At 43.4% G+C, this 115,343-nt stretch carries 97 protein-coding genes, 1 other RNA gene and 1 riboswitch (2 of these 99 cut by a window edge); of the genes, 57 read left to right on the forward strand and 41 right to left on the reverse strand.

Annotation, left to right across the window (positions count from 1 at the left end):
* The 8 genes from zapE to DRB05_RS14565 all read left to right on the forward strand — a co-directional run.
* Positions 1 to 102: the final stretch of a cell division protein ZapE gene (zapE, locus tag DRB05_RS14530; protein WP_128727592.1), read on the forward strand. The gene continues 987 nt to the left of window position 1, outside the view; the window shows 102 of its 1,089 coding nt (coding positions 988-1,089); its start codon lies beyond the left edge, outside the window; it ends in the stop codon at positions 100 to 102.
* Positions 103 to 454: 352 nt separating this feature from the next.
* The gene (gene rplM / locus DRB05_RS14535; protein WP_010376694.1) at positions 455 to 883 is read left to right on the forward strand and encodes a 50S ribosomal protein L13; all 429 of its coding nucleotides are present in this window, start codon (positions 455 to 457) and stop codon (positions 881 to 883) included.
* Positions 884 to 891: 8 nt separating this feature from the next.
* Entirely contained in the window at positions 892 to 1,284 is a 393-nt protein-coding gene (gene rpsI, locus DRB05_RS14540; RefSeq protein WP_161568695.1) for a 30S ribosomal protein S9, read from the forward strand.
* Positions 1,285 to 1,787: 503 nt separating this feature from the next.
* A complete protein-coding gene (gene petA / locus DRB05_RS14545) occupies positions 1,788 to 2,378 on the forward strand; it encodes a ubiquinol-cytochrome c reductase iron-sulfur subunit (protein WP_095728873.1) in 591 nt (196 codons plus the stop codon).
* On the forward strand, positions 2,378 to 3,679 hold the full coding sequence (locus tag DRB05_RS14550) for a cytochrome b N-terminal domain-containing protein (RefSeq protein ID WP_128727593.1): 1,302 nt from the start codon (positions 2,378 to 2,380) through the stop codon (positions 3,677 to 3,679). The genes petA and DRB05_RS14550 overlap by 1 nt, the downstream gene beginning before the upstream one ends.
* Positions 3,676 to 4,437 (forward strand): cytochrome c1, encoded by a 762-nt coding sequence (locus DRB05_RS14555; protein ID WP_128727594.1) that lies wholly within the window; start codon positions 3,676 to 3,678, stop codon positions 4,435 to 4,437. The genes DRB05_RS14550 and DRB05_RS14555 overlap by 4 nt, the downstream gene beginning before the upstream one ends.
* A gap of 96 nt (positions 4,438 to 4,533) precedes the next feature.
* Positions 4,534 to 5,160, forward strand: a complete 627-nt coding sequence (gene sspA / locus DRB05_RS14560) for a stringent starvation protein SspA (RefSeq protein WP_095728872.1) — start codon at positions 4,534 to 4,536, stop codon at positions 5,158 to 5,160.
* Positions 5,160 to 5,585 carry a ClpXP protease specificity-enhancing factor gene (locus DRB05_RS14565; RefSeq protein ID WP_128727595.1) on the forward strand — a complete coding sequence of 142 codons (426 nt, stop codon included), beginning with the start codon at positions 5,160 to 5,162 and terminating at the stop codon, positions 5,583 to 5,585. Before sspA ends, DRB05_RS14565 begins: the two co-directional genes overlap by 1 nt.
* Before the next feature lie 46 nt (positions 5,586 to 5,631).
* On the opposite strand, the gene dolP is transcribed toward DRB05_RS14565, so the two are convergent.
* Genes dolP through DRB05_RS14585 form a run of 4 tightly spaced genes read right to left on the reverse strand, consistent with a single transcriptional unit; the run spans position 5,632 to position 9,045 of the window.
* The gene (gene dolP / locus DRB05_RS14570; RefSeq protein WP_162847793.1) at positions 5,632 to 6,195 is read right to left on the reverse strand and encodes a division/outer membrane stress-associated lipid-binding lipoprotein; all 564 of its coding nucleotides are present in this window, start codon (positions 6,193 to 6,195) and stop codon (positions 5,632 to 5,634) included.
* Positions 6,195 to 6,782 (reverse strand): SIS domain-containing protein, encoded by a 588-nt coding sequence (locus DRB05_RS14575; protein WP_010376705.1) that lies wholly within the window; start codon positions 6,780 to 6,782, stop codon positions 6,195 to 6,197. The genes dolP and DRB05_RS14575 overlap by 1 nt, the downstream gene beginning before the upstream one ends.
* Before the next feature lies 1 nt (position 6,783).
* On the reverse strand, positions 6,784 to 7,149 hold the full coding sequence (locus tag DRB05_RS14580) for a YraN family protein (RefSeq protein ID WP_010605918.1): 366 nt from the start codon (positions 7,147 to 7,149) through the stop codon (positions 6,784 to 6,786).
* Positions 7,150 to 7,158: 9 nt separating this feature from the next.
* Entirely contained in the window at positions 7,159 to 9,045 is a 1,887-nt protein-coding gene (locus DRB05_RS14585; RefSeq protein ID WP_128727597.1) for a penicillin-binding protein activator, read from the reverse strand.
* A gap of 60 nt (positions 9,046 to 9,105) precedes the next feature.
* Here DRB05_RS14585 and rsmI point away from each other — a divergent pair, with 60 nt between their 5' ends.
* The 10 genes from rsmI to DRB05_RS14635 all read left to right on the forward strand — a co-directional run bounded on the left by rsmI (position 9,106) and on the right by DRB05_RS14635 (position 17,316).
* The gene (gene rsmI / locus DRB05_RS14590; RefSeq protein ID WP_017219056.1) at positions 9,106 to 9,966 is read left to right on the forward strand and encodes a 16S rRNA (cytidine(1402)-2'-O)-methyltransferase; all 861 of its coding nucleotides are present in this window, start codon (positions 9,106 to 9,108) and stop codon (positions 9,964 to 9,966) included.
* 54 nt (positions 9,967 to 10,020) lie between these two features.
* Positions 10,021 to 10,391, forward strand: an RNA gene (gene rnpB, locus DRB05_RS14595) — RNase P RNA component class A.
* Positions 10,392 to 10,629: 238 nt separating this feature from the next.
* The gene (locus tag DRB05_RS14600) at positions 10,630 to 12,105 is read left to right on the forward strand and encodes a serine hydrolase (protein ID WP_128727598.1); all 1,476 of its coding nucleotides are present in this window, start codon (positions 10,630 to 10,632) and stop codon (positions 12,103 to 12,105) included.
* 342 nt (positions 12,106 to 12,447) lie between these two features.
* Positions 12,448 to 13,467, forward strand: a complete 1,020-nt coding sequence (gene dusA, locus DRB05_RS14605; protein WP_128727599.1) for a tRNA dihydrouridine(20/20a) synthase DusA — start codon at positions 12,448 to 12,450, stop codon at positions 13,465 to 13,467.
* 179 nt (positions 13,468 to 13,646) lie between these two features.
* On the forward strand, positions 13,647 to 14,303 hold the full coding sequence (locus DRB05_RS14610) for a PspA/IM30 family protein (RefSeq protein WP_128727600.1): 657 nt from the start codon (positions 13,647 to 13,649) through the stop codon (positions 14,301 to 14,303).
* Positions 14,304 to 14,351: 48 nt separating this feature from the next.
* Positions 14,352 to 14,561: a PspC domain-containing protein gene (locus DRB05_RS14615; protein ID WP_128727601.1), complete on the forward strand. Its 210-nt coding sequence runs from the start codon at positions 14,352 to 14,354 to the stop codon at positions 14,559 to 14,561.
* A 23-nt stretch (positions 14,562 to 14,584) separates the two neighbouring features.
* Positions 14,585 to 14,926 carry a hypothetical protein gene (locus DRB05_RS14620; protein WP_045964956.1) on the forward strand — a complete coding sequence of 114 codons (342 nt, stop codon included), beginning with the start codon at positions 14,585 to 14,587 and terminating at the stop codon, positions 14,924 to 14,926.
* A gap of 95 nt (positions 14,927 to 15,021) precedes the next feature.
* On the forward strand, positions 15,022 to 15,546 hold the full coding sequence (locus DRB05_RS14625) for a copper chaperone PCu(A)C (RefSeq protein WP_128727602.1): 525 nt from the start codon (positions 15,022 to 15,024) through the stop codon (positions 15,544 to 15,546).
* Positions 15,547 to 15,563: 17 nt separating this feature from the next.
* Positions 15,564 to 16,550 (forward strand): DUF2333 family protein, encoded by a 987-nt coding sequence (locus DRB05_RS14630; protein WP_128727603.1) that lies wholly within the window; start codon positions 15,564 to 15,566, stop codon positions 16,548 to 16,550.
* Positions 16,551 to 16,554: 4 nt separating this feature from the next.
* Positions 16,555 to 17,316, forward strand: coding sequence for a TIGR04219 family outer membrane beta-barrel protein (locus DRB05_RS14635; protein ID WP_010376724.1), 762 nt, complete (start codon positions 16,555 to 16,557; stop codon positions 17,314 to 17,316).
* A 249-nt stretch (positions 17,317 to 17,565) separates the two neighbouring features.
* Here DRB05_RS14635 and DRB05_RS14640 read toward each other — a convergent pair whose 3' ends face one another.
* On the reverse strand, positions 17,566 to 18,444 hold the full coding sequence (locus tag DRB05_RS14640; RefSeq protein ID WP_017219066.1) for a TIGR03899 family protein: 879 nt from the start codon (positions 18,442 to 18,444) through the stop codon (positions 17,566 to 17,568).
* A 1-nt stretch (position 18,445) separates the two neighbouring features.
* A complete protein-coding gene (locus tag DRB05_RS14645) occupies positions 18,446 to 18,928 on the reverse strand; it encodes a hypothetical protein (protein WP_128727604.1) in 483 nt (160 codons plus the stop codon).
* A 220-nt stretch (positions 18,929 to 19,148) separates the two neighbouring features.
* Here DRB05_RS14645 and DRB05_RS14650 point away from each other — a divergent pair, with 220 nt between their 5' ends.
* Together DRB05_RS14650 and DRB05_RS14655 are read left to right on the forward strand one after the other, a co-directional pair.
* Positions 19,149 to 21,338: an EAL domain-containing protein gene (locus tag DRB05_RS14650; protein WP_128727605.1), complete on the forward strand. Its 2,190-nt coding sequence runs from the start codon at positions 19,149 to 19,151 to the stop codon at positions 21,336 to 21,338.
* 124 nt (positions 21,339 to 21,462) lie between these two features.
* On the forward strand, positions 21,463 to 21,714 hold the full coding sequence (locus tag DRB05_RS14655) for a hypothetical protein (protein WP_128727606.1): 252 nt from the start codon (positions 21,463 to 21,465) through the stop codon (positions 21,712 to 21,714).
* 636 nt (positions 21,715 to 22,350) lie between these two features.
* Here DRB05_RS14655 and DRB05_RS14665 read toward each other — a convergent pair.
* From DRB05_RS14665 to coaBC, 4 genes are all read right to left on the reverse strand, one after another.
* A complete protein-coding gene (locus DRB05_RS14665) occupies positions 22,351 to 25,266 on the reverse strand; it encodes a TonB-dependent receptor (protein WP_128727607.1) in 2,916 nt (971 codons plus the stop codon).
* Between the two features lie 276 nt (positions 25,267 to 25,542).
* On the reverse strand, positions 25,543 to 28,314 hold the full coding sequence (locus tag DRB05_RS14670; RefSeq protein WP_128727608.1) for a prolyl oligopeptidase family serine peptidase: 2,772 nt from the start codon (positions 28,312 to 28,314) through the stop codon (positions 25,543 to 25,545).
* A 106-nt stretch (positions 28,315 to 28,420) separates the two neighbouring features.
* Complete coding sequence (gene slmA / locus DRB05_RS14675) at positions 28,421 to 29,008, reverse strand: nucleoid occlusion factor SlmA (protein WP_010376740.1); 588 nt, start codon at positions 29,006 to 29,008, stop codon at positions 28,421 to 28,423.
* 157 nt (positions 29,009 to 29,165) lie between these two features.
* Positions 29,166 to 30,362, reverse strand: a complete 1,197-nt coding sequence (gene coaBC / locus DRB05_RS14680) for a bifunctional phosphopantothenoylcysteine decarboxylase/phosphopantothenate--cysteine ligase CoaBC (RefSeq protein ID WP_128727609.1) — start codon at positions 30,360 to 30,362, stop codon at positions 29,166 to 29,168.
* A 128-nt stretch (positions 30,363 to 30,490) separates the two neighbouring features.
* Between coaBC and radC the strand changes: the two genes are divergently transcribed.
* The 3 genes from radC to rpmG all read left to right on the forward strand — a co-directional run bounded on the left by radC (position 30,491) and on the right by rpmG (position 32,028).
* Positions 30,491 to 31,165: a DNA repair protein RadC gene (gene radC, locus DRB05_RS14685; protein WP_017219072.1), complete on the forward strand. Its 675-nt coding sequence runs from the start codon at positions 30,491 to 30,493 to the stop codon at positions 31,163 to 31,165.
* Positions 31,166 to 31,624: 459 nt separating this feature from the next.
* Entirely contained in the window at positions 31,625 to 31,861 is a 237-nt protein-coding gene (gene rpmB / locus DRB05_RS14690) for a 50S ribosomal protein L28 (RefSeq protein ID WP_010376746.1), read from the forward strand.
* 11 nt (positions 31,862 to 31,872) lie between these two features.
* Positions 31,873 to 32,028 carry a 50S ribosomal protein L33 gene (gene rpmG, locus DRB05_RS14695; protein ID WP_010364212.1) on the forward strand — a complete coding sequence of 52 codons (156 nt, stop codon included), beginning with the start codon at positions 31,873 to 31,875 and terminating at the stop codon, positions 32,026 to 32,028.
* A 56-nt stretch (positions 32,029 to 32,084) separates the two neighbouring features.
* Here rpmG and DRB05_RS14700 read toward each other — a convergent pair whose 3' ends face one another.
* Positions 32,085 to 34,055 (reverse strand): winged helix-turn-helix domain-containing protein, encoded by a 1,971-nt coding sequence (locus tag DRB05_RS14700; RefSeq protein ID WP_128727610.1) that lies wholly within the window; start codon positions 34,053 to 34,055, stop codon positions 32,085 to 32,087.
* A gap of 131 nt (positions 34,056 to 34,186) precedes the next feature.
* Here DRB05_RS14700 and DRB05_RS14705 point away from each other — a divergent pair, with 131 nt between their 5' ends.
* Entirely contained in the window at positions 34,187 to 36,004 is a 1,818-nt protein-coding gene (locus DRB05_RS14705) for an alpha/beta hydrolase (protein ID WP_128727611.1), read from the forward strand.
* 180 nt (positions 36,005 to 36,184) lie between these two features.
* Here DRB05_RS14705 and gorA read toward each other — a convergent pair whose 3' ends face one another.
* The gene (gorA, locus tag DRB05_RS14710) at positions 36,185 to 37,543 is read right to left on the reverse strand and encodes a glutathione-disulfide reductase (protein ID WP_128727612.1); all 1,359 of its coding nucleotides are present in this window, start codon (positions 37,541 to 37,543) and stop codon (positions 36,185 to 36,187) included.
* Between the two features lie 177 nt (positions 37,544 to 37,720).
* Between gorA and prlC the strand changes: the two genes are divergently transcribed.
* The 4 genes from prlC (at position 37,721) to DRB05_RS14730 (ending at position 43,943) form a co-directional block, all read left to right on the forward strand.
* Positions 37,721 to 39,760 (forward strand): oligopeptidase A, encoded by a 2,040-nt coding sequence (gene prlC / locus DRB05_RS14715; RefSeq protein WP_128727613.1) that lies wholly within the window; start codon positions 37,721 to 37,723, stop codon positions 39,758 to 39,760.
* Positions 39,761 to 39,876: 116 nt separating this feature from the next.
* The gene (locus DRB05_RS14720; RefSeq protein ID WP_128727614.1) at positions 39,877 to 41,028 is read left to right on the forward strand and encodes a response regulator; all 1,152 of its coding nucleotides are present in this window, start codon (positions 39,877 to 39,879) and stop codon (positions 41,026 to 41,028) included.
* A 74-nt stretch (positions 41,029 to 41,102) separates the two neighbouring features.
* Positions 41,103 to 41,858: a class I SAM-dependent methyltransferase gene (locus tag DRB05_RS14725; protein ID WP_128727615.1), complete on the forward strand. Its 756-nt coding sequence runs from the start codon at positions 41,103 to 41,105 to the stop codon at positions 41,856 to 41,858.
* Between the two features lie 162 nt (positions 41,859 to 42,020).
* Positions 42,021 to 43,943 carry a methyl-accepting chemotaxis protein gene (locus DRB05_RS14730; RefSeq protein ID WP_128727616.1) on the forward strand — a complete coding sequence of 641 codons (1,923 nt, stop codon included), beginning with the start codon at positions 42,021 to 42,023 and terminating at the stop codon, positions 43,941 to 43,943.
* An 883-nt stretch (positions 43,944 to 44,826) separates the two neighbouring features.
* On the opposite strand, the gene DRB05_RS14735 is transcribed toward DRB05_RS14730, so the two are convergent.
* Entirely contained in the window at positions 44,827 to 46,977 is a 2,151-nt protein-coding gene (locus DRB05_RS14735; RefSeq protein ID WP_128727617.1) for a S8 family peptidase, read from the reverse strand.
* Between the two features lie 544 nt (positions 46,978 to 47,521).
* Between DRB05_RS14735 and DRB05_RS14740 the strand changes: the two genes are divergently transcribed.
* Positions 47,522 to 48,709 (forward strand): NAD(P)/FAD-dependent oxidoreductase, encoded by a 1,188-nt coding sequence (locus tag DRB05_RS14740; RefSeq protein WP_128727618.1) that lies wholly within the window; start codon positions 47,522 to 47,524, stop codon positions 48,707 to 48,709.
* A 76-nt stretch (positions 48,710 to 48,785) separates the two neighbouring features.
* Here DRB05_RS14740 and DRB05_RS14745 read toward each other — a convergent pair whose 3' ends face one another.
* From DRB05_RS14745 to asnC, 15 genes are all read right to left on the reverse strand, one after another.
* Entirely contained in the window at positions 48,786 to 49,532 is a 747-nt protein-coding gene (locus DRB05_RS14745; RefSeq protein WP_128727619.1) for a SprT family zinc-dependent metalloprotease, read from the reverse strand.
* Positions 49,532 to 52,693, reverse strand: coding sequence for an HsdR family type I site-specific deoxyribonuclease (locus DRB05_RS14750; protein ID WP_128727620.1), 3,162 nt, complete (start codon positions 52,691 to 52,693; stop codon positions 49,532 to 49,534). Before DRB05_RS14750 ends, DRB05_RS14745 begins: the two co-directional genes overlap by 1 nt.
* A gap of 37 nt (positions 52,694 to 52,730) precedes the next feature.
* The gene (locus DRB05_RS14755) at positions 52,731 to 53,795 is read right to left on the reverse strand and encodes a macro domain-containing protein (RefSeq protein WP_128727621.1); all 1,065 of its coding nucleotides are present in this window, start codon (positions 53,793 to 53,795) and stop codon (positions 52,731 to 52,733) included.
* Positions 53,795 to 54,451, reverse strand: a complete 657-nt coding sequence (locus DRB05_RS14760) for a DUF4433 domain-containing protein (RefSeq protein WP_240036257.1) — start codon at positions 54,449 to 54,451, stop codon at positions 53,795 to 53,797. The genes DRB05_RS14755 and DRB05_RS14760 overlap by 1 nt, the downstream gene beginning before the upstream one ends.
* Complete coding sequence (locus tag DRB05_RS14765; protein WP_102056027.1) at positions 54,444 to 55,019, reverse strand: DarT ssDNA thymidine ADP-ribosyltransferase family protein; 576 nt, start codon at positions 55,017 to 55,019, stop codon at positions 54,444 to 54,446. Before DRB05_RS14765 ends, DRB05_RS14760 begins: the two co-directional genes overlap by 8 nt.
* Before the next feature lie 16 nt (positions 55,020 to 55,035).
* Positions 55,036 to 56,343 carry a restriction endonuclease subunit S gene (locus tag DRB05_RS14770; protein WP_128727623.1) on the reverse strand — a complete coding sequence of 436 codons (1,308 nt, stop codon included), beginning with the start codon at positions 56,341 to 56,343 and terminating at the stop codon, positions 55,036 to 55,038.
* Entirely contained in the window at positions 56,340 to 58,847 is a 2,508-nt protein-coding gene (locus tag DRB05_RS14775) for a class I SAM-dependent DNA methyltransferase (RefSeq protein ID WP_128727624.1), read from the reverse strand. Before DRB05_RS14775 ends, DRB05_RS14770 begins: the two co-directional genes overlap by 4 nt.
* 33 nt (positions 58,848 to 58,880) lie before the next feature.
* Positions 58,881 to 59,120 carry a hypothetical protein gene (locus DRB05_RS14780; RefSeq protein WP_045964924.1) on the reverse strand — a complete coding sequence of 80 codons (240 nt, stop codon included), beginning with the start codon at positions 59,118 to 59,120 and terminating at the stop codon, positions 58,881 to 58,883.
* Positions 59,121 to 59,326: 206 nt separating this feature from the next.
* A complete protein-coding gene (locus DRB05_RS14785) occupies positions 59,327 to 62,434 on the reverse strand; it encodes an efflux RND transporter permease subunit (RefSeq protein ID WP_128727625.1) in 3,108 nt (1,035 codons plus the stop codon).
* Positions 62,434 to 63,534, reverse strand: a complete 1,101-nt coding sequence (locus tag DRB05_RS14790) for an efflux RND transporter periplasmic adaptor subunit (protein ID WP_128727626.1) — start codon at positions 63,532 to 63,534, stop codon at positions 62,434 to 62,436. Before DRB05_RS14790 ends, DRB05_RS14785 begins: the two co-directional genes overlap by 1 nt.
* A gap of 15 nt (positions 63,535 to 63,549) precedes the next feature.
* Positions 63,550 to 64,275, reverse strand: coding sequence for a TetR/AcrR family transcriptional regulator (locus DRB05_RS14795; protein WP_128727627.1), 726 nt, complete (start codon positions 64,273 to 64,275; stop codon positions 63,550 to 63,552).
* A gap of 184 nt (positions 64,276 to 64,459) precedes the next feature.
* Positions 64,460 to 65,122, reverse strand: coding sequence for an alpha/beta hydrolase (locus tag DRB05_RS14800; RefSeq protein WP_128727628.1), 663 nt, complete (start codon positions 65,120 to 65,122; stop codon positions 64,460 to 64,462).
* A gap of 242 nt (positions 65,123 to 65,364) precedes the next feature.
* Entirely contained in the window at positions 65,365 to 67,452 is a 2,088-nt protein-coding gene (gene recG / locus DRB05_RS14805) for an ATP-dependent DNA helicase RecG (RefSeq protein ID WP_128727629.1), read from the reverse strand.
* Between the two features lie 31 nt (positions 67,453 to 67,483).
* Positions 67,484 to 68,179: a tRNA (guanosine(18)-2'-O)-methyltransferase TrmH gene (gene trmH, locus DRB05_RS14810; protein WP_128727630.1), complete on the reverse strand. Its 696-nt coding sequence runs from the start codon at positions 68,177 to 68,179 to the stop codon at positions 67,484 to 67,486.
* Between the two features lie 50 nt (positions 68,180 to 68,229).
* Complete coding sequence (gene asnC, locus DRB05_RS14815; RefSeq protein WP_010374296.1) at positions 68,230 to 68,688, reverse strand: transcriptional regulator AsnC; 459 nt, start codon at positions 68,686 to 68,688, stop codon at positions 68,230 to 68,232.
* 161 nt (positions 68,689 to 68,849) lie between these two features.
* Here asnC and asnA point away from each other — a divergent pair, with 161 nt between their 5' ends.
* The 5 genes from asnA to DRB05_RS14840 all read left to right on the forward strand — a co-directional run bounded on the left by asnA (position 68,850) and on the right by DRB05_RS14840 (position 74,512).
* Positions 68,850 to 69,845, forward strand: a complete 996-nt coding sequence (asnA, locus tag DRB05_RS14820; protein ID WP_128727631.1) for an aspartate--ammonia ligase — start codon at positions 68,850 to 68,852, stop codon at positions 69,843 to 69,845.
* A 926-nt stretch (positions 69,846 to 70,771) separates the two neighbouring features.
* Positions 70,772 to 71,395, forward strand: a complete 624-nt coding sequence (gene gmk, locus DRB05_RS14825) for a guanylate kinase (protein ID WP_128727632.1) — start codon at positions 70,772 to 70,774, stop codon at positions 71,393 to 71,395.
* A gap of 87 nt (positions 71,396 to 71,482) precedes the next feature.
* Positions 71,483 to 71,758: a DNA-directed RNA polymerase subunit omega gene (gene rpoZ / locus DRB05_RS14830; RefSeq protein WP_010374289.1), complete on the forward strand. Its 276-nt coding sequence runs from the start codon at positions 71,483 to 71,485 to the stop codon at positions 71,756 to 71,758.
* A gap of 248 nt (positions 71,759 to 72,006) precedes the next feature.
* Entirely contained in the window at positions 72,007 to 74,109 is a 2,103-nt protein-coding gene (gene spoT, locus DRB05_RS14835; protein WP_128727633.1) for a bifunctional GTP diphosphokinase/guanosine-3',5'-bis pyrophosphate 3'-pyrophosphohydrolase, read from the forward strand.
* 10 nt (positions 74,110 to 74,119) lie between these two features.
* Positions 74,120 to 74,512, forward strand: coding sequence for a RidA family protein (locus tag DRB05_RS14840; protein ID WP_128727634.1), 393 nt, complete (start codon positions 74,120 to 74,122; stop codon positions 74,510 to 74,512).
* A gap of 290 nt (positions 74,513 to 74,802) precedes the next feature.
* On the opposite strand, the gene DRB05_RS14845 is transcribed toward DRB05_RS14840, so the two are convergent.
* From DRB05_RS14845 to DRB05_RS14855, 3 genes are read right to left on the reverse strand one after another with little or no spacing between them, the layout of a single operon-like run.
* The gene (locus DRB05_RS14845; protein ID WP_128727635.1) at positions 74,803 to 75,309 is read right to left on the reverse strand and encodes a DUF3299 domain-containing protein; all 507 of its coding nucleotides are present in this window, start codon (positions 75,307 to 75,309) and stop codon (positions 74,803 to 74,805) included.
* A 10-nt stretch (positions 75,310 to 75,319) separates the two neighbouring features.
* Positions 75,320 to 76,705 (reverse strand): ABC transporter permease, encoded by a 1,386-nt coding sequence (locus tag DRB05_RS14850; protein ID WP_128727636.1) that lies wholly within the window; start codon positions 76,703 to 76,705, stop codon positions 75,320 to 75,322.
* Positions 76,699 to 77,391, reverse strand: coding sequence for an ABC transporter ATP-binding protein (locus tag DRB05_RS14855; protein ID WP_128727637.1), 693 nt, complete (start codon positions 77,389 to 77,391; stop codon positions 76,699 to 76,701). The genes DRB05_RS14850 and DRB05_RS14855 overlap by 7 nt, the downstream gene beginning before the upstream one ends.
* A gap of 188 nt (positions 77,392 to 77,579) precedes the next feature.
* Between DRB05_RS14855 and DRB05_RS14860 the strand changes: the two genes are divergently transcribed.
* From DRB05_RS14860 to DRB05_RS14890, 7 genes are all read left to right on the forward strand, one after another.
* On the forward strand, positions 77,580 to 78,680 hold the full coding sequence (locus DRB05_RS14860; protein WP_017218410.1) for a phosphoribosylaminoimidazolesuccinocarboxamide synthase: 1,101 nt from the start codon (positions 77,580 to 77,582) through the stop codon (positions 78,678 to 78,680).
* A gap of 116 nt (positions 78,681 to 78,796) precedes the next feature.
* Positions 78,797 to 79,429: a methylamine utilization protein gene (locus tag DRB05_RS14865; protein ID WP_128727638.1), complete on the forward strand. Its 633-nt coding sequence runs from the start codon at positions 78,797 to 78,799 to the stop codon at positions 79,427 to 79,429.
* Positions 79,426 to 81,762 carry an EAL domain-containing protein gene (locus DRB05_RS14870; protein ID WP_128727639.1) on the forward strand — a complete coding sequence of 779 codons (2,337 nt, stop codon included), beginning with the start codon at positions 79,426 to 79,428 and terminating at the stop codon, positions 81,760 to 81,762. Before DRB05_RS14865 ends, DRB05_RS14870 begins: the two co-directional genes overlap by 4 nt.
* Positions 81,749 to 82,576 carry a DUF3034 family protein gene (locus DRB05_RS14875; protein WP_128727640.1) on the forward strand — a complete coding sequence of 276 codons (828 nt, stop codon included), beginning with the start codon at positions 81,749 to 81,751 and terminating at the stop codon, positions 82,574 to 82,576. Before DRB05_RS14870 ends, DRB05_RS14875 begins: the two co-directional genes overlap by 14 nt.
* A complete protein-coding gene (locus DRB05_RS14880) occupies positions 82,577 to 82,996 on the forward strand; it encodes a group 1 truncated hemoglobin (protein ID WP_128727641.1) in 420 nt (139 codons plus the stop codon).
* 213 nt (positions 82,997 to 83,209) lie between these two features.
* On the forward strand, positions 83,210 to 83,611 hold the full coding sequence (locus tag DRB05_RS14885) for an adenylyltransferase/cytidyltransferase family protein (RefSeq protein WP_128727642.1): 402 nt from the start codon (positions 83,210 to 83,212) through the stop codon (positions 83,609 to 83,611).
* A 4-nt stretch (positions 83,612 to 83,615) separates the two neighbouring features.
* The gene (locus DRB05_RS14890) at positions 83,616 to 84,455 is read left to right on the forward strand and encodes a sulfurtransferase (RefSeq protein WP_128727643.1); all 840 of its coding nucleotides are present in this window, start codon (positions 83,616 to 83,618) and stop codon (positions 84,453 to 84,455) included.
* 67 nt (positions 84,456 to 84,522) lie between these two features.
* Here the strand turns inward: DRB05_RS14890 and DRB05_RS14895 are convergent, their stop codons facing one another.
* A complete protein-coding gene (locus DRB05_RS14895; protein WP_095728022.1) occupies positions 84,523 to 85,491 on the reverse strand; it encodes a class 1 fructose-bisphosphatase in 969 nt (322 codons plus the stop codon).
* 154 nt (positions 85,492 to 85,645) lie between these two features.
* On the opposite strand from DRB05_RS14895, the gene DRB05_RS14900 reads away from it, so the two are divergent.
* Positions 85,646 to 88,069, forward strand: coding sequence for a zinc-dependent metalloprotease (locus DRB05_RS14900; RefSeq protein WP_128727644.1), 2,424 nt, complete (start codon positions 85,646 to 85,648; stop codon positions 88,067 to 88,069).
* 56 nt (positions 88,070 to 88,125) lie between these two features.
* Here the strand turns inward: DRB05_RS14900 and argE are convergent, their stop codons facing one another.
* The gene (argE, locus tag DRB05_RS14905) at positions 88,126 to 89,274 is read right to left on the reverse strand and encodes an acetylornithine deacetylase (protein WP_128727645.1); all 1,149 of its coding nucleotides are present in this window, start codon (positions 89,272 to 89,274) and stop codon (positions 88,126 to 88,128) included.
* Between the two features lie 177 nt (positions 89,275 to 89,451).
* Between argE and argC the strand changes: the two genes are divergently transcribed.
* The 6 genes from argC to DRB05_RS14935 all read left to right on the forward strand — a co-directional run bounded on the left by argC (position 89,452) and on the right by DRB05_RS14935 (position 96,127).
* Positions 89,452 to 90,462, forward strand: a complete 1,011-nt coding sequence (gene argC, locus DRB05_RS14910; RefSeq protein ID WP_193554577.1) for an N-acetyl-gamma-glutamyl-phosphate reductase — start codon at positions 89,452 to 89,454, stop codon at positions 90,460 to 90,462.
* The gene (argB, locus tag DRB05_RS14915; RefSeq protein WP_128727647.1) at positions 90,459 to 91,238 is read left to right on the forward strand and encodes an acetylglutamate kinase; all 780 of its coding nucleotides are present in this window, start codon (positions 90,459 to 90,461) and stop codon (positions 91,236 to 91,238) included. The genes argC and argB overlap by 4 nt, the downstream gene beginning before the upstream one ends.
* A gap of 9 nt (positions 91,239 to 91,247) precedes the next feature.
* Positions 91,248 to 92,168 (forward strand): ornithine carbamoyltransferase, encoded by a 921-nt coding sequence (locus tag DRB05_RS14920; protein ID WP_128727648.1) that lies wholly within the window; start codon positions 91,248 to 91,250, stop codon positions 92,166 to 92,168.
* Between the two features lie 11 nt (positions 92,169 to 92,179).
* A complete protein-coding gene (locus DRB05_RS14925; protein ID WP_128727649.1) occupies positions 92,180 to 93,391 on the forward strand; it encodes an argininosuccinate synthase in 1,212 nt (403 codons plus the stop codon).
* A gap of 14 nt (positions 93,392 to 93,405) precedes the next feature.
* Positions 93,406 to 95,271, forward strand: a complete 1,866-nt coding sequence (gene argH / locus DRB05_RS14930; RefSeq protein WP_128727650.1) for an argininosuccinate lyase — start codon at positions 93,406 to 93,408, stop codon at positions 95,269 to 95,271.
* A 400-nt stretch (positions 95,272 to 95,671) separates the two neighbouring features.
* Positions 95,672 to 96,127: a hypothetical protein gene (locus tag DRB05_RS14935; protein ID WP_235956580.1), complete on the forward strand. Its 456-nt coding sequence runs from the start codon at positions 95,672 to 95,674 to the stop codon at positions 96,125 to 96,127.
* A 192-nt stretch (positions 96,128 to 96,319) separates the two neighbouring features.
* Here DRB05_RS14935 and DRB05_RS14945 read toward each other — a convergent pair whose 3' ends face one another.
* Positions 96,320 to 97,678, reverse strand: coding sequence for a capsule assembly Wzi family protein (locus DRB05_RS14945; RefSeq protein ID WP_128727652.1), 1,359 nt, complete (start codon positions 97,676 to 97,678; stop codon positions 96,320 to 96,322).
* Positions 97,675 to 98,157: a pantetheine-phosphate adenylyltransferase gene (coaD, locus tag DRB05_RS14950; RefSeq protein ID WP_128727653.1), complete on the reverse strand. Its 483-nt coding sequence runs from the start codon at positions 98,155 to 98,157 to the stop codon at positions 97,675 to 97,677. The genes DRB05_RS14945 and coaD overlap by 4 nt, the downstream gene beginning before the upstream one ends.
* A 185-nt stretch (positions 98,158 to 98,342) precedes the next feature.
* Between coaD and DRB05_RS14955 the strand changes: the two genes are divergently transcribed.
* Positions 98,343 to 98,999, forward strand: coding sequence for a TetR/AcrR family transcriptional regulator (locus DRB05_RS14955; protein WP_128727654.1), 657 nt, complete (start codon positions 98,343 to 98,345; stop codon positions 98,997 to 98,999).
* Between the two features lie 218 nt (positions 99,000 to 99,217).
* Positions 99,218 to 100,675 (forward strand): tRNA uracil 4-sulfurtransferase ThiI, encoded by a 1,458-nt coding sequence (gene thiI / locus DRB05_RS14960; RefSeq protein WP_010374240.1) that lies wholly within the window; start codon positions 99,218 to 99,220, stop codon positions 100,673 to 100,675.
* 661 nt (positions 100,676 to 101,336) lie between these two features.
* On the opposite strand, the gene DRB05_RS14965 is transcribed toward thiI, so the two are convergent.
* Positions 101,337 to 102,239 (reverse strand): 2-dehydropantoate 2-reductase, encoded by a 903-nt coding sequence (locus DRB05_RS14965; protein WP_128727655.1) that lies wholly within the window; start codon positions 102,237 to 102,239, stop codon positions 101,337 to 101,339.
* Positions 102,232 to 102,504 (reverse strand): VanZ family protein, encoded by a 273-nt coding sequence (locus tag DRB05_RS14970; RefSeq protein ID WP_128727656.1) that lies wholly within the window; start codon positions 102,502 to 102,504, stop codon positions 102,232 to 102,234. Before DRB05_RS14970 ends, DRB05_RS14965 begins: the two co-directional genes overlap by 8 nt.
* Before the next feature lie 230 nt (positions 102,505 to 102,734).
* On the opposite strand from DRB05_RS14970, the gene DRB05_RS14975 reads away from it, so the two are divergent.
* Positions 102,735 to 103,217 (forward strand): YajQ family cyclic di-GMP-binding protein, encoded by a 483-nt coding sequence (locus DRB05_RS14975; RefSeq protein ID WP_102057584.1) that lies wholly within the window; start codon positions 102,735 to 102,737, stop codon positions 103,215 to 103,217.
* Positions 103,218 to 103,306: 89 nt separating this feature from the next.
* Positions 103,307 to 103,553: riboswitch (cobalamin riboswitch) on the forward strand.
* 34 nt (positions 103,554 to 103,587) lie between these two features.
* Entirely contained in the window at positions 103,588 to 105,450 is a 1,863-nt protein-coding gene (locus DRB05_RS14980) for a TonB-dependent receptor (RefSeq protein WP_128727657.1), read from the forward strand.
* 386 nt (positions 105,451 to 105,836) lie between these two features.
* Here DRB05_RS14980 and msrA read toward each other — a convergent pair whose 3' ends face one another.
* From msrA to DRB05_RS14995, 3 genes are read right to left on the reverse strand one after another with little or no spacing between them, the layout of a single operon-like run.
* Positions 105,837 to 106,373: a peptide-methionine (S)-S-oxide reductase MsrA gene (msrA, locus tag DRB05_RS14985; protein WP_193521908.1), complete on the reverse strand. Its 537-nt coding sequence runs from the start codon at positions 106,371 to 106,373 to the stop codon at positions 105,837 to 105,839.
* On the reverse strand, positions 106,370 to 109,468 hold the full coding sequence (locus tag DRB05_RS14990; RefSeq protein ID WP_128727659.1) for an efflux RND transporter permease subunit: 3,099 nt from the start codon (positions 109,466 to 109,468) through the stop codon (positions 106,370 to 106,372). Before DRB05_RS14990 ends, msrA begins: the two co-directional genes overlap by 4 nt.
* A 6-nt stretch (positions 109,469 to 109,474) precedes the next feature.
* Entirely contained in the window at positions 109,475 to 110,527 is a 1,053-nt protein-coding gene (locus DRB05_RS14995) for an efflux RND transporter periplasmic adaptor subunit (RefSeq protein ID WP_128727660.1), read from the reverse strand.
* Positions 110,528 to 110,755: 228 nt separating this feature from the next.
* On the opposite strand from DRB05_RS14995, the gene DRB05_RS15000 reads away from it, so the two are divergent.
* The 5 genes from DRB05_RS15000 to DRB05_RS15020 all read left to right on the forward strand — a co-directional run bounded on the left by DRB05_RS15000 (position 110,756) and on the right by DRB05_RS15020 (position 114,980).
* Positions 110,756 to 111,460 (forward strand): DUF2982 domain-containing protein, encoded by a 705-nt coding sequence (locus tag DRB05_RS15000; RefSeq protein ID WP_128727661.1) that lies wholly within the window; start codon positions 110,756 to 110,758, stop codon positions 111,458 to 111,460.
* 22 nt (positions 111,461 to 111,482) lie between these two features.
* Entirely contained in the window at positions 111,483 to 111,815 is a 333-nt protein-coding gene (locus tag DRB05_RS15005) for a hypothetical protein (RefSeq protein WP_102057579.1), read from the forward strand.
* Positions 111,816 to 111,830: 15 nt separating this feature from the next.
* Positions 111,831 to 113,516 carry a DUF1566 domain-containing protein gene (locus tag DRB05_RS15010; RefSeq protein ID WP_128727662.1) on the forward strand — a complete coding sequence of 562 codons (1,686 nt, stop codon included), beginning with the start codon at positions 111,831 to 111,833 and terminating at the stop codon, positions 113,514 to 113,516.
* 10 nt (positions 113,517 to 113,526) lie between these two features.
* The gene (locus tag DRB05_RS15015) at positions 113,527 to 114,030 is read left to right on the forward strand and encodes a DUF1566 domain-containing protein (RefSeq protein WP_128727663.1); all 504 of its coding nucleotides are present in this window, start codon (positions 113,527 to 113,529) and stop codon (positions 114,028 to 114,030) included.
* A gap of 179 nt (positions 114,031 to 114,209) precedes the next feature.
* Positions 114,210 to 114,980 (forward strand): YggN family protein, encoded by a 771-nt coding sequence (locus DRB05_RS15020; RefSeq protein ID WP_128727664.1) that lies wholly within the window; start codon positions 114,210 to 114,212, stop codon positions 114,978 to 114,980.
* Here DRB05_RS15020 and DRB05_RS15025 read toward each other — a convergent pair.
* Positions 114,975 to 115,343, reverse strand: partial view of an amidohydrolase family protein gene (locus DRB05_RS15025; RefSeq protein WP_128727665.1) — the 3' end only. Its footprint extends 465 nt past the window's final position; only the last 369 of its 834 coding nucleotides appear in the window; the start codon falls outside the window, past its right edge; it ends in the stop codon at positions 114,975 to 114,977. The genes DRB05_RS15020 and DRB05_RS15025 overlap by 6 nt on opposite strands.

The following is a 115,343-nucleotide window of genomic DNA, read 5'->3' on the forward strand; positions in this document are numbered from 1 at the left end:
CTTTATACCGATGGCACGCTGAATTTTGAGTTCAAACGCTGCATAAGCCGTTTGCAAGAAATGCAATCCCATGAATATTTAGCAAAAGAGCACTTAGCCTAACGGCAATTACTTTTCTGTTAAGAGGACTTGTTCGACATGGGGTGGTAAACATCGTATTTGAATAAGTCCGTTTTACGCATACGTCATCGTTTCGTTGGATTTTTTGCCTTTTCGATTTTTTTCGAAATTCTTCAGATTTTCTTGTAGAAAAAAGCACCAAGCGCTGGTTTTCACCCAGAAGGCTTGCTATAATCCGCGGCCTGCCACGTTGCGTTCTATTGCCCTCGTCGGCTTAGCCACTGACTTGAGCGGCATAAAAGTCTTAAACTCGAAGGGGTTAAAGCAAATACAAGTAGAGCGGTAGTCCAAGGACTGCCTGTGGTTTTAAAATTGAAAACTTTGGATTTTTATAATGAAAACGTTTGTTGCTAAACCAGAAACTGTAAAACGTGACTGGTACGTAGTTGACGCTGAAGGTAAAACTTTAGGTCGCATCGCTACTGAAATCGCTCGTCGCCTTCGCGGTAAGCATAAAGCTGAGTACACTCCACACGTTGACACTGGTGATTACATCATCGTAATCAACGCTGAGAAAGTTACTGTAACTGGTAATAAAACTCAGGACAAAATGTACTATGCTCACTCTGGTTACCCAGGTGGCCTTAAGTCTATCAACTTTGAGAAACTTCAAGCTAAAAAGCCTGAAATGATCATCGAGAAAGCGGTTAAAGGCATGTTACCTCGCGGTCCTCTAGGTCGTGAAATGTTCCGTAAACTTAAAGTTTACGCTGGTAACGAGCACAACCACGCTGCACAGCAGCCTCAGGTTCTAGACATTTAAGGAGCACTATCATGGCAAATCAATACTACGGTACAGGTCGTCGTAAAAGTTCAAGTGCTCGCGTATTCCTACGCCCAGGCACTGGCAACATCGTAATCAATAAGCGCTCTTTAGAAGAGTTCTTCGGTCGTGAAACTTCTCGCATGGTTGTTCGTCAGCCTCTAGAGTTAGTTGAAATGACAGAAAAGTTTGACTTATACATCACTGTTGCAGGTGGTGGTACAACTGGTCAAGCGGGTGCTATCCGTCACGGTATCACACGTGCACTAATGGAGTTTGACGAGTCACTACGTCCAACTCTACGTAAAGCTGGCTTTGTTACTCGTGATGCTCGTAAAGTTGAGCGTAAGAAAGTTGGTCTTAAGAAAGCACGTAAGAAGACACAGTTCTCTAAGCGTTAATTTATTACGTTTCAAGAATTCAAAAACCCAGCTTATGCTGGGTTTTTTGTTTTTAATACTGTGGAACTCAGCAATTGGAGTAAGCTTGTTCTTGAGATTTCCTTCAATTTCGCTCAAAAATATCGCATCGAGTTAAAAAAGTTCAATAAATATAATAATTAGTGCAAATCGAGCGGTAACTTGGCGGTTTTTTTTGCTACAATTGGCGGAGCAAGTAGAAAGACCTGAGATCCAGTCATGCGATTTGGTGCGTATCCTTAGTCGGGGGTTGATCTTAGTCAGTATATTGTTGTGTCAGACGCGATATCATGAATACGCGGTTTCATGCTCGAAGTAATCATAGATGATTATCTGCGGGTTTATTCGGGCATGGATCTGGAATAACCTTGTTTTAATCAAGGTATTTATTTATGATCGCGTCTATTTTGTAATTTCTTAAATTAACCTGCTGTAACTGATGTTCTCAATATAGCAAGTGTTGGGAATCAAGTGGAGATAAGTGGATGAGCAATGCGCCTGTAGACAACAGCCGACGTCGCTTTTTAACTATCGCTACCTCTGTTGTAGGTGGCGTTGGTGCGGTTGGAGCTGCTGTTCCTTTTATTGCGTCCTGGAATCCAAGTGAGCGAGCTAAATCTGCAGGTGCGCCTGTAGAAGTAGATATCAGCAAACTTGAGTCTGGACAACTTATTCGTGTTGAGTGGCGAGGCAAACCTGTTTGGATTGTTAATCGTACACCAAAAATGCTAGAACAAATGAAGCAACACGAAGACCAACTTCGTGATCCTAACTCTGAAGAGCCACAACAGTTGGCGTCTGCGCAGAACGGTTTTCGTTCTAAGCGACCTGAGATCTTCGTCGCTGTTGGGATTTGTACTCACTTAGGGTGTTCACCATCTTTCCTTAACGGAAGTTTTGGCGAAAAAGTAGAAGGCACTGATAGTGGTTTCTTCTGTCCTTGTCACGGTTCGAAGTTTGATATGGCGGGTCGCGTATTCCAAAACGTACCTGCGCCTCTAAACTTAGAGATCCCACCGTATACCTTTATTGACGACACTACTATTTTGGTAGGTGAAGAAGAAGGGGTTGCATAATGTCTGTAAATGTAGATAAAGCAGAAAATACGGGCGTAGTGGGCAAAGTTGTTGATTGGATCGATGCTCGTATTCCAATGACTCGCGTCTGGAATATGCATATTGCTCAATACCCAGCGCCAAAGAACTTTAACTTCTGGTACTTGTTTGGCTCACTCGCCATTTTAGTATTGGTAAACCAGATTGTGACTGGTATCTGGCTGACTATGAACTTTGTTCCTTCTGCTGAAGGTGCCTTTGCATCAGTAGAATACATCATGCGTGATGTTGAATATGGTTGGTTATTGCGATACTTACACTCCACTGGCGCGTCCGCGTTCTTCGTGGTGGTCTATCTCCATATGTTCCGCGGTATGATTTATGGTTCTTACCAAAAGCCACGCGAACTTCTATGGTTGTTTGGTATGTTTATCTTCTTAGCGCTAATGGCTGAAGCATTCATGGGATACTTACTTCCTTGGGGCCAGATGTCTTTCTGGGGTGCTCAGGTAATCATTTCATTATTCGGTGCAATCCCTGTAATTGGTGATGACTTAACGCTTTGGATCCGTGGTGACTACGTTATTTCAGGTGCAACGCTTAACCGCTTCTTTGCACTACATGTTATTGCCCTACCATTAGTACTGGTTATCTTGGTATTCCTTCACATTGTTGCACTTCACGAAGTAGGATCGAACAACCCAGACGGTGTTGAGATCAAGCGTAAGAAAGGCTCTGTGGCTGAGGAAGACAAACCTAAATTTAAATTCCATGAATACTACACTGACAAAAAAGATATTGTGGATGCAATTCCATTCCACCCTTACTACACAGTAAAAGATGTCTTAGGTGTTGCTGGCTTCTTAATTTTCTTCTGTGCAATTGTTTTCTTCGCACCAGAAATGAACGGTTTCTTCCTTGAAGCGCCAAACTTCGAAGCAGCAAACCCGCTGAAAACGCCAGAGCACATTTTCCCAGTTTGGTACTTTACGCCATTCTATGCGATCCTTCGTGCAATCCCTGATAAGCTAATCGGCGTACTTGCGATGGGTGCATCAATTGTAGCATTGGCACTATTGCCTTGGATTGACCGTGGTTCTGTTCGTTCGATTCGCTACCGCTGTGGCTTCCATAAGTTGAACATTGCTCAGTTTGTTGTCACTTTTGTTATCCTTGGTTGGATTGGTGCAACACCGCAAACTGACTTTAAAACGCTATTGTCGCAAATTACGACAGTAACTTACTTCATGTTCTTCGTATTGCTATTCTTCTACAGTAAAAATGAGAAGACGAAGCCACTACCAACGAGGTTGACGAAATGATGAAAAAGCTAGTAATCGGTTTATTCGCATTGTTGCCAACGTTATCGATGGCAGCGGGTCCATCAGTACCTTTGATGGAAGCAAATAATGACCTAACAGATAAAGCATCTTTACAGCGTGGCGCTAAGTTATTTATGAACTACTGCCTTGGCTGTCACCAGATGCAGTATCAGCGTTATGAGCGTACTTTCCGTGATATTGGTATTCCAACAGATATTGGTCAAGAAACGCTTATTTTCGATGGTTCTAAAGTGGGTAGCCATATTAAAAACTCTATGGCGAAAGATGATGCAGCAAAGTGGTTTGGTGCTGCTCCACCAGACTTAACACTTATCTCTCGTGTTAAGTCACCGGACTACATCTATACTTACTTGAAATCATTCTATAAAGATGAGTCTCGCCCATTTGGTGTAAACAACATTGTTTTCCCATTGGTGGGCATGCCTCACGTACTACAAGAGTTGCAAGGCTTGCCAACTCCAATCACTGAAGAGCATGAAGTTGAAGTGGTTGAAAATGGCGAAAAAGTCATGAAAACCGTCACCAAAGTTGTCGGTACTGAAACAGATGGTAGTGGTGAGATGAGTGTTGATGAATATGACCAAGCAGCACGTGACCTGACAAACTTCTTAGCTTATGTAGGTGAGCCTTCTCGCCTGGAGTCAGAAGCTTTAGGTATTAAGGTTATTGGTTTCTTAGTTATCTTCTTCATCCTGGCATTCTTCTTGAAGAAAGAATACTGGAGAGATGTTCATTAATTTGAATATTCAAAGGTAATTTTTGCAATAGGGGCGTTCGCCCCTTTTGCTGTTTAAAGTGATTTAATTACTTTTAGTTTTTTAATGGAGGTAGGCATGGCCGTTGCTGCCAATAAGCGCCCTGTAATGACACTTTTTTCTGGGTCAAACTGTATGTACAGTCACCAGGTACGTATCGTACTTGCTGAGAAAGGTGTAAGTGTTGATATTCATCAGGCTGAAAAGGACAACTTACCAGAAGCTCTACATGAGATTAACCCGTATGGTACTGTTCCTACGCTAATCGATCGTGAGCTTGGTTTGTACCAAGCGAATATCATTATGGAGTATCTAGACGAGCGCTTCCCGCATCCTCCTCTGATGCCTGTATATCCGGTAATGCGTGGTCGTAGTCGTTTGATGATGCACCGCATTGAAACTGACTGGTATTCACTTGCTGAAAAGGTTTCTGCGGGCGGTGATGAAGCTGCACAAGCTCGTAAAGAGTTAACCGAAGCTCTACTAGCTGTAGCACCTATCTTCAATGAAGCACCTTACTTCATGAGTGAAGAGTTCAGCTTAGTAGATTGTTATTTAGCTCCACTACTTTGGCGTTTACCACAGCTTGGTATTGAGCTGAATGGCGCCGGTAGCAAAGAGCTAAAAGAATACATGCTACGTTTATTTGAGCGTGACTCATTCCAAGCATCGCTAACTGATGCTGAGCGTGAGATCAGATCGTAATGACGTCTAATCGTCCTTACTTACTACGCGCTTTTTACGAGTGGATTGTCGATAACGAATGTACGCCGCATTTAGTGGTGAACGCGGACTTCCCCTCGGTACAGGTTCCAACACAGTTTGTGCAAGAAGGGCAGATTGTGTTGAACGTAAGCCCATCTGCTGTGACGAATTTCTCTATGGATAACCAAGCACTGAGCTTTAATGCTCGGTTTGGTGGTCAGCCAATGCAAGTATACGTACCTAACGGTGCGGTATTGGCTATCTATGCCAGAGAAAATGGTGAGGGCACGGTATTTACACCTGAAGAAGAAGTCTTTGAAGATGAAGAGCTAGATTTGGCGGAAGAGACTGAAGTCTCACAAGCGCCAGAGACTAAGCCTGAACCTGAAAAGAAAAAAGGTTCTCACCTTCGAGTGATAAAATAAAAAAACCTGCGAATGCAGGTTTTTTTATGGCTATACATTATTGGTATCATATGTACTCAAAGGCTTTAATCACACGTTTTACACCATTAATATTCCTGGCGATTTCTACCGCGGAGTTTGCTTCTTGCCTAGAGACTAAGCCCATTAAGAACACTTCTGCATTCTCGGTAACGACCTTAATATTTGCACCATTGACCTCGTCGGCAGCGAGTAATTTGGTTTTAACCTTAGAGGTCAGCCAAGTATCATGTGTTTGCGTTGTGATACCTATATTTGAGCTTATTCTTAACTGGTTATGTACCTGCTTAATCCCTGCAACGTTTTGTAGCGCACGCTCAGCTTCCGTTTTCATTTCTTGATTGGTGACCTGACCAATCATTAGTACTACGCCATTAACACTCACCAGTGTGATGTTGGCATGATCTGCAAGGCGCTTAATCTCTTTGATAGCAAGCGTGCCTTTAATCTCGATATTGTTATCGTCAATTTGCGCACCGATAGTGCGCCTATCATTTGCAGCAGAGACCGCACCGGCTGTACCAGCAACTACCGCAGCAGCACACCCTTGTAGTAACAAGATGGCGGCAAGTAAAGAGGTTATTCTCATCATTATACTTCGTCCTGAGGGAATAAAATTGCGTCGATTAGCTCACTTAAACAGTGAGTATTGAATAGTTGTGACTCGATTATCCGGCTTGGGCGTTTACTTGGGATCCGGATCTCGACATCTTGTGGGCCTAACAGACCGGTTATTTCACCACCATCATCGCCAACTAGCGCAATGACTTTCATATCTCTAGTAAGAGCCGCTTCCACTGCGCCAATAACCGCCTTTTCTTGCCCGTTTATGGCATACGCCACTAGCAAGTCTCCTTGCTGCGCAAATGCGCGTATTTGCTTGGCAAAGCGCTCTCTGGCTTTGCCATTTTCTGGTGACGCTAAATTATATTGCTCATTCGTTAGTGCAATCGCGGGCAGACACGGGCGTTCTGTTTCGTAAAAGTTGCTTAAGATGGTTGCGAAGTGGTGCGCCAACATATGATTACTTGGCGCGCCGCAGCAGATGATTTTATTGCCATTGATCAGGCTCTGAGCCATGGTCATCGCTGCGGTTTCTAGCGCTTTAGGCAATACTTCGCCTGCCGCTATCTGCGCTTGAATTGACTCTGTAAATATAGATTTTATAGATTCTTGCATGCTAAAAAATATTTCTAATCCAGTTTATTTCAGGGGGATCGGCCCCTTGAATGGCAACAAAGTCGACTCTAAGTTGCGTGTTATGCAAATTTTGCTGTGCTAAATAATTATAAATACTACGCTTTAATCTTTGAAGCTTAGTTTTTGATAGTGCGTTAATTGCGCCACCAAAGTGGCTGCTATCGCGATACTTTACTTCAATAAACACTAAGGTTTGCGACTCTCGCATAATCAGATCTATCTCTCCGTATTTACAGAGATAGTTTCTGGTGACGGGGGTTAATCCTTGTTTTACCAAGAATTGCTCCGCAATCAACTCAAAATGCTCGCCCTTACTCCGTGTGTTGCTAAATAGTCCTTTAAACATCCAGATATCCTATCTGATCAAAGAGTCTCCCACAGGTTTCTCTTGTTGCATAAATAATGGTAGTGGAGGCTGTTCATCCAAGCTCACCAAACGAATTTGTTTATTACGATATTGTGCCCAACTGAGCTTTCGCACTACATCACTGCCACCGCGTATGCTGAGCTGGCCGGTTAAGCCATCAAAACTTTTACCCGAGAGCCAAGCTAGTTGCCGCAGCTCTGGGACTAAATTCGTGGCGTCATATGCCATCGCGAACAAGCGCTGTTCTAAATCGGCCTGTTCAGGCCATAAAGATTGATAGGTATCTCGAAGCGGTGCTTTTTCAACAGCACCCGGCAGCATCCAAGGTTGCTCGGTAAAATAAAGTCCTTCTAAATCCCCCTTATCAGTGACATCGATTTGCTTACTATAACTGCGAGAGCTCGCATACAATGGGATCCGGTCGGCAAACGTACTGACATTGACGTCTAAATAAGGCTTGAGCAATCGGGTTTCCATAGCATCGCCAAGAATATAGATGGCATCAATGTCGCGTCTAGAGCGTGTTTCGCTTTTGACCTCTTTACGAAATAGGCTCTTAATGACGCGAGTACGTGACTTTGAAGCGTCCACCTCTAAAATATCGGTAATGACATCCGCCATATTTTTACTATTAGTGTAATAACCTACTTCCGGCTTAGTCTCACTATAGCGTTTCCAACCTTGATCAAAATGCTCAATCAACCGCTTACCAGAGGCATTTGCTGGAGCCAGTAACATGGGCTTTTTATAGCCTTTAGCAAGAAAGTGCTTCATTGCTTGCTCGACTTCATGCTCTGGGTTAAGCGCAAAAAAGTACTGTTCACTACTGCTAGGCGTAAGCGTTTCGCGTGCATTTAAAAACAAAGTTGGGTAAGCCGCAAAACCTTTATCTGCGAGTAGTTTTTCAACGTTGGATTTTAATAATGGACCAATGACAAAATCGACATTTGCCTCAGCAAGTTGCGTTACTATTTCAGATTCGGATGCCATTTCATCAATGAAGAAGACCTCTTCAATCGTCCCTTCGTCAGTAGCAGCCAAGAAACCATTTTTAAGCGCTGTACCGAGTCGCTCGCTCGCACCTGATTGTGGTAACAACACCGCAAGTCTTTTAACTTGGTAAGGTTCAAGTGCAACCGCGCCTTGTAAATCTTTAGGCAGCAAAGCAACCGCAGGGTGATTAGTAAAACGACGACGCCAATTATTCATAGCTTGGTCGAGCTGGACGCTCGAACCCAAATAAATTTGTTGATACTTAGCTAGCGTCACCCAACCACGTTGTAAAACAGAGCCAGAATCAAAGCGCTCTAGGGCGTAACTTGATAGCTGCTGTAGCGCGAGCCAAATCTCTTCGTGTAACCCGGCCACCGCTAAGTTATGTTCATTGGCAATATCGGCCGCTTTAAAATACTCAACCAACGCTTTTTTTGGTAGTTGCTGAGAGGCATAAATGCTACCCAGTAAATACTCATACCAAGCTTGGTGTTCAGGGGTGTTGAGCCTACCTTCTAGTGTGTTCAGGATGGCTAACGCATTGGCATACTGCGACAATTCTTTGCGAGCAAGTGCGATGTATAATTTGTTTTGAATATGATCAACACTGGCTTTTGCTTCCATCGCTAAACCAATTTGCTCTAACATTTGCCAGTCTTTTTCTAAGATAGCAGCGTCTCTGGCTGCATATAGCAATTGGATTTTGGCAACGCCTTCTTTAGTCTGCGCCTTTGCAAATAACGACGCGGCATTGTCATCCGATTGGCTAACGGCTTTAGTTGTTTTAGTTTCTTGGGCGGATTTGGTGACATTTGTGCTTGTACTACAAGCGGATAACCCCGACAATATGGCAACTAAAAGCGCTATCTTTTTAAACTGCACAGGCAAACCTTCTTTTTCACGACTGAGTGGATATCTTACTGACTGATATTGGAGAGCTCAATGGCTAATCTTCACAACGAAAACAAAATCGGCACCCTACATATTGTAGCGACACCAATAGGTAATTTAGATGACATCAGTGAACGTGCACTGAAAGTGTTAAGTCAGGTCGATTTAATCGCTGCCGAAGATACGCGCCACACCGGTAAATTATTGAGCCACTTTAGCATTAAAGCAAAAACTTTTGCACTGCATGATCACAACGAGAAGCAAAAAGCGCAGCAAATTTTAGATTGGTTAAACGAAGGTAAAGACATCGCGCTAGTGTCTGATGCGGGTACGCCGCTTATCAGCGATCCGGGCTATGCCGTGGTAAACCTCTGCCGTGAAGCAGGTGCTACTGTGACTCCCGTTCCTGGCGCGTGTGCCGCCATTGCTGCGGTGAGTTGTTCAGGCTTACCAACAGATAAATTCCAATTCGTGGGATTTTCACCTGCAAAAAGCCAAGCGCGTCAGCAATTTTTTAAAGATGCAGTCGCCTCTGGCATCACGAGTATCTTGTACGAAAGCACCCACCGCATTATGGCGAGTCTAGAAGATATGAAAATCGCGCTGGGCGAAACACAACAAGTCGTTTTTGCTAAAGAACTGACCAAAACCTACGAAACCTTTTTCAGTGGCACGGTTACTGAGCTCATTGAGTTTTTAACCGCAACGCCTGAAAAGCAAAAAGGTGAGCTGGTGTTGATGCTACCTGGTGAACAAAGAGATGAACAGGCATTAACGCCAGAAGCAAAAAAGCTGATTGAGTTACTAGAACCTGAAATGCCATTGAAGAAGGCCTGCGGCGTGGCAGCTGAATATTTAGGGCTAAAAAAGAACGCCTTGTATAAGGCTATCATTGCTGAGCGAGAAGCGTAATACACGCAATTTATCGCGTGCGTTATTGTATTAAAGTGCGTATAATCGCCCGCCTGAGTCAGCCGGATAATCGCTGCCTGTGACGAAAATGATCAGGGGGAGGAAAGTCCGGGCTCCAATGGGCAGGGTGCCAGCTAACAGCTGGGGGGCGTGAGCCTACGACAAGTGCAGCAGAGAGGAGACCGCCTAAGTCCTTCGGGACCGGTAAGGGTGAAAGGGTGCGGTAAGAGCGCACCGGGCCACTGGTAACAGTTGGTTGCAAGGTAAACTCCACCCGGAGCAAGACCAAATAGGGTTCCTTATGGTGTGGCCCGCATCGGAACCGGGTAGGTTGCTCGAGCCTAGGAGCGATCCTAGGCCTAGACGAATGATTATCGATCTCCTTCGGGAGTGAACAGAACCCGGCTTATAGGCTGACTCACACCTCAAGCGTAAACATCCCAACATGAGATGTTTACGCTTGAGACTTCCACTTTATCACCTCACGATTACCTTGTTAAAAACGCCATTTATTTGTATATCTCACCACTTTTCGTTAATTTATTCACCTGTGTTTTCTCGTTGAATTTATTTAAGTTGCTGATAATTAATGGCTTTTAAGGTTGGTACAATACTTGGAAAGATAGAGCCATCTCTCAAACGAAAATGAGTAATGGAACTATCATGTACAAGAACAACAAAGTCTTATTATCAACCATTTTATGGTTTGGCACGCTATTGTGGTCGGCATTATTTTCATCCTTAGTGAAGGCTGAGTCGATAGACAAGCTGATCAAAACCCTCATGAAAGAAAGGCATATTCCCGGATTACAGTTAGCCGTAGTTAAAGACGATAAAATCATTAAGCAAGGAAGTTATGGTTTTGCAGATTTACAGCATCAAGTGCCTGTGACCGAGCAGACGTTATTTCCGATTAACTCGATGACAAAGGCGTTTACCGGTGTTGCGATTGTACAGCTCGCTGAACAAGGTTATCTAAATATTGACGATGAAATTGGTAAGCACTTACCCGATTTACCAAAGACTTGGCAGCAACTCAAAATTAACCAATTAATGGGTCATACCGCAGGTCTGCCGCCGATCCTAGCATCAAATTATGCCCTAGAAACCATTGTACCGAATGATGCGGAAGCCTCATGGCAAGCAGCGCAAAAGCAGCCTCTTCAATTTACAGCTAACTCGCGTTTTCGTTATAACCAAACCGGCTATGTGATTTTGGGTAAGATTATTGATAGATATGCACCTGAAGGGTTTCCTGCTTTTATTACCAAGATGCAGTTAGCACGTGCCAATATGCCAAAAACCGCGCAGGCAGGTTTTGATTATCTTGAACTTATGGTGCCAAACCAGGCTCGCCAATATATTCATTTAGGAGAGGGGAATTACAAAAACTTTTACGGGGAATTCCCTTATATGTTGAGAACCGCAGCGGGAATGAGTTCAACCGCAACGGAACTAGCTAACTATGTTGTATCACTACAACAAGGCGAGCTGGTTAAAGAGTTAGATATGCTATGGACGCCAGTTAAGCTGAACAACGAGCGTACAGAAGCCTTTAACAACAAAGAAAACGGTTATGCAATGGGCTGGCAAGTGGTTCAGCGTAAATATCACCCAGCAATCAGCGCAAGCGGTGGTAATGCGACTACAGTGATCGCCTACCCTGAAGACAAGGTTTCGGTGATTGTGCTTACTAACCTGTTGGGTGGATTACCCATTGAGTTTGTTGATGATATTGCCGCTTACTATATTCCCAACTTTAACGACGCTAGTAAGCAAAAGGCCTACCAGCCGATGGCGTACTTAAAGCAGCTTACAGATAAACAAGGCTTTGCCGACTTTGCGGCTATGTTTGCAAAAGCGCAGCAAGATACCGGTGTAATGTATGATTTAGAGATCTTGGTGGAGTGGGGCAATAAGCTTGTTGAAGATGGCCAAGTTAATAATGGTATCGAAATCTTTAAGTTTGCGCTGACGCAAAATAACGAGCAGCCATATTACCATAACAGCATCGCGCAAGCGTATGAGTTAAACAAGCAATATGCGAAAGCACTGGCGCACTATCAGCAGTTACTTGCAATAAACCCAAACAGTCAGTTCGCAAAAAATAAAGTAGCGGAAGTGAAGGAGTATCTTTAACTCACCATAAGACTGTGACGGCAGCCTAAACAAATCGAAAGCCGCAAGCTCAATTACTTGCGGCTTTTTTGTATTTAACCTGAGGTTTGGATAAGAAATGAGCTAAGTCATTGTTTTTAAAGTTATATTAAATTATTTCCTTGTCTAGCGCAAAAACAGGCTGCTAGAAAGGCATAAATTATCCGAAGCTCAGGTTATTTACTATTGGCAATAAATTACTATCTATACTTAACGAAGTATTAGAAGCTGCGGTATACTACGCAATCACCTATTTGAGCTATGTACTGCTATAGATAGTTAGTGCAGCTCGCTGATAGCAAATCTGATTGAGAAAGTCATACCATGAGCCAACAACCAACTCCACCCTTTGAGCCACAAACACCTAACCACTGTGTTGATGCCTTTCGCCGCTTTAGCGTTGCACCCATGCTGGATTGGACGGATCGACATTGCAGAACCTTTCACCGTAAGCTGACTAAACATGCGGTGCTTTATACTGAAATGATCACCACAGGTGCGATTATTTTTGGCAAAGGGGACTATTTGGCGTTTGGTGCGCATGAGTTGCCGGTGGCGTTGCAATTGGGTGGTTCTGATCCTAAAGCGTTGGCTGAGTGTGCTAAGCGTGCTGAGCAATATGGCTACAGTGAGGTAAACCTAAATGTGGGTTGCCCGTCAGATCGCGTGCAAAATGGTCGCTTTGGGGCGTGTTTAATGGCTGAGCCTCAGCTCGTTGCTGATTGTGTGGCGGCGATGAAGGCAGAAGTGAATATTCCGGTAACGGTAAAAACGCGCATTGGTATTGATGAACAAGATTCCTATGAGTTTCTTACGGCGTTGATTGAAGCCTCGCAGGCAGTGGGCTGTGATGACTTTATCATTCATGCCCGTAAAGCATGGTTGCAAGGCTTAAGCCCGAAAGAAAACCGGGAGATCCCACCATTAGATTATCCTCGTGTTTATCAATTAAAGAAAGATTATCCAGATCTGCATATCAGTATTAATGGTGGTGTTAAAACTCTTGAGGAATGCCTGCATCATTTGGCTCACCTTGACGGTGTAATGGTTGGCCGTGAAGCTTACAGCAACCCGTTTATGTTGTCACAGGTTGATGAGCTATTGTATGGCGAAGCTGCGTTTACGCAAACGCGTCATCAGGTGGTAAGAAGCATGTATGACTACTTTGAAAGTGAAATGTCGAATGGTGCAAACTTTTGGCACATTGCGCGTCACATGTTGGGTATTTTTCAAAACCAGCCCGGTGCTCGTGGTTTCCGTCGTCATTTATCAGAAAATGGTCACAAAAAAGAGGCTGGCATTGAAGTGATGGAAAAGGCGCTATCTTTTGTACCCGAAGTATAAAATGCGCTAGCTCAATCCTGTGTGTGAAAAAGACGATTTTATCGTCTTTTTCACTATTTAATGTCGCTCGATAAATCTATTTTTCTTTTCAAATAATCTTAACTCAATGATTTAATTTTGTTTTTATTTTTGGCACGGCTCTTGGAATAGTCTAACTATATTAAAAAAGGAGCCGAACAATGACCATCATCAACAGAATTGAAGATCTTATCAAAGCAGAACTTAACGCGTTACTAGACAAAGCAGAAGACCCACAAAAAATGGCCACTCAGTTAGTGCGTGATTTAGAAGAAGCGCTATCTGATTGTCGGGCAACGGCAGCTGAGCTTATTTGCCAACAAAAAGTAGCACAGCGTCAAGTTGAGCAAGCAAATAAAGCTGCGGCAACGTGGCAAAGCAAAGCCGAACACGCCCTTGAAAAAGGTCGTGAAGATCTTGCCCGCTCAGCCCTTGAGCAAAAACAGCGAGAAACCGAAAAAGCACAAGAAGCACAGCAAAAAATTGATGATCTAACGCCTGCACTGGAAAAACTCAGCGCAGATGCGGACAAGTTGCAAAGCAAAATTCAGCAATTAAAGGCAAAAGAAAAGGCGATGTTGCGTCGCTTGGAAGCTGGTAAGGCAAGACTAACCGTCAAACAAACGCTGAATAGTGACGACATGCGCTCTGCAACGCGCAAGTTCGATGAGTTAGAACGTAAGGTGGCGCGCCTTGAAGCTGAAGTCGAATCCTATGACTTAGGGCAGCCCGATGTATGGCAGCGCTTTGAAGATGAGCAAAAGCAGCAACAAATTGACGATGAATTAGCCCAACTGAAGCAAAAAATGGCGAGCTAGGCTCGCCCACTGCAACGAACTGAGCAATCAAAGCGAAAGGGGATAAAGATGAAAAATAGATATCAATCAACACTGTCTCAAATGAATAGTTCAAAGAAAATTGGTGGCGTATGTGCGCAACTAGCACAACGTTTTGATATGCCAATTTGGTTAACGCGTTTACTAACGGTATTGCTGTTTTTTAAGTTTCCAATGTTGGTGTTATTGGCGTATGGCGTCGCTTGGTTTGCAATGCCAAAAACGCAATACGAAAACTAAGTAACGGCGACGAGGTAGGCACTATGAAAGTCGTGGCCGGTATATTATTAGCGCTGGTATTTTTATTGGCGCTATCTTGGGTGTCGCTGCCACTAATATGGTTAGACATCAGCGATCTGCAACTCGATATGGGATTTGACCTAGGTTGGTTTGGCTTTGAAATACTCACGTTGCTATTTGCAATTGTAGCGCTGGTGGTGCTAGGAGCACTCTTGAGCGCAGGTATTTTAGGGCTGCTCCTTATTGTGTTCATTGGGCTAGTAATGACATTGCTATTTAATTCGCTGATAGTACTATTTCCACTCATCTGTATTATTGCAATTGTGTGGTTAGTGGTAGACAAATCTGCTCAAGCAAAAGTGTGAGCAGTGGGTTTTTGTTGGCGGTAGGAGATAAAAAACACGCTAAATTGGGATCTGTGATATAGTTATTTGCAGTTATAAATCCAAGGAAAGCCAACATGAAATCAAGTGTAATCAAAACCTTAATTTTTGCTTTATCAACTTTTATCGGCTTTAACGCTTCAGCTCATCAAGAGCATGAACAAGGTGAACATCATCATGGTTCGGAGCAACTTTCTGTTCACAATGCCACCGTGCGTGCATTTTTACCGGCAGCGCCATCTACTGCAGGTTATCTCGTTATTGAAAACCCAACGCAGCAAAATAAAGTGCTGGTTAAAGCTGCGCTCGAAGGCGTTAAGCGTGTTGAAATTCACGAGCATATTCATAAAGAAGATATGATGAAAATGCAACGTGTTGACGAGCTCGCTATTCCCGCGGGTAAGTCAGTGACATTTCAGCCTGGTGGTTATCACTTAATGGTGTTTGAACCAGTAGAAACATTAAAAGTCGGTGAGAAGCGTAAGCTTACGCTATATTTTGCTGATGGCGATAGGATCTTCACCATGGCGGAAGTCGTCGCACTTGCAGATATGTTTGGTGGTAAAGAAAAATCAAACGCAGGACATCACTCTCATCACTAAAAACAGTGAGGTATTAAATGGGAAATCATTCGGGAAAAATCATCTCTGGCATTATCGCTGTCATACTTCTGGGCTATGTTATAGCCGTGTATTGGAGTGTGGAACCAGAACAGTTTGACGTCGTCGCGGCTGCAAAAGCGGATGCACAGAAAAATGGCAATACATTAGTCACTGGATATGTAACGACACATACCTTGATTAAAGTGACAGATACGCTTTTAAATAAGCCAGGTGGTTACTTGTCGAACGACATGATGCCGCCAAGCGTAATGATGGATAACATGCCCGCTTGGGAGTACGGCGTGCTTGAGATGACACGAGATCTTACGCTTTCGATGCGTAAAGACTTTAGTCGTTCACAGTCTCAATCGACAGAGCACCCAAGTTTAAAGCTAGCTCAGCCACAGTTTAATATCAGTTCAACAGCGTGGATGTGGCCAAGTGCTGAGGGTGAATATCAAAAAGGCAATGATTTGTTGCGTCAGTATTTGACGCAAATTTCTGATAACAGTAACCGCGACAGTCAGTTTTATGCGCGTGCTGATAACTTGAGAGCTTGGCTAAAAGAAGCTGAAAAGCGCATGGGCAGCTTAAGTCAAAGGTTAAGTGCAAGTGTAGGTCAAGACAGATTAAATACCGATTTAGCTGGAGATTCGGCAGCCGATCAAGCAACCATGACGCCAAGCCATAATATGGTGAAAACTTCGTGGTGGCAGATTGATGATGTATTCTATGAAGCCAGAGGCGCCACATGGGCGTTACTACACTATATGAAAGCGGTAGAGCATGACTTTAGACCTGTGCTCGAAAAGAAAAATGCACTTGTCAGCCTACAGCAGATCATCAGAGAGTTAGAAGCGACTCAAGAGACGGTATGGAGCCCTATGGTATTAAACGGCAGTGGCTTCGGCTTGGTCGCAAACCACTCTCTGGTCATGGCAAATTATATTTCGCGAGCCAATGCGGCTCTCATAGAACTTAGTGAACTTTTAGCGCAAGGATAACATCATGAAAAAACACTTTTTAGCAGCGGCATTATCTCTCGCGTGCTTAGCACCTGCTGCACATGCAGATACGGTACTCGGGCTTTATGTCGGTGCAGAAGGGTGGGATACCGAAACCGAAGGTAGCTTTGCTGAAAAAGGCAATATGCAAACCTTTAACTTTGACGATGAAACTTTTACGAGTTTTTATGCTGCACTTGAGCACCCAGTGCCGCTAGTACCAAATATCAAGTTACGCTATACCGAGCTTGAGTTAAATGGTCAAACGACGTTAACAGAGTCTTTTGACTTTGGTGGTCAAGTTTATACAGTAGGTACTGACGCGACAACAAACGCAGATCTAAACCACATCGACTATACATTGTATTACGAAGTGCTAGACAATGACTTGTTGACGTTAGACTTTGGTGTGAACTTTAAGCAGTTTGACGGTTCTATCATGGTAACTGGTACTGCAAATGGTCAAACACGCACAGAAGAAGTTGAATTCTCAGGCTTTGTTCCTCTGGGTTATTTGCGCGGTGAAGTGGGTTTACCACTTACAGGGCTAAGTGTTTTTGCTGAAGGCAGCATGCTGGCAATTGATGACAGCAAAATCCAAGATTATCAAATTGGTATCGCTTATGAGTTTATCGACAATATGGCTGTTGATGTTGCGGTAAAAGTGGGTTACCGCTCTATGGTACTAGAGCTAGATGATATTGACGATATCTACACTGATTTGGATGTCTCAGGTCCATTTGCAGGGATCCAACTACATTTCTAAAATAGTGTAGTTTACTCCTCTAGCGGCTTGGTACGAGTGATCGACCAAGCCGTTTTTATCTGTATGGTATAAATAATACCAATTGAATTAATTCTCTAATCAATTTGAAGGGTGAAATAGCATATTAGCTTCGTTAAAAATTTCTCATTTAGAACAACTAAATAGCAAAATTTTTGCCTTGCTACTAAAGCTATTTCCCCGCTTCAAGATAGATCATTTACTTAATACAACTGGTATAAAACAGTTTTCTTATCTATCTTCCCACTCGAGAGAAAATTCGCTTTCAAAGGCCTTTTCTACAAGTTGCTTGTATTGTTTATTGATTGGGCTTTGGAGTAATTTTTTAAGCTCGTCTCCGGTTTGCGTCAACTTGTAATAGCTCAGCACTAAGTCATTGGATTTGGCCGTTAAGGTCATTTTTTTGCGTAAATACACCAACTGCATTGACTGTCCTTTTTGTAGTGACGCGGACTCAATTTCTTGCCGATAAAGGATATTAATATCCATCAGCGTAAGTATATTTGGAAAATTCAGCCCAGCTTGGCTTAAGTTGATGGATTCGGTGCTGCCCTTACGCAGCAAATCAAAAATAGATGGCTTTTTATAGTAACCATGAAGAATAAGGTAGCTGTCTTCTTTTTCTAAGTAGCCACACAGCGGTGCACATCTTTGTAACGCGGTTGCTTCACGTTGGGTCATCATCTTTAGGGTTTGCAAACTTTTAATTGAAAAAGTGCCTGGCGTAATACTTTCACCTACCAATATCTTTGCCCACAACTTTTGCATAGAGTGATTGGCAATGTCTTCTGCAAGGGTGATGAAGTGCTCCAACCAATCGGGATCGGGGCGACCTCGGGCGGTAACCTCGGGGCATAATGTAAGCGCCATGCCCATAATGGCCTCGAGGTTTTGCTGGCGTTGGATTTTGATTAACTGCTGACGCTTTAGGGCGCGTTTTAGTGTGCCGTGCTCAGTTCGTACCGTGTATTGGTTGTCTTTATTTTTATCAGACTGATAACGGTCATTTTGAGTGACAAGCGGTGTGATCCGTTTCACCATGGGGTAGCCGAGCTTTTCTTCAATCGAAAGCGCTAAGGCTGATTTTACTTGTGCATTTTTGACTGCCATATCAAGCTCGTAATTTATACAGTGTATGCATATGATTCACCGCAGAATTGGTTACTTGCGGTAAATACTGCTGCATAAAAAGTGCGATAAAACTGCCAATAAAGGGTGTATTGGCTCTTCCTTCAATCGTGATGGTCAGTTGTTTATCGGCCTGAGTGGTAAACAAATTAAGGCTAATTTTGGCTAAGTGCTCGTCGTCTACATGCAAAGATAGTTCTAAATTCTGTTCGTTGATTTTGATGATAGTCATTTCAGCTTCTCCCCAAGGATGCACTAACACAGCTGAGCTGCCTACTCGCTGTTTCTTCGGCAATATGCGAAAGTGGAGAGCCTCAGTTGTTTGCCAATTAAATAGTACTGGCCAATGGGATAACACCAAAGGAGAGAGTGTTGTGCTATTGGCAGAAATATCAGTGCTTTTCTCCACTTTATAATGATGTGGCATCGCTAAACCAGCAATCACAATAACAAGTGCTAAAATCATCAACATTCTAATGGGAGTAGATAAACGTTTGATACAGAATCCTCATTGGTAAAAAGTATGCTAAATCATCTATTTTGTTCTATGCTCGACTATAATATTTCATGTATGTTAATCGAACAGAACTGTAATAATAAAAATGTACCATATTTTGTAGGATGGTAAACACTGGAGTGAATCAGTGCCTATAATTAAAAAGTAGTGTGGATTTAAAGGGTAAAACATGGCACCTGAGCAAGATGATTATTTGTTTGCAGAGCACGAAGAAGTTACTCAAGAAGCAGAAACGATAAGTGCTTTTTGGGATGTCTTAGTCGTTGATGATGACCCAGAGATCCACTCTGTCACTAAGCTTGCACTGTCTAATTTAGAGTTTTGGGGCAAAAAGCTCAGGTTTTTTCATGCCTATTCGGGTAAAGAAGCCATTGAGATTTTAAAAGAACAAAATAATATCAGTATTTTATTACTCGATGTGGTAATGGAAACTGACGACGCGGGCCTTAATGTTGTCCGTCGAGTGCGCGAAGAAATAAAAAATATGGCAGTACGTATTATTATGCGTACAGGTCAGCCTGGCTACGCGCCAGAAGAAAAAGTCATCCGCGAGTTCGACATCAACGATTACAAAATGAAGACTGAACTCACTCGCAGTAAACTGGTTACTTCCTTACTTACCGCTATCCGTTCCTATCAGCAAATTTGTGAACTCGAAGCGCAAAGTCATGCACTAGAGCAGATCCTTTCAGCTTCTCGCGCTATACTCGGTCATACCGATATGGGCTCCTTTGCAGCTGCGGTTGTTGCCCAATTGGCAAATATTTTAGATGCGTCAGGCGAAGGCTTAGTGAGTGGCTACCTAGATGATGATATGCATTTAAGGGTGTTTGGTGGTAGTGAGCAATACCGTGAGTTCTTTGGCCATGGTATAGAGCAGCTTGATAATGGACGTGTCATCATGCAAGTGCAAAACTGTATTGATACCGAATCCCACCAATCTACTGCACACGACATTACCTTCTTGCTTGAAAGCAAAAACAAAAAGGCAGCCATTTATTTAGAGCTAGAGAGTGAGCCGTCCGAAGCGCAATTGAAGTTTGCTGAGATATTCCTGACTAACGTTGGTGTTGGTCTTGATAATATCAAGCTATTTAATGAATTACGTGAGGTGGCTTACAAAGATAATCTCACCAAACTACCTAATCGCGCTAATTTTATCGAGAAAATAGAGTCTTACTTTAACCAGCAGCAGTCGCTCATTTTTGTTCTTGTAGATATTGCTCAGTTTTCTGACATCAATAACGGTTTAGGCCAAGAAGTTGGGAACTTGTTGTTACTTGGGGTTGCTGAACGAATTAGTATTGAGTTTCCTGAGGCCCAGTTAATTTCACGAATTGGCGCGGATGTGTTTGGCTTTTTAATGCCTGAGTCGCAATTTGATGAAGAGTCTTTTATTGATAACTTGTGTGTACCCTACCATGTCGGGGAGCATTTGTTGACTATGCACTTTCATATTGGAGTATGCCGTCAAGAGGACTTCCAGCCGCAAGGCATAGAAACCTTAAAACTTGCTTATATTGCGCTTAACCAAGCAAAGCAGTCGAGTATTTCACTGGATTGGTATACCCCAGATTTAGAAGAAAAAATGGCTTGGAAGTTGGGGTTAATAAGGCAGCTCAGGCAAGACTTTGAAATGAAAAAACTCGAGGTCTGGTATCAACCGCAGTTTTCTATTGCCGATCGTAAGGTGATTGGCTGTGAGGCCTTGTTACGTTGGCCTTCTGGAAACGGTAATTATATTTCCCCTGCGATTTTTGTTCCTCTTGCGGAGAATGCGGGGCTTATCGTTGAAATTGGTCAATGGGTATTAGAGCAAGCCTGTCAGTTGCAGGCAACTTTGCAACAACAGGGGGTTGGTGAGCTTAGTATTGCTGTGAATGTCTCCGTACCGCAGTTTAAAGTGCCGAACTATGCGCAGCAAGTAAAAGACACAATCTTGTCGTTTAATGTGGAGCCAAAACATATTGAGCTCGAAGTGACAGAAAGTGTGGTTATGGATGAAGTAAATTCGGTGATTAATACACTTCAAGAGTTACAAGAATTTGGTGTTGAGGTTGCAATTGATGACTTTGGTACTGGGTTCTCTTCTTTGAGCTACTTACAAAAACTACCTTTGGCACGGCTTAAAATTGACCGTGCTTTCGTTAAAGATATCCCTCATGATGATAGCGGTGCAATTGCCGATCTTGTCATCTCTTTAGGTCAACATCTCGGCCTGAAGACGATTGCAGAAGGCGTTGAGACAGAAGAGCAGATGACAGTGTTACAGAAGCTTGGCTGCGATGAAGTACAGGGTTTTTTGCTCGCAAAGCCTATGCCTGAAAAGGAACTGCTGGAGTTTTTAGAGTCTAATTAGTCATTTGCGTTGTTAAAGTCGGTGCAATTGCTTTTCTATGTAATGTTGATTAGACTAAAGTTTGAACACTCTGTTCTGGAGTGTATTTAGGTACTTTACATAATAATTATATAAAGGATTTACTATGAAAATCGCAGGAATTTGTGTCGTCCTATTGGTGCTTCTGTCGGGTTGTAACTCAACGACCGAGCCGGCAAAAAATGATAATGAGAGCGCGATAGCTAAGAATCAAGAAGATCTATATTGCAAGCAAGATATTATCACTGGTAGTAAATTTACAAAACGAAGATGTCGTACAAAAGATCAGATTGAGTATGATCGACATGCGGCAAAAGATATGCTCAATCGACAGCGGAATACTGCTGGCAAGCAGTAACTTTTGCTTTGTGAGATTAGTAATTATTTGCTCTAATTTAGGAAGCTATTGCCCACTGCGCTGAGGATCCTTTTTTAGAGCAATGACCTTCCCACCCCTCAAATTTAAATTACGCGTTGTCTTCCACTTGCTTGCTTTGGCTAATTCTCGCAACCGGTGTTGTTCTGAGAATCAAAGAATGTTTTCTACTTTATTGCTCTTTACTCCGTCAATTTATTTATACCAATTAATCTTAATATTTGCTCAACTTGAAAGCGTTGATCTGACGCTAACTGTGTTAAAAACTGCTTATTTAGCGCAACTAAATAACAAAATTTTACCCTTACCTACAGGAATGTAGATACCTTTGCGATAGCAAGATGCAGTATCGGTGTTAACGACAACATTTTCTCGCCTCAAAATAGATCACTTAATTAAGCATATTGGTATAAGTAACCTGAACTTCGGACAAGTAATGTTTTTTAGCTGCCAGTTTTAGCGCTAAAACTCTCTGGCTAGATAAGGAAATAATTTAATGTGGTTAAAAAAAATGAGGTAGTCCACTCCTTACCCAAGGCTTAGGTTCAATTAAAAAGCCCCCGCAAGTTATGAACTTGCGGGGGCTGATAATTACGACTAAATCTTGAGAGTCTTAGATTATAGTCTAAATGTGAAACCTGCGAAGATATAGCGACCCAAAGAATCATAGAAACCAGGGTAAATGTTACCATTTGCCGGGCCTGAAGGACCATTTGGTACTAGTGGAGCAGTATTATCAAAGATATTATTTACACCACCACGGAATTGCAGGTTATCAGAAGCATTCCAAGTGACTGCAATGTCAACGTAGTCACGGGCAGTCAATGGAACTGGTCCATCGATCACTTGACCGTTTTCATTTCGTGCAAACTCTTTCACTTCACTTACATAACGATAGGTTGCTGTAACGTTTGCATCCCAAGGCGTTACCCAAGTCGTTGAGAAGTTAGTCTTAAAGTCAGGAACAGGGTACTCACATACCGCTCTATCCCAGCGACCAGCACAATCATCAATATCACCACCTGGTAAGTTTTGCGTTGCAAACTTATCTAGCCATGTACCGATTAGCTTAAAGCGCAAAAGGCCCATATCATCAGGTAGGGTATAACGATAAGATGCATCAAAATCAATACCGCTTGTTTCTACGCTACCAATGTTGGTATCAATAGCAGTGATCGAATCCTGGCTTAACCATAAAGAGCCAGTCTTACCGCGGTTGATAAGTCCACAGAACTCATCGTTACCATTAATTGCACACTGGTTGAAGATTGTTGCTTCAGGGATTGCTTGAATTGCATCTTCAACAGTAATGTCAAAATAGTCAATCGCAATGTCTAAACCTTCAATAGCTTCAGGAGATAGTAGAATACCAAATGAGATAGTATCCGACTTTTCTGGTTCTAAGTCTGGGTTACCACCTGTGATACTGTTATATTGGCCCGCAGGGCTGATAAGTGCGTTTGAACCATATTTAGATGGATCAAGACCTGTTCTAGCACACTGCTCAACGGTTAGAGTTGGGTTGTCACCACCACATGGATCTTCCCAGTTAAACAAACCTAAACCAGCAGATCTGAATAGGTCGCGTACGTTACCTGCACGTACAGCACGCTGGAAGCTTGTTCTCAAACCAAGTTGATCATTAACGCGAATGTCAAACGCACCCTTATAGGTGTTGGTTGTTTTATCCGTTGAATAGTCAGAGTAGCGATAAGCTAATTCTAATGTAATATAATCAGCAAATTCAGAGTCTTCAACTAAGGGCACATTGAGTTCTGTAAAGAATTCATTGACGTCAAATTCACCACTTACACCAAGAACAGGACCACCTTGGCCTGCACCGTCACCTGACTCAAAGCCTTGATCCGGATTAAAGTCTAGCGATTCTTTTCTGTGTTCAAGACCAAATACTACGCCTACACCGGTGGAAGTACCAGGTACTACAACTCCGTACTCTGTAAGATCACCAGTAACATAGCCACTAATTTGTTTTGTTCTAGTGTCACCGCGAGCAAATAAAGGTATTGTTAGATAGTCGATTTGTTCTTGAGTGATTTTTGATGGATCGAATATATTCCATGGAATACAAGTTGGATCGCTACCATCTACAACTGACTTACATACTACATTGCCTTTGTCATCAGTTGTAGCTTGTAATGAACGAATAATTCGGGTAGTCGACATGTCATTTTGGTAAGTCTGAGCATATGATACATTTCCGAAATTCATATACGCATCATAAGTCCAGTTGTCATCGATTTCACCGCGAACACCTAATACAAAACGAGTTGAGGTATGGCGAATGTCGTCTTGACGAGGGCCTCCTTCAACATTTCGTTTACCGATGAAGGCACCCTCAACAACACCATCATCATTTGCAACGCCATTAGGTCCACAAAGCGTGTTTCTTTGTGAAGCTGAAAGCAGCGGGTTATCACAGCTAATATTAACTTCATTCAGGAATGAACCTGAAGGCGCGATTTGTGCTACTGTGCGGTTGTCCATGTAGTTAAATTCAGCATAAAACGTATGGCTGTCGTTAAAATCATAATGACCTAGTAAGCCAAATGTCTTACGTTTGTCTGGGCGTTGGAAATAGTTCAGCGGGCCATAGTTATAAACAGTTCCAGCTGTAGGAACGAAATCGGTGCCAGATACTTTGTAGTCGTAGGTATTAAAATCGGTAATACGGCCATCAGGAATTGTTCCTGAACCACCACAAATTCGTGTACCTGTCGCATTTATATTCATAGCACAAGCACTGTAGTCACGGTTGTCTTGCGTTACTTCTTCGATATCACGCCAAGTTGCATAACCTGTGATGTTTGCACGACCATCTGCAGAGTTAGCACCAAAAGTTAAAGAGATGTCATGAGTATCACCGTCCCATTGACTTCCATCAGGTACTTCGAAGCCTCTCTCTTTTAGTGCTCGTTGCATGTCTTTGTGGTCGTTATCATGTTGATAAACGCTACCTTGATACTCAATTTGGAAGCCTTCAAAGTCGTCTCTCATGATAAAGTTTACAACACCAGCAACAGCATCAGAACCGTATGTTGCTGACGAACCACCGGTAAGAACATCAACACGTTCTACCAAGGCTGCTGGGATTTGGTTAAGGTCAGCACCGATACCTCCGGCGACAGGAGAACCAGAAGGCAAGCGGCGTCCATTGACTAGTACCAATGTACGTTCTGTGCCTAAGTTACGTAGGTTTACTGTTGCGGTACCTGTAGCTCCATTTGCTTGGCCTGAAGTTTGGTCAGCAAAGATTGCGGGCATATCGTTGAGTAGATCTTCTACCCTTGTAATACCTGCAACTTTAATGTCTTCGGCTGTAACACTTGTTACAGGGCTTGCACCAGTCATAGCAGCTCGCTTGATACGAGTACCAGTAACCTCTATTCGTTCTACACTATTATTAGCATTGGTATCTGTTTCTTCAGCGTGGGCAATACCTGATACGCCTGCAGTCAGCGTTGAGCAAGCAAGTAGAGATAGCCTGATCGTTGCTGATAAGTTAGAAAGTTTCATCTTATTTCCTTATTTCTTTATTTCTTTATTTATTAGCAGAGTAGGAAAATGTTCCTGCAACATAGAACTTACATTGCATCTACGTAAAGTTCAATGGTTCGTTTGTAAAACAATCAAATGTAATAGATATATAGGCTTTTTTTTATAATGAAATTATAAGGATGTAAGTTGAAACAAAACATTTCTAGATAAAAAATAAACACAGAGAAGAGTCGGGGTTGCTAAAAAAAAGGACACCTAAATGATGCCCTTGATAATCAATACGAGTGAAGCTGATTATTCCTCAGTGATAAATGCTTTACCGGATTGAATCCATTCTGCAGGTGGCAATCCTTTCAGGTGATAATCAAAGTATTCTTTCATACGAATTGAATAATCTAGCTGATTTGGCAGCTTTTTAAGATGGTGCGGTTCGCCTTCGTATTGTAAGAAGATTGCGTCTTTACCATGCCTTCTTAATGCTAAGTAGTATTGAATACCTTCTTGCCAAGGAACCGCTCCATCGTTATCGCCAAACATGATCAAAATTGGTGTATTTACTTTATCTGCGTAAAACACTGGAGAGTTTTCTATATATAATTCTGGCGCTTCGGTGAGTGTTTTACCTATGCGGCTTTGTCCCGTTTCATACTGGAATTGACGTGCTAAGCCGGACTTTAATCGAATTCCGCTATAAGCAGAGGTCATATTTGATACTGGTGCGCCAGAGACAACCGCTTTAAACATATTTGTCTGGGTGATCATAAATGCACTCTGATAACCTGCCCAAGAGTGGCCCTGTAAGCCTATTTTATCTGGATCAGCAACACCTTTATCAATAAGCGCTTGTGCGGCATTGATCATGGTTTGCGTTGAAGAGCGTCCAGGATGACCGATCTCAAAACGAATATCAGGCAAGAATATCGCATAACCGTTTGAGGTATACATTGGCAGGTTTGGTCTGTGATTTAACTCCATTTTCGGGAAGTCATACATGCGCTGGCTCATATAGCGGTAGAAGTAAATTACTACTGGCACTTTATCACCGGCTTTATAATCAGCAGGTTTGATTAACACGCCTTGAAGATCTTCGCCATCGTAGCCTTTGTACTTCACAAGTTCAGGCTTTTGGCCCCAAGCAAATGTCCGTTGCTGTGGATTTAAGTCTGTGAGTTTTGTCGGGTTATTAAAGCTGTTATCTGTAACCCAATAATCAGGAAATTCTTGATAAGACTGTCTTGTGAAAATATAAGTATCTGCCTCTTTGGCTTTTCTCACTACGTTATATTTGGCTTCGCCAGACAAAACAGTTTGCAACTTGTTATCTTGTAGAGAAAGCGTAGCAATATGCGTTTGTTTATTTTCGAGGTTGTGCGCACTTAATAGTAAGGTATCGTCAGGGTTAAAGCCCAGTTTGTCCTTATCTTTATACTCAATGCGGTATTGTGTTTGGGTCTTATAGCCGTCAGTCAGTCGAGTTGCTTTTGCCGTTTTAGTATCAAATGCCCAAATATCATATTTACTGTAGGCGTAGAGTGTCGAACCATCGAGCTGCCAACCAGCAAATCCAAATCCTTCGTTTGGTTCTGGCTTATCATGTTTATCATCAGCAAACAGTGCATTTTTAACCGCTTTGCTTACTGGGGTAAGCTGTTGGGTGGATAGCGATTTCAACCAGATTTGTTCACCATCGAAATAGGCCGCATGTTTACCATCAGGTGCAACAGTTGGGCGATTTGAACTTTCTTTAACGATGAGTTGTTTATCACCACTGCTGATATCAACGCTGTAGTAGTCGCGATAAAAGCCTTTGTACATAATCTGCTTTAGATAGGGGGTATCATCGCTGCCCAGCACAAAGTTTGCGTTTGTGCGCAGTGAAATAGACGGCACTTGAAGGTTTTCAAGCTGTACTACACGCTCGCCATTAAGATGATAAACCGCTTGATAATGTTGATCTCGCCGGCTTTCATTCCATGTTTTTATTTCTCTAGTTTTGATTTCAGGATCGGCATTGTGCCAAACCTTTAAGCCTTTTTGCTGGCGAATGGTATCGTAATCAAAAAGCGAGCTTTCATCTGTGTATTTGAGCACTTTGGCTTTTTGTTCAAGCTGTGGACGGTTTTCAAAAAATAATCGTGAGCCGTCTTTAGACCATTTGATTGATGCTGTTTTGCCGGAAAACCAACCGCTTGGGTTATGGATATCGGTAATTTTATTGCTTGTTGGAGACCATAATTTGAGTTGGTAGTCGCGGCGGCGTTTGTCATCGTTGACATAATTACCTAAATAAAAAGCGACCTGTTGAGAATTGGGTTGCCAAGCAATGTCTCCTAAAGTCACACCGGGCTCATCAATAAGACTTGTGATTTGATTGCTCGCTAAGTCAATAACGGCAACACGGTTTTTACTGCCGTCTTCACTGCGCTGATTGACCAGTATCACGTTACTATTTGGTGCTACTTTGTATGCTGCGATGTTGTCATAGCGAGTACTTTCATTGTTAGAAAGGTTCAGCACCACAAGTGTTAATGTGTCATCACCTTTATCTGCACTGATTTTGAGTTCATCAGCTTGCTCGTCTTTATTCTCTTTTGCGTCTGATTTTTTGTCGCCTGTTTTTGTATCCTCACGGTACACCAGCCACAAGCCATCATCTGAGATTTGATAATCTTTAACTGAGCTAAAGGTTTGCTGCGTTTTGGTTGCGGTGCTAACTAACACTAAGTTGTTCTTTAATGTTTTTTTCTTTTTTTTATCTGTGGTTTCTTTTTCAAGTAGAGTGGGGAGTTGGGTAAAGCCAACCCATTGACCGCTTTTATTGATAACTGGATTTGTACCACGGGGAACTGATGCAATCAGAGTTTTATTATTGAGAGAATACACTTGGCCTTCGCTGTCACCACGGTAAGGCTTTGCACTTAGGCCGAGGAATGTACCTTGTTCGGAGATCACCGTACCCTGTGGGTAACGAAAATCAAAAACGTCTTTAAATTCAAGGCTGGGTTTAGCTGCTAAGCTGCTTACACTAAAAAGTGCTGCGCTTAAGAGAGAAAGTTTTAGAGTCATATCTAGAGCATTTTAGTATGTATTTATGATGTTTTTATCACTTTTAACAGTGAAACTAAAATGCTCTGCGGTGTGCGGATGTATTTAAGCGGCTAGCCGCAGGTGCTTAAAGCCAGATTTTCTCAAGCTCAACCCACTGTTTATCGAATTGCGCGGTTGGCTTTGCTTTGAAGTCACTTCTTACAAACTGGTTCATCTTACCCTCAACAAAAGCTAAGAATAGATTAGCCAGTACACTTTCTTCACTCGTGAATGCTTTGCCTTCTCGCAGTTTGCGCTCTCTTAATACTTGTTTGAATTGTGTCTCAAGCTTTTCAAATAAGCTTTGTACTCGTTCACGTAAACGTTCTTGCTCACCTTGTAGTGCATCGCCCGTTAAAATACGTGTTATCCCAGGGTTTTTCTCTGCAAAGGCGAGAAGTAGAGTAAGAATGTTGTAGATCCGGTTACGGGTTTCTTTTTCGTTTTCTAGGATTAAATTAATGCGTGACAGCAACGTATCTTCGATGAACTCAATAAGCCCCTCAAACATTCTCGCTTTACTTGGAAAATGGCGATAAAGCGCAGCTTCTGAAACCCCGACTTCAGCAGCGAGTTTAGCTGTGGTGATACGCTGTCCCGGGCTGGTTTCCAGCATTTGTGCGAGTGATTGAAGAATTTGCTCTTTGCGATTACTACGTTTTGTCGCTGGCATGAAATTTCCCTTATTTTTCTAATTGTTATATTGTTTTTGCCGGGTTTATTAAGCACAGAGAGTGATGCGCAGAAGTGCAAACCCCGACTCGTTTACACGTTATCGGGGTATCATGTTAATGTTTTATTCAGTTTCTTTCCAGTCTTTTACATGAAGGTTATTTTATCTTTTCGGCAATAGCTTGCATGACAGTAAGTGCTAACTCTTTTTTGCTAGAGTGAGGGAGTTCAAGTCGGTCTTTTTTCCAATATAGGGTCAATGTGTTGTTATCAGAATTAAACCCACCTGTACTATCCGACACATCATTCGCACAGATCATATCCAACCCTTTATTTACCAATTTTCCTTGCGCATATTCGGCGACATTCTGCGTCTCAGCGGCAAAGCCAACGGTATAAGGACGCGACTGTTTTAGTGCTGCGACAGTAGCGATAATATCGGGGTTTTTAACCAGTGTAAGTGTGATTTCATCGCCTTGCTTTTTAATCTTTTGATCGGCTACGGTGGCTGCACGGTAATCAGCGACCGCAGCGCAGCCGATAAAAATATCCGATTGTACGGCATATTCGAGTGCGGCTTGTTGCATCTGCTCAGCACTTTCTACATCAAGTCGAGTAATTCCAGTGGGAGTATTCAGTGAAACCGGGCCTGCGATCAGATTTACGCTTGCACCCAAAGCCTTTGCCGCCTCAGCAAGGCTAAATCCCATTTTTCCTGAACTGTGATTGGTAATAAAACGCACCGGATCTAATGCTTCGCGTGTCGGCCCTGCAGTGATAGTTACCGTTTTTCCTGCTAATACTTGCTCAGTAGGGCGAAGTGCAGTTAAACACAGTTGCACCAATTCATGGGGTTCAAGCATGCGTCCTGCGCCTACATCTCCACAGGCTTGTTCGCCTTTACCGGGCCCCCAGATTTGGACATGGCGTGAAGCAAGGGTATTGAGATTTGCTTGAGTCGATAGGTGCGCATACATCTGTTGATTCATTGCCGGCGCCACGGCAACAGGCGCGGGAGTTGCGAGCAGTAATGTGGTCAGTAAATCATCTGCAATACCCGCTGCCATTTTGGCGAGGATATTTGAGGTCGCGGGAGCAACCAGTACTAGATCTGCCCATTTTGCAAATTCGATATGGCCCATTGATGCTTCTGCTTGCGGGTCAAGCAAAGAGTCAGAAACGATTTCACCAGAGACAGCTTGCATTGTTAGTGGTGTGATAAAGTGCTTAGCTGACTCCGTCATCACCACTTTGACATCTATCTGGTGTTCTTTTAAGCGGCGAACGAGTTCTGCACATTTGTAAGCAGCGATACCACCGCTGATCCCAAGTAAGAGGCGTTTATTTCTTTGCATGTTTGTTTTATACGATCACAGTATCAATAAACTAAAGATATCACAGTCTGTGTTTGCTTTTGAATAATCGTGATCACCCGCTAAGCTTAATTTAGTCAAGGAGACATACAAAGATAAGGAATAATAGAATGCAAATATCAGCCTTACCCAAATCCGCGCGGCCAAGAGAAAAGTTGATTGAACAAGGGCCCGAAGCGTTATCCAATGCTGAGTTATTGGCTATCTTTTTACGCACAGGGATCAAAGGATTAAATGCCATAGAGCTTGCCGAATCCTTGTTACAAGAACAGCAAACGTTACAGCGTTTATTCAATGCCTCATTAGAAGAGTTTTCAGCGTTAAAAGGCTTAGGCGTTGCCAAATACACTCAGTTGCAGGCCGTTTTGGAGCTAAGTCGGCGTTATCTAAAAGAAGAGTGCTTAAGAGAAACGGTATTTCAAAACCCGACTGCGGTACGTGACTATTTGAGTGCTCAACTACGGGGGCTTGGCCATGAAGTGTTTATGGTGTTGTATTTAGACAACCAAAATCGGCTAATAAAAGATGAAGTGCTGTTTCACGGCACGATTAATGCGGCCTCGGTTTATCCAAGAGAAGTAGTAAAGGCGGCACTCAAATACCATAGTGCAGCTGTGATTTTTGCCCATAACCATCCATCGGGCGTGGCAGAGCCCAGCGAAGCGGATAAACTTATCACGAAAAAATTGCAGCAAGGCTTGGCATTGGTTGATATTAATGTACTTGACCATTTAATCGTCGCTGGAAGTCATTGTATTTCGTTTGCCGAACGAGGACTGATTTAAGCTGAGTTGCTGTTTTATCAGGTGGGTTTCGCTTTCTCAAGCTGTCCTTTTGAACTGAGCAAAATGGAATGGAGCTTGATCACTCAGCTTTTACTCGACGTGTGGGGTAGCTGGTGGAGTGTTGCTGCTTGAATATACTCATAAGCACGAAAATTAAACAGTCAAAATCATCATCTACAAAGGGCCAAAAAAGAAATTTGCTCGTTAAATCAGCATATTTGTATAAATTTTATAAATTAGTTCAATTTAAATGCAGTTTTTACTTTCCTAGTGGGCTTCGGATCATTATAATTGGCCGCTATCAAATTTACCCATGAGCTGATTTCAGTAGGATCAGATCCTTGATCTCTGCCTGTAGATACTGTATAAAGAGCGCCCTTTGATTTTACCTAGGGCACGCAGTTAAAAGGCCTTTAAGGGAAAATTAAGCTCGAGCGAAGTTATTGGAGATACATAGACATGTCTAAAGTCTGTCAAGTTACAGGTAAGCGCCCAGTGGTTGGTAACCACCGTTCGCACGCGCGCAACGCTACTAAGCGTCGCTTCCTACCTAACCTACAAACACACCGTTTTTGGGTTGAAAGCGAAAAGCGTTTCGTTTCTCTACGCACTACTACTAAAGGTATGCGTATTATCGATAAAAAAGGCATCGACGCGGTATTAGTAGATATCCGTGCTCGCGGCGAAAAAGTTTAAGGAGCTGAATCATGCGTGATAAGATCCGTTTAGTTTCAACTGCTGGTACTGGTTATTTCTACACTACCGACAAGAACAAGCGTAACATGCCTGAAAAAATGGAGATCAAAAAGTTCGACCCTAAGGTTCGTAAACACGTGATCTTCAAAGAAGCGAAAATCAAGTAATTCGTTTCAAGAATCAATAAAAACCCAGCCTCGGCTGGGTTTTTTGTTTTTGTACTTTAATTTTTCACGGTTAATTGCCAAAGCTCTCCACTTGGTTGCTTCAGCTCACTGAAAACCACATCGCCATTTTGCAATATATCAAACTGTCCAATAAACCGTTGTGGCGGAGTGAAATATAGCTTTTCTTGATGAGTCTTAAGATCGAATCGCCAGATGCTTTTGTCTTTTTCATAGTAAAGCGCATTACCTCTGAGCCGCCAATTTAACCAATTTCTTACAGGCACCTCTGCAACAACTAACGACTCCTGCCCATCTTCCAGCCGCCAAATACCGGGCTGTGTAAATTTAGTAAAATACAACACATTATTAAGCTTGTATCCACTGTAGCCACCTTGCGTTGTAAGCTGCTGATGTTGGTTTGTTATTAAATTTAGAGACCATAACTGCCAACTACCAGAGCGTTCACTACTATAAATTATTTCATCATCATGTTGACCGTAGTTCGCGACATAGGGTTTTAACTCTGCACTAAGTATTTCTGTGGTCTCCAGTTGTTCAATCGAAAACTGATAAATAGCATCTTGATATTCAAAAAGTATTTTAGAACTGTCGCTATTGAGTTGATAACGTTGGAAATTAAAAATGTGAGGCAGTGGTACTTGAGTCTTTGCCTCCCTATTGGTGTCAATCGACCATAAGGCTGAGTGTGCACCATGATCTGAAATATACCAAATATGTTGTGATTGATTAGCGCGAGGTAGACGGTTTAGCGCTTGGTTATCAACAACTACCTTTACGACATTCTGCACGGGCTCAAAAAGCTTAATGTTACTGGCTAACTTATACTGATTTAACAATAACGTATCATTATTATCCAATAGGGTAAGGCTCTCGATTGGAGCGGTAAACTTGTGTAAAAGAGTTACTGCATGTGACTGTGCATTCACACTATAAATGCTGTTAGCCTGTGAAAAGTAAATCTGCTGACCATTTGCAGACCAGGTCAGTGAAGTTGGGTTATACGGAAGTTCAATTGTGTGCTCTGTAGACATCTGTGGGTAGTGATAGAGGGTTAATCGGTGTATATCTTCACCGAGGTATGTCGCCACTGCGAGGCGGTCTTGGCCTTGAGATAAACTAAAGAGGTGATCACCTCTTAGATTACCTGATGAAGGGGGGAGCGTTAATTGTGTATGCTTATGGGTGTTTAAATCATAGCGATACAGACCAAAGCCGTTGTGAATATTTTCACGTTTTCGATAAATCAATTCTCGCCCGTTACGGCCCCAAATGAGCTTTATCCTCTCAACGGCCTGGCAGCTGAATAATGATTGTACGCTTTGCTTTGCTATAGTTAACTGCTTCACCATGCAGCCATTTTCATCGTCCACAAATGCTATCTTACTTGCGTCAGGGCTTAATGCCTGAGCACTTATATTACCCGATAGTAACTTGCGACTTTCTCCATGGTGGTGTAACCATAACTCTGAAAGTGGCGTTGTGATTGGGTGTAGATAACTAAAGCTACTAGACCTAGTTGCGCTACTGAGTTGCAGCTCAATACCACTCTGACTTGTTATTTTTTCTGGAATAAGTGACTTAGTATTAGGTGAAAGCCTCACTACCTGAAAAGTAATTAATGCACTAAGCAAACTAACCAAAATCGCACCACCAATTAAAAAGCGTACTTTACGCTTTGGTGATTTTGTGGAGGTAACTAGTCCTACAGCTCTAGGTATTAGCCTGTATCCAACGGTAGGAATAGTCTCAATATAATTCGTTTGGCTATCTAATTTATTTAGATGCTGACGTAGCGTTGACACGGCTTTATTGATTGCGCTTTCGGTGACGATACGCCCTTGCCAAACCTCTTCGATCAATTGCTCGCGAGAGACTGTATTTCCATTTGCAGCAATTAAAGTTTGTAGCAACAAATAGGGCTTTGGCTCTAATCTTATTGTTGAATTGTCGTTTTCTAGCGTTCGATTTAGTGTATCAAATTGTATTGCTGCAATCTTAAATCGCATTTTTACCCTTTTGATTTTATTGGTTATATTTTTTGGTAATAAATTCATCACGATGATTTCATGAGAAATCGTCGCGCTTTTTTCAATGCTATTTAAGAGTACATGAAAACAATAAAATAGGAATGGCCTGCATGAAAAGTAGATGGTTTTTAACGCGAACGTTAAATGTAGTAGTCGCGACATTGTTAGTGGGGTGTGGTGGTAAAAGCAATAACGCTGCGCCAATCGATAGTGATAGCGGAAAAACCGAGATTGGGGTTAATGTTCATGAACTTAATGAACGCTTTTACTATATGCTACCGGTCGAAAATACCAGCAAGTCATATAAACTTTTATTTGCTTTTCATGGCTCTGGGGGGAGTGGTCAAGGTATGGCGGGTATGACCAGGTTGCATGAACAAAGTGATGATTATCTCGTCGTTTATCCCAAGTCAAAAAATGAAGAATGGAATGAAGGGTGTGGTTGTAATAAGGCGCATCGTCTAGGTGTTGATGATCTGGGCTTTGTTGATGACATGGTCGCAGAACTAAAAGCAAAATATCAGATTATTGATGGTGAAATCTACGCAACAGGTTTTTCTCAAGGAGGACTATTTGTACAGAACTTGTTGTGTAATCGCTCCGAGGTATTTAACGCGATAGTGACCGTTGGTGCACCAATGTCCTATCAATTAGGGGATAGTTGTAACCTTACTACGCCAACGAATTACAGAATTATGCACGGTAAGGCTGATTCGGTTCTTCCCTATAATGGTAAAAGCCATGCTAACTTTGGGCTGTTGTCCTCACCCCAAGCGATCAAAATTGTAGGTGATCTCAACTATGAGGCCGCATTATCGGTAGAGCAAGATTTGGATGATGGTGTTACCTTAACTCACTATCCCAACAGAAATATCCAGACTCAGCTTATTAGTGTAGACGGGGCGGGACATAGTTGGAACTTATCACCAGTCAAAACGACGCAATCGATAATGGAATTTTTTGAATCGACAAGTCAATATGCACTACCAGCTGGTTCTGATTTAATTAAAGTCAGTGATAATTATTACCATGTAAGACACTTAACGCATCAGGCAGACAAACCAACGGTAGTTATGTTGTCAGGTGCAAACATGCACTTTCATAGCGATAGCGCTTGGTTTGCATTATTACAACCTTATTTATCAACACAGTTTAATGTGTATGTGATTGATAGGCTTGGGCAAGGGCTTAGTAGTAACACCAGCGCACCGTCAATGCAAAAGTTTGCAACAGATCTTCCAGTGCTATTTGAGAAGCTTGATTTGAGCAATGTGCATTTGGTGAGTTTTGCTAATAGTAACTCTGTACCGCTTATTGCTATGCAACAGTCGGAAGACTTCAAACAAAAGATTGCCAGTATGTTGTGGATGGATCCGGACATTTTATTACCGCACTCAATTGCACAGTATCAGGGTTACCCTGTTGATATTTATCGCGAATGGGGTCAGCATTTGATAGACCATGTGAGTGCAGGAAAGTGGCAGGAAAAAATGAATGTCAAAATAGCTGAGGAGCAGGCACATGTAGAGTCTTTGCTGGAAGAAAGTGAGTTTGCCCAACATATGGATTGGGGTTACTTCAATCAAATCATGCAAACACGTTATAGTATTGAAGCCCAACTTATCCGAGTAAATGAAATGATGAACTATCATGACGATTTGGAGTTAGTGAGAAACTGGCAACCAGATAGCAGTATTCCAATTACCGTGATCGATAGTGAGTTTGAACAGTTAGATATTGAAAAAGCAGAAACTGAAGAAGCCAGAGCGGGTTTGATTAAGTGGGAAGCCGAAGGTCGAAAATGGTCTCAAGAAGTCGCGGAAATAAGCGGGGGACAGTATTTGCCAATAACCTCTACAGAGCACTTGATCCCGCTCACACACCCTGAGCTTATCAAGCAAGCATTGATTGAGCTTTCAAGTAGATAATAAAGCCTATCCCTACTAGTTGACTTGGACAGTCACTACAACCCCAAAAGCTCAGATATCCTTATCTGAGCTTTTTTTAACTCATTATGTGGAGCTAGTAAATTCCTGTGTAAAGATTGATAAAGTAATTGCTCACAGCCACTTCAGGTTGAGAGGCAGTAGCTTTTACTTATCTAGGCTTTACCTCATGGTCACAAATTCCTCGGAACCAGTTGGATGTATTGCGACTACGGAGTCAAAGTCTGCTTTGGTTGCACCCATTTTCATGGCAACGGCGAAGCCTTGGATCATTTCATCTACCGCAAAACCGATACCATGCAGGCCAACGATTTTCTCTTCTTTACCCGCACAAACAAGTTTCATACGACATGGCTGACGATGCTGAGTAACCGCCGTGTACATCGCAGCAAAGGTAGAGGTATAGACCTTGATATTATCTTTACCATACTTTTCTTCGGCTTCAGGCTCTGTTAGGCCAATGGTGCCAATCGGTGGATGGCTAAAGACGACGGTAGGGACTAAGTCGTAATCCATTTTTGCGTTTGGCAATTCAGGGTTGAATAGGCGTTCTGCTAGCATTCTGCCAGCTTTCACGGCTACTGGAGTCAGCTCTATTCCACCATCCATAATGTCGCCTAAGGCATAAATACCTTTAGCTGTGGTGTTTTGCCACTCATCAACTTTTATATGGCCACTTGGCGTGGTTTCTACATCCGTTGCCGCGAGATTGATAAGATCTGTCATTGGCTCACGGCCAATTGCCCAGATCAGTTCGTCTACGGTGTAAGACTCACCATTTTCAAGATGTAAGGTGACTGAGCCATCCTCTTCTTTGGTCACTGACTTTGGCACTGCGTGAGTGTGCAACGTTGGGCCTTCTTTTTCCATTACCTCAGTTAAGGTTTCAACCAAGATAGGATCAAAGTTACGAAGTGGAGCGTGCTTACGAACAAATAAATGGGTTTCTGTGCCCAAGCTGTGCAATACGCCCGCAAGCTCTACCGCGATATAGCCCGCACCCACAACAGCTACGCGGCGAGGTTGCGCTTTTAGCTCAAAGAAACCGTTTGAATCGATACCATGCTCAGCGCCTGGAATGTTAGGGATCGTTGGGCGACCACCTACGGTAATGTTGATATGATCGGCAGTGTAGTGCTCGCCATTGACTTCAATAGTGTTGTTATCAACAAACTTAGCAAAGCCATTGATCACGGTGACGCCATTTTTTGCTAGGTAGCCGTTGTAACCTTGGTGAATACGGCCAATGTAGGCTTCGCGGCTCTCAACGAGTTTACCCCAATCGAAGTTCTTTAGCTCAACATCAAAACCATAATCTGGTGCGTATAGTTTAATGGCTTCAGCAACTTGAGCGCCGTGCCACATCGCTTTTTTTGGAACGCAGCCCACGTTTACACAAGTACCGCCTAAGTGCTTTGCTTCTATTAATGCCACCTTGGCACCTCGCATCGCCGCTCGGTTTGCAGATGCGATCCCGCCGCTACCGCCACCGATTGCGATATAGTCAAAATGTTGAGCCATAAAAATTCCTCGCCAATTATTTGTTTTGCTTAAACCCTACTACTTTATATTAAGTAAATAGCAAAGGTGCACAACCCAAGACCGATATTAAGCAAAAATCTATTCAGATACTTGTAAATGCGGTCATTCACCCTTATTTCAACCTCAATATTAGATTAGAAAATAAAGAGCGTGCCCATGAGTAACCCATTAATCGGGCTAGAAGGATTGCCTCCTTTTTCAAAAATTAAGCCTGAACACATTGTTGAAGCATTAAAATCTGCCATCGCGCACTGTCGTGAAACCATAGACTCTGTTTTAGCTCAGTCGAATTATACTTGGGACAACTTTGTACTTCCGCTAGAAGAAGCGGACGATAAGCTTAGCCGCATGTGGTCGCCAGTATCGCATATGCATTCAGTCGTTAATTCAGAGGCGCTGCGCAAAGCGTATGATGAGTGTTTGCCGTTAATTTCTGAGTATTCTACTTATGTTGGTCAGCATCAAGGATTGTATGAAGCCTATAAAGCCGTAAAAGAATCGGTTGAATTTGGCAACTTAACGGTTGCTCAGCAAACGTCTGTGGATAATGCACTGCGTGATTTTCAACTTTCAGGCATTGCACTTGAGCCTGCTAACCAAAAACGTTATGGCGAAATTGTGGCACGGCTGTCGGAGTTGGCATCAAAGTTTGGCAACAACGTCATGGATGCCACCCAAGCATGGCAAAAGCATGTTACTGACGAGTCAGAATTATCTGGACTGCCGGAGTCGGCCTTAGCACTTGCTGCTCATACTGCTGAAGCCAAAGGATTAGAAGGTTGGGTATTTACGCTAGATATTCCTTCTTACCTTCCTGTTATGACATACGCAGATAACCAAACGCTTCGTGAAGAGGCTTATCGTGCGTTTGTAACCCGTGCCTCGGATCAAGGGCCGAATGCTGGCGAGTTTGATAACTCAGCGATTATGCATGAAGCGCTTACGCTTAGACACGAATTGGCTCAGCTGCTTGGCTTTTCTAGTTTTGCAGAAAAATCACTGGCAACTAAAATGGCTGAGACGCCAGAGCAAGTGTTTAAATTTTTGAATGACCTTGCTGCTAAGTCAAAACCACAAGCCGAGCAAGAAGTAGCTGAACTACGTGACTTTGCGAATAAAGAACACGGTGTAAGTGAGCTAAAACCTTGGGATTACGCATATTATGGTGAAAAGTTAAAACAAGCTAAGTATGCAATTTCTGACGAAGCACTGCGCCCTTATTTCCCTGAACATAAGGTACTCTCCGGCTTATTTGAAACCGTAAACCGTTTGTTTGGGATCCGTGTGAGCGAAGTTAAAGACGTTGACACTTATCATCCAGATGTACGCTTTTTTGCTATTCACGATGACAAAGGTGAGTTGCGTGGTCACTTCTATCTCGACCTATATGCCCGTGAACATAAGCGTGGCGGTGCTTGGATGGATGACTGTATGGGCAGAAAAGTACGCGCAAATGGCGAATTACAGACTCCAGTCGCTTATTTAGTGTGTAATTTTAATAAAGCGGTCGGTAACAAACCTGCGCTATTTACCCATAATGAAGTAACCACTTTATTCCATGAGTTTGGTCACGGAATTCATCACATGCTAACACAAGTGGATGCAGCGCCAGTTGCGGGTATTAATGGTGTGGCATGGGATGCGGTTGAGCTGCCAAGTCAGTTTTTAGAAAATTGGTGCTATGAAGAAGAAGCACTGAACTTCATTTCAGGGCACTATGAAACGGGAGAACCGTTGCCAAAAGACATGCTAGATAAGCTACTTGCAGCAAAGAACTTTCAATCAGCTATGCAAATGTTGCGTCAGTTAGAGTTTTCGTTATTTGATTTTCATATTCACGCAGACTTTACACCAAACACTGACTGCCAAATTCAAGCCACACTCAATGCGGTGCGTGAACGTACAGCTGTTGTAAAAGCGCCTGAATTTAACCGCTTCCAGCATAGTTTTAGCCACATTTTTGCTGGTGGTTATAGTGCAGGTTATTATTCATATAAATGGGCAGAAGTGTTGTCTGCGGATGCTTTCTCTAAGTTTGAGGAGGAAGGAATATTCAACCCGAAAACCGGGCGTGAATTTATGCATCATATTCTTGAAAAAGGAGGTTCCGAAGCGCCGATGGTGTTGTTTACTCGCTTCCGTGGTCGAGAGCCAAAAGTGGATGCGTTACTACGCCACAGTGGGATCGCCACCTAGTTCTTTTTTCCATTCTTCACGCCTTCTTTTGAAGGCGTTTTTTTTGCCTTATTTTTTTTAGCAAATCCAATATCTCTGACTATTCTATAAAGATATGAATTAATAGGGAAAGCCACATGACAAAACTGGTTCTTGCCATTGATGATGACAAGCTCGTTCATCACGTTGTTGATGAAGCGTTAGCGCGTACGTGCAAAATATTACACGCGAAAAATGGTGAGGAAGGCTTACGATTAGCTAAAAAATATCGCCCAGATATCATCTTGCTTGACGTTGAAATGCCTGGAGTATCAGGTTTTGAAGTATGTAAGCAACTAAAAAAACTTGAGGAAACCACTGAGATCCCGGTTATGTTTTTGTCCTCTCGTGCCGATATTTCAGAGCGGATGCGGGGTTATAACGCGGGCGCTGCTGACTACATAGTCAAGCCTTTTAATGCTGAAGAGTTGCTGGCGCGTATTAATGTTCTTGATGACTACAGAAAGACTTCTTCGCAGCTCAAGCAAGATGTACAGCGTGCCCAAACCACGGCTGAAATCGCCATGACCGACTCTGGTGATATGGGACGCATAATGCGGTATGTCGGGCAATCGTATCATGCACATGACCTCAATACCTTGAGCACTCATTTTTTAGAATTTTTTATGCCGATGGAGCTCGATGTTGCAGTGGCTTTTTGGTATCACCAAGATGCGATGTTTTACTCTAGCGAGGGGGCGATCCAACCGATAGAGCAAGAATTGTTTGAGAAGCATAAAGATGGCAGCCGCTTTGTTGATTTTGGGCGCAGGACCATTATTAACTACTCTAAAGTTTCTTTGCTGATTAAGAATATGCCAGTGGATGATGTTGCGGTGTATGGTCGTTATAAAGATTTGTTTCCGCACATTCTGGAAGCGACAGATGCCAAAATCAAGGATATGGAAGTTAGTGAAGACGCGCTCAATAAAGTGGAACATATCGGGCAGGTATTTGCTGAGCTGAGCGATCATTTAAGCGGCGTTGGCGATCATTACAGCGGTAAAGTGGCCGAGTTTCAAGCTGTACTTGAAAGTGACAAGCTTGCTAACTTAGAACCAAGTGAAAGAGAGCGATTGCAAGAACTCTACGAGCATTTTACTTATTTGAGCGATGAGCTAACCATAATTAAATATAAGCTAGGCGAGGTAACAGAGGTACGTCAGCAGCTTATTGAGAGTTTAAATAAAATAGCAAAGCCTTGGGGTGAGGACGAAGTGGCATCACAGGCTGATATCGAGCTGTTCTAAGCCGTTGGATAATCAAAGACACTAGATAGGGAAAGCGGTATACTGCCACGGTTGGTAACCTTTGGGAGCTTAGCTTGTATATTCACACCCCTTTTGAAGAAAACAGATCCTACCTAGATACGCTAACTAAGCTTTTTAACTTATCCGCGCTAGATATTAATGAGGCGGAGTTTCAATTGGTTTATGACGAGTTAGGCCTACAATTACTTAAAAAAGACGAACCAAAGCTCGGCGCTATTCGTGTTGACTTTGTGACAGGTGCAGTCGCTCATCGACGCAAGTTTGGTGGTGGTAAAGGGCAAGCAATTGCAAAAGCTGTCGGCTTAAACAAAGGGGCTGTGCCTACGGTATTAGACGCGACAGCAGGGCTTGGACGTGATGCTTTTGTGCTTGCGTCTATGGGCTGTAACGTTGTATTGCATGAGCGTAATCCGGTAGTCGCAGCATTGTTATATGACGGTTTGCAACGCGCCTATGAAGATGCTGAAATTGGCGAGTGGGTAAGGTCAACCATGCGACTAGAGTTTGGTTCTAGCCATGACTTGCTAGAGCAAGCAGGTTGGCGTCCAGATGTAGTTTATCTTGATCCTATGTTTCCACATCGTGAAAAATCGGCGCAAGTGAAAAAAGAAATGCGGGTATTTCAAGACTTAGTTGGCAACGACTTAGATGCGGATGCACTTTTACCTTTTGCTTTGCAGTTAGCCACAAAAAGGGTGGTGGTAAAACGTCCAGACTACGCTGGCTTTTTAAATGCTCAAACGCCAAGTATGCAAATAAAAACCAAGAAAAATCGCTTTGACGTCTATGTAAACGCTGCGATGAAATAGCATACCAATGCCTGCTCTAAATTTGTTCAGTAGATATCTAGATGGATATACGTAAAAAGTATGGTTTTGCGCGGTTGTACAGAAAAGGTAACCAGATTTAATCAAGTTGTCATAAATCCTTAATACTCTTGCGGAGCATTTTGATAAAGGGGTTGTGATTCTATGCGCGTGTCTACATTTACTCGGTTGTTGGCAATTTTATTAACCACTGCGAGTATTCTACTTGGGGCGAGTCTGTTTTGGGCAAGCCAAGTCTTAACCGAACTTGATGTGCAAGACGCCGCTTACAATCGAGTTAAAAATGCGGTGATTATTGAGCTTGAGGGCACAGTTGAAGATTACCTGAGTGCGGGTGATAGCCAATATTTAAGTCAGGCCGATGAACAAATCAAAACGCTACAGCAAAGTGTGGAACAGTTACCACCAGCACTTGCTGAACAACTTGAAGCCAAACTCACACAGCTACAACAAGACATTGCAGGCAAATACCGGGCACTTGGAAAGCTTTCAGGTAACGAACTTGCGCTTTTGGATAATGCGCTCAGGCAAATGTCGGGCTCAGCATCAAGTCTCGTAAAGTATGCAATTACAGCGCAAGATAGTGCCGCTAAAGAATCTTATTTTAATCTCGCCTCAGACTACTTTAGCGAAGTCTCGAATTTGAGTTTATATACTTATCAGTTAGTCATGGCTTATGAGCAGCAAACTGAACAAAGCTTGATGTTGAGCTTAGGTCGGTTGCAGGATATTGCCGCGCGAATAGATCAACTCGAAAACTTAGGAGTAATGAGTGAGGTAGATGAAGATGAGCTATTTTTAGGTGCACAAGCTGAAGACTTAGCGCTAGAAATAAAAGCGGAGCTTGTGAGCTGGCCAAAACGTTATGCTCGCGACTTAGAAAATACCTTACAGCAGTCCAAACAGCGCCAAGCAGGCATGCTGGCACTGCGAGGTGATATTAAAGCGATTTCAGAGAATATTCTGCAAGCAGAAACGACTTTAATAACAGAGCAGGCCGCCGTCAAAACTAATGTATTTATGCTCTTTGGTGTGGCAATTGGGTTACTCGTACTCTTAGCTGGTGGTGTATACTTTGTGCAGTTTAATCAAGTACTAACGCCGCTAAGACAACTACGCGATGGCTTTGCTCAGTTGATAGAAAGTAATGAGTTACGCAATATTGAAAGTAAAAACCAAGATACCGAAATTGGCGAAATTGCGAGTTACTTTAATCAGTTAATCGATAGGCAGCGAGCAGAAGCGGACGAACGCTCAGAAATGCTTAGTGTGATCAATACCTTTATGGAAGAGATGAACACTAACTTGGCGCAGATCTCAGCACAAGCTGGAGATACCTTTGAGCAAGTGGAACAAAACCAAGCGCAGCTCGACTCGCTCAGAGCGCTTGGGGCGGATGCCAATCAAATTAATGCACAAGTTGCCGACAATGCTAACAACACCTTTGAAGCAATGACACAAAGTGTGTCCTATGCGGATTCTATGTTGAGCGCTTCATCGACCACGCAAAAGCGGGTAGAGCAGGGATTAGAGAGCTTAAATGAATTGCTTAATGGTGTTTCAGATGTGAGTAAAGTGATTGATATGATCAGCTCCATTGCAGAACAAACTAACCTACTTGCACTTAATGCCGCAATTGAATCAGCGCGCGCAGGTGAGCATGGGCGTGGATTTGCAGTAGTTGCGGACGAAGTACGAAAGCTTGCACAGCAAACACAAGCTTCACTGACTGATATTCATCAGCAATTAAATGTTTTGAGTGATAATTCAAACAAGGTATCGACGCAAATCTCGGCTTTGGCAGATGAGGCACAGCAGCAAACCGGTCATGCACAAGAGTTGAAACGCAATTCAGAAGGTGTGGCAGAGAGCGCACAAAGCGCCAACCAAGTTGCCGCCCATGCCATGGATCTTGCCAATCAACAGTCAGATCTTTTAGATACCTTTGGTCACGCTATGGATAGTATGAAAGGTCAGGTTAATAGCTCACATGAGCAAGTGCAACAAATCCAGCAAAGCCTTAAAGAAAAAATGCGGGAGATCAGAGACACTTTAGGTTTGCAGTAATCAGGATTGTGCCATAGGTCGAGCTTTATCTCGGTTACTGCAAGCTAAAACGTCGGAGCCGCTTCACGCGGCGAGCAGTTAAAAGCTCGTGAGGTAAATTCGTTCCCACCAGTGCGTTTTGTAGGTCGAGATTTATTTCGACAGCATAAGCTGAAACGTCGAAGCCGCTTCACGCGGCGAGCAGTTAAAAAATCGCGAGGTAAACTCGCTCCCATCAGCGAGTGCCGTAGGTCGAGATTTATCTCGACAGCATAAGCTAAAACGTAGCAGCCACTTCACGCGGCGAGCAGTTAAAAAAATCGCGAGGTAAACTCGCTCCCATCAGCGTGTTTTGTAGGTCGAGATTTATCTCGACTACTGCAAGCTAAAACGTCGAAGCCGCTTCACGCGGCGAGCAGTTAAAAGCTCGCGAGGTAAACTCGTTCCTACCAGCGTGTTTTGTAGGTCGAGATTTATCTCGACCACTGTAAGCTAAAACGTCGGAGCCGCTTCACGCGGCGAGCAGTTAAAAAAATCGCGAGGTAAACTCCTTCCCTTCAGCGAGTGCCGTAGGTCGAGATTTATCTCGACCACTGTAAGCTAAAACGTCGGAGCCGCTTCACGCGGCGAGCAGTTAAAAGCTCGTGAGGTAAACTCGCTCCCATCAGCGTGTTTTGTAGGTCGAGATTTATCTCGACAGCATAAGCTAAAACGTAGCAGCCGCCTCACGCGGCGAGTAATTAAAAGATTGTGAGGTAAACTCGTACCCATCAGCGAGTTTTGTAGGTCGAGATTTATCTCGACTAATGCAAGCTGAAACCGCTCTACAAAATAATTAAAAAGGCCGCAAATGCGGCCTCTCGTTGGGGAAAGAAGACTCAATTAAGAGCCTACTAAATTTTGCTTATGGCTTGTACTGTGCGTCTAACGTGAGGCCAGAGAACGTACGGTAAGCGTTAATGCTTAGGTGCCATGTACCTGCTTGCGGATTAGTGATTACACAAGTCTCGGTATTACCGCCTTCATATGGACGACAATCATAGCTGCTTGCTGTAGGTTGAGAGCCAAACTTAACGAATAAGTCAGCGTCACCTGAGCCACCAAATGTTTTCACGGTGAAGTCGCTCATACCCTCAGGTACTTCGATAGTGTAGTGAACCCACTGACCGCTTGACGCTGAAATATCTTCAATTGTACCACCACCTGCTTGTGGACCACCTGTGCTAGAGCCCGAAGTTGCAGCAACTAAGCTTACGCCTGAATAAGCTTTATAACCGTTAATCATTACATGGTATGTACCAGCTTGAGGCGCGTCAAAGCTACAAACTTCGGCATTGCCACCTTCATATGGGCGACAGTCATAGCTACTTGAAGTTGGTTGACTGCCAAGTTTTACATAAAGGTCAGCATCACCTGTTCCACCACTCATGGTGAAGGTCACATTGGTTTTTCCAGCAGGTACATCAAAAGTGAAAAATTGATTGCTGCCAGCAGCGCCGCTTAGGCCTGTTTTTGCTACGCCATCTTCAAGCGTATTACCTGTTGGTGGTGTGACAACACCGCCTAAAGCTTCATTTACCGCAGCGGCTGCATCAACAACACCTGTACCACAGTTTGAACAGTTACCCGCGAAGCTGCGTGTAGTGTTTTTCAAGATAGTTTCTACTTCATCAGGTGTAGCAGATGGTTTTGCTTGTTTGATTAGCGCAGCAACACCCGCAACGTGAGGTGCCGCCATAGACGTACCTTGTGAGTAGTGGTAGCTATCATTTGAAGGTGCACCAGAGCCTGAGTTATGCGTAGACAAGATACCTTCAGGATCATTTGCAAAACTTTGTGCGCCACCAGGAGCGGCAACATCAATGTTTGCACCATAGTTTGAGTAGTAAGCACGGCTACCATCACGACCTACAGATGCTACGTTTACAACGCCATTACAGTTACCTGGGTTGTAGTTTGCTGAGTTATCGTTGTCGTTACCTGCCGCAATAACAATTACCGTACCGTTGTTACGTGCTTGGTTGATTGCATTTTGTGTGGTTGCGCTACATGCACCGCCACCACCTAAACTCATGTTGATAACATCAGCAGGGTTAGCATTTGCAGGTACACCAGATACCGAGCCGCCAGATGCCCATATGATGCCGTCAGCGATGTCAGATGTTAAACCACCACATTTACCAAGAACACGTACAGGCACTACCTTAGCGTCGTAAGCAACACCAGCAACACCTTCACCATTATTTGTGACAGCAGCAACGGTTCCCGCTACGTGTGTACCATGCCAGCTTGAGTCTTGATCCGCGCGTGGTACCGGTTGACCTGAAGAGTCAGTTCCACATTCACCACGAGTGACTGCATCACCAGGGTCACGAGCATCGTTGTCACGTGCGCCACCATCGTTAGCAACAAAGGTATTAGAGATCATGTCATAGCCAGGCAGAATGTTGGCATCTAAGTCTAAATGTGGGCGATAACCTGTATCTAGTACCGCAACTACCACACCTTGACCTGTTGCTTTATCCCACGCAGCAGGAGCATTAATACCAGCTGCAGCTTCAAAGTAATGCCATTGATCGTTATAACGAGGATCGTTAGGCGTTGCGAATGGCTTTAGCATTTGGTCAATTTCGATGTATTCAACATTACCAGAAGCCATCACTTCGTTCATGAATGCTTGTGCTTCTTTTGCTGATAGCTTTTTGTCAGCACGCATAACGTGGTGGTTACTTAACGCCATTGGGCGAACATATTGAGCGCGAGCACTCGCTTTACTGCTCTTAAAGCCTTGTACAAAGCTTTCTGCACGTTGTTGCATTTTTGCAGGGGCAAGATCCGCAGATGAAAGGCTCATCATTTGCGAACTAGCATCTTTGTACTTGATGATGAACTGTGTACCAAGTGTGCTTTGTGATGATAGTTTTTGTGCTGTTGCTGCAAGTGCTGCATCTTGGCCGATTGATTGTGCAGGTGCGGCTGTAACTGCTGTTGCAGTGAATAATGCGCTCACTGCGACGCTTAGTGCAGCGCGCTTAAAGTTTTTATTGATTGTCATAATGTTTCCCTAGTTTCTAACTTGTTGTTCAGCTGTTAATAAAAAGCTGATGGTTAGTGAAAGTAAACTCCTAGTTAAAAAAAAGAAAGCGCTGTTTTGTTATTTGCACTAATTTTTTAGTTATATGTGGACGGATAAATGGCTATAAAAAATTCTTACTGTATTGTTTTTAATCGATATTTTTCATTTTTGTGAGAGAGTGAATAAATTTCAGTTACATTGTAAATGACTGTAAACAAAATAGTGTTTTTAACTTTGTGAAGCATTTGTAGCCAATAGAGCGAAGAATTTATTAATATTAAAGGTTTGGTTTTTTTAGTTGTTCTAGTTGTATTTTCCTGTTTTTGACGGTTTGATAGATGATAGCGCTGACATAATGTTTACAAGTGTTTAAAAGGTATGCGAGTGGCTATCGATATTCCTAGCTGTGATTAGATAAAGAATCTAGGTATAATTTTCGCTTGGTCGCGATTTTGCCGTTTAAAGCTAAACTGTTGGCAAAACGGTAGGTGTAGAAATCTTAGATAAAAAGTTGAGTGAGTTTATGCAACAAATAGAGGTAGTCGTTATCGGCGCAGGTGCTGCAGGATTGATGTGTGCTGCACAGGCTGGATACCGAGGGCGACAAGTTGCAGTGGTTGATATGGGAAAAAAGCCTGGTCGTAAAATTTTGATCAGTGGCGGTGGTCGCTGTAATTTTACCAACGAAAATGCTTCACCTGCTAACTATCTATGTAAAAATCCACACTTTATAAAGTCGTGCTTGAGTCGCTATACCCAACATGACTTTATTGAATTGGTAGACCGCCATGGCCTTGCTTATCACCATAAAACGCTTGGACAATTGTTTTGTGACAATAGCGCGCAAGATATTGTCGACATTCTTCTTACCGAATGTGACTGGGCGGGCGTGTCACTTCACTTACGCCAAGAAGTCCTTGCGGTTGAACATCAAGCTGATGGTCGCTACTTAGTCAAAACCACAACTCAAACCTTTAACTGCGAGTCAGTGGTGATCGCCGCTGGTGGCCTAACCATGCCAAAACTTGGCGCCACGCCAATCGGCTACAAAATAGCGGAGCAATTCGGTTTAACGGTGTTACCAACCACGGCAGCGCTTGTACCATTTACACTTCATGATCACGACAAAGCACGCTTTGATGGTTTGTCTGGTATTAGCGTAGATAGCCTAGTGACTAGTGAAAGCGGTATCCAATTTAGAGAAAATATTCTCTTTACCCACAGAGGCTTATCTGGCCCTGCAATTTTGCAGATCAGCTCATTTTGGAAAGCAGGAGAGTTTGTTAGCATCAATTTACTACCTGACTTAGATGTGCAAGCACAACTTCATGACTGGCGCAGTGAACAAGGGCAAAAGAGCCTGAAGAACTTGCTTTCGAGCATCCTACCAAAGCGCTTTATTGAAGCCCTAATCAGCGACGGCAGCATCTCGGATAAAAACGCCAACCAACTCAGCCACACAGAGATTGAAAAGCTCACTGAAACTCTCACCAGCTGGAAAATAAAACCAAATGGCACAGAGGGTTATCGCACCGCAGAGGTTACGTTAGGTGGTGTAGATACCGACGAATTAAGCTCAAAAACTTTCGAAGCAAAAAAACAAAAAGGCCTGTATTTTATCGGCGAAGTAACCGATGTCACTGGATGGCTCGGGGGCTATAACTTCCAATACGCGTGGAGCTCCGGCTGGGCATGCGGACAGGCTTGTTAGATGTATTCTGTATAGTAAAAGAGACAATCTAATATAATGTGAAAGTGTTGATTAGTTTGTCTCGTGTTAAATTTCATTAATAGTTCCAATCCTCATAAGCTAGAGGCAAGCTATTAAGTAAGTCTCTGCGTTCACGCCAATCAGGCATGTGTTTGTCCATGAGGGAACGGAATCTTTCGTTGTGGTGACGCTCTAGTAAATGAACTAGCTCGTGGGCAAGGATAAACTCCATGCACTCTGGCGGCTTCTTAGCAAGTTCGAGGTTCAGCCATATACGCTTAGCTTGAATATTGCAGCTTCCCCATTTGGTTTTCATCTTTTTTACGTTGAGAGAACCAGCGTTTACACCTAGTTTTTTTTCCCATTGAGGTAATAGTTTTTCAAGTGAGCGCTGAATTTCATCTCTATAGAAACGGTTAAGCAGTTTGAGTTTGTTGTCGGTTGACGTATTTTCTGCAACAGCTAACACTAAATTACCGTTGCCTTTTGCAGTAACACTGTATCTACCGTTGGCCTCAATTAGCTTTAAGCGATATTTCTTACCCCAAAGGTAGTGGCATTCGCCATTAACCATTTCACGAATTGATTGGCGTTCTTGGTCTGCAAAGTCAGCTTGCTGCTTTTTAATCCACGCAAGCTTATTAACAATAGCCAGTCTTATCTTCTGCTCACTTGTTTCATTGGGAATAGACAGCCTCACTTTGCCATTGGGTGGTAGCACGCTTAGGTGGATGTTTTTAATCGCTCTGCGATTTAGCTCAACATCAATGTCACCGATGCGAATTACTTCAACACGTTCTACATTACTTTTGGTATGACGCACTAGTGATATTCCTTTTGAGCTTTTATGAGCTCCATCACATCAACAATATTTACATCATAACCCGCCGCTTCTTGTCGTACAGCATTGGCAATCTCGCGCTCTTTAAATTTATCACCAAGCCAATCGGCTTTTTTAGTGTAACGAACCGCAGTATCAATTTTAGTTGTGAGCACTTCGTCATTCCCTAAGTTGTCATAAATTGCCTGTTTGGCTGGCGTATTGACAGATTCTGGGTAATTCTGTGCGCTATTTTCAGTTGGGTTAACGACTTTCTTGGCAAGTACTTTTATTTGCTCTAGGTACTCCTGATAGCTTATCGCTTGTTCTCTTCGCTGCTTAATGATTTCATCTAGCAAAATTGCCATGCTGTCAAAATATTTAGGGTTTACTGGGTTTTCATCAACGATGGTCTTTCTTACGTTATTCTCAATGGCTTCAGCCATTGCATCTTCATTGTCACGCAAGCTTTCAGGTAAAGACTCTAGTCCTTTACCATTGTTGTTCACTACTAGATCAATTAAACCCAACTCCTCAAAATCCATAAGCACTTCACTGTCATCCGCTCGAATATACATATCTAACAAGTGGCGCATGGCTGGCTCAAACCGCTTCATTTCTAGTAAGTCGCCACTGGCAAGCTTTACTTCATCTCGCACTTTTTCAAAGTATGCGACTTCTTTCTTAATATTTTCTGCTTGCACGAAGGTGTAGCCAGCTTGCTCCATTTCATTGGCAAGGTTGGTGTATGCGCGGAGCAGCTTGGCAACAGATTGATATAAGGTTAAACGCAGCGCTTCTTTTTCGGTGCGCTCATTCTCGTCTTTTGGTGCAACACCAGACTCACCACAAAAATAGTGAATGAAATCTATGGTATTTCTAGGCGCTTTCACTGGTTCACATAGTGCTCTTACCGCTTCCAGCGCATTATCTAAATCAGCACGAGACTCTTGTAAGCGGTCTTTCAAAAGCCCTTTCACATCATCAGCGTCATATCCATCAAACGCTTCTGCTGTATAATCTTTAATGGCTTTATCAAGAGAGCGGAATAAGTCTTTGTAATCTATGATATAACCGTAGTCTTTGTCTTCACCATCTAGACGGTTTACTCGGCATATAGCTTGGAAGAGGTTGTGATCAGCCATTTTTTTATCGATATAAAGGTAAGTGGCAGAAGGGGCATCAAAACCAGTTAATAGTTTATCGACCACAATGAGTAGGCGCATTTGTCCCGGCTCTTCAATAAATCGCTTCTTAACGGCTTTTTCAAATTCTTCGACACGCTTCGCGGCTTCGTCTTCACTTTGCTCAAAGTAATCCGCTAACATCTTGCGATAGGTGTCATATTTAAATAGCTTTTCTGTTAAGCCTTCACCAGATTCTTCACCTTTTATAGCGCCTGCAGCAGGCTGATAACTGGTTACTACCGCGCATTTTCCGGCAAGGTCAGTTTTACTAAACAAGTCATAAACCACACAAGCTTGATGAACGCTGGCACATACCAACATGGCGTTACCCCTGCCTGACATCAATGCTGGCTTTACCTCCATATCCATCAGCATGTCGCTAACAATTTGTTCTAAGCGAGATTTACTCGAGAGCACCTTCTGCATTGTGCCCCATTTTTGTTTGAGCTGCATTTTAGCAAGATTCGAAAGGCCCTTGGTTTTAGCTTCAAACCATTGATCCACCTTTTTCTTTGAAGTTAAGTGCTGATCAATATCTCTTGCTTCATAACGAAGGTCGAGCACTACGCCATCACTTACGGCTTCATCAAATTTATAAGTGTGAATATAGGGGCCAAACACTTCTAAAGACTTTTTCTTGTCTTTTTTCATCAGTGGCGTACCCGTAAAACCAATAAACATGGCTTTGGGCAAAATAGTTTTCATGGCCTCGTGCAACTTACCTGACTGTGTTCGGTGGCACTCATCGACAAACACAAACAAGTTGCCTTTTGCGACAAAATCACTTGGTAAGTTTTTAGTTAGGGCTTCAATGTAGTCTGTTGTCGCTTGGGTCTTGGCTTCTTCACTTTCTTTTTCACTAAGTGCCTCACCATTTCGGCCAAATTTATGAACGAGGGAGCAAAATAGCCAGGGGTTGGGTTCATTGAGCGTCGCAACTAAATCACCGCCACTTACTGTTCGATAAATATCTTCATCAACACCTGAGAACACTTTTTCTATTTGTTCGTCTAACTCGGTTCTGTCAGTTACGATAAGTACCCGCGAGTCTGTCACATTTTCGCGTATCCACTTAGCAAGCCAAACCATGGTTAAGCTTTTGCCTGAGCCTTGTGTGTGCCAGATAATGCCATCATCGTGCTTTTTAACGTATTTTTGAGCGGCTTGAATACCAAAAAATTGATTGTGTCGGCAGGTCTTCTTGACACCAGCATCAAACACAATAAAGTCATGAATGAGTTGCAGAAAACGTGTTTTATCACACAATTGCGCGATATGGGTATCGAGTAAATTTTCTGCTTTAACTTTACTTGAAGGCAGTGGGTTTGGGTTTTCTTTGCCGCTGCTTTCTTTCCATTCAAGATAATACTTTTCGGATGTCTCTATTGTGCCGTAGCGAATGCCTTGGGTATCGTTCCCTGCCATCACAAGTTGCATGGTGGTAAAAAAATTGCGGATAAAGGCTTTTTTTTGATTGTCTAAGTTTTGGCGAATGCCTTCACTGACTGAGACTGAAGAACGTTTTAATTCAATTACGCCAAGCGCGATGCCGTTTACGTAAACAACGATATCTGGGCGTTTCTTTAATTCGCCTTTTACGGTGACTTCTTCGGCAATGGCAAAGTCATTATTTTCAGGATTTTCCCAGTCAATCAGCCAAACCGTTTGATTTTTTTGACCAGCACCTTCTTTTACCTTGATGCCATAACGTAAAAGTCGGTAAACCGTTCTATTGGCATCATAGAGTTTTCTTGCCCCGCCGCATGCGGCTTTAAGGTCAAGCACTCGTAAAGCTCGGGTGATGAGGACATCAGAATATCCTCGGTTTTCTAACCACGTAGTAAGCAGCTCTCTTTCAATATTGCTATTACCTTCACGGTATTCCCAATTACCTAGATAGTCGTAATCAAGTTGTTCTTTAAAAAACTTAACTACGCGGTTTTGAGTTTTACGCTCTAATTGACCGACATTACTCATATTATTCCTTTATTTCGTTTTTATTGGATCGATTCAGCTAATGTAGGTTTTCCAAATTAGTCAAAGCAAATTGAATTTCTCTATCGCCAAATAAGGTTAACTTGCGCAGTGCCCATTTGTCTCCAGTAGGCCAGTTGGCTATGCCTTCTTTTATTGACTCAACCGTTTTATCACATCCTTGCTTAGTAATAAGCCAATCCACTGTAGACAAAAGCTCTAAGCCAAAAGGAGATTCGAAGCCATTAATTACTTGAGTTGCTTCTTCTAATGCAGGTAAATACTCTTTCGCCTCGGTGCTTAAGTAGGTCGAAACTTTTTGTCTCTCGTTTTCATTGAACCAGATGACATCTAAAGGATCACAATCAGGAATACGTTTATCTGATTTCAAATAACTACCATCTAAAGCATTTAACAAGTGCTCTAAGTTATTGGCATAGGGCCCATAATAATTTGCTTCGAAATTAAGCTTTAACTCATTTTTCAAGCCTGATCTTTCAATGGTTCTTTGCAAAAACCAAGCTAGCTTTTGAATTTCCAGCAAACTGCACTCCATGCCTAATATCCAATAACGTCTTACTAATTCGGCAACTAAAGCTCTCGCTGGTGTTAGTTTCTTGACGCCAGACTTTTTAGCCACATTTTGATATCTGCTAGTAGGCTCAAATACAATGATATTTGTATTTTCAATATCGGATAATGCTTTTTCAATTTCTAGTTTTACGTCAGGCCAAGACAAGCCACCTTGTCCTGCGCCAAGTGGAGGAATTGCTATAGAACCAACATTATTGTTTTCTATAAAGTGGCGAAGATCGACTAATCCATCTTGAATCCATTCCATTTTAGATTTTGCACGCCAGTGTTGCTTGGTAGGGAAGTTTACGATCCACCTAGGTCCCATTAATTCGCCTGTTTCAGTAACAAACATTTGACCGGTGTTTACTCGCTTAGCCTTGCAGGCAGCTGCATATTCAGCCATGTTTTTAGGAAAGCGTTCTTTAAACATTAACGCAATGCCTTTACCCATAACCCCTACAGTATTAACTGTATTGACTAGAGCATCTGCGTTAGCTTCGAGTAAATTACCTTGTGTATATGTGATCATTAAAAGTACCATCCAGGACGCACAATGACATCCAAATTCATATTGCGCTGTTGAATATGTTGTTTTAATTGTTGTTCAACTTGCGCGTTGTAACAAACTACGCCTAATAAAGCATTGATAGGGCAATGCCGTTTGATTAATGCCTCTGCCTGATATCGCTCAAACTTGGCGGGATCATTCTGATCTCTAGCAAAATCTCTTGCCTGTAAAATAGGCCAATCTACAGCTCCTAAGTGCTTTAAATCAGAATAAAAGTTAGCCCATAGGTAATAGGCATGCATGTCCGTATAGACAAAATCCAAGTTTAATTGTTCAACTTTATGTAACGATGATACCAAAATAACAATGTCTTCGTTAGCCCGCTGAATAACGCCTCGCCCTGACTTTATATTGAGCAACATAGGTGAGAAAGGAGTAAAGTAAAAAGGCACGTAGTCATTTAACGAACCAAAAGGAGAAATAGGGACTGGATGAGTTGCTCGCTTTTGTATTAACTCCGAACTACCTATAGCCTCCCAATTAGGTGACTGCACCTGACTATTACCACAATACAAACCGTTATCTAAGATCCACGGTATATTGTTACGATGCACTATGCGCCAAATCAACGCTTTTTGTGGGTTAAGGGTTTGACTGTAGTTATACAATTTACTCACCAACAAACATTGCAGAATTAATGTCTACATGACAATTTACTCTATGTGCATTAACCAGCCTATCTACAAGGGCTTTAACTCGCGCATTTTTAACATAAATACAGAATATTAAGTTAGGGTTTACACTAGTAGGCGACAAACACTCCGCCATACAAGCTACTTTGCACGCTCTATCATCATAATTTCTTTCTTCCATCAATTCCCAATCAATAGCTGAAAATCCAGCATCATAATCTAAAATTTGATAACCCTCTTCAGCTAAAGGGTGTGTAGGAACAATTCGCCACCCATTTGCCCTAGCCGTAGCTCTCTGAACAGAAATTAATACAAAATCTTTATCTGAGTGATTACGTTGAACACCATAATCGAAGGGGTTTTTGGCGAAAAAGTGAAATGGTACATAACGATCTAAGTTGTGGTTAGCCCTTGAATTTAGAATTTCACCATCAGCAACATCGTCAAATTCATCATTATTGAGTTCACACCTTGGTTGTAATTCATGCTGAAGAATTGATTCTAAGTTTTCTAAAGCAGTTAAGTGGTATATTAAGTTTCTATCTCTAATCATAATTAATTCCTTTTCTTTAATAGGGTAGTCTTGTGCGGCCTGTGAGTAGCTCTTGCATCATGCCTTGTTTGATTTGGCGGGTTTTTGCCAAGCGTTGTTCAAGGGTTTGGATTTCGTTATCCATATCCGAGAGGATAGTGGCGATAGCGATTTGTTCTCTTTTACAAATGGGAACTGGCATCAAAGACTCTTTGAACTCAGACATTCCAACTAAATTCTTCATAGCACCACCCTGTGTACCATCTATAATTTTCTCTTGGAATGTATCCCATTTAAAATAGTGACCAAAATAGTCAGGATCTATCGTTTCATTTAGAGTTATCTTCAAGAGTGCCTGATTTATTACTCCCTCCGGGCAGTCATCGGGCACTTTGAATATTTTTCCTATTGTTCCTGAGCAACTCACAATGAAATCCCCACTGTTTACTGCGAATCGCTTCAACTCTTCAAACTTTCTTTGATTGATAAAGTAGTTGCCCATAGTAGCGTTAGCGTATATAGCATTTCGTTGCTCGTAAACTTTGTAACCACTTTTAGAAAAATGTTCTTTTTTTAACGCGCCACCAAACGGCCCTCTAACGAGGCCATTTGAAGTAGCCATTTCCTTCAAAGTTCTAGTTTCCCAATCCTCAGGGATTTCGCCTAGTTCACTGGGTTTTGTGCCTTTGGGCTGGCCTTGCATTTCACCTTCGTTGTAAGTAGCAAACTGGGGTAAGCGGGTTTTGCCTGTCAGCAGTTGCTGCATGCTGGCGGTTTTAATTGCTTGTTTTTTCGCGATCAGTTTTTCCAATGCCGTTAATAGCGCATCAACATCGGACAAAGCATTGGCAATGGCGGTTTGTTCTTGTTTTGGAGGTATTGCACAAGGTAATTGTTCGAGAGTTGCTTTGTTTAATTTATAACGGCCAGCACCTTGTCTAGATAAATGACTTGTTATTTCACGATGTTTAAAAAACAAATAAAACCACTCAGCCGTCGCAACTTTTCCCTTAATCACATGAGCATGATTATTTACATTAAACTTACCTTTAGCCAACTGTGTTTGAGGTACAGTTTCAAATTTTAGAAAGTGGTCACCATCCTCTCCAATTAGTGCATATTCACCATCAATACGATACTCATTGATATAATCTTGAATTCTAGTGGGGCCATAATATGGGTATTCTCCAGCCATCGACTCTCGTACTTTAGCACTCAGCGGAAATCTCAATGTATTACAAATTTCAAAGGCTTTAGAAACTTTATTAACTTCCCATTCGCTGGGGATAACTCCAACTTCCGTCTGTTTATATCCTTCTGGAATCACTTGCTCTAATGCACTCATAGTGACCACTCCAATCCCATTGCTTTTAAGTGGCCTGCGACTTTATCGCTAAGGTCATCAACCGATTGAGTGAGAGTTGGTAATGGGGTGCTATAACGCTCTTCCAGTTGCTTAACACGGTTTGCCATTTGTTGGGTTACGCGCTCAATTTCGGCAACGATATTGGCTTGTAATGTGGCTAGCCATTTGTCATCGACAATCAGGGTTTTGATTTCATCAATGGTTAGTTTTGGATATTGCTTAAATACGGCTAAATCCAAAGCTTCTTGCGCTTCTTTTACCGCTTTTTTTGCAGCCGCTTCAGCATTAAACAGCTTGGTTGCTTGCTTTAGTGCTTTCACTTCCTCAGCATCGGTTGCGAGCTTAGCTCTGGCAGCAACGCTGGCTTTGGTGATTTTGTCTTTATCATTTAGGGCTTCAACCAATAAGCCATCTTCATTCCCTGTTCCAGAAGTGCCTTCTTCCAAATAGTTTTCAAGTGTTTGGGTGGCTTTGTCTTGCTTCGCTTGCAGGGCATCCAATTTTGCTTGTTCGTCAGCGAAATATTGAGCAATGATTAAGCTAGGTGGAATAATTTCTGCCTTGTACTTTTTCTTATTGATGATTAAATCAGGTGTCTCTTTGAGTTTTTCACCTTTTTTAGCCACTAACTCACGAAGCGTATTACCCGCTTGCCAATCATCCTGTACCAATACATACACATCATCCTGCATGGTATCTGCCCAGTAATCCATAAGGATTTGATAAATGTCGTATTTGCTTAATAGGTCGCTATTGGCATAGCTGTTCAGTAAGTTTTCTGAAATGGTAAAGATAAAGTTCTTCGGGTTATCGCCAACCTTGATTTCTTTAAGTTTTGCTTCTGATATCCACTGTTTAAATGGCAATAGGCTACGAGCGGCAAAGTCTTTAAATTCTTGATGCGCCAAAATGGTGCTTTTTACTTGGCCGGCTTCTACCAGTGCGTGGCTATAGCCGTTTCTTTTTGGGTTGGGTTCTGGCTTGAACAATGTGGCACGAATGCTAGGGAATACCCGCCAGTAATGTTCAAGGGCATCAATATCACGGTTTGGAATACCACCTTGCAGATGCGCACTTAAGTCGTGTAGGTCTTCTGGTTCAGAGGAGTCGATATAACGTGGGATATTAAGGTTGTAATCGTTAGCGGCAATTTCATCAATTTCCACTAAACGGCTGTAACGCTCAAGCTCCAAGCCTTTGTTAAAGACATCAACAATTTTATGGATATCTTGGCTGCGTAGGCGGTTTTTATTGCCATCTTTAATAAAGCCTTTGCTGGCATCAATCATAAAGATTGGGCGGCCTGATATAGTTGGTAACTCTGCATCATCTTCGGTAAAGCTACCACTTGACTCAATAATGGCTTTTTGTGCATGTTCTTTATCAATCACAATAATACACGCAGGAATACCTGTACCGTAGAACAAGTTAGCAGGTAAACCAATAATGCCTTTGATGTAACCTTGTTTGATAAGGTTTTCACGGATCGTAGCTTCGGCATTACCACGGAATAACACACCGTGCGGTAAGATCACTGCACCTTTACCTGTGCTTTTTAAGCTTTTGATAATGTGTAGTAAGAAGGTGTAGTCACCGTTTTTCTCAGGCGGAATGCCCCAAGTAAAACGATCATAAATATCTGCTTCAGGGTTTAAACCGCTGGTCCAGTTTTTATTTGAAAAAGGCGGGTTGGCAACTGCAAAGTCAAAGGTTTTTAGCGCGGCTCCATTTTTAAATGCTGGTGATGAAAGCGTATTGCCTTGTGCAATTGTGCGTATATCGGATACATGGCCATGTAAAATCATATTCATTTTAGATAGAGCTGATGTAGTTACATCCATCTCTTGCCCGAATATCGATAAGCCTCGCGGGGCCTCATCACTGGCTTTTAATAATAGTGAGCCTGAACCACAAGTTGGGTCATACACGGTAGCATCTTGTGGCGTGTCTTCTGTTATGCCAACAACTTTTGCCAGAATTTGTGATACTTCGGATGGTGTATAGAATTGACCTTTTGATTTACCTGATTCAGTAGCGAAATGACGCATTAGATATTCGTAAGCGTCACCTAATAGGTCATCACCGCCAGCACGGTTTGAAGATAAATCTAAGCCTTGGAAAATACCGACTAACTTAGTTAGGCGATCAACCATTTCTTTGCCTTTTCCGAGCTTGTCTTCATCGTTGAAGTCGGCAACGTCTATCACGCCTTTTAGGTCATTTTCTTCGGCAAGGGCTGAAATAATTTTATTAATTTTATCGCCAATTTCTTTGTCGTTTTTGGCGGCTATCATATCGTCATAGCTTGCACCTTCAGGTACAACAATCATCCCGTATGGGTCGCCTTTGTATTTGTCGCTGACGTACTTCATAAAAAGCATCGTTAGCACGTAGTCTTTATACTGGCTGGCATCCATACCGCCACGCAGTTCGTCACAGCTTGCCCATAATGATGAATAAAGTTCTGTCTTTTTAATTGCCATGTGTGTTCCTAAAAACCTTGTGATAGAGCGCTGTTAGAGCAAGTCGGTGTTCAAGCCAGCGGCTTTTAAACGGTGGGTTAGATTACGCATTTTCGAAAATTCAGTACCAAAGCTAGGTTTTAAGCCAACGCCTTCGCAAAATTCTTTGGCTGTCATGCTTTTTAAATCGTCTGCGTATTTGATCATTTGCAGGTGTAGTTCAGTGGTGTACTGGTTGCGTGGCGCTTCAATTAATGCTTGTTTGATATGATCGAAGATTGCTTGCTCATTCATAAGGCGATTCTTCTTTTGGATATGATTTAGCTAATTTATATAAATTAGATAATTTATCAAGGGAAGAAGCCGAAAATAATGTTGCTTCGACTTATCTGCTCCAGACTTATAGTGCTATAAATTCCGGTTTATCAAAAGAAAGGTTTTACCAATTAAAAAGGACACTAAGCATGGCACTTAGTGTCCTTTTGGTTATTAGCAAGTTATCACGTCATACTGACTTTGCCTGCCAATTGCGCTTCTGGGTAGGTTTCAATAGTTTCTGCTTCACCACGGTGATCGCTGGCTAACTTTTCATAAAGTAGCGGTAAGACAATCAAAGTGAAGAAAGTACCGATGAGCATGCCTGCGACTAAGATAATACCTATGCTGTTGCGCGCTTCTGCGCCTGCACCGGTTACCAATACCAACGGAAAGTGACCAAGCACGGTTGCACCTGTGGTCATCAGTATAGGTCTTAGACGTGTGGCCGCAGCCCCTTTTACCGCCTCAAATTTCGATTTACCTTCAAGCTGTAAATGGTTCGCAAATTCAACAATCAAGATGCCATTTTTGGCTATTAAACCGATGAGCGTAATTAGGCCGATTTGGCTGTAAATATTGACTGTTGTAAGTGATAAAAACGGCAGCATCAATGCACCAGCGAGTGCCAGCGGTGCGCAGCCGAGTAGTACCACGAGCGGATCTCTAAAGCTGTTGAACTGGATAGTCAGTAAGAAAAACACCACTATCATGGCAAACAAAAGTACGCCAACCATGGTGTTGCCTTCTTTTCTTAGCTGTCTTGATTCACCTGCGTAGTCAATGGAGTAGTGACTAGGTAAGACGTCTGCTGCAATTTCTTCTACCTGTGTGAGCGCTTGCTCTTTGGTTATGTGTGGCAGTGTGCCTGCCAAGATTCTAAACGAGTTTTGCTGATTGAATGAGCCAAGCACTCTAGGGCTTGTAAAAGTACGTAAGGTAGCAAACGCTGAAATTGGAATAAGATCGCCAGCATCGGTTCTTACTTGCATATTAAGAATGTTCTCAGGATTGTACCTTTCGCCATCGCCCACAATGGGAATGACGCGGTAGGCTTTACCTTCTTTGTTGAAGTAGTTGGCAAAATTATTAGACATATAAATACTAAGTTGCTCGTTTACCGACGACAAACTGAGACCTAAGTCTGCAACCAGCTCTCGGTCGATTTCAAGCTCGGCTTGCGGCAGGTCGATTTTTAGGTCGGTATTGACGAACATAAAGCTGCCACTGGCGGTGGCGCGTTGAATAATCTCATCGGCGTACTGCTTCATCGCGGTTGGGTCGTCACTGGCACGGAATACCACTTCAACGTCAAACTGCCCTGCGGTAGGAAGCGATGCAGGTAAAATAGGGAATAAACTTAGTCCAGTGACGCTGCCTAACCGGCCGTATAGGTCGTATAGTAAGTCGTGTACTGAATTTTCTCGCTCATCAAATGGTGCAAGCTCTACACCACCAAAGCCTGCTGCCGCCGTAATAATCTGCCAAGTAAACTCAGCGCCTTCAGTGGCGTTCATGACCTCGGCAGTGTCATTCATTTTCGCTGAAGTATAAGCTTGAGAAGACTCTGGTGGTGCTTCCACTACGACTTGGATACTGCTTTGATCTTCGATAGGGGCTAGCTCTTTTTGTGATAACAGGTAAAACGGCACCGACAACAAAGAGAACATGATAGCGACAAAAAAGACCTGTGGACGCCACTTAAACAAGGTATCGAGTGCACGAAAATAAAACGCTTGTAATCGATCAAAATAGCCATTGACCTTTTGCGTTAATTTACCTTCTTTACCGCCTTCGGGGTTAACGTAAGCACTCATAATGGGCGACAAGGTTATAGCAACCAATCCAGAAATTAACACCGCAATGGCTAGGGTGAACGCGAACTCTCTGAATAAGAACCCCGTTAAACCTGTTAAAAATCCGATTGGCGCGTAGACCGCTGCAAGGGTCAACGTCATGGCAATTATTGGGACGAGTAATTGACGTGAACTGATAAGCGCCGCTTGTAATCTGGGTTTGCCTTCGCGCATATGGCGCGCAACGTTTTCAACTACTACGATGGCGTCATCCACCACTAACCCAACAGAAAGCACGATAGCTAAAATAGTCAGTAGGTTGAGTGAAAAGCCCATTGCTGAGATCACCGCGATTGCGCCTAAAATCGAGATAGGAATGGTAACCAGCGGCACCATAGCGGTTCTAAACGAGCCCATCATAGCGAGTACAACAATCCCCACGAGTAGGACGGTTTCCCCAAGCGTGGTGAAGATTTCTTTTATGGAATCACGCATATAAAGCGTGCCATCGTAGCCAATTCTTAGATACATACCGTCGGGTAAGATGGTATTAATCTCATCAATCTTTTTATACAGCGCGTCACCAATATCAATTTCATTAGCACCTGGTAATGCCCACACCGCTAAGAATACCGTTTCGTGGTCATCAAGGCGTGCGGTTACCATGCCTTCGGCTTCACCGAGTTCTATCGTGGCGATGTTACCAAGCTTGAGTTGCGTGCCATCGATTTCTTTTACCACTAGGTTGTTAAAATCGGCTACCGTTTTTAACGAGGTATTGGCCATCAGGTCGATGCGTTGTCTGTTATTTTCACTGTAACCTAAGGTGGCAATGGTGTTGTTTGCTTGTAGTGCAGCAAATACATCGCTAGCACTTACGCCATAGATAGCGAGTTTTTCGGTATCGAGCCAAATTCGCATTGCTGGATCGCGGCCACCTTCCAGTGTCACTTTTTGTACACCGGGAATATCAGACATAGAAGGGACAACATTTCGGATCAAATAATCGCTCACGTTATTACGTGGCAGACCTTGAGATTCTACATCGAGATAGAATACCGCATACGGGCTGTCGGCACGCACGATTTGAATGGCTGGATCTTCCGCTCCGCTGGGTAACTCAAACTTAATCTGGTTTAAGCGGGTGGTTAGCTCAGCCAAGGCGTCGGTGGTACTGTGATTAAGTTCAAGCCAAGCGGTGACTTTGCTAAGTCCCGAGGTAGTTATCGAGTCTACATAGTCGACACCCGGAACGGTAGAGGCCACTCGCTCGATTGGCTCGGTAACATAGCCTTTTACGACGTCTGCGGCAGCGCCTGTATAGACAGTGTTGATCACCAGTGAGGCACTTTCTATTTTTGGATATTGCTGCACTGATATATCTCGGGCGGCATTAAAACCCGCTAGTACAATAAGCAATGACACCACTATTGCCAGTACCGGCCGGTTAACAAAAATATCCATGATAGACGGCTTATTTTCGTGTAATGCACTCATTACTGACCTCCGTTGTTGCCATCAACAGCGGCAACCTGATCGGTATAAACCAGTAAGTTTTCTTGTAGCTTGAATGCGCCTTCAGCAGCAATAAATTCACCACCGCTAAGGCCAGATAGTACAAGTTGCTGGTCGTTGACCTTATCGCCTAAAGTGATTTTTACTGGCTTTGCTCGCCAGTTTTGGCTCTCGTCCTTTTCAAGTACATAAACAAACTCGCCAAAGTGATTGCGCGTAATTGCATTGGTTGGCACTATCGCGGCACTCACGACCTCCATTGGTACATTGACTAACACCATTTTATTGTGGCTGAGTGTGCCATTGCTGTTTTGTAGCTCTGCACGATAACTTTGTTGACGCGATGCGACATCGACCATTGGCATTTTGGCAGATACGCGAGCGGGTAATTGGCCATTGGCATTAGAAATTGCCACGCTAACATCTTCGCCTATACTAGGTTGTGGTAAGGTTTGTGGAATTTTGAAATCTACCCAAATACTGTCGTCTAACCCAACCAAGAACGTGATTTCGCTATTGGCATCCAGCAATTGACCGACTTGATATTGCTCTAACCCTGTTTGACCCGGATAAGGGGCACGAATGGTTTTTTTCTCGATTAACGTGGTTAATCGTTTTACTTCAGCCTGATTAATTGCCACCTCGGCTTCGGCTTTGTCTACCTCATCAGGGCTGATCCGCTTTTGTTCAAGTAATTTGGCAACTCGTTGATAAGTGGATTTAGCGAGTTTTACTCGAGCTTTAGCTGCTAGTAGATTTGCCTCATCAATGCTGCTGTCTAGGCGCAGTAATACCTGATTCTCCTCCACTTGCTCGCCGGGCTTAAAGCCGACGTAAGTGATAAGGCCGGGATACTCGTTACTAATGGTGACGGTGCGTTTGGCGTGAAGCTGGCCTACAACCTTAACCGATTTAATATATTCAGTAGTTGATACATACGTGCTTTTGACTGAAGCCGAAGGTTCCGGAAAAGATTCCCCAAAGGCGATTGCCGCTTGGATTTGTGTAAACTTAACAAAGCCAAGACTGGTAATAACGATGAGAATAATGACAACGGCCATAAGCCAGCGTTTAATATTCATTGAAGTTTCCTTAAGTTAACGAAGTTTGAGCGTTTGCAATTCTTTCTCTATGCGTACCAGTGAGTCTTGTGTGATAGGCTGTTGCCATGGATAACTGTTAAGCAATCGCACGGTACTGCGAATAACTGGATCGTTTAGTTCAAGTGGTGCGAGTAGCGACGCTGTGCCCTCTACAATTTGCTTAGTTTGTTGTAAGCGCATTACTTGCTCATATCCTACGGTAAGCGCCCAACCGGTGATGATGATTTCTTCTACCATGTCGTGTAGATCTGGTGTAGCTTGTAACTCACCCGCTTCAATACCATCAATGAGTGCTTGTTTAAACACGCTTTCACAACCGTCACATGAATCGATAATTTTATTGGTCCAAAACTCAGAAGCTCTTTTGATAACCGCCTCATTGGTGGAGTAGGACTGTAATTCATAATCAAAAGAGAAGCGTTTAAGCTTTTGTGGCGAGATAAGACACACTGCGAGCATGCGTTCTGGCGTGCTAAGTGGTAAGGACAACACTTGCTTAAAAACACTGGATGTATGGGTAAAAGATTCATAGGCCAGCGCCATTACTAGATCTTCTTTAGTCTGCACAAATTTATAGATTGAGCCCATAGACAATCCTGCAAGCAAAGAGACCTTTGCCATTGTAAAGTCAGTGACTGAAGACTCATTAATGCATTGTTCTGCAGCGTTTAAAATCATGCGTTGCTGGGTTTCTTTATCATATTTAGGTGCCGGTGCCATCGTTTCTCCTTAGAGGTTGAACCTTATTCGAATATCATTCGAATAAGGTTCAATTATAGAGAGCATTTTCAAAAGTGCAATAAGTAAACAGAGTTTTGTTTTCAAAAAAGGAATTTGGAGTGTAGGTAGATTCTGAAGGAAGGTTCAGCACGGCGCGTTATTGGTATAGCGACGTGCTAATGATTTAGTGGTTTAAAATCCAGCTTTTAACGGGCTTCAACCACTCCTCTCTTGGGACATAGAAAGCGCCGTGCTCCTTACCGGTTGAAATCGAAAGCTCCGTAAAGCTTTTGAGGTTTGCTGAGCGTGCTTTCACAAAATCGCAAGAACCTACTTGATCTGAGGTTTCGTAAACGGACAACACCTTGCCGTAGAGCTGAATTTCGGTTTTACTTTTGATAAGCCCAGCGCAGCCCGCAAGTATCACGTAGTGAATAGCATCATTTTTTAATGCATCACTTGCCATTATCGTTAATGCACCACCGCGAGAAAACCCCACGAGCGTAATGTTGCTGGCGCTGACGCCCACGTCCAGTAATTTGCGGACCTTGCTAACTAGGGTTTTTGTGTATGTTTCTGGTGCGACGCCTTTAGGTCGGTGCTCAGCAATTAGCGTATAGGCATCATCACTTAAAGCTTGTTTGATGGCTGGAAAGTCATATTTACCCCAGCGCTTATGAATAGGCGTTTCATTATCACCTTCAACGATATAGCCATGAGAGTAAAAAACGTATTTGGCAGATGGATTAATCTGCTCTGGTACATCTGGGTAAATTGCTTTTGCAGAGGCGATTGACGCTACGCAAGCAGCAAATGAGGTGCATGCAGCATGTAGTAAGTGATTCATTTTTGAGTTTTTTTAGTTGATGTAGAGAGATGGTAGCCAAGCTTTGATAAAAGAAGCAAGCGTAGCGCGATGGGTTATTTTGTATGAGAGAGTTGTGGGCTTGTGGGAGCGAGTTTAGCTCGCGATCTTTTCACTGCTCGCCACATAAAGTGGCTCCTACCATAGTGTTCGCCTATGGGAGCAAATTACCCGTGTAGGAGCGAGTTTACCTCGCGATCTTTATACCATCTAAAGCTTAAAGCTTACGCCATGGCCAGCTCACTCTTATCGCCCATCCAGCGCCAGATGATAGGGTCAATAATATCGCTGTGGTTTTTAAGCACGGTAAAAGCCAGGCTTCTCACTTGCGGTAATAAATGTTTATCACGGCTAAGATCGGCAATTTTTAGCTCTGCCAATCCAGTTTGTTTTGTGCCTAGCACTTCACCCGGACCGCGGATCTCAAGGTCGCGCTCAGCGATGACAAATCCGTCGTTACTTTCTCTAAGCACCCCTAAACGCTTTTGCGCAGTGACCGAAAGTGGCGCATGGTAAAGCAGTAAACAATGTGATGCGATTTGTCCGCGACCAACACGGCCGCGCAACTGATGCAGTTGTGCCAGACCCAAGCGTTCAGGGTTTTCAATGATAATAAGGCTAGCGTTGGGTACATCCACACCTACTTCAATTACGGTAGTGGCAACCAGCACATGAGTATGACCCTGTTTAAATTCGTCCATAATGGCCTGCTTTTCTTGGGCTTTCATACGGCCATGCACCAGCGCGATATTAAGCTCTGGCAAGGCTTCGGCAAGTGCTTTGGCGGTGTCTTCTGCGGCTTGGCATTGTAACGCCTCCGATTCATCTATCAGGGTGCATACCCAGTACACTTGACGTTTGTCGTCAACACAGGCCTTTTGTACTTTTTTGATCACTTCATTGCGTCTGGTGTCTGGCACGGCGACGGTTGTGATTGGTGTTCTGCCCGGTGGTAGCTCATCAATAATTGAGGTTTCAAGGTCGGCGTAGGCGGTCATCGCCAAAGTTCTTGGGATTGGGGTGGCAGTCATCACCAGCTGATGTGGATAGCAATCGCCAAACTTTCCCTTTTCTCTCAGCGCTAAGCGCTGATGCACACCAAAACGATGTTGCTCGTCAATGATGATAAGCGCAAGATTAGAAAACTGTACTTGCTCTTGGAATAACGCATGGGTGCCGACCACCATCTGTGCTTGCCCTGAAGCAATTCGCTCCAGCGCATGAGTGCGTTCCTTGCCTTTGGTTTTACCACCCAGCCATACGGTTTCTATACCCATAGGTTCAAACCAATTAAGGAAGTTGATGCCGTGTTGCTCGGAAAGGATCTCTGTGGGTGCCATCAGTGCTACTTGGTAACCCTGTGCGATAGCCGTTAACGCGCTGAGTGCTGCCACAAGGGTTTTTCCTGAGCCGACATCCCCTTGCACCAACCGCATCATAGGGTAGGGGTGTTGTAAATCGCCTTTGATCTCTGCCACTACTCGGCTTTGGGCATTGGTGGGGGCAAATGGCAAGGCCGACAAAAACTGGGCTTCAAGTGGATTGGTGGGCGCTAGTGCAACCGCTTTTACCGCTTGGCCTTTTTGCCTGAGCTTAAGCAAGCTGAGGTTTTGCGCCAATAACTCTTCAAACGCTAAGCGTGCTTGCGCGGGGTGTTGCCCGAGCTCTAATTGCGCTAAATCCACTTCCTGTGGTGGACGGTGCAGTAACAACAGCGCTTCTTTTAAGCTTTGCTGTGATGGCCGATACTGAGCTGGTAAATAGTCTGGTACATCATATTTTCGCAGTAACTCAACGGCTTGATCGGCAATTGCCCGAATGCTCAGTTGCTTTAATCCTTCGGTGGTAGGATAAACTGGGGTAAGCGTCGCAAGACTCGGATCGGTCGGTGCAGAGCGCGTCTCTTTGATGCTGTATTCTGGGTGTGCCATTTCAAAGCCATAGTGACCACGGCGAACCTCACCAAAACAGCGGATCACTTTGCCCGCTTGCATGGCATTTTTTTGTGCCGCATTAAAGTTGAAAAAGCGCAGCGCGATCCGCCCCGTCCCATCATTAACATAACACACCAACATGCGGCGTTTGCCTTGCGTGATTTCGCTGCGTTCAATTTCGGCTTCAATGCTGACATGGCTATGCGCTTGCAGCTCACAGATAGGATAGGTGCGCGCACGATCTTCATAGCGCAGCGGAAGGTGAAATAACATGTCTTGCACTGATTGAATGCCAAGTTTGGCCAAACGCTCGGCTGCTTTTGGGCCTACGCCTTTTAATTCGGTGATTGGATAAGTGGCCAAATTTGGTGTCGACATGCTAATCCTCTAGCGCGATCCGCGTTATTTATTACTTCTGCGTAAACTTAAGAATGTCCCAAAAAGCGTCGTCTGCAACAATTTCACCATGCTCATCAAGTGCCGGGTAAGGTAGCCCTTTTTCGCGACAGCGGGTTGCAATGATTGGATGACATCCTTCAAATAGTAACTTATGTTTTACCACAGGATCCATCATATCTGTACGTTTGTACAGTCCGGCTGCATCTCTTTGGCGCTGCGCTTCGTATAAAATAAGCGCTGCAGCAACAGACACATTGAGTGATTGCACCATACCTTGCATTGGGATCACGATGTGCTGATCCGCATGCTCAAGTGCGCGCTCTGAGATCCCTAAACGCTCTTGCCCGACAATAATTGCGGTAGGTTTGGTGTAATCAATTTCACGAAAATCAACGGCGCTATCGCTAAGGTTGGTTGCTAATAATTGTACACCTGGGTTTTGTTCACGAATTGTCGCAACAGCTTGGTCGATATCCTCATGCATATGGGTTTCAACCCAATTTTTGCTTCCGCCTGAGGTATTGTTTGTTAACCGTCTTTGATCTTGTGGCCATACTGCGTGTACGTGGTGACAGCCAACCGCGTCTGCGGTACGTACTATCGCTGACAGATTATGGTGCTTATGTACTTCATCTAGGCACACAGTGAGGTCGGTTTGGCGTCTATCTAATACGCTTTTTACACGATGGAATCTATTCTCAGCCATCTACTTACTACTCTAATCAAAAAATTCCCGCGATTATAACAAAAAAGAAGCTAGGGCATAACGGTGCGCTGAATTGGGTTTTGCAGTGAGATTAGTGTTTCGGTTGACTGGATAGACTCAATGGTTTGCACTTTATTAATAAGCACATCTTGAAGGTGGTCGATGGAGCGCGCCATCACTTTGATAAAAATGCTGTAATTGCCCGTGGTGTAGTAGGCCTCGACAACTTCTTCAAATTCTTTTAAACGTGCAATGGCTCCTGGGTAGTCGCCGGCGTGTTTTAGGTTTATTCCGATAAAGCAGCAGACATCATAACCAAGTCGTTTGGCATTAATGCTCACTTGAGTTCCCTCAATGATCCCCGCTTGCTTCATTTTTTCGACCCGAACATGGATGGTACCGGCGCTAACAGCAAATCTTTTTGCTAATTCCGCGTAGGGCGTTCGTGCATTTTCTTTTAAAGCGTGAAGGATGGATCTATCCAGATTGTCGATCTCATAATTTTCCATGTAAATATCCATTAACAATTATCGTTTATATAAAATTTATAGCATATTTTTGATGAAAATAATTATGTAAAGGTGTTTTTGTTGAGGGTTATTGATGTTTGTGTCTATTTCTTTAAATATAAACTCAACAAAACGACAAATTCGGGAATGAGGACCTAACCATGTTGAGCAAGTATCAAGAGACACAAAAACAGATAGCACGAGTAAAACAAGTATTTTCAGCACAGCTAACCGAGCAATTGGGTTTAGTTGAAGTACAAGCACCTATTTTGGCGCGTTTGGGCGACGGTATTCAAGACAACCTAAGTGGCCACGAGCAGGCGGTACAAGTAAAAGTGAAAACGCTACCGGATGCGCAGTTTGAGGTAGTGCATTCACTTGCTAAGTGGAAGCGTAAAACACTAGGCGATTATGGCTTTGCTAAAGGAGAAGGCCTCTATACGCACATGAAAGCGCTACGCCCTGACGAAGATAAGCTATCGCCAATCCATTCTGTCTATGTGGATCAGTGGGACTGGGAAAAGGTGATTTGCGAAAACACTGAGCGTTCGCTGGCAAAATTAAAAGAAACAGTTGAAACCCTTTATCACTCAATTAAAGCAACGGAAAAAGTGGTTGAGGATGAGTTTGGCATTGCGGCATTCCTCCCTGAGAAAATTACGTTTGTGCACAGCGAAGAATTACGCACTATGTATCCAGATTTCACAGCCAAGCAACGTGAAAAAGCGATTGCTCAAGAATATGGCGCGGTATTTTTAATTGGTATTGGTGGGGAGCTTGGTGACGGTAAGATCCATGACGTTCGCGCGCCGGATTATGACGACTGGTCAACGCCAACGTGCGATAAATATCAAGGGCTTAACGGTGATATTTTAGTTTGGAACCCTGTGCTAGAAGACGCTTTTGAAATCTCATCAATGGGTATTCGTGTTTGCCCAGACTCACTTGCAAGACAGCTTAAATTAACCGATGACGAAGCACGCTTGAGTTTAGATTGGCACCAACAATTAGTAGCGGGCGAATTACCACAAACCATAGGAGGTGGTATTGGCCAATCACGTTTAGTGATGTTGCTGTTGCAAAAGCAGCACATTGGTCAGGTACAAGTTGGGGTATGGCCTGAAGAAGTGCGCAGCAGCGTAGCTGATTTGCTTTAAACAGATCGCGAGGTGAGCTCGCTCCTACGGGTGAATGCTCTGGTAGGAGATGCTTTATGCGGCGAGCAGTTAAAAGATCGCCAGGTGAACTCGCTCCTACGGGGGGAATATTCTGGTAGGAGCCGATTCACGCGGCGAACAGTGAAAAGATCGCGAGATGAACTCGCTCCTACGGGTGAATACTCTGGTAGGAGATGCTTTATGCGGCGAGCGGTTAAAAGATCGCGAGATGAGCTCGCTCGAACTGGGTTGATATTTTGGTAGGAGCCGCTTCACACGGCGAGCAGTGAAAAGATCGCGAGATGAACTCGCTCCTACGGGGTGAATATTCTGGTAGGAGCCGCTTCACGCGGCGAGCTGTTAAGAGATCGTGAGATGAGCTCGCTCCAATTGGGTTAATATTTTGGTAGGAGCCGCTTCACGCGGCGAGCTGTTAAGAGATCGCGAGATGAGCTTGCTCCAACTGGGTTAATATTTTGGCAGGAGATGCTTTATGCGGCGAGCGGTTAAGAGTTCGCCAGGTGAACTCGCTCCAACTGGGTTAATATTTTGGTAGGAGCCGCTTCACGCGGCGAGCTGTTAAAAGATCGCGAGATGAACTCGCTCCTACGGGTGAATACTCTGGTAGGAGGTGCTTTATGCGGCGAGCAGTTAAAAGATCGCCAGGTGAGCTCGCTCCAACTGGGTTAATATTCTGGTAGGAGCCGCTTCACGCGGCGAAATAACACTCCGTTTTAGAGGAATAAATTTAGCACAGTGATAGGTTTCTGGGTTACTCACAACGCTGAATTTATTCCTCGACTTTTCCTTGTTTTGATCCCTAGTGTATTCTTATTACTTTACTCGGTATAATGCCCGCTTTTAGCACTGCGGCAGACTTGAGTAAACCAATATTACTCGGCCGGTATTTATTGTTGAGAACGACTATGACATCAGCTACACGCGGTAATCTGTTTATCCTTTCTGCACCTTCTGGTGCGGGTAAATCAAGTTTAATTAAAGCGCTACTGGAAAAGCACGACGACATTAAAGTGTCGGTGTCTCATACCACACGAGCCCCTCGTCCGGGTGAAGAAAATGGTGTGCATTATCACTTTGTTTCTGTCGATGAGTTTAAGCAATTGATCGACAAAGGTGACTTTTTCGAGTGGGCGCAAGTATTCGAAAATTATTACGGCACTTCAAAACAAGCGATAGAAGATCAACTTGCCGCTGGTATTGATGTGTTTTTAGATATCGATTGGCAGGGCGCGCGTCAGGTGCGTGAGTTGATGCCTGAAGTAAAGACCATCTTTATCTTACCTCCTTCAACTGCGGAGCTAGAAAAACGCCTAAATGGTCGTGGTCAAGACTCTCAAGAAGTAATTGCAGGTCGCATGGCTGAAGCGAAATCAGAAAGCTCACACTATAACGAGTTTGACTATATTCTAGTCAATGATGACTTTGAGCAAACACGTGGTGAACTTGAGCATATTGTGATTGCCGCAAGACTTGAGCAACAAGCACAGTCTATCCGTCATCAAGCACTTATCGCCGACTTGCTAAAATAATTACTTTTTAACCATCAATACTTGGCGAAAGGCTAGACATACAGTAAACTAGCCTTTTGCATAATGAACTGAATTTGGAGTGCTTCGATGGCTCGCGTAACTGTAGAAGATGCAGTAGATAAAATTGGTAACCGCTTTGACTTGATTTTAGTAGCAGCGCGTCGCGCTCGCCAAATTTCTGTAGGCGGTAAAGATCCTATGGTTGATGCTGAAAACGACAAGCCAACCGTAATCGCGCTACGTGAAATTGAGCAAGGTTTTGTAACCACTGACTCGCTTGATATTATCGACCGTGAAGAGCAGCAACACCAAGAAGCAGCAGAGCTTGCTGCAGTAGCTGCAATCGTTGGTGGCAATCGCTAATCCAACTACTGTCTAGATTCAATAATGCCAGCTTTTTTGCTGGCATTATTGTTTTATAGCAATCGAAATTAAGCAAATTGATATAAATCACCAGCAAATTACACAACGCGTAACGCCTTTAACTTCCTAACAAGTAGCATAAATTGTTCATTGGCATTGCTGGTGTTTCATCGTATATTCTTAAGTAACTAGCTTGTAACCCGTTTTATACTCATCGAGTATAGCTTCTCTGAAACATTGGAGTGTGAATGTATCTGTTTGAAGGCCTCAAAAAGAAAATCTCAGAATATTTGTCACCAGAAGACGTCGATTTGGTGCAAAAAGCCTATGTCGTGGCCCGTGAGGCACACGAGGGACAGACGCGCTCTAGCGGTGAGCCCTATATTACTCACCCAGTAGAAGTAACCCAGATCCTTGCGAGCATGAAGCTTGACCATGAAACACTCATGGCTGCGCTTATGCACGATGTTATTGAAGACACAGACTTTAGCCAAAACGACTTAGCGGAGATCTTTGGCGATACGGTCGCTGAGCTGGTGGAAGGGGTGTCAAAGCTCGATAAACTGAGCTTCAAAGATAAAAAAGAGTTCCAAGCCGAAAACTATCGTAAGATGATCATGGCGATGACGCAGGATATTCGTGTCATTCTTATTAAACTTGCAGACAGAACGCACAATATGCGAACGCTAGGCGCTTTGCGTCCTGACAAGCGTCGTCGAATTGCCCGCGAAACACTAGAGATCTATGCGCCAATTGCAAACCGCCTTGGTATTCATGATATTAAAAATGAGTTAGAGGATCTCGGATTTCAGGCGTTATACCCGATGCGCTATCGTGCATTACGTTCAGAAGTCGCCAAAGCTCGTGGTAATCGTAAAGAAGTGATCAGTAATATTCAGTCTGAAATTGAATCTAGACTGGAAGAAGCGGGTATTCAAGGCTCTGTAAAAGGCCGTGAAAAGCACTTATATAGCATTTACCGCAAGATGCTGAATAAAGAGTTGATGTTTAACGAGGTAATGGACATTTATGCTTTTAGGATCAATGTCGACAACCTGGATACTTGTTACCGTGTGCTAGGCGTTGCGCATAATTTATATAAGCCAATTGAAACTCGCTTTAAAGACTATATTGCCGTACCGAAAACCAATGGTTACCAGTCCCTTCATACGTCGTTGGTAGGTCCGCACGGTATTCCGGTAGAAATCCAGATTCGCACTCATGATATGGATCATATGGCGGATAAAGGGGTAGCAGCGCACTGGATGTATAAAAAGTCTGGAGATAATGCAGGCCATACCGCGCAGCAGCGTGCGCGTCAGTGGATGCAAAGCTTGCTTGAACTGCAGCAAAGCGCAGGCTCGTCTTTTGAATTTGTGGAAAACGTTAAAACCGAATTATTCCCAGAAGAAATTTACGTCTTTACGCCAGATGGCCGCATTGTCGAGTTACCGATGGGCGCAACGGCGGTAGATTTTGCCTATGCCGTGCATACCGATGTGGGTAATACCTGTGTAGGTGCTCGTGTAAACCGCAAGCCTTATCCATTGAGTAAAGCGCTGGATACCGGCCAAACTATCGAGGTTATTACCAGCTCAGGTGCACACCCTAACGCGACTTGGCTGAACTTTGTGGTAACGGGTAAGGCACGTCTTGGGATCCGCAATTACCTCAAGAGCCAACAAGAAGAAGAAGCGATCCAACTGGGCCGTCGTTTGCTCGATTCGGCACTGGGTGAGTATAAGCTAGATGATATTGCCCAAGAGCAAATCGACAATGTACTTGAAGAACATAACCTCAATACCTTGTTGGAGCTGTTGGTTGAGATTGGCTGTGGCAATATCATGAGTGTGTTGATAGCGAAACGTTTACTGCAAGATGATAATGCGGTAGAAGATATTGCTAAACGTGCTAAAGCCGCGATAATCGGAACAGAGGGCATGTTAGTAACCTATGCTAAATGCTGTCGTCCTGTGCCGGGTGACGCTATCACAGCATATATGAGCCAAGGTAAAGGCCTAATGGTTCACCGCCAAGAATGTAAAAATATCAAAGGTTGGCGCAACGAGCGTTCGAAGTATTTCGTCGTGAAGTGGGAAGACAACCCAGAGAAAGAATACATAGCAGCGCTGCGTGTGGAAATTATTAACCACCAAGGGGCGCTGGCTAAATTAACCAATGTTGTTGCGACAACTCAAGCTAACATTGTCGAAATCGCAACGGACGAAAAAGAAAGTAATTTATACGTGATTGATTTAGGTGTTACCGTGAAAAACCGAATTCATGTCGCTGATATTATGCGCCGAATTCGAGTAATGCCAGACGTGCAACGCGTGTATCGTAAAAAATAAAGGAACATTAATGAACAAAGCAATTATTTCAACAGATAAAGCGCCAGCGGCAATTGGCACTTACAACCAAGCGGTAAAAGTTGGTACTGCGGTTTACTTATCTGGCCAAATTCCATTGGTACCAGAGACGATGGAATTTATTTCTGAAGATTTTGCAGAGCAAACGCACCAAGTATTCAAAAACCTTATCGCAGTATGTGAAGAGGCTGGTGGCGAGTTACAAGATATGGTTAAGGTTAATATCTTCCTAACTGATTTGGGCAACTTCGCAACGGTAAATGAGATAATGGCTCAGTATTTTAGAAAGCCATACCCAGCTCGTGCTGCTATTGGTGTAAAAGAACTACCAAAAGGTGCACAAATTGAGATTGACGGTATTATGGAGCTGCCTTCAACGAACTAAGCGCTGTGCTTCAGTAAGCTGTATACTCATTTGCCCCCGCACTTGTGCGGGGGCAAATTATTTGTGCAGCAAAAATAATTCTAATTAGCCTAAATTCTTGCTCAATTTGAAAGAATAAACCTGACGCTGACAGCGTTAAAATTTCTTATTTAGAGCAACTAAATAAGAAATTTTTGCCTCGCCTACATCGATGTGGGTACCTTGGCGATAGCAGTGTTATTGGCAAGATTTTCTCGCCTCAAAATAGAGCACTTAATTAAGACAATAGATATAAGCAAGACAAAATAGTACTACAACTCAAATGGCGCGACGCCTTTGGCTTCCATCATATAACCTGTTTGCGCGATGTCGCCTTTCCAAGTAGAAACCTTAATCGTACCACTGACAGTGATTGCATCATACAGGCTCTCAATCGGAACACCGCCTTTGATTTTGACATGAACAATTTGGTTCGGTGGTGGCGGCGGCACGTGAATACAAGCACCAAAGTAGGGAACCAACAGGAATTCGGTGATGACTTCGCTGTCACCTTCAAGTGGCACGACAAAGCCGGGTAAACTCACCAGTTGACCGTCTAGTTCTTTGACGACTGGGGCATCTAAGTCAGGCTGCACCCAATTTTGTTCGGCGCCATCATGGCTTGCCGCATCTTGATTGCTAATCTGGACATGCCCTTTTGGAATTAGATCTTCCCAAAATATCTCCTTAGGAGGTGCCGCGCTTGCGATACCACTGAATATCATCGCAGCGATGAATGCAATGAAGTAAAAAACGTGAGTTCGTGCGGTTAACTGCATCTTGATCCTCTTAGGTTTTAATTTGCATGCCGTCGGCAAGCGAGTAAAAATAAGCACGGGCGGCAGGAATTGCGCCTATCAAAGTACCTGCACCTATAATAACGCTTAGTAGCATGAGTTCATAGGTTGAGAGCGCCGAGATATTTAGGACTACGCCAAATTGACTTTGTAGGCCGGATTGGGCAGCAATGAGCAAGGCATAAAAAAGCGCAACACCGAAAATACATCCTAACACGGTGATAAAAATTGCTTCGCTGATGAGGAGCGTAAAGATATGCCAAGGCCGCGCACCAACGGAGCGCAGGATAGCAAGTTCTCGACGCCTTTGGTTCAACGTGGCGAGCAATGAGGTTAACATGCCGAGCAAGCTTATCAACACCACTGCAAGGGTAATGAGAAGCAAGATTTTTTCGACAATATCTAGCATTTCCCATAATTCTCTTAATGTCACCCCTGGCATAATTGCCAGCAAAGGCTCGCCTTTATACTGATTAATATTTCTGCGCACTTGGAGGGTATAGAGCGGTGAATCAAAGCCAAGTAAAAATGCAGTGATTTGCTTTGTCGAGCCAATTAAATCACCGGGTTTGGAGTCGAGGTTGTGAACTAGAGCATTATTGTTTTTACTGTCATGCTCATGCTCATGCTCATGCTCATGCTCATGCTCATGCTCATGCTCATGCTCATGCTCATGCTCATGCTCATGCTCATGGTGCGTTGCATCTTGTTTTCGTGCAACTATTCGAGATGGCTTGCTGTGGCCTGAGCTATGCATGCTCTCAATGGCACTTAACGGCACATGTAGCGTTTTATCTACAGGCGTTCCTGTAGCTGCCAAAATGCCAGAAATAACCAGCGGATTGTCATCATGATGATGGAAACTGGTATTGCCCATGCCATGAGAAATGACGATTTTTTGTCCCAGTTGATAACCCAGCTTTTTTGCGACCATAGCCCCAAGCACCACTTCTTGGCTATTGTGAAATGGTCGACCAGCGGCAAAGGTGAGGTGTTGTTTTTTAGCGTATTGATAATGACTGAAGTAACTTGTATCAGTGCCCAGCACAGCAAAGCCTTTGTGACTATCGCCTAAACTAATGGGAATGCTCCAAGCAACACCGCGCTGCGCCTTGATATACTCGTAACTTTGCCATTGTATGGCATTATTGGCGTGACCAATTCTAAATACGCTTGAAAGCAAAAGCTGAATATCACCAGTACGTGCACCGACAATTAAGTCAGTGCCAGAAATAGTGTTCGCAAAGCTAGATTTTGCGTCTTGGCGTACACGCTCAACCGACAGCAGTAACATGACACTAATTGCAATTGTCACTAGAGTTAGGGCAACGCTGGCTTTTCGGTTTAGCGTACTTTTCCACGCAAGTTTGATTAGCATAGCGGTGCTCCTTGTTGTAAATCAGGTAAGCTTATTTGCCTATCAAATAACGGCGCTAAGCTTTTGTCGTGACTGACAAAGAGAATAGATGCACTGTAAACTGCGGCTTGGCTAAAGAGTAATTTAATAAATCCATCACGGCTGTCGGCATCGAGGGCTGAGGTTGGCTCATCGGCAATAATGATTTCGGGCCTGCCAATAAATGCGCGAGCGGCGGCTACGCGCTGCTGTTGGCCAATACTTAACTCCGCGACACTGCGCTGCTGAGTGTGCTCGTCTATACCAAGATCAGAAAGCAGAAGTTTAGCTTCCTGCTCAAGCGACTTATTCTGCGAGGAGATGTTTTGCCTGCGCTTTTTGGAAAATTCGCAGCCAAGGGTAACGTTTTCAATAGGCGACAAATAGGGCAACAAATTAAAGTTCTGAAAAATAGTACCTATATGGTCGGCTCTAAACTTATCTCGTTGGCCACGGCTCAGTGCGCTCGCGTTTGTACCTGCAATTTCAATTACTCCCTGCTGGCAATCCAAGGTGCCGGCAATCAATCCAAGCAAAGTCGATTTACCGCTGCCGCTTGGACCATGTAAAAACACGTGTTCACCTCGGGCGATATGTAGCTTAGGTATGGTTAGCACCGCAGTGCTCGACTTAGGCCATGTAAACTGTAATTGAGATATCGTAAGCATAACGCCTCAACGCTGGTAAATAATATTGTGATGGTATAACAAGAATGACTAAAGCAAAACCAAGTTAAGCTCAACAACAAGCGTGTAAGTTAAATTGTGATTTTTGTTCAGCTCGACTATTATAGCGACCCTAACCCCCTCATTATTTTGTGCCCTTTAGCAAGGCGCATCCTGTCATTGGAGTAACAATGAGTAGCTACAAAGTTTTAGACGTTAATGACGATCTTCCAATTCGCACTAAAGGTGCGGTTCACAGTGGTAAAGTACGTTCAGTTTATTGGTTAACCGACGCCGACAGTGCACGTTTAATTGAAGAAAAAGGCTATCAAGTCCCGGTTGGTACAGAGCTGGCAATTATGGTCATTTCAGACCGTATTTCAGCATTTGATTGTATTTGGCAAGGTGAAAATGGTCTTAACGGTGTACCGGGTAAGGGCATTGCGCTTAACAGCGTTGCTTCACATTGGTTTTCACTTTTTGATAAAGCTGGCCTTGCAGGTAATCACATTGTTGATATTCCACATCCTTATGTTTGGATTGTGCGTAAAGCCAGTACGGTAAGAGTTGAAGCGATTGCGCGTCAATATATTACCGGCAGTATGTGGCGCGATTACGCAAAGGGCGTAAGGGAGTTTTGTGGCTTGCAATTACCAGAAGGTTTAGAGGCCAATCAAAAACTAGATAATGTCTTAATCACACCATCAACCAAAGGGATCATCAAAGGTTTAGCAGACGTACCAGAAGTGGATGACGTAAACATCTCTCGTAAAAACATCGAAGATAATCTTGCGGCGTTCAACTTTAAATCTGCGGCAGATGTGGATAAATACGAGCAGTTGCTAACCGAGGGCTTTGCCCTGATCAGTAAAGAGCTTGAGAAGCTTGATCAGATCTTTGTAGATACTAAATTTGAGTTTGGTTACGTTGAAGATAAAGACGGCCAAGAGCGCCTAATTTACATTGATGAAGTGGGTACGCCTGACTCGTCACGTATTTGGGATGGCCCAGCTTATCGCGATGGTAAGATCGTTGAAAACTCAAAAGAAGGTTTCCGCCAGCTATTGATAAATAACGTACCAGATAGCGATGTACTGCTGAATAAAGATCGTATGCCTGAGCGTGAAGCACTTGCTCGCGACTATCTATTGCCAGAAGCTGTAATGATGTCAGTGAGCGAAACTTACGTTGGGATCGCAAGTAAAATCGTTGGTCGTGAGCTAACGATCCCTGCAGATCCTCGCCAAGAAGTTATTGATATTCTTGATAAGCAGTACGGTTTAATAGATTAATTCCTTTTCAATTGCTCTGATAAACACGTTTATTAGGGCAATTTCCTCAATTCACTTGCTTTTCATTGCAAGGTCTCTTTTACTTAACCTAATTGTTGCAAAAAATAGAGCCAGATATGCGAACGTCTGTTCTGCTCCCACTAAGTTTTTGTTTTTTATTTCTTTTAGATTTAAACTTTGCAAATGCAGGGCAATTAACTGTGCTTGATGGCAAAGGCAAGCCCTTGCAGCACGCAGTTGTTGAGTTGATAAACGAGCCTGTCGAGGCTATAGCAAACGATGTGGCTGTTATGGATCAAATCAATAAACAATTTGTTCCTTTCATCCTCACCATCCAAAAAGGACAATTGGTTAATTTTCCCAATAGCGATGATATCCGTCATCACGTTTATTCGTTTTCTGCGGTAAAACCTTTTGAGCTAAAGCTATACGCTGGCACGCCAAATCAACCGCTTAAGTTTGAAAACGCTGGTGTAGTGGTATTAGGTTGTAACATTCACGACTCTATGGTGGGCTATATTTATATTGCAGATGACAAGCGCGTATTGATATCTGATGCGAATGGATTGGTGACTTTGCCGAACTCTACAAAACAAGTAACGGTGTGGCATCCTTATCAAGATAATGACATAGACAGTCGGCAAACCGTTCAAATAGTGAACACAATGGCGCCAATGTCCGTAACTATAAAAACAACTTATCCAGCGCTGCGTAATACCTTTGGCGAGCGCTTTGGACAACATGAATGAATAATAGCTTTAAAAATAAAATAATCAGTCTTTGTATTTTGCTTATCTTAGTAACAGCAGGGATGAGCTTGGCAAGTTTTTGGTGGTCCACAAGTAAATTCAATGAAGCGCAAGTACAAAGAAAAATTCAAGTGGCGCAAAATGTTTATCAGCAATATTTAAAATCGCGAGAGCAGTTATTAGTCACTGCAGCCACCGTACTCACCTCTGATTTTGGCTTTAAACAAGCGGTGGCGACGAGGGATGCACAGACTATCAGCAGTGTTTTGCTTAATCACTCTCGCCGTATTGATGCCGACTTAATGCTGCTGTTAGATGTGAAAGGTGACCTGATCTCCGCTAATAGGGAAGGGTTAGACTTTCCTAGCGACACCAGAACTTGGATGCAAGCTTTGCAAAGCCATACTGAGCACTCAGCTTTTGTGGTGCTTAGTGAGCAGTTGTATCAAGTGATTATTTTGCCTGTTCGGGCGCCCAGAACTATTGCATACTCAATTATTGGCTTTGAAGTAGGCACAGCTGTCGCTGCGGAGCTTAAAGACCTTACAGGAATGGAAACAAGCTTTGTTGGGGTTGCTGACAACCTGAAAGCAAGCTCGTTGCCTGCACTTGCGCTTGGTAGCGATTTATTTACTTTCCTAGCGGCGCAAAAAACAACGCGTTGGTTTAGTCAGTATGCGGTATACGAAAGTGCAGAGGTGAACTTACCTTCTCTTGATAGTAACCCAGTGAGTTTGGTACTTAGCGCGGATTTAACTACTCAGTATCAAGAATTCGATAAAATGGTGTTGACCATTATTTTACTCTCTCTCGGTACGATTCTTATTGGTTTTATTACCAGTGGTATTGTTGCCAAAAACCTTACCGCACCGCTTAGTAAGCTTACTGAGTTGGCAAAATGCTTTGCAAGAGGAGATTACTCCGCCAAACTCGAAGAGGCTCGACCGACCCAAGAAATTTGCCAGCTTGTTGATGCTTTTAATGATATGGGTGAAGACATTCAAGAGCGTGAGGAGCAGATCCGTTTTCAAGCTAGTCATGACCATTTAACAGGGTTTTTTAATCGTAATGCGGCTTTGGATAAGTTGCATTACATGCTCAGTGGCGGCGCTGAATATTATTTTATTGCCATAGACATAAAGGGGTTACGCCATATCAACGACAAACTCGGCCCTCGGGTAGGAGATGATTGTATTAAAGCCGTAGCGAACCGGATAGCGGAGATTAATACTGCTGAAGGCGGATTGAATGTTAGGCTTGGCGGCGATGAGTTTTTAGTTGCACACCCCGCGAGTGCGTGCGCCGATCCGCAAAGTGCTGTGCTCGGTATTGTTGAATGTGCTGAAATGCTAAATCAAGGCTTGAGTAAACCTTATACTGTGCAGGGGTTAGATATTTCGCTCCACTTTAGTATCGGCGTGGTGCATTACCCCAAACAAGCGCATACTCCTGAGGATGTCGTTCGCCGGGCTTTGATCGCAGTTGATACTGCGGCGCACGATGGCCATGATGTTTACTACTATCAATCAGGTGAAGATGAAGCCCATCTAGAGCGCCTGCAAATTATTGATGAACTAAAACACGCTATCGCCAACGACGATGGTCAGCTTTTTATGACCTACCAACCAAAGCTAAATATGAAAACCAATCGTATTGACAAGGTTGAGTCTCTTATTCGTTGGCAACGTAAAAATGGTGAATGGGTGTCGCCCGAACTATTTATCGATCTTGCCGAGCAATCAGGTTTGATTGTTGAGTTAACTCAGTGGGTAGTAAAAACCGTGGTGTCTCAAGTTGCTAACTGGGTACGTCAAGGTGAACGTATCAAGGCGGCTATTAATGTATCGGCACAAGACATTGCAGATAAAAACTTCTTGTCTCATCTTAAGACGCTACTAGACACATATAACGTCAAACCTGAGTTGATCACCATAGAGCTTACTGAGCGAGACATGATTGAGAATGAGGAAAAAGGCATTGCGGTTCTCCAAGCGCTCAAACAGCTTGGCGTACAGGTCTCACTTGATGATTATGGCGTGGGTCAAACCTCCCTTGGTCGATTAAAAATGTTACCTATTGATGAGCTGAAACTCGACAAGGTATTTATTTTAAAGCTCGCCCAATCGGAAAAAGACCAATTTATTGTGCGCTCCACCATCACGCTTGGTCACCAACTTGGTTTTAGCGTGGTTGCGGAAGGCGTTGAAGACAAGGCATCGCTTGAGCTACTTGAGTCAATGCAGTGTGATTATGCACAAGGTTACTATCTAAGTAAGCCGCTGAAAGCCGCTGACTTTGACCTGTGGCTGGGGAGATATAATGAAGTGGGCTAATGTTTTTGCCCTGTGCTTATTACTATGCGGGCCAACTTACGCCGCAACAGGAAAGTTACTAGCGACTCCTGGGGTATCACAGGTCGAAGGTAGTGCCGGTGGTGGCATTGTGCCGTGGGCGCAGCTTGCTGGATATGCTTCGGAAGATGAATGGTCGGCCAGCGGGTTTTGCAGCCGAGCTAGTCTGAAAGACTACCAGCTCGATGTGTGTGGCGTTCAAGCCAACTTATTCGATCGCGTAGAGTTAAGTTTCGCTCGGCAAAACTTCGATGTGGATGCGCTTAATCTTGATATTGAGCAAGATATTGTCGGTGCCAAGGTGCGGCTATATGGCGATATTGTCTACAGTAAATATCCACAATTGAGCTTTGGTATTCAGCATAAGTCCTTGGATGATGCTACGGTTGCCAATTTGCTCGGCGCTGAAGATGACTCAGGAACGGATTATTACTTAGCTGCAAGCAAACTGCATTTGGGCGCTGTAAGCGGTTATAACTGGTTCTGGAATATTACGCTGAGACATTCTCGGGCTAATCAACTTGGCATATTAGGTTATGGTGGAGCTAACGATAGTGCGCCTTGGCAACTAGAAGCCAGCAGTGCAGTGTTTTTATCTAGGCATTGGGCTGTCGGTGCAGAGTACCGCCAAAAATCCAACAACCTTGGGCTTGGTGAATCAGATTGGAAAGATGTATTTGTCGCTTGGATCCCGAATAAGTCAGTGAGTGTTACGGCGGCATGGCTAGACCTTGGAAAAATCGCAGGGCAACCTTCTCAAACGGGTTGGTATCTATCTGTTACGGGGTACTTTTAAATGAAATGGCTTCCACTAACGGCAATCTTGCTTTTCCTCGTGGCGTGTAGTGCTTCAACCCCACAAACCTCCCTGTATGAGCAAATAGGTGGAAGCGTTGGCGCAGAAAAGCTAGTAGATGCGTTTATTAAACAGATTGGCAATGATGACGTTATTTTACCGTATTTTAGAGAGTCCAATGTTAGGCACTTTCGTGAAGGGTTTATCACTCACCTATGCGATACCTTAGATGGCCCTTGTGATTATGAAGGTGATAGCATGGTGCAGATCCACACTGGCATGGCTATTAGTGAGTCTGACTTTAATCGGGTGGTTGATCTCTTGATCAACGCAATGAATGAGGTTGGGATTGCTCACTCTGTACAAAATCAAGTTTTGGCACGCTTAGCACCGATGCGAAGTGAAGTCATCAAATTGTAGTCTCGATAGCAAAAGCGTGTAGGAAAATCTGTTTCTATGTTGTTATTTTGTATTAAAGATCTCAACCTGATTGAGTAAAGAAAAAGCTGAATTTTATTGCTTAGTCCTGTAATCTAATAGCCAAATTATCTTAAATTTCGTCACGGTTTTAGAGACAAATAAATACCAAAATGAGTTACAACTCAAACCGTGCTGCTTAAAAAGAGAGCCAAGTTGAAAAAAGTTATCACATTTGGAACCTTTGATGTATTCCACGTTGGTCATGTTAATATTTTAGAACGAGCGAAAGCACTGGGTGATTATCTCATTGTGGGGATTTCATCAGATGAGCTTAACTTTGCGAAAAAAGGTAGAAATCCAATATACTCAATTGCAGATCGTCTAAAGATCATTAGCTCATTGCAATTTGTCGATGAGGTGTTTGTGGAGGAATCTCTGGAGCTAAAAGCACAGTATATCAAAGACTTTGATGCCAATGTTCTGGTGATGGGTGATGATTGGAAAGACAAGTTTGATATGTATAACGATATCTGTGATGTGGTTTACTTAGAGCGTACCCCATCAATTTCAACAACGGAAATAATAGAGGTCGTGCGCAGACCCGAAGGAAAATAATAGCATGAAGCACGTGGTCGATAGGGATTGGCTCTTTGCAAATCTTGGCAAAGTGAAAGTATTGGATGCTGGCATTGTGAAACCGGGTCAGTCTGGCCCTTACAACGCTCCTGCAATCATCCAAGGTGCGCTGCGTTTTGATATTAGTGGCGCGTTGGCTAATCCCCATGCTACCTCCCCCAACATGTGCTGCAGTCCAGCTCAATTTCAAGCAGAAATGCGACAGCTTGGTATCAACCAAAATGATGTGTTAATCGCTTACGATGATAAGGGTATGTTTAGCGCTGCCAGAGCTTGGTATATGCTCAAAATGATGGGTCATAAACAAGTCTATGTACTGGATGGCGGATTACCTGCTTGGTGTGAAAAACAATATCCTTTGAGTCAAGCATACGCACAAGCCCAACAAGCGGGAAACTTTGTCGCTGCATATGATGAAACAGCATTTGTTGATAAAGCCGCTGTGGTTAGTAATATTGACGCTGAACTGAGTTATCTATTTGATGCTAGAGGTGCAAAGCGCTTTACTGGTGAAGAGCAAGAACCTCGTGCAGATATGCGCAGCGGTCATGTGCCAAAAAGTAAAAACCTGCCATACACGAGTTTGTTAAATGCCGATGGCCGTTTTAAACCACTCACTGAGCTTGAAGTGCTATACAACGACTTATCAAAGGATAAAACTAAGCCTCTGATATTCTCTTGTGGCTCAGGTGTTACAGCTTGTATTTTAGCGCTGGTGGCTGACGAGCTAGGTTATAAACAGTTGACGGTATATGACGGCTCGTGGAGTGAATGGGGCGCTGATCCCGATGTGCCCGTTGAGACGAGTTATACCACTATTTAATGTGAAAAAGGTGCCATTGGCACCTTTTTCATTTGCGAAGCGAGCTATCTCCCCGCTTCAAAATAGCTCACTTATGATAAGCAAGGCAAGCTTCAACTTCATGCTTTGAACCTAAGATAACACCAACGCGTTGGTGTATTTCCTCAGGTTGAATATCCAAAATGCGTTCACGACCAGTGTGGGCAATACCGCCTGCTTGCTCGACAAGCATCGCCATTGGATTGGCTTCGTAAAGTAGGCGAAGTTTAAACGGTTTGTTTGGATCTTTACGATCTTCTGGGTAAGTGAATAGTCCGCCACGACATAATACGCGGTGAACATCGCCAACCATTGCTGCTATCCAGCGCATATTGAAGTTTTTACCACGCGGCCCGGTTTCACCTTCAAGTAGATCGGCAATGTAGTTTTGCATTGCTGGGGTCCAATGGCGTTGGTTTGAAGCGTTAATGGCAAACTCTTTCGTGTCTTCAGGAATGGCAGCAAAGTCTTGCGTGAGTAGGAAGCTACCGTGTGTTTTGTCCAGCGTAAACAAGCGAGTTCCCTTGCCTGTTGATAGCGCTAACATGGTTGATGGGCCATATAACACATAGCCCGCTGCTACTTGTTTATGACCCGGCTGCATAAAGATCGCAGGATCGCTAGGATCTGAACCTTCAGGGGCTTCCATTATAGAGAAAATAGTACCAACTAGTGAATTAATGTCGGTATTGGATGAACCATCTAACGGATCGAAAGCGACAATATAGTTCGCTTTTGGATTGCCGGCGACGGTGTAATCTTCTTCTTCAGAAGCGATAGCTTTGACATAGCCAGATTCAAGCAAAATATCTTTCAATAGCTGGTTTGAAAGTACATCGAGCTTCTTTTGCGTTTCACCTTGAATGTTCTCATCTAAGGTTGAACCTAATACACCTGAAAGTGCACCTTGGCCAACACGGAACGATATTTCTTTACATGCCGCGAGAATGGTTCGGATTAGAGAAACCAACTCACGAGAACAACCATCTTCAATTAACACCGGAGGGAGTCTACGCATTTTTTAAATCCTGATCACCTTGTGTTTATGGCAATAAATAGTGTGAGAGGTGCCATAAACTGCGCTGTAATTCGTCTTGAAAGGCTGTAAATTGTATACGATTTCATATACAACTGGGGTTAAGCCTCAAAACCATAAATAACAAAGAGCAGCCATGAGAAAAATAACGTGCTTTACTCAAACTGTAACCACTTTGCTACTGTGTATGATAACCCAAGCACACGCAGCAATTAAGTCTATTGATGAATTTACTGCCAGTTTTAATCATCATCCCGGTTTTTATGCCTTCTATAGCGATGATTCGAGCGGCAAACTTTACTTAGATATCGACAAACTAGACGCTCCTTTCTTGTTACAGCATAGTTTACCTTATGGTGTGGGTTCGAATGATATCGGCTTAGACCGTGGCCAGTTAGGCGGTACGCACTTAGTTCAATTTGAGCGTTTTGGTAATAAGGTAATGCTGCGCGCTATAAACACTTATTATCGCGCAAGTGCGAATAATATGGCAGAAAAGCAAAGCGTTAAAGAGGCTTTTGCTTCAAGCATTCTACACGGGTTCAGTGTGGTTGCAGAAGATAAAGACAGTGTGCTAATTGACTACACGCCTTATCTACTCAGCGACGTGCATGGCGTGTCTCGCACGTTGGCAAATCGTAATCAAGGTAGTTTTAGCTTAGACTCAAGCCGCAGCGCTGTGTTTATGTCGCGTTCAAAGGCATTTGTTAAAAACACAGAACTGGAAGCCGTGTTGACATTCAAAGGCACAAAGCCTGGTGAATATGTACGCCAGGTGAGTGCGGAACCTTATACGCTAACAGTACATCAGCACCATTCTTTAATTGAGCTGCCTGACGATAACTACCAGCCACGTGCGTTTCATCCGCAATCGGGTTATTGGAGTATCGAGCATAAGGATTACTCTGCAGCGCTTGGACAGTCAATGTTTGTGCGTTACATTCCTCGCCACCGCTTAAAGAAAAAAGACCCAACTGCACAAGTCTCGGAGGCCGTAGAGCCAATTATTTACTATCTTGATCCTGGTGTACCTGAGCCTGTCAAAACTGCATTACTTGATGGTGCCAAATGGTGGGACCAAGCATTTGAGGCAGCAGGCTATAAAAATGCGTTTCAAGTCAAAGTACTCCCTGAAAATGCCGATCCTATGGATATTCGCTACAACGTGATCCAATGGGTGCATCGCGCGACTCGAGGGTGGTCATACGGCGCGTCGGTGATAGACCCGCGTACCGGTGAAATTTTAAAAGGTCACGTGACGCTAGGCTCGCTGCGTGTCCGTCAAGATATTCTTATTGCCGAAGCACTTTCTGCGCCATTTGTTGAGGGTAATGAAGTGACTGAGCGACTTCATGCTATGGCGCTAGACCGTATTCGTCAGTTGAGTGCACATGAAATTGGCCACACGTTGGGCATTGCACACAACTTCTCAGCGTCGGTAAAGGATCGCGCGTCAGTCATGGACTATCCACATCCACTAGTAGGATTTGAAAATGGCCAACTTGATATTACCAAGGGCTACGCAAAAGGCATGGGCGCGTGGGATACGCAAGTGATTAAATATGGTTATAGTGATTTCGGTGACGTTGATGAAGCCACTGAGCTTGCAGCTATTCTCGCTGAAAATAAGGCGCAAGGGCTTGAGTTTATCTCTGATTCAGACGCCAGAGCACAGGGCGGAGCGCATCCAACGGCGCACCTTTGGGATAATGGGGCAGATCCCGCAGCCGAATTACTGCGTGTGCTGGATGTCCGCAAGCAGGCGTTGAATAGCTTTGGTATTCACAGTATTCAAAAAGGAGTTGCTCTGTCGCAGCTAGAGGAGAAGCTGGTCCCACTGTATCTTTTCCACCGTTACCAAGTTGAAGCCGCAGTAAAACTGATTGGTGGCGTGGACTATGACTATGAAGTCCGTGGTGACGAGGTGATAAAAGGCGCGAAAGTCGTGGCTAAAGAGGTACAGCAAAATGCAGCCAATGCGCTTTTGAGTACGCTCTCACCTGCGGCGTTGACTATTCCTGACTCTATTTTGGCGTTAATACCTCCTAAGGCTTACGGTGAGTATAAAACTCGCGAAAGTATCAAGGGGAGAACAGGGCTAACTCTAGATGCGATGGCATTACCAGAAGTTGCCGCACTCCATAGCCTTGACTTGCTGCTTAATCCACAGCGATTAAATCGTCTCGCACAGCAGCATGCACGTGATACTCAATATTTTGGTACTCAAGCACTTTTAGAGGCTTTATATCAGCAGGTATTTGCTCAATCAGGCAGCAAAGGTATGGCTCAAAAGCTACAGCAACGAGTGCAATACCTAAGTGCAACCAAGCTTGTAAAACTGAGTAACAACGATAAAGTCGCACCTGAAGTGCAAGCGCAGTTAAAGTTTTATTTAGCAAAAGTTGCGAAAGACTTTAATCAGTCCTCGGTATTTAGCGATGTTGCTTTTGATCAAGCGTTTAAACATATGCTCGCACAGCAAATCAATCACTACTTAGATTCGGGAGAGTGGCCTGAAAGCTTTAAGGCGCTTGAAATGCCGCCAGGCTCACCAATCTAGCCTTTAAAGCAAAGCTGAAAAAAGGGCGCTCGAGTGAGCGCCCTTTTTAGTTATAATTAACTAAAGCAACTTTCTCTTATTAGCTGCTTAATTATATCCTGACTTGGCTGGATTTTTTCCATTGCTAAAAACTCGTTGGGTTGGTGTGCTTGATTAATTGAACCTGGTCCCATAACGATAGTTTCGCAGCCTAGCTGCTGTAGAAATGGAGCTTCGGTGCAATAGTTTACCGCAATTGCTTGTTGTCCTGACAGGCGCTCAGCCATTTTCACTAAAGCAGAATCCGTTGAGCCGGTAAAAGCCGGAATGGGCTCGTGCATATCTATAACCGAGACACTATTTGGATAATGTGTATTGATGGGGGCCACCGCTGCCGTAAGCATGGCTTGTAGTTCCTTGATACTCAGGCCAGGCAAAGGACGCATATCAATATGTAGTTCACAACAGCCACAAATACGGTTGGCATTGTCGCCGCCATGAATGTGTCCGAGGTTTAAAGTTGGGTAAGGAATAGCAAAATGTGGAGTTGAATATTTATTCTTTAATTCTTCTCTTAACTTTAATAAATTTGCAATCACCTGGTGCATGATTTCAATGGCATTTAAGCCGCGCTCTGGATCTGAGCTATGGCCTGAACGACCAACGATACGGATGGCGGTCGTCATATGCCCTTTGTGGGTAAATACCGGCACCATATCAGTGGGTTCACCAATAATACAGCGCGCCGGTTTCAAGCTTGGATGTTTCGCAATTTCCTGAGCACCAGCCATGGTGGTTTCTTCATCGGCGGTGGCTAAAATCATGATAGGAGCATTTTGCTGTAATTCATCAAGCTCTGAGATTGCATTCAATACGAAAGCAAAAAAACCTTTCATATCAATGCTTCCAAGACCATATAATTTATTATCTTGCGCGCTTAATTTAAAAGGATCGAATTGCCAGCGGCTATCGTCGAAGGGAACGGTATCCGTGTGGCCAGCCAGCATTAACCCACCATCGCCACTGCCTCGTCTTGCAATTAGATTATATTTTCCTTTTGCATGTTCAAGCTCTGTTACTTCGACGGTAAACCCTAACGTTTCGCACCACTGTGCGAGTAGCTGGATCACATTCTGATTACTCATGTTGAGACTTTCTTCTAATGCACTGATAGATGGCGCGGCGATCAGTTGCTGATACATTTCCATAAAAGCGGGCAATTTCATAAAAATTCCTAAAATACTTATTCAAAGTTCTTGCATAAAAATATAAAGATGTTTAGAGTGAATATCAATTCACTTTTTTAGCATAAATATATTTTGGAGCAGCAATGCGACGATTTGACTTCAACAATTAGCAGAACCAATCCTAATCAAACTTTTTTTAATCTTGAGAACACTATGTTGAAAGTATCTATAATCGGAGCGAGCGGCTACAGTGGCGCTGAGCTTGCTAAGCTGGTTGCCAAGCATCCTGCCTTCACACTTGCGCATTGCTTTGTATCTGAGCAAAGCTTAGACAAACACAAATTCATCAGCGATTTATATCCAGAATATTCGGGCTTGCTAGATATTGAGCTGCAACCCTTAAATGAGCAAGCTTTTTCGTTGATAGAGCAATCATCGGACTATGTGTGTTTATGCACGGATCACAAAGTTAGCGTAGAACTTGCACCGGTATTTTTACAGATGGGCAAACGGGTTTTTGACCTATCTGGAGGTTACCGTTTATCTAGCAATGAAGACTACGAAACTTACTACGGTTTTTCTCACCCACATCAAGACTGGTTAGCGCAAGCGCAATACGGGTTAGCTGAATGGTATGGCGATGCTATTAAAACGGCAAAGTTAGTGGCGGTCGCGGGCTGCTATCCGACTGCGGCACTCAATGCACTCAAGCCATTACAACAAGCTGATTTGATAACAGAGCAACCAGTTATCATCAATGCTGTTTCTGGCGTGACTGGCGCGGGTAGAAAAGCGAATGTCGCCACACTCTTTTGCGAAGTATCTCTTGCACCATACGGTTTGTTTACGCACAGACATAGTCCAGAAATAGAAAAATATCTTGAACACCCGGTGTTGTTTACACCGCATTTAGGGAACTTTAAACGTGGTATCTTAGAAACAATCTACGTCACCCTGAAAGAAAATGTCACGCCAAATCAAGTCGATGCTGCTTATCAGGTGCTTGCCGATGAGCCGTTGATCAGATTAAAGGGGAGTCAACTCCCATCAATTAAAGCCGTTGAAAATCAGCCTTTTGTTGATATTGGCTGGCAGCAAAAGGGCAATCAACTGATCGTGGTTGTCGCGATTGATAACTTGCTTAAAGGGGCAGCAGGCCAAGCATTACAGTGTATGAACTTGGCGGCGGGACTTGAGCATTATCAAGGTTTAGGAGTAGTAGCATGAGTAAGCAAACTTGGGTGATTAAACTAGGTGGTGCGGTGTTGAATCAAGAGGGGGCAGCACAAGCATTGTTTTCAGCTATCAAGCAAATTCAACAGGATGCACCACACAAGCAGTTTGTGATTGTTCATGGTGGTGGGGCGCTAGTTGATAAGTGGTTGAGTGATGCCGGTTTTGCTACTGCAAAACATCAAGGACTGCGGATCAGTCCGCAAGAGCAAATGCCGTATATTGTTGGTGCACTTGCAGGCTGTGCCAACAAGCAACTGATGGCGGACGCCATTACCGCCATGCTCAAGCCCGTTGGACTGTGTTTGTATGATGCAGGGTTTAGCACAACTCAAAAGCTTAAAGCGCTTGGTCGCGTAGGTAGCTGTGAAGCAAGCGAAGGCGGTATGCTTGAAGCGGTGTTGGAGTTTGACAGATTGCCTGTTGTCAGTTCAGTTGGTATTGGCGCTGACGGCCATTTATACAACGTGAATGCGGATGAAGCAGCGGCTGCTATCGCCAGTAAACTTGGTGCAGAACTTATTTTTATGACTGATGTTGAGGCGGTACTTGATGGCGATAAACAGCCATTAAATCAACTTAACGCGGAACAGATCTCAACGTTAATCGCGCAAAAGGTCATTGTGGGCGGGATGGAGGTCAAAGTTAAGACCAGTCTTCACGCTGCCCAACACTTACGACGAGGGGTGTACATCTCTAGCTGGCAAAAGCCAGAAAATTTAATTGCGTTGCTCAATGGTGAGCACGTAGGTACACAAATTCTGCCGTAGGAAAACACCATGACTAAGCATTTTTTAACTGGTTTGGAATTAGACCAAACTAAAGTTTTGAACTTATTAAAGCTTGCAAAAAATATTAAAAATCAACCGCAAGAATATAACCAAGCCTTAGCTGGCAAGTCGATAGTCACGCTATTTGAAAAGCCGAGCTTAAGAACAAGGCTGTCGTTTGATATCGGTATCCATAGATTAGGCGGCCATGCTGTGTATTTAGATCAGCAAAATGGCGCAATGGGGGCGCGTGAATCTGTCAAAGATTTTGCGCTTAATATTTCTACTTGGGCCGATGGCCTTGTGGCTCGCGTAAATCACCATAGTACGCTTGAAACGCTCGCTGAGTTTTCGTCGGTGCCTGTTGTGAATAGTCTATGTGATTTATATCACCCTTGCCAAGCGTTGGCTGATTTTCTCACTTTATTTGAAACCTATGACGATGTCAGTCAGATCAAAATCGCTTATCTCGGTGAAGGCAACAACGTAACACATTCATTAATGTTGCTTGCGGCTACACTAGGCACTGATTTTGTGGCGGTTTGCCCTAAAGGCCACTCTCCAGATGCACAAATTGTTAAGCAAGCTGAGCAAATTGCTGCGGTAAATGGTGCCTCGGTTCTGGTCAGCGATCGGGTAGAGGCGGCGGCTGGCGCTAATGTGCTCTACGCTGATACTTGGGTTTCGATGGGGAATAAAACGCCAATTGAGCAGGTGAAAGACACCTTTATGCCATATCAAATCAACCAACAATTGGTTGAAGCGTGTGGCGCACAAACCATTTTGCACTGCCAGCCAGCACATCGTGAGTTTGAAATTACTTCCGAAGTGATGGATGGGCCAAAGTCAAAAATTATTCAACAAGCTGAAAACCGCATGCATGCCCAAAACGCATTGCTGGTATCGCTGTTAAACAAAGATTACGTTTGAGGTTAAAGAACATGAGCAAGATTAAAAAAGTGGTACTGGCTTACTCTGGTGGATTAGATACATCAGCGATTGTACCATGGTTAAAAGAGAACTATGGCTGCGAAGTTGTCGCCTTTGTTGCCGATGTAGGTCAAGGTGAAGAAGAACTGGTTGGGGTTGAAGAAAAGGCAATCGCATCAGGTGCCTCTGAGTGCCATATCGTCGACTTAAAAGAAGAAATGGTTAGCGACTACATTTATCCAACCCTTAAAACAGGCGCTATCTATGAAGGAACATATTTACTGGGCACTTCAATGGCGCGTCCTATTATCGCCAAAGCACAAGTTGAAATCGCTCGTAAAGTTGGCGCGGATGCACTTTCTCATGGTTGTACAGGCAAGGGAAATGATCAGGTGCGTTTTGAATCTTGCTTCTCAGCGCTTGCGCCTGATCTTAAAGTGATCGCACCATGGCGTGAATGGTCACTATCAAGTCGTGAATCGCTGCTTGACTATTTGGCCGAGCGTAATATCCCTTGTGCAGCCTCTGCCACCAAAATTTATAGCCGTGATGCCAATGCTTGGCATATTTCTCACGAAGGTGGAGAATTAGAAGATCCATGGAATGAGCCAAGCGATCAGGTTTGGACCATGACTAATTCTCCAGAAGCCGCACCGGATCAGCCTGAATATGTATCTGTATTAATCGAAAAGGGTGAAATCACAGGTGTTAACGGTGAGCGTTACAGTCCTTATCAGTGTCTAGTTAAGTTAAACGAGATTGCAGCGCAGCACGGTGTTGGTCGTGTCGATATCGTGGAAAACCGCCTAGTCGGCATGAAATCTCGTGGCTGTTATGAAACGCCAGGTGGCACTGTGATGATGGCTGCATTACAAGCGATTGATGAGCTGATCTTAGACAAATCTTGTCGTAAATGGAAAACCGCGCTTAGTGAAGAGTTTGCACAGTTAGTTTATGACGGTCGCTGGTTTACTCCGCTGAAGGATTCAATTCTAGCTGCCGCAGAGTCTTTCGCACAGCAGGCAACTGGCGAGGTGGTACTTAAGCTTTATAAGGGCCATGTACATGCGGTGCAAAAGCAATCAATCAATAGCTTATACAGCGAAGATTTTGCCACATTTGGTGAAGATGACGTATATGACCAATCTCATGCGGAGGGATTCATTCGTCTATTCTCACTATCTAGCCGGATAGCGGCGTTAAACAAGCAAAAGCAATCTTAAGGTAGGAGAGCGAGATGGCATTATGGGGCGGCCGTTTTTCATCAGGTCCTGATGAGGCATTTAAGCAATTTAATGATTCTCTGCCATTTGATTATCAATTGGCAGAGCAAGATATTGTTGGCTCTATCGCTTGGGCGGGTGCGCTAAAGCAAGTAGATGTATTAACTGAAAGCGAACATCAGCAGATCATTTCAGCGCTGAAACAGCTTTTAGAAGAAGTGATTGCAGATCCGCGTAGTGTAGCAACCGCGGGACATGAGGATATTCATTCTTATGTTGAAGCTAAACTTATCGACAAAGTGGGTGATTTAGGTAAAAAGCTGCACACAGGTCGAAGTCGTAACGACCAAGTAGCCACAGACTTTAGACTGTGGAGCCGGAAAACGGCGCAACAACTGCTTGTGGCACTGGGTTCACTAAAGCAAGCTTTGGTTACACTTGCAGAGCAGGAGCTTGGTACTATTTTGCCAGGCTATACCCATTTACAGCGTGCTCAGCCAGTACTCTTTAGTCATTGGTGTATGGCTTACGTTGAGATGATTGAGCGTGATGAATCGCGTTTAAATGATGCGCTTGAAAGGTTAAATGTGTGTCCACTTGGCTCTGGTGCACTGGCGGGGACTGCTTATCCTATCGACCGTGAAGCGTTGGCTGTCAATCTTGGCTTTAGAGAAGCCTCTCGTAATAGTTTAGATGCGGTCTCTGATCGTGACTTTGTGGTTGAGCTACTCAGTTGTGCGTCTATTTCTATGATGCATTTATCTCGCTTTGCTGAAGATTTGATCTTTTACAATTCTGGTGAGTCTGGCTTTATTGATCTGGCTGATAGCGTGACGTCCGGCTCATCCTTGATGCCACAGAAAAAAAATCCTGATGCCTTAGAGCTTATCCGCGGCAAAACAGGCCGAGTTTTTGGCGCCTTTAGCGGCATGATGATGACGCTTAAAGCTTTGCCTTTGGCCTATAACAAAGACATGCAGGAAGACAAAGAAGGCCTATTTGATGCCATGCCAACTTGGCTTGCATGTATTCATATGGCTGAAGCATGTGTTAAAGGAATTAAGGTTAATAGTGATAAAACGTTAGCGGCTGCAAAAGGTGGTCACGCCAATGCGACAGAGCTTGCGGATTATCTCGTTGCTAAGGGAATTCCGTTTCGGGAAGGCCACCACATCGTCGGTGAATTAGTGCAGTTGGCTATTAGTAAGGGGCAAAACCTCGAGGATCTGAGTTTAGAAGAATTCCAGCAAGTCAGCGCTGTAATTGCAGAAGATGTTTACCCTGTACTCGAAATTGATGCTTGTATTGCCGCTCGTAAAGCATTAGGCGGCACCTCATTGCCACAAGTAACCAATGCCATTAAAACAGCAAAAAAAAAGCAAAAAATTCTAGTACGTGATGCCAATTTAGACGATGTTGAAGCCATTGCTGGACTGATCCAATATTGGGCCAAAGTAGGTGAGAACCTACCGCGAGCGAAGAGTGACATGATCCATAGTATCAATGAGTTTGCGGTGACTGAGGTCGATGGCAAAGTGACCGGGTGTGCATCTTTGTATATTTACGACACTGGGCTTGCTGAAATTCGCTCTTTGGGTGTAAATCCCGAGAGCGAAATAAAGGGACAAGGGCAACTTTTAGTCGAGCATTTGCTGGTGAAAGCCAAAAAATTGGCACTCAATCGTATTATTGTGCTAACTAGAGTGCCGGGCTTCTTTACGAAACAAGGTTTTAACAACTGTACCAAGGATAGCTTGCCTGAAAAAGTGATGAAAGACTGTGAGTTGTGCTTGCGCAAGGATAACTGTGATGAAATTGCGATGGATTTCATTATAAAACAAACGTCTAGCTTAAGTATTCCGTGTAAATTTGTGGCTTAACATCAAGCTTTCTTAAAACAAAAAGAGCGCTAACAAGCGCTCTTTTTGTATGTAATTCAACCGATTGAATTTTTTAAATAAATATTGGCATATCCTGTGCTTGATTAATCCCGATAATTTTATGTGGTTCATTTTTGGGAACCTGATTTCGTATGTAAATTTTGAGGGAAATTTCATGATAAAAACAATCCTAGCGAGAAAAAATCAAGCTAAAACAGCTGGTCAAACAAAGTCGCTTTCTGATAAGGTAATTCAATCTGGAAGTAAACTTGAGATGGTATCTGGCGCACGTGGAAGTGTAATTACTCCGCCTGGGTCTAAAGAGCCGTACTAATGATTAATGTTAATTTATGACTTTTTTGGTATGAGTATAGGAGCCCTTGTAATATGGGGCTTCTTGATGGCTTCACTGTTACATCTATTTTTTTATATACTAAAAGTCCAGAAAAATTTACAGCTACTCTCTGCTTCTACTCTGTTATTTACCTCCTACTTTGTAAGTGATTTTATCGTTGTCTCTGATAGCTATAACACAGCTATTCACGGCATATTCGCTTTGTTTGATCTCTTTACTTTATTAGCTCTTTTTCTTGTCAGTTATGTCTTTTTTAAAGATGAAAAGCTTGAGGTCGGCGTTTTATATACTATGGTAGGTTTGGCTATTAATACAGTTATGTTCTTCTTCATGTATATTGATACATATATTTATGAAAATGTAACGCGTTGGCTGTTATGGTATTTGTACTCATATTTAGTGATTTCTATAGACTTTATTATGGTTACTTCTCTATTAGTCAATAAAGATTGGTTAGGTATTAAATGGGCTATAAGTAAGGTGAGAGCTAGGGTAGCTTGAAAATTTAGTCGGTTTAAACAGTGATTTTTACTTACTTATCAGTATTTTGTGCTCGTTTTTCTGTTTTTTGTGCTTGCAGGTTATATACTATCGGAATGTATATAACCGATTGGTTTTTAATTGTCGTTTTGCTTATTCCTAAGGATTTCCTTGGATTATACGCCATAATAATAGAGCGGCGATGGCCGCTCGTTAAAATTGATATTCCACGCTCAACGTGAGTGCTGCGTGGCTTTCGTCTTCTTCCTGAGACTTATCTTGCCATGCTTTTACGCCAATTTTAGCAAGCGCGCCAAATACACCTTGTTGGTAACCAAGCTCGAGCTGGTTTCGTTCAACGTCTAATGTGTCAAATTCAACTCGTTTCAGTTTGGCAAAAGCACCAACGCCACCTGTGCTGAAGTAATCTAACGCGAAAGTGAGGTTTTTAGCGTCCAACCCCGAGCTTGCTCCAAGCCAGAGATCGCGCTCGCTGTAGTTCGCTGAATCCACTGTATTGTCTCTTGGGCAAAGCGCGAGCTTTAGCTCGTCTTTACAATCAATGCTTGTATCTGAATATTCAATAAAGCTCTTGAGACGATAGTCTTTACCACCCCAGTAGCTTTCAATACCTAGGGTGTACATCGGATTGCTTGGTAATGCACCACTGTCATTATTACCTGCAAACTCACCGTATAAAGCGAGCGGTTGATTAGCTATCCGAGTGGAGTATTTGAAGTCAACGCTGGTGAGGCGTTGCGTTTGCTTTTCGCTTTCAAGATTTTGTTGTTGATAAACAAAGTCACTGGATGTTGTACTAAAGCCAAGTTCTAAACCTTGAATCGGAAAAGCGGCCGCTCTAAACCCCCAAAAATCGCCATCCTTTTTATTGGCTATATTCGGGCGTTGCTTTGCCATAATGGCTGTTACTTGCCAAGGACCAACGAAAGAGAAAAAGCTCGGTCCAATATAGTTGTTATTGGCACGACTTAAACGAATCGCCTTCATGGGGGCTGCGTTGTTTGAAAGCATCAGCGCATTTTCGTTGCTCGGTCCCCACCAGTAACTCAGTCGCTCAGCGCTGAGAGACCAATTACCAAACAACACTGCAAGGTGACTGCCGTGGTGATTAACGTATTTTCCATCTTGGCTTTCATCTGCGTAGTTAACTGCAACTTTAGCGCTAACAGCACTACCTGTAATAACGCCATAAGTACGCAGGCCTGAACGTTCATTTTGACGATCACCAAAGCCTGTGGAGCGCTCTTCAGCACCATTAAAATGTGCTTTTACGCTACTATATCTTTCTCTTTTTGCTTGTTTTAGCGCATGGCGTAAATGTGCCAATGCAAAACTTGCGGTTTCAGAGAGGTTTCTGTCATCAATAGCGGCAAGGTCATTAACAATACCGCTCCACAACAGGGGATACTGATTAACTGGGCGATTTATCACACCTTCTGCAACCAGTAAATCTATGCTGTGCTTAAGCTCACTTTGCGACACCTCTATCCAAGGTGATGCATGCGCATAAGTACCAACCAATACGGCTAGGGATAATAGGCACTTTTTCATCCGTGTAGTTTTTCCTCTAAAGCTTGGGCAACCAGTGGGTGAACAAATTCACTGACATTACCTTTATGAAGTGCAACTTCTTTTACTAAAGTTGATGAGATAAATGAATTCTTTTCAGATGGCGTTAAAAATACGCTTTCCAAATCGGGATGTAAACGGCGATTCATATTGGCCAGCTGGAACTCATAGTCAAAATCAGACACAGCTCGAATGCCGCGGATCAGCACGTTGGCTTTTTGCTCTTTCGCTAAATCAACTAACAATCCTGAAAACCCAATCACCTTTACATTTTTATGTGACTTTAAAATTTCTTCAGCCAAAGCAACACGTTGCTCTAGTGAGAAACAAGGCTGTTTATTTGGGTTGTGGGCAATTGCCAAGATCACGGTATCAAACATTTTTGCTGCACGTTTGATTAAGTCTTCATGTCCATTAGTAAGGGGATCAAATGTGCCAGGGTAGAGGGCGATGACTTTCATAAGCGTAACTATGTTGAATTTTTTTGTATGGTAACAAGGTTTTTTTGAAAAAACACTGGTCAGCTTTGTCGGATCTAAGCTTATCTAGAGTTAAAATTAGTGCTATTTTTTCATATGGAGCGCGAAATAACCTAGCAACCCTAGCAATAGCGCGACCACATTATCAACAAAGATAGAGAATCGTAATGAATACCAAGGAAAAAATAATACGTACCAGCATCGCGTTATTTAATTTGCATGGAGAGCGCGCGATTACGACAAACCATATAGCGTCCAGTTTGGGGATTAGCCCTGGCAATTTGTACTATCATTTTAAAAATAAAGAAGACATCATTCGGCAAATATTCGCGCTTTATAGTGAGCATTTAAATACACACTTTAAGCCACTGGAGCAGCATAACGAACCGCTTGAGCAGCTAACTCAATATTTAGACTCCTTGTTCGACCTGATGTGGCGTTATCACTTTTTCTACGACAACCTGACAGACATCTTGGCTCGTGATGATGAATTGAAGAAAAACTACATTGCTTTTCAGTCACGCTTACTCGAGCAAGTAAAAGCTGTAGTAATTGGCCTAAGAGATACGGGCGTGATCACCATAGATGATGACGATGCAAAGGAGCTCGCCCATATGTTGAAGATGACCGTTAGCTTTTGGACTCCCTATGTTAAAGCCAGAAGAATGACGGGCGTACTTGAGCAGCAGGATATATACAATGGCATTGTTAAAGTACTGATGATTTTTAAACCTTACGCGACGCCTATGAGCGCACCAAAGATGGCACAACTTCAGCAGCATTATCAAGCACTAGCAGAGGCGAGCTTACCGAGTATTGCTTAGCCTTAAATAATTAAGCGAGCCTTTTACCTTGGCGAACACGGGCAAAAGGCTTTGTAGAGCATAAAGGGAAAAGGTTTGTTTATTTCCTAATCGGCTCTGAGTTTGATATACTCGCGCGCCCGAACTGTCCTCGGTCAGTGTGCGCCACGATAAAGTCCGCTTAGGTCAAATCAGTGCGTCATCGCAACCGATAATCGATCTGTAGTAGAGTGACTTTTATGCTTAAATTTATCGTCAAATTACATCCCGAAATTGCTATTAAGAGCAAATCTGTCCGTAAGCGTTTTACCAAAGTATTAGAGAAAAACATCAAAATGCTGTTGGTTCGCGTTGACGAAAACGTAAAAGTTAAAAATAACTGGGACAATATCTCAGTGACGAGCGAGTTAAGTGACGAGAAAACCCGTCTTGGTCTGATCGACCATCTTAAACGCACGCCAGGTATTGTGCAGTTTATTGAGGTGCAAGAAACACAGTTCGATACGCTTGATGATATCTACCAACAAACGATTGCTTTGGTTGAGCCATTGATCAAGGGCAAAACGTTTTGCGTGCGTGTAAAGCGCCAAGGTAAGCATGAGTTTACTTCAAGCGATGTGGAGCGTTATGTTGGTGGCGGTTTAAACCAAAATGTAGAGGGTGCCAGCGTAAGACTGAAAAAACCTGATGTGACAGTTAAAATCGAAGTCAAAGACAATAAAGCGTATATCGTTCGTCACCAGCACTTTGGTCTAGGTGGCTTCCCATTACCAACTCAAGAAGATGTGCTGTCTTTGGTTTCTGGCGGGTTCGACTCGGGTGTTGCAACTTATCAAATGATGAGAAAAGGCGCGCGTACGCACTTTTTGTTCTTTAACTTAGGTGGTGCAGCCCACGAAATTGGCGTTAAGCAAGTGAGCCACTACTTGTGGAAACAATTTAGCTCTACTCACAAAGTTAAATTTATCACGATTGACTTTGAGCCAGTTGTTGCAGAAATTCTTGAGAATATCGAAAGCGGACAAATGGGCGTGGTACTAAAGCGCATGATGATGCGTGCAGGTGCTGTGGTCGCCGAGCGTTTAGGGATCCCTGCACTGGTAACTGGTGAAAGTATTGGTCAGGTATCAAGCCAAACCTTGGCTAACCTTAACGTGATCGACCGTGTTACAGAGATGCTGATATTACGACCGCTTATTCAACACGATAAAGAAGAAATCATTCGTATTGCCAGAGCGATTGGCACCAACGAAATGGCAGAAGCAATGCCTGAATATTGTGGTGTGATCTCTCAAAAACCAACGGTAAAAGCACAGCTTCACAAGATATTAGCTGAAGAAGAAAAGTTTGACTTTGATGTGTTGAATACAGTTGTGGCTAACGCGACGGTTAAAGATATTCGTGACATCGAAGCTGAAGCAAAAGAAGAAGTGAAAGAAGCGGAATCGGTAAGTGAATTACCAGACAACGCGGTGGTACTAGATATTCGTTCTCCAGAAGAGGAAGATGCCAACCCTCTTGAACTAGATGGTGCACAAGTGATCCACTTACCTTTCTTTAGATTAGCTACTAAGTTTGGCGATTTACCACAGGACAAAGAATACTACTTGTACTGTTCGAAAGGCGTAATGAGCCAGTTACAAGCGCTTATTCTGCATGAAAATGGCTATGCTAACGTCAAGGTGTACCGTCCTTAAAAAAGCGTGCTAACAAGCGTTGGGTGAGGCTTTAGGATTTACCCAACGTACATTTTGTGGGGAGGTAAGAGGTTGTTTGTTTATCCCCGTTTATTTACTAGGTATTTTGTAGCTGCCCTCCACAGTTAGTATCAAAGTGCATCCATGTGTTCCTCATTCATTCTTTTGAAACGACGCGATCGAGCGAGCCAAGAAAACGTCGCCCCGACATCATACTGAATCCTAAAACAAAAAAACTGATAGGAAAGCAACCGGCATCCCGCCAACACATTGCATATAGGCTTATGCTTCTTGGGTGTGATGAAAGGGGAATTATACCAGTTGTATTAAGTAAATGATCTATCTTGAAGCGGGGAAATAGCTTTAGTAGCACCGCTCTCGCGTCCTGCTACCGCTAAGGTACCTATATCCATATAGGCAAGGCAAAAATTTTGCTATTTAGTTGTTCTAAATGAGAAATTTTTAACGAAGCTAATATGCTATTTCACCCTTCAAATTGATTAGAGAATTAATTCAATTGGTATTAGCTGCTTGTGAGATTTTCTACGGCTTTAGCAGTTAAACTGCTTGCAGGTATTGCAAAAACGCTCAACGAGCTATATCCCTAATTCGCTGGGTAAATAGTTTTGTGGAAGGTGGTTTACCTGCCGAGAAGTTAAGCCTATTGTCGCGCTAGCTGCCAGTGCTTATTCACTTCCTCAAGTAATTGTTGATTAAACGGCACATTGATATTTTGCTTCGCTGCTAGCTCGCAAATATACCCGCACATGGCGTCAATTTCTGTGCGCCGATTATTCGCGAGATCTTGATTCATTGAAGAACGATTGTTAGCGGTTTGTGCCATCACGGTGTAAGCAAGCGAGACTAGCTCGCTAAGCGCTAAGGTTACGCCTGTACCTGCGGCCACAAGCTGTACTTCATTCATTAAATTAAGGATTTGGGTTGCGTATTTGGGCTGTTTTAGCTGACCATTTGTGACTTGTTCCAATGCACTTAGCGGGTTAATGGCAATATTAACCGCCAGTTTTTTCCAAAGTGTTGGCATGATGTCAAACGTGGTTTGGGCATTTTCAAATGTGCTAAACAGTTGCGAGAATACACTCTGGTAATGGCATTCGGCTGGTAAATTTAACGGCCCAAACCAAGTTGCGCCTTGCCCCGTATGGTGTACAGTGTCTGCGACTTTATAGCCTGCAATGGATGTGCTTAAGAAGTAGGCGGATTGTGTCGCGTCAAGCGCTGCTAACTCACAAGACCAATCTACCATACCATTATGACTAAGTATTAGCGTTGCATTTTTTGAAAGTGCAGGGCGAAGCGCTCGGAGTGCTTCGATGACCTGATATGCTTTAACGGGAATGATTAGCGTATCTATACTGCTGACTGGGAGTTCTGCAAGTGTTTTGGTGCTGCAAGGGATGGTGTGTTGAGTACTTGCTGTTTGATAGCGATAAGTCGCCGCGCGTTTGTTTCGAGTGATAAGCGTAATTTGATGAGATTGACTAAGGTGCTGGGCGAGCAGTAAGCCTATCGCCCCTTCACCTAAAATATGTATGTTAGCCATGTTTTCTGCTGCGCCAACTTGTCCAAATATAAAATAGAACAAAATAACTGACTGCACCGGCTACATCAGCCAAAAAATCAGCGGTAGATGCTTGACGGTAAGGCAGTGTATGCTGCATCCACTCAATTCCTGCTCCATATAAAGAAAGCAGAACTAAATGAAACCATACTTTGAACCTAAAAGCATGATGAGAAATAAATGCTAGCACAAAAAACACGCCAAAATGTGCCACTTTATCGATATTTGGCAACAATTTTGGAGACAAGCTAATTTCCTTTGCGAATAGCACTGTACATATAATCAAAGAGATAATCAAAAGAGCTTTATAAACGCGCCGTGTCACAATACATCCTACTTCTGTATGACTAAGCGAGCAGTATAACATCGAAAACTGTCCATTGGGTGAACATCCTAATACGCTGTTTAAAAACTTAAAGTAACTCAAATTAAGCATAAACTGCTATAATCGAGCCAAAATGACTTTAGGAGAGAAGCATGCCTTCATTTGATATTGTATCTGAAATTGATATGACAGAAGCAAAAAATACCGTAGACAACGCGGTTCGCGAGCTTGACACGCGTTTTGATTTTCGTGGCGTAGATGCGTCAATCGAGCTAAACGGTGAAATGATCAACCTTAAAGCGGAAGCAGAACAACAAGTTATGCAATTGTTCGATATGCTAGTGGGTAAAGCGGCGAAGCGCGGCCTTGATGTGGCAAGCTTCGAGTTAAAAGATATTGAGCGCTCTGGCAAATACGTATCGCGTAAGGTGGCGTTAAAGCAAGGCATCGACAAAGAGATGGCGAAAAAACTGGTTAAGCTTATTAAAGACTCAAAAGTTAAAGTTCAAGCGTCAATTCAAGGCGATACGGTGCGTGTAACGGGTAAAAAGCGTGACGATCTGCAAGAAACGATGCAACTTGTTCGCACCGGTGAGCTTGGTCAGCCATTTCAATTCAAAAACTTCCGCGACTAATTACGCCTTACTTCATTCCAAAAGTGCATAGATTGCACTTTTGGATTTCTAGACGTCCATTGACAATCATTCCGAAACCCAAGACAATAGCCTCGCATTTTCAAGGTGCTGTACACAACCTAGTGTGGTTGCTAAGTGTATAGATAATCGGGAAACTGGTGCGAACACAAGGGAACATCTAATTACGTTAATCAATGATAAATTGAGTAAGACCGCTTATTACACGTGATTAGCTTGGATCGGTTCTATGCCAGCGCTGCCCCCGCAACGGTAGAGTGAACTGCCAATCTGCAGATTTACTGAGCCCGGAGACCGGCCTTGAAACAGTCACTTTGTGTTCTTGTACGGTGGGTACAAGTTAGGGGAAACCATGTTAAATAAAACTGCTCTAAGCGCGGCGATAGCGACGGCGCTCTCTTTTTCAGCATTTGCTGATCAAAATATTGAACATATCACTGTTACTGCCAATAAATTTGAACAATCTCTAGAAAGCGCATTGTCCGCGATTACGGTTATAGATCGTGCTGAAATTGAAAAAAGCAATGTTCAAGATGTCGTATCGTTACTCGATAATGTCGCTGGTATTCAAGCGGTTAGAAACGGTGGCTTTGGCCAAAGCGTGAGTTTATTCCTACGTGGTAATGACGCTAAGCATACGCTAGTGTTAATCGATGGGGTTCGAGTGACGGATGCAAACTCCGGTGACAATTCGCTTACTAACTTACCACTTAATAGCATCGAAAGGATTGAGATCATTCGTGGTGCCAAAGCTGCGATTTATGGTTCAGATGCCATTGCTGGCGTGATTAATATTATTAGTCGTGAAGGGAATAATAATACTATCGCGCTTACGACTGGGAGTAACAATTACTCCAAGACCGAGGCGACGGTAAATTACAAAAAAGACAAGTTTAGTATTGCCGCTAATGCGGGTTACACTCATACCGATGGCTATGATGTGATTGAGAAAGACCCTGAAGCTGCAATCACAAAAAACCATGACCGTGATGGATATTATAACGGTAATGCCGGTTTAAATGTGCAGTATGGTGATGAAGAAAGTGGCATTTTTAGCTTACGTTCACAGTACAGTGAAGGAGAGGGGGAGTATGACTCTTTTGGTAGTGATGCTTACCGTTTCCATAACTACACCAATAAGTTGGCGTGGAAAAGACGTACTGATAAGTTTAGCCAAAGTGCGTCATACAGCTTAGGTAAGGAACAAAACGTTCAAATCGGTAATAGTGCTGACGATAATGCTTATGTCACCAAACGCAGCCAATTTGAATATCAGTCGCAATATAGTTTAACTGAAGCTTTGATCTTCACAGGTAACTTTACCTTTCTAAATGAAGATGTTGGTGATTCTACCGCCTCTTTTTCAGAGCCTGAGCGTGATAACTTATCTTTAGCACTCGGTGGGTTTTACAACGATGAAAATTGGCTGGCAGAGGTTGTACTGAGAACGGATGATTATGATTTTCATGGTCGTGCAAACACCTACACGGTTGCTGTAGGCAAGCAAATCATGGATGGCCTGAGTGTTAAGTTGAATCATGGTACAGCCTTTAGAGCACCTTCTTTGTCACAGGCGTTTGTGATTGATAGTCCTTACTATCTGCCTAACCCCAATATTAAGCCGGAAGAAGCCACTAATAACGAAATTATTGTCACATGGAGCGGCGAGAACTTCCGTGTGGAAGCTGCGGTATACGATAACCGTATAACCGATAAAATCGTTTATCAGCAAAATGATAAATGGAAATACATCCCTTACAATATTCAGCGCGCTGACTTTGAAGGTGCTGATCTTTCTGTTGAAATTGAAGACAACTTTGGTATCGAGCATACGGTAAATGCGAGCTATGTGAGTGCTAAAGACGCTGATACCGATAAGCAATTACAGCGCAGAGCGAGACGAACCTTAACTTATTCAGTCAGTAAAGAATGGGAAAATGTCGACGCAACACTGACCTTAGTCCATAGAGGTAATCGCGATGATAACGTATGGGGAGCTGAAGGTGCATATACAGTGACTTTGCCGTCATATACGCTGTTTAACTTAGCTGCTAACTATACGTTTTTCGACGGATTCAAGTTAAATGGCCGGATTGAAAACTTAACCGATAAGCGTTATTTCAATGCCACAGCGGGCGAAGCAAAAGATGGCTCTTTACTGGGCTACAAGCCACTAGGTAGACAAGCCTACGTTGGTGTGAGCTACAGCTTCTAATGCGTTAACTGCTTTTCAATACCCAGAGTGATCCATCATGAGTAATGGATCACTTTTCTTATTTATCATTTAGTTGCATTACATTTTTAACTGGCGTTCTGCCTTATGTGCGGTTGATAATAGATTTGATTTGTATTATTACTGCCTTAAACCGACCTCGAGTTATATTAACAACGAAAATATCACCATTAAAGGTAAGTATGATGTGCGTATCCAGCAGCTTGAGTTAGATCCTTTAATTTCTAGCTTTAAGCCTGTGGTGACGACAAAAGTGAGTTGCCGTGGATCTTCGATTTAATAGATACCTTAAGACCTAGTAATTTTGCTATACCTATGTTGCCGTAAGTCATAAGCCGAACGCAATCTATTGCGTTCGGCACACAAGTTTAGTGCTTTAAATTTGCCGCAAAATGGCTTTCAAACTTTGCAATTTTAGGGGCGATCATCACACTACAATAGCCTTGATTTGGGTTTTCAGTGTAATAATCTTGGTGATAGTGCTCGGCAGGATAAAATTCAGGCGCCGGGCTAACCTCAGTCACTATTTTTTCACTCAGCTGGCTTTGAAGCTGCGCAATACAATCTTGAGTTTGTTGCTGTTGCTGCTGGTCATGATAAAACACCACACTGCGGTACTGAGTACCAATGTCGTTGCCTTGGCGATTCAACTGCGTTGGATCATGCAGGGTAAAAAACATATTAAGCAAAGTATCAAAGCTGACAATATCGGCATCAAATTGCAGTTGGACTACCTCAGCATGGCCACTGTCTCCCCGACATATCATTTGATAGGTGGGATTATCTGTGTGGCCACCTGCGTAACCTGACTGCACTGACTCAACACCATTGACGCGGCGAAATGCCGCATCAATACACCAAAAACAGCCACCACCAAAAGTTGCGGTTTGTAAATTTGCCATTATACCTCCTGCTCAGGATGTTGTTTCGACTGCTCCTCAAGACGTTTTGTCGTCTCTTCTGGAGATTGCGTCTTCTTAGCTAATAAAGTATAGGCGGTTGGGATAACAAACAAGGTTAAAATGGTGGCAACACTGACACCGGCAAAAATCACAACACCGATCACCATGCGGCTTTCGAACCCAGGACCTGTTGCAAACACAAGTGGGATCGAGCTCATCACGGTCGTTAGCGAGGTCATAATAATAGGTCTTAATCGCTGCGCTGCAGCATCAACAATGGCTTGTTCGAAGGCGATGCCTTTGTCACGTAATTGGTTAGCAAATTCCACGATTAAGATACCGTTTTTGGCACTAAGGCCAATTAACATAACAATACCAATCTGGCTATAAATATTTAGTGTACTGTCGGTAATAAACAATCCATACATCGCACCAACTAAACCCAGCGGTACGGTGAGCATGATAACCAGTGGATGAACAAAGCTTTCAAATTGTGCGGCTAGTACTAAGAAAGTAACGGTGAGCGCCAGAATAAACACATAGGTCATCGCTGACGCGCCTTCATAAAACAGCTGTGACTCGCCTTTATAGTCGATGGCGCCGTCGATATCATTCTCTTCGGCGGCAACTTTATTTAAAAAGTCGAGCGCTTGCTCCAGTGTATAGTCGCCAGCGAGGTTTGCCGTGATAGTTATCGCGCGCATACGGTTGTAGCGGTTTAATCGAGAAGCTGTGGCTTCTTCTTTTATGGTGATCAAACTGTCTAATGGCACGAGCTCATCGCTACGAGATTTCACATAAATATCAGAAATATTATCTGGGGCAGAGAAGTCGGCTTTGGTGCCTTTTAAGATCACATCGTATTCTTCACCGCGGTCAATAAAGGTGGTAACACGACGTTGTCCCAGCATGGTTTCTAGCGTTTGCCCGATGGCACTTACCGACACGCCTAAGTCTGCGGCTTTGGTTTTATCAATGCTTATCAAAAACTGTGGGAAGGTTTCTTTGTAATCGTGATCAAGACGTACCAGTCCTTTATTTTCACGTGCACGTTCTAGAATGCGATCGCGCCATGCAGCCAGCTCATCGTAGTCGTTGCCTTGTAGGACAAACTCAATAGGGCGCGAGTTACCGCCACCACCAATACCACGGCGCATAATCGCAAAGGCGCGAATATCTGTAACATCTTGCATTTTGCCGCTTATCTCATCCATGACTTCCCAAGTAGAGCGTTTACGCTCATCCCAGTCTGGCATGCCGATAATAGCAACACCACCTTGACCACCCCAGCCTGGCACACGAATAAGCACGCGGCTAAGTTCCTCTGAGTCTACATAAGGAAGCAGTCGCTCTTCAATTTTTGCCATATTTTGCGAGTTGTTTTCGTAGCTTGCCCCTTCTGGACCATTCATCATGACGAAGAAAGTACCACGGTCTTCTTTTGGTGTCAGTTCAGATGGGATCTGTTTAAATAGGCTATAGCTGGTAAAGCCCGCCAGTGCCAACATCACAATCAGGCTGTATTTACGCGATAAGTTGTCTTGTAAAACACGACGATAACCTTGCTCTAGTCGTCCAAATTGGCGATCCATCCACTGACTAAAGCGGTTTTCTTTATTGCTAGGTTTCAATACTTTGGAGCAAAGGGCTGGAGACAAAGTCAACGCGGTAATACTGGAAAACAGCACTGCAGCACTTACTGCAAAGGCAAACTCGGTAAATAGGGCACCAATACGACCATCCATAAAGACTAAGGGAATAAACACGGCAACCAAAACCAGCGTTGTCGCAATGATGGCAAAGCCTACTTCACGCGCGCCACGGTATGCCGCCAGTAACTTGGGTTCACCAAGCTCGATGCGGCGGTAGATATTTTCTAGCATCACAATGGCGTCATCGACTACAAGGCCGATGGCAAGCACAAGTGCAAGCAGCGTCAGCAAGTTGATGGAATACCCCATGGCCAGCAAGAACATAAAGGTTGCAATTAAGGCTACCGGCACCGTAACTGCGGGGATAAGCGTAGCGCGGATATTGCCAAGGAAGATGTAGATAACGAGTACTACCAAAGCCATGGCAATCGCAAGTGTGCTATATACTTCAGCAATGGACTCACGGATAAAAATAGAAGAATCGTAGCTGTCTTGTATAGTGGTACCTTGGGGTAGGTTGCGTTTGATTTTTTCAAGCTCTTTACGGGCGTTGTCGACCACTTCTAGCGTATTGGCTTTAGCTTGCTTTACAACGCCAAGGCCAATCATATTTTTACCATTACCACGGAAGGTACTTTCGTCATCAGCGGCTTCAAGTATTACCTGCGCAACTTCACCAAGTCGCACCAAATAGCCTTGTTCGCCACGCTTAATCACTAGGTTGTCAAAGTCTTCTTGAGTTTTATAGCTTCTGGCAATACGAACAGAAAAGTCACGGTCAATAGATTCAATTTCACCAGCCGGTAATTCTACGTTCTCTCTACGTAGCACTTGCTCAATATCACTACTGGTGATCCCACGGGCGGCCATCGCTTTTCGGTCTAGCCAAATCTTCATGGCGTATTGACGCTCACCGCCAATTCGTACATTCGATACGCCATCCACAACCGCCAGACGGTCAACGATAAAGCGCTGGGCGTAGTCTGAAAGCTGCAAAGTATCCATGGTTTCACTGTTAAGTACAAACCAAGCAATAGGGCTTTCGTCGCTGTTTGACTTAGATACCTCTGGTGGCCTGACTTGTTCTGGCAATCTATCCAGCGCGCGCGAAACGCGCTCACGAACATCATTTGCAGCCGCGTCGATATCGCGATCTATATTAAATTCGATAGTGATATTTGAGCTGCCATTACGGCTACTGGAGTTTATACTTTTAATACCTTCGATCCCCGAAATTCGGTTTTCCAGTATTTGGGTGATCTTCGTTTCTACAACCTCAGCTGAAGCGCCCGTATAGTTAGTGCTTACACTGACTATTGGGGTTTCAATATCTGGGTATTCGCGTAGTGGTAGCATAGAAAATGCCACTAAGCCAAATGTTAGCAACAGTAAATTAATAACGATCGCGAAGATCGGGCGTTTAACCGCCGTATCAGTGATTCTCACGTCGCCTTACCCCTTTACTTCAACTTTTGAGCCTGAGCGGATCTTCAGGGTGCCTTCCGTGATCACTTGTTGTCCCTCTGTAAGCCCTTCGTCGATAGCTACCCAGCCGCTAAAGCGAGTTTGCAGGTGGACTTCACGTTGTTGTGCTTTACCTTGGTCATCAATTACAAATACAAAATGCTTATCTTGTCTTGGAATAATGCTTTTTTCTGGCACCACAAGGGCTTGTAATCGAGCCAATTCAAGTCCCATGTGTAACAGCATACCTGGGCGGAGTTTATGGTCTAGATTGGTGAAACTTGCTGTTACTCGTACCGAACGCGTTTGTTCATTAATTCTCGGGTCAATATGAGAGACCTTACCGGTAAATAGTTGATCTGGGTAAGCTTCACTTTGAGCGTTTACTTGCATACCAAGTTGTAGTTGCGCTAGGTATTTTTCTGGTACCTGAAAATCCACTTTGATGATGCTAATGTCATCGAGTGTGGTGATCACAGTATTGTTGTTTACGAAGCTACCAATGGAAACGTTTCGAGTACCCAATAATCCATCGAATGGCGCATAGATGGTCATCTCAGCGAGTTTTGTTTTGGTGGCTTCTAATCGTGCCGTTAAGGTGTCTACCTTTGCTGATTGCGCTTCTAGTTGAGAGCGAGCCGCCGATTGAGTTTTTGCAAGGTCTTTAAGGCGGTTTAGTTGTCTGATTTCTTCTTTTAGCGTCACTTTCAGCGCTTCGATATCGAGCTTCTCTTCGGCATCACGCAACTGCACTAGCTTATCGCCTTTTTTTACTACATCCCCATCATCGAAAAAGAGGGCCGCCACATAGTCGCTTTGGGCGCTACTCACGTTGATTGCTTGATTTGCTCTGGCGGAACCAATAGAGTGAACAGCAATAATACGTTCTTCTTTGGTTACGGTATGAGCCTGAACGGAGGTTACGGGTGCAGAGTTGCCACTCATTTTGCCTTCCGAGGCTGGTAAATATAAATAGCCGCTGATAACGACTAGCACTACAATGATAAAAGGAAACAGTGCTTTCCCTGATTGATGACGCATAAAAGTGACCCAGATTATAATTTGTCTCTAGTTTACAAAATTAAAGGCTAACAAAGTCGACGGCATATCCTGTAAATTTGTGCATTAAACGAAAATGTAATTCAATTTAAGCGTTTGTACCTAAATTAAATATTATGAAAAGCAATCATCCATGTAAACGATGCATCACAATACGTAAATTAGTCGCATGGACGATCATCATGTACATCTTTTATGTCTGGTATACCTATGCTTGAAGCAAAACTACGTGCAACTGCCGATAGAAATGGCATTGAATTTATGCTGGTTGGTGCAATTGGTTTGGTTGTGATCATGCTGTTTGTCAACTTGCGTGGTACAGCTATCACCATTGTTGAAATATTTCTTGCCAGCGCTATGTTAGTAGCTATTTTTGTTGGTTTCCTTAAAAGTCAGCAACCATATTTTAGTTTACACTTTACAGAACAAGAGTTTAGGTATGTGCATAAGTATGGAGCTTGGCCGCTATCCGTTGTAAACTTCCACTCTAGTGGCATTCCAAAAGTTCAACAAGGTGTTGAAACACTTGAGTTAAATGCAGTTGGTATTAAACTTAATGATATTGATGCATTTTTATTAAATTTAACACCTCGGCTTGCAGGTAAATTATTGATCGAGCAGCGGCATATTTTTTTACAAGCTGTTAAAATGCATTGCGAAAATGGCAACTGCCCATCTGAATGGTTGATAGAAGAAACCATTTTTCGCTCCAAGGCGGGAAAAGAATATACTGGTTTAATGGCAATGTTTGCAAACCGGATGGATAATTTAAAGACAGTGACGGGATACGACTTGCTGATCCCCGCCACTGCCTTAGACAGGGATATTTGGCAATTTTCAGTCATGTTAAACCGCTGGAAACTTAACCCTAGAGAGGTGGTAAAAGCATTGCTAGAAGAACAAACCACCTATTGAAGATGTAACAGGATACACCAATATGAGCTTAGAAACGGCCTATATTAAAAGCGGGCGTAATACCATTATTCACAAAGAGAAAAAGTTAGATCTTGTGATTGTTAATGGTGAAGCACACCCGAAAATCAAGGTGACTGCAAACGGTTTGGTGCCTTTTAAGGAAGAGCTGCCTAGAAATCGCAGAGAAGCCAAAGAGCGTTATTTAGAGGTTGTTCACGTTTCGAGTATTGATGTGTTTGGTGAAGTGAAACGGTTGTTGTTTATTCAGGCGTTAGACGGTCGAGAATACAAGGTAGATTATAGCAAAGTTGGCACTAAGTTGTTTGTGCGGATACATCAAGAAAGTTATCTATAGTTTATAAGGAATAATATGAATGCATTCAAGGGAAGTTTGGTTGTACTTGCGCTAATTTTAACAGGTTGTGGCGGAGGCTCTGGGAGTGATGAACCGAGCCAAGTCAGCGCATCAGTTAATGCGGGTGCTGATATCCAAGTGACCGAAAAAACGGAAGTTACCTTGAATGCACAAGCATCACCTGCAGGCGGTACCTTTAACTGGCAAGTTATCTCTGGTGCAAACGTCAGTGAATTCCCAATCACGGAGCAACAAGCCGCTTTTGTTGCGCCGGATATCAAAGCTGATGTCAATTTACTTATTCAGGTTGATTATGTAGCGCCTGATGGCAGCCTTGCTAGCGATCAAGTAACGGTTGCGGTAAAGTCTAACAATCAATTACCTAAACCAAGCATTAGCCAAACAGCGCCGGAAACACTGCCAGCCAAATATAAAGATACTATTGTCCTAAGTGGCGCTGGCTCTTCCGATCCTGACGAAAATGGCCAAGTGGTTGCATATCAATGGCAGCAAGTAAGTGGCCCTGCGACAATACAGCCTACAGGGTTAAATACGGCTACTGTGTCTTTTATACATCCCTTGTTGGCTGTCTCTCAGCCGTCAATCTGGCAGTTGACGGTTACCGATGATGAAGGTGGACAAGCTAGTACCCAATTTACCCTTGGGTTACTTGAGAATTCGAATGTGGTAGTGGCAGATGCAGGAAGTGATCAGCAAGTGCAAGAGTTTGACGAGGTAACGCTCGATGGCTCAAACAGCGATACTGTATCTGGCCAGAAACAATGTTTATGGCGACAAGTGACATCGGGTACTCAGGTAGCATTAAGTTCTACTACTGGGTGTTCAACAACCTTTAATGCTCCCGATCAAAATATTTTATCGCAAATGGAATTTGAGCTCACTGTTACTGACTCACAAAATCGCTCGGCTACCGATACAGTACGCATTGATATCGAGAAAAAGCCATTAGGCAAACTAAACGACAGTGGCCAAACCACGTGTTATAACAATACGGATGTGATCACCTGTAGCATGACGCAGTTTACGGCTCAAGATGCGCAGCGTGGACGTGATTATTTTGCCACTCAGGTGGCGAAAGAGGGCAGTGGTCGAGCTGGGTTTGACTTCACCAAACTAAATCGCTTTGCAGATGAGTTGCCTGATGACGCCACTGACTTTGCTTGTGTTCGTGATAACGTCACAGGGCTTATTTGGGAAGTGAAAGAAGCAAGTGCAGGTACATTACCAAATACTTCTTCTCGCAATGCACAAAATAGTTATACCTGGTATGTTGAGGTAGATGGAACGGTTGCTGAGGGGAGTGTTCAGGCCGCAGCAAATACGATCTGCCCACAGGATAATCACTGTGGTATTCAAGCTTTGATTGATGAGGTGAACAACCCCGCAGTTGGAGAGCAAAGTTACTGTGGCGGTAACAATTGGCGCTTACCAACTTATATGGAACTACTTGGGCTATTAGATTACGGCAGTACAGGCACTGCGGTGATAGATGAAGCGTTTTTCCCTAATTTACCTAGTGCAGCCACACTTGGCCATCGTTATTTCTGGACTTTGCAGTCAAGCTTAGATGGGACTGGCGGCACGCTTAGAAGGGCTTATGTTATTGACATGGATACTGGCAATGATTTTGCCGTAGAAAAGTCTAGCAGCGCATTTGTTAGGTTAGTAAGAAACCCCTAGGGAGCGTCGTATGAAGATCATTGCAATTACATTATTTACCTCGTCACTCGCTGCTGTCTGCCAAGCGCAAACTTGCGTCGGTACAGGCTCCAATACCAGTCGCTATACGGTAAATAGCAATGGCACAGTGCTTGATAGCCAAACTGGATTAATGTGGCAGCGCTGCAACTTTGGGCAAAGTTATAACGCTACTTCTCAAAGCTGTGAAGACAACGCTCAGCAACTGACTTGGCGGCAGGCATTAGTGGTTGCCAACGAAGACCAGTTTGCAGGGTTTACCGACTGGCAAGTGCCTAACGTTAAAGAGCTTGCTAGTATTGTGTACCATGAATGCGTCACTCCAGCGATAAATATAACGATATTTCCAACGACCAAAAGTAATAATTACTGGTCTGCAACAACCCAAGCAGGGCAACCTCAGTTCGCTTGGGTGTATCAGTTTGCTGATGGTAAAAATAATCCAACCATTAAAACTGCGGATGCTTTTGTCAGGTTAGTGAGGTACTACCAATAGACCTTATTAGTAGTATTGCTACTGCTTTTGATCTTCATGCGTATGGATCTTTAATATTACCAGCCAGACATAGCTTGTTACTTTCATCTGTCTAAAATGGCTTTGGGATTGTTTGATCTTTTGGTACTCTCCTGAAGCATCCCTTTTTCCCGTCTTACATTCTGCATATAGGAGGCCATATGAATCGATTACTCAGCGCGATAGCCTTGTTTTGTGCTGTATTGACGTCTCCTGTACACGCTAAAAATAAGTGCGATGTTGAACTTGGTCACGGCCTCATCATTACGGATAACGAAATTCGTATCGTTGATGATGGTCAAACCCGAATTCAAATCAACAATGATAGTCAGCTTTTTATTTTAGGCCGCTGGATTGAGTTAGATCAGGAAGGGGAGGAAGTTGTGCGCGAGTATTCTATAGGAATACGGGATACCGTTCCTGAGCTGGTTAATCTGGCGACCGATGGCGTAAACCTTGGGTTGAGTGCGATTGAGCAAGTGGTTGAGGGGATGTCTGACAAAGAACCTGAAGTGCTCAAAACGCAGTTGCAATACGTTGAACGTGCGTTGATGGATAAGTTTAAGCGTGGAGATGATTTCTTTTTTATCGCACCACAGTCACTTTCTAAAATTGATGATTTTTTTACTAAAGAGATCAGCCAAAAAATTCACTCTGCTGTTCATGGTTCGTTGGGCTCCATTTTAGTCTCTTTAGGGGATGCGTTTAAATCTCGCGAAGGGAATATCGAAGACCGTATTAACGATATGGGACAACGGATGGAGATTATTTCGAAAGAGATAGATAAATCCCTGCAGAAAAAAGCCCATCAATTAGAAGAGAAAGCGGCGGAATATTGCGAGTGCTTAAACACCTTAGATCAAACGGAAGAAAAACTGCAGCGCATAGTACCTGAGCTAGTTGCTTACGATCTTGTCCAGATCCGCTCATAATCCATAACAACTTTTTGCATTGTCTCGGCTGAGCTTATGCCAAGTTGACGATATACCTATCACGTCTAAAAAACCCTGCCATATTTGCCAATAGCTTTTTTGCATAAGAGAAACTGGATAATTTGAACCCAGCATTAGGCTCTCTTCTCCAGCATGTGTTATTAAGTGAGTAAGCCACTCAGAGAGCGTTAGTGGGCTTGCTAACATTTCGAGGCCAGAGCACTTGATCATGACGTTGTTAAGCGCTCCAATGCGCCTTAATATATCTGTACAAGGGCTGGTGGCGTCAATAAACCCCGCATGGTTAAATACGATTTTAAGGTCAGCCTCTTGCTCGGCAAGTCGTAATAAAAGGTCGACTTT

The organism is Pseudoalteromonas sp. A757 (assembly GCF_004103285.1).
Taxonomy (GTDB): domain Bacteria; phylum Pseudomonadota; class Gammaproteobacteria; order Enterobacterales; family Alteromonadaceae; genus Pseudoalteromonas; species Pseudoalteromonas galatheae.

Bases quoted from the DNA above. Each gene is read 5' to 3' on its own strand.
- DRB05_RS14555 (WP_128727594.1), top strand. From the start codon at position 3,676: ATGATGAAAAAGCTAGTAATCGGTTTATTCGCATTGTTGCCAACGTTA.
- DRB05_RS14650 (WP_128727605.1), top strand. From the start codon at position 19,149: ATGGCACCTGAGCAAGATGATTATTTGTTTGCAGAGCACGAAGAAGTT.
- DRB05_RS14765 (WP_102056027.1), bottom strand. From the start codon at position 55,019: ATGATTAGAGATAGAAACTTAATATACCACTTAACTGCTTTAGAAAAC.
- DRB05_RS14640 (WP_017219066.1), bottom strand. From the start codon at position 18,444: ATGGCAGTCAAAAATGCACAAGTAAAATCAGCCTTAGCGCTTTCGATT.
- thiI (WP_010374240.1), top strand. From the start codon at position 99,218: ATGCTTAAATTTATCGTCAAATTACATCCCGAAATTGCTATTAAGAGC.
- DRB05_RS14925 (WP_128727649.1), top strand. From the start codon at position 92,180: ATGAGCAAGATTAAAAAAGTGGTACTGGCTTACTCTGGTGGATTAGAT.
- DRB05_RS14795 (WP_128727627.1), bottom strand. From the start codon at position 64,275: ATGGCACCGGCACCTAAATATGATAAAGAAACCCAGCAACGCATGATT.
- DRB05_RS14575 (WP_010376705.1), bottom strand. From the start codon at position 6,782: ATGCAAGAATCTATAAAATCTATATTTACAGAGTCAATTCAAGCGCAG.
- rpmB (WP_010376746.1), top strand. From the start codon at position 31,625: ATGTCTAAAGTCTGTCAAGTTACAGGTAAGCGCCCAGTGGTTGGTAAC.
- DRB05_RS14620 (WP_045964956.1), top strand. From the start codon at position 14,585: ATGAAAGTCGTGGCCGGTATATTATTAGCGCTGGTATTTTTATTGGCG.
- DRB05_RS15005 (WP_102057579.1), top strand. From the start codon at position 111,483: ATGAGCTTAGAAACGGCCTATATTAAAAGCGGGCGTAATACCATTATT.
- DRB05_RS14705 (WP_128727611.1), top strand. From the start codon at position 34,187: ATGAAAAGTAGATGGTTTTTAACGCGAACGTTAAATGTAGTAGTCGCG.
- DRB05_RS15015 (WP_128727663.1), top strand. From the start codon at position 113,527: ATGAAGATCATTGCAATTACATTATTTACCTCGTCACTCGCTGCTGTC.
- DRB05_RS14750 (WP_128727620.1), bottom strand. From the start codon at position 52,693: ATGAGTAATGTCGGTCAATTAGAGCGTAAAACTCAAAACCGCGTAGTT.
- petA (WP_095728873.1), top strand. From the start codon at position 1,788: ATGAGCAATGCGCCTGTAGACAACAGCCGACGTCGCTTTTTAACTATC.
- DRB05_RS14700 (WP_128727610.1), bottom strand. From the start codon at position 34,055: ATGCGATTTAAGATTGCAGCAATACAATTTGATACACTAAATCGAACG.
- DRB05_RS14800 (WP_128727628.1), bottom strand. From the start codon at position 65,122: ATGAATCACTTACTACATGCTGCATGCACCTCATTTGCTGCTTGCGTA.
- recG (WP_128727629.1), bottom strand. From the start codon at position 67,452: ATGTCGACACCAAATTTGGCCACTTATCCAATCACCGAATTAAAAGGC.
- argB (WP_128727647.1), top strand. From the start codon at position 90,459: ATGAGTAAGCAAACTTGGGTGATTAAACTAGGTGGTGCGGTGTTGAAT.
- DRB05_RS14615 (WP_128727601.1), top strand. From the start codon at position 14,352: ATGAAAAATAGATATCAATCAACACTGTCTCAAATGAATAGTTCAAAG.
- DRB05_RS14775 (WP_128727624.1), bottom strand. From the start codon at position 58,847: ATGGCAATTAAAAAGACAGAACTTTATTCATCATTATGGGCAAGCTGT.
- rpoZ (WP_010374289.1), top strand. From the start codon at position 71,483: ATGGCTCGCGTAACTGTAGAAGATGCAGTAGATAAAATTGGTAACCGC.
- DRB05_RS14630 (WP_128727603.1), top strand. From the start codon at position 15,564: ATGGGAAATCATTCGGGAAAAATCATCTCTGGCATTATCGCTGTCATA.
- DRB05_RS14840 (WP_128727634.1), top strand. From the start codon at position 74,120: ATGAACAAAGCAATTATTTCAACAGATAAAGCGCCAGCGGCAATTGGC.
- DRB05_RS14860 (WP_017218410.1), top strand. From the start codon at position 77,580: ATGAGTAGCTACAAAGTTTTAGACGTTAATGACGATCTTCCAATTCGC.
- DRB05_RS14880 (WP_128727641.1), top strand. From the start codon at position 82,577: ATGAAATGGCTTCCACTAACGGCAATCTTGCTTTTCCTCGTGGCGTGT.
- DRB05_RS14965 (WP_128727655.1), bottom strand. From the start codon at position 102,239: ATGGCTAACATACATATTTTAGGTGAAGGGGCGATAGGCTTACTGCTC.
- asnC (WP_010374296.1), bottom strand. From the start codon at position 68,688: ATGGAAAATTATGAGATCGACAATCTGGATAGATCCATCCTTCACGCT.
- DRB05_RS14865 (WP_128727638.1), top strand. From the start codon at position 78,797: ATGCGAACGTCTGTTCTGCTCCCACTAAGTTTTTGTTTTTTATTTCTT.
- dusA (WP_128727599.1), top strand. From the start codon at position 12,448: ATGAGCCAACAACCAACTCCACCCTTTGAGCCACAAACACCTAACCAC.
- DRB05_RS14995 (WP_128727660.1), bottom strand. From the start codon at position 110,527: ATGCGTCATCAATCAGGGAAAGCACTGTTTCCTTTTATCATTGTAGTG.
- DRB05_RS14870 (WP_128727639.1), top strand. From the start codon at position 79,426: ATGAATAATAGCTTTAAAAATAAAATAATCAGTCTTTGTATTTTGCTT.
- DRB05_RS14955 (WP_128727654.1), top strand. From the start codon at position 98,343: ATGAATACCAAGGAAAAAATAATACGTACCAGCATCGCGTTATTTAAT.
- rplM (WP_010376694.1), top strand. From the start codon at position 455: ATGAAAACGTTTGTTGCTAAACCAGAAACTGTAAAACGTGACTGGTAC.
- rsmI (WP_017219056.1), top strand. From the start codon at position 9,106: ATGGCTAATCTTCACAACGAAAACAAAATCGGCACCCTACATATTGTA.
- DRB05_RS14730 (WP_128727616.1), top strand. From the start codon at position 42,021: ATGCGCGTGTCTACATTTACTCGGTTGTTGGCAATTTTATTAACCACT.
- spoT (WP_128727633.1), top strand. From the start codon at position 72,007: ATGTATCTGTTTGAAGGCCTCAAAAAGAAAATCTCAGAATATTTGTCA.
- DRB05_RS14920 (WP_128727648.1), top strand. From the start codon at position 91,248: ATGACTAAGCATTTTTTAACTGGTTTGGAATTAGACCAAACTAAAGTT.
- DRB05_RS14655 (WP_128727606.1), top strand. From the start codon at position 21,463: ATGAAAATCGCAGGAATTTGTGTCGTCCTATTGGTGCTTCTGTCGGGT.
- DRB05_RS14635 (WP_010376724.1), top strand. From the start codon at position 16,555: ATGAAAAAACACTTTTTAGCAGCGGCATTATCTCTCGCGTGCTTAGCA.
- DRB05_RS14580 (WP_010605918.1), bottom strand. From the start codon at position 7,149: ATGTTTAAAGGACTATTTAGCAACACACGGAGTAAGGGCGAGCATTTT.
- prlC (WP_128727613.1), top strand. From the start codon at position 37,721: ATGAGTAACCCATTAATCGGGCTAGAAGGATTGCCTCCTTTTTCAAAA.
- DRB05_RS14785 (WP_128727625.1), bottom strand. From the start codon at position 62,434: ATGAGTGCATTACACGAAAATAAGCCGTCTATCATGGATATTTTTGTT.
- DRB05_RS14720 (WP_128727614.1), top strand. From the start codon at position 39,877: ATGACAAAACTGGTTCTTGCCATTGATGATGACAAGCTCGTTCATCAC.
- DRB05_RS14600 (WP_128727598.1), top strand. From the start codon at position 10,630: ATGTACAAGAACAACAAAGTCTTATTATCAACCATTTTATGGTTTGGC.
- slmA (WP_010376740.1), bottom strand. From the start codon at position 29,008: ATGCCAGCGACAAAACGTAGTAATCGCAAAGAGCAAATTCTTCAATCA.
- coaD (WP_128727653.1), bottom strand. From the start codon at position 98,157: ATGAAAGTCATCGCCCTCTACCCTGGCACATTTGATCCCCTTACTAAT.
- DRB05_RS14975 (WP_102057584.1), top strand. From the start codon at position 102,735: ATGCCTTCATTTGATATTGTATCTGAAATTGATATGACAGAAGCAAAA.
- sspA (WP_095728872.1), top strand. From the start codon at position 4,534: ATGGCCGTTGCTGCCAATAAGCGCCCTGTAATGACACTTTTTTCTGGG.
- DRB05_RS14755 (WP_128727621.1), bottom strand. From the start codon at position 53,795: ATGATCACATATACACAAGGTAATTTACTCGAAGCTAACGCAGATGCT.
- DRB05_RS14845 (WP_128727635.1), bottom strand. From the start codon at position 75,309: ATGCAGTTAACCGCACGAACTCACGTTTTTTACTTCATTGCATTCATC.
- DRB05_RS14895 (WP_095728022.1), bottom strand. From the start codon at position 85,491: ATGCGTAGACTCCCTCCGGTGTTAATTGAAGATGGTTGTTCTCGTGAG.
- DRB05_RS14890 (WP_128727643.1), top strand. From the start codon at position 83,616: ATGAAGCACGTGGTCGATAGGGATTGGCTCTTTGCAAATCTTGGCAAA.
- DRB05_RS14565 (WP_128727595.1), top strand. From the start codon at position 5,160: ATGACGTCTAATCGTCCTTACTTACTACGCGCTTTTTACGAGTGGATT.
- DRB05_RS14665 (WP_128727607.1), bottom strand. From the start codon at position 25,266: ATGAAACTTTCTAACTTATCAGCAACGATCAGGCTATCTCTACTTGCT.
- DRB05_RS15020 (WP_128727664.1), top strand. From the start codon at position 114,210: ATGAATCGATTACTCAGCGCGATAGCCTTGTTTTGTGCTGTATTGACG.
- DRB05_RS14740 (WP_128727618.1), top strand. From the start codon at position 47,522: ATGCAACAAATAGAGGTAGTCGTTATCGGCGCAGGTGCTGCAGGATTG.
- DRB05_RS14670 (WP_128727608.1), bottom strand. From the start codon at position 28,314: ATGACTCTAAAACTTTCTCTCTTAAGCGCAGCACTTTTTAGTGTAAGC.
- DRB05_RS14770 (WP_128727623.1), bottom strand. From the start codon at position 56,343: ATGAGTGCATTAGAGCAAGTGATTCCAGAAGGATATAAACAGACGGAA.
- DRB05_RS15010 (WP_128727662.1), top strand. From the start codon at position 111,831: ATGAATGCATTCAAGGGAAGTTTGGTTGTACTTGCGCTAATTTTAACA.
- DRB05_RS14625 (WP_128727602.1), top strand. From the start codon at position 15,022: ATGAAATCAAGTGTAATCAAAACCTTAATTTTTGCTTTATCAACTTTT.
- DRB05_RS14735 (WP_128727617.1), bottom strand. From the start codon at position 46,977: ATGACAATCAATAAAAACTTTAAGCGCGCTGCACTAAGCGTCGCAGTG.
- coaBC (WP_128727609.1), bottom strand. From the start codon at position 30,362: ATGCAAAGAAATAAACGCCTCTTACTTGGGATCAGCGGTGGTATCGCT.
- radC (WP_017219072.1), top strand. From the start codon at position 30,491: ATGCAAATATCAGCCTTACCCAAATCCGCGCGGCCAAGAGAAAAGTTG.
- trmH (WP_128727630.1), bottom strand. From the start codon at position 68,179: ATGGCTGAGAATAGATTCCATCGTGTAAAAAGCGTATTAGATAGACGC.
- DRB05_RS14610 (WP_128727600.1), top strand. From the start codon at position 13,647: ATGACCATCATCAACAGAATTGAAGATCTTATCAAAGCAGAACTTAAC.
- DRB05_RS14935 (WP_235956580.1), top strand. From the start codon at position 95,672: ATGGCTTCACTGTTACATCTATTTTTTTATATACTAAAAGTCCAGAAA.
- dolP (WP_162847793.1), bottom strand. From the start codon at position 6,195: ATGATGAGAATAACCTCTTTACTTGCCGCCATCTTGTTACTACAAGGG.
- DRB05_RS14850 (WP_128727636.1), bottom strand. From the start codon at position 76,705: ATGCTAATCAAACTTGCGTGGAAAAGTACGCTAAACCGAAAAGCCAGC.
- DRB05_RS14855 (WP_128727637.1), bottom strand. From the start codon at position 77,391: ATGCTTACGATATCTCAATTACAGTTTACATGGCCTAAGTCGAGCACT.
- DRB05_RS14875 (WP_128727640.1), top strand. From the start codon at position 81,749: ATGAAGTGGGCTAATGTTTTTGCCCTGTGCTTATTACTATGCGGGCCA.
- DRB05_RS14945 (WP_128727652.1), bottom strand. From the start codon at position 97,678: ATGAAAAAGTGCCTATTATCCCTAGCCGTATTGGTTGGTACTTATGCG.
- DRB05_RS14900 (WP_128727644.1), top strand. From the start codon at position 85,646: ATGAGAAAAATAACGTGCTTTACTCAAACTGTAACCACTTTGCTACTG.
- DRB05_RS14980 (WP_128727657.1), top strand. From the start codon at position 103,588: ATGTTAAATAAAACTGCTCTAAGCGCGGCGATAGCGACGGCGCTCTCT.
- DRB05_RS14645 (WP_128727604.1), bottom strand. From the start codon at position 18,928: ATGATTTTAGCACTTGTTATTGTGATTGCTGGTTTAGCGATGCCACAT.
- DRB05_RS15000 (WP_128727661.1), top strand. From the start codon at position 110,756: ATGCTTGAAGCAAAACTACGTGCAACTGCCGATAGAAATGGCATTGAA.
- gorA (WP_128727612.1), bottom strand. From the start codon at position 37,543: ATGGCTCAACATTTTGACTATATCGCAATCGGTGGCGGTAGCGGCGGG.
- DRB05_RS14550 (WP_128727593.1), top strand. From the start codon at position 2,378: ATGTCTGTAAATGTAGATAAAGCAGAAAATACGGGCGTAGTGGGCAAA.
- DRB05_RS14780 (WP_045964924.1), bottom strand. From the start codon at position 59,120: ATGAATGAGCAAGCAATCTTCGATCATATCAAACAAGCATTAATTGAA.
- gmk (WP_128727632.1), top strand. From the start codon at position 70,772: ATGACATCAGCTACACGCGGTAATCTGTTTATCCTTTCTGCACCTTCT.
- DRB05_RS14790 (WP_128727626.1), bottom strand. From the start codon at position 63,534: ATGAATATTAAACGCTGGCTTATGGCCGTTGTCATTATTCTCATCGTT.
- argE (WP_128727645.1), bottom strand. From the start codon at position 89,274: ATGAAATTGCCCGCTTTTATGGAAATGTATCAGCAACTGATCGCCGCG.
- asnA (WP_128727631.1), top strand. From the start codon at position 68,850: ATGTTGAGCAAGTATCAAGAGACACAAAAACAGATAGCACGAGTAAAA.
- argH (WP_128727650.1), top strand. From the start codon at position 93,406: ATGGCATTATGGGGCGGCCGTTTTTCATCAGGTCCTGATGAGGCATTT.
- rpmG (WP_010364212.1), top strand. From the start codon at position 31,873: ATGCGTGATAAGATCCGTTTAGTTTCAACTGCTGGTACTGGTTATTTC.